The following is a 115,343-nucleotide window of genomic DNA, read 5'->3' on the forward strand; positions in this document are numbered from 1 at the left end:
CAGTTTCGCCTATGCTTGCGCCAACGGCGGGAGGCTATTTAATTGCAGCCTTAGGCTGGAAATATGTTTTTGTGTTTTTAGGCTTAATGGCAATTTTAATCCTTTTGGCTACCATATTTAAATTACCAGAAAGCTACAGGCCAGATCCAAATTATTCTTTAAAACCGAAACCAATAATAAACAGTTTCTTAACCGTTTTAAGAGAGCCACAGTTTACAACCTATGCATTAATCAGCTCAATTACCTTCTCCGGTTTATTTGCTTATGTATCGGCATCGCCAACAGTTTTTATGAAGTTGTATGATGTTAGCAAAACAGGTTACGGATGGATTTTCGCATTATTATCTGTAGCTTTTATTGGCTCAAGCCAGTTAAATAGTTTAATATTAAAATGGTTTAGTAGTAAAAAAATTGTAAGTTATGCATTGCTGGCTCAATGCGCCTTCAGTTTAATTTTTCTTGCCTTTGCATTAAACGATTGGTTAAATCTATACTCAACCATCGGTTTTATTGCGCTATTCCTTTCATGCTTAGGATTTATCAACCCAAATGCAGCAGCGTTATCTTTAGCGCCATTCACAAAGAATGCAGGCAGTGCATCTGCCTTAATGGGGGCTTTGCAAATGGGTTTAGGCGCATTGGCTTCAGTTATGGTTAGTTTATTTAGCGAACATTCTGTTGTACCAATGCCGTTTGTTATGACGGTTGCTGCATTTGTAGCATTATTTTGTCTTTTAATTGGTATAAGATTTATCAAAAACGAAGTTAAAGCATCAGCAGATACAGCCGTTATTGGACATTAATTCGATTTTATGCCAGCTACCTAAGATACAAACATAACTTGATTAAGACTTATTCTTCAACTTCACAATCAATTTTAAATTAAATTGTCTGCCTGTTAAATAATTTGGAATCGCGTATTGAACGTTTTCTACATCCTTGAGCCATAAGTAGGAAACTGTATTATCAATATTGAGCATGTTAAATACCTCAAAAAATAGAATTACAGCATTGAAATTTTTATCTAAAAACTTTGGTTTATGTGAGGCTGCATCATCCAAAAAATCTTTTGAAAAACCGATATCCACACGCTTGTAAGACGAAACATAAAACTTATCTAAATATCTCGGCGTTTGCGACGGTCCAATTGGAAGTCTGGAGCCATAAAGCATATTTAAATGCACTTTATAAGTTGGACTATTTAGTAATTTATCCTGAAAGAAAACCGAAAGATTTAATCTTTGATTGGTTGGCCTTTTTAGATACCCAGGATAAACTGTTGTACCATTTTGCACATAGCTATCACCAATAATATCTTCGTTAGCATGCATAACCGACATACGGAAATAAGAAACCAAATCTTTCACAAATTCACCACCAACGCTAAAATCGGCACCATAGGCGTACCCTCTGGAAACTTCACTGGCTAAGTATTTAATCCTCAAATTATCAATTTTGTAAGGGATTAATCTATCCGAATATTTGAAATAGGCTTCAGAAGTAAATTTTAAGCGAGTTCCAAATGCATCAAAAGCGTAATCATAACCAATAGAAGTGTTGTATGAACTTTGAGCCTTCTGATTAATATTCAACTTTCCAGTAAAATCACGGATGGTTCGGTAAGATGGTGGTTGCTTATAAACTCCAGCGGTAAACCTTAAAATTTTATTATTTGTATTCGGTCTGTAGGCAATTAACATTCTCGGACTAATCAACAGTTGCCTACTTAAAGAACTATAAGTTGCACGAGCGCCTAGCTGAAGTTCCGCATAATTTGAAAGCGAGTAACTATCCTGAATGTAAGCACTGTAATTTTTTATATCGATGTTATTTTCTACGTTAATAACATTTTGCAACACAATGTTTTTCCCATTATTTGGAAGAATAAAACCTGCAGAATCTGTATAATTATATTCATTTAATCGGTCGTTATATTTAGCTTTATCAAATTTTAATCCCCAAGAAAAAACATGGTTGTCAAAATTTTGGTCAACCTTAATTTCTGATGTAAAAATCTGTGTATTCAAACTATTTCTGCCATAGTTGTAATAACTGCCAATACCTTTATTTTTTGTAATAGGACCAAAATTCTGAATTGGAAAACTGGTATCAACTTCATCGAAAACGTAACTTCCATCAATATCAAAACGCTCCCGCTCTATTGTATTAAAATAACTATTGATAAATTTTACTACGAGATTTGGTTTTGGTGAATAAGATGCTGTTACCGCAGTACCCAAAGTTTGATAGTCATCAATCTCTTGACCCATGTAATCAACATTTAACCTTAAGGTTGTATTCAATGTACCAAACTGTGTTTCTCTATTGGTGGGTATTAATTTAAACTGACCCAAATTCAGGTTTCCTAAAAAGCTAACATTAAATTTTGGAGAAAAATCATATTGGTACAAAAGCTGAACATCACCAAAATTGGGACTATAACTCCCCTTTTCATCCTGTTTAATCAAAACATTGGCATTATTTTTATAACGCAAACCTGCAAGTAAAAAACTCCTTCTAAAAATCCGCTTTGCGGAAATTGAAGTATTTAAAAGACTTGTACTTAAAATGGTTTGATTGCTATCTGGTTTATCATATTTAATATCTAAAACAGAAGATAGTTTATCGCCATATTTAGCCTCAAAACCACCAGCTGAGAATTTGGCTTTAGTTACTAAATCAGCATTTATAAAACTTAATCCTTCCTGCTGTCCGTTACGGATTAAAACAGGTCGGTTAATTTCCACATCGTTAATATAAATCAAATTTTCGTCAAAATTACCGCCTCTTACGCTATATTGTGCACTTAATTCATTATTAGTTGATACACCCGGTAGCATTTTAAACATAGTTTCAAAGTTCCCTGAAGCCAAGGGCATTGAAGCTACATCCCCAATATTAATGGTTGTTGTATTACTCAGCTGATTTTGCTTATCTGTAATATTAATTTGTTCCAGCTCGTTAATATTCGGAACTAAATTTACTTGCTGTGTTATCCTTGCACCAGAATGCTCATTAAATTTTAATGTTTGCGGCTGATAACCGAGAAGTGAATATTTAATACTAAAAGTTCGCGATTTTGAATAAATGGTGTAAACGCCAAACTCATCAGTTACGGTACTTTGCGCTTGACCTAAGACGATAACCGTTACCTGAGATAGTGGTAACTTTTCATTATTATAAACAATTCCAGAAATCCTGACCAGAGGTTGAGCAACGGCAAAACTGCCACTCGCCATCAATAGAAAAAGGATTAGCCGAAATTTGAGCATTAGGTTAGTATCAAGATAAAAGTATCAGGTATCAAGAAACCCTCACAATTAAACAATTCTACAATTAAACATTTAAACTATTTATTGTCATGCTTTTCATTTTAGAAATGGTTTCCGTTGGATTTTCTGAAGCAAAAACTGCATTACCTGCTACGAACGATGTTGCACCTGCTGAAACCAATGTACCAATATTTTGCAAGCCTACTCCTCCATCAACCTGGATAATTAAATCTTCATTCACACCTTGAATCAGGCGTTTCAAATCCTGAATTTTTTTATAAGTATTATGGATAAAAGCTTGTCCGCCAAAGCCAGGATTTACCGACATGATTAACACCAAATCTAAATCCGCAATTACATCTTGCAACATAATAACAGGTGTATGCGGATTCAAAGCTACTCCAGCTTTACAATCAGAAGCTTTTATCAATTGAATTGTTCTATGTAAATGAGTACAAGCCTCGTAATGAACGGTTATCCTATCAGCACCGGCTTTGGCAAATTCTTCTATGTATTTATCTGGCTCAACTATCATTAAATGAACATCCAAATCTTTTTTTGCATGTTTCTTAACGGCAGCCATAACAGGGAACCCAAAAGAAATATTGGGCACAAAAACGCCGTCCATTACATCAACATGAAACCAATCGGCCTCACTTTGATTAATCATTTCAATATCACGTTGTAGATTGCCAAAATCGGCAGCAAGTATGGATGGAGCTATTATGTGTTTCATTTTTTTTTGTTAACGTCATTGCGAGGCACGAAGCAATCTTAATGCATTAGTAAACTAGATTGTTTCGTAATTTGCAATAACGACGAGTTTATACAATTTTACGAATACGGCAAGTTACAAAATCATTGTTAAACAAAATAGCCATCAACAAAAAACCCTCTCAGTAAACTGAAAGGGTCAAAATTTTATTTCAATTTAATTTAGAGGGCTTGTCCATCTCTTGTAATCTCTACAAATTTCTCAATTCTGTCGGTGTAGTTATTAGTATAGTTTTGATACTCATAATAATCTGTTCGTCCACCGTAATTATTATAGCCACTACCGCGGTAAACTGGTGTTTTACCAGACTTTGTGTAGCTCGCAATAGATTGAAGAAAATACTTACCAGGCTTCATTTTACTAAATTTAAATCTTCCGTACTCATCAGTTTGAACGGTAATGCGCCAATGAAAAGCTTCTTCAGACATATAAACACTCGTTTTTTTGTTCTCTTCTTTCTTCCTTAATTTATACCATTCTTCAAAATAGCTTGTTACTGGAAACAAAGTTACCTGAACGTTTGCTGCTTTAATTTTAGGTGATAAAGGTGCTCGATAACCAAGAGCTGTTTTTGGTCCTGTAACAGCGACTCCTTCAATACTCGACATCCCCAGAGCCAACATACTCTTAGCTTGTAGCGAGTCAAAAGGAACTTGTGGATAATATACCACCTTTTGTGCATTTGTTCTAAAAACAGTCGATGTGAAAACTAGGGATAGCATAATGATTTGTAGTTTTTTCATAAGTTTACATATAGAATTTGTTTTTTATAAATGTAATTATAATATTACATTCTTAAATTATTTAGGAATAAATCATATCAAGCATGAAAATATATTTAACAATAATTATTTCAATTTGTACTTTCAATCTTGTCTTTGCTCAAAAAGAAAAGCCGTGCGGCATGAAGGATGGGCTGCAAGAGGGAACTTGCAAACAATTTTATGCCAATGGAAAAATCAGCTCAGTCGAAAATTGGAAAAAAGGTAAAAGAGAAGGAATTGCCAATTATTATTACGAAAATGGGCAATTAAAAGTAACAGTCAACTTCACGAAAGATAAACGAAGTGGCGAATGGAAATATTTTTTTGACAATGGAATCTTAGAGGCAGATGAATTTTACGTTTACCGGGATTTTGCAGAATTAAAAGAAGGTATTTTTAAAAAATTTTTCAAGGATGGGAAGCTTAATGAAATCTATGCTTACGTAGATGATAAGCTAGAAGGAAATTACACATTATATTTCAACAACGGCAACATATCACAAAGAGGTACTTATCGAAACGATAAACAAGATGGGAACTGGAAGAGCTTTTTTGAAAGCGGAAAACCAAAGTGCGAATCTACTTATGTAAATGGTAAAAAAGAGGGAACCAGGATTTGTATTGATGAAAAGGGTAAAATTATCAGTGAAGAAATCTACAAAAATGGCATTAAAATAAAATAAAGAATGCAGAAAAAAACCCTTTCAGTAAAAACTGAAAGGGTTTGCAATAATATCTTCTGTCTTCGGAATCCCGACTCCAGACACATACTTACGCTTTTGGCGCAGCTGGTTTTTCTGGTCTTGGCAATAAAACTTTGCGAGAAAGTTTCATTTTACCTTGCTTATCGATGTCTAATAATTTAACCTCGATTTTATCACCTTCTTTCAGTACACCATCCATAGTTTCTAAACGCTCCCATGAAATTTCTGAAATGTGTAATAAACCATCTTTACCTGGCATCACCTCAACAAATGCACCAAATGGCATAATTGATTTTACTTTACCTTGGTAAACTTCACCAATTTCTGGTTTAGCCACGATATTACGGATACGTGTAACCGCTGCATCAATTGCCGCTTTATTATCAGCGAAAATTTCTACAATACCTTTACCATCAACTTCTTCTATAGAGATTGAAGCGCCAGTTTCGCGTTGCATTTCCTGAATAATTTTACCTCCAGGACCGATAATTGCACCGATGAATTCTTTCTCAATAGTGATAGAAACAATACGTGGAGCATGAGGCTTCATGTCTTCATTAGGCTGAGCAATCGTTTTCTTCATCTCGTTCAAGATGTGTAAACGACCATCCTTAGCTTGTAATAAAGCTTTAGTCAAAACTTCATATGATAAACCGTTGATTTTCAAGTCCATTTGGCAAGCAACAATACCATTTTCAGTACCAGTTACTTTAAAATCCATATCTCCTAAGTGATCTTCATCACCCAAAATATCAGATAAGATTGCGTATTTACCAGTTTTCTCATCCGTAATCAAACCCATTGCAATACCAGAAACTGGAGATTTAATTTTAATACCAGCATCCATTAGTGCTAAAGTACCAGCACAAACCGTAGCCATAGATGATGAACCGTTAGATTCCAAAATATCAGAAACCACACGGATTGTATATGGATTAGCTTCACCTTGTGGTAAAACTTTTTTCAACGAACGTTGCGCTAAAGCACCGTGGCCAATTTCGCGGCGACCAGCACCTCTGTTTGGTCTCACTTCACCAGTTGAAAAACCAGGGAAATTATAGTGCAATAAGAATTTTTGGTAACCATTAAAGAAAGCACCATCAATCATTTGCTCATCATCTTTACTACCTAAAGTAACCGATGTTAATGATTGAGTTTCGCCACGTGTAAATACCGCCGAACCGTGTGCTGCTGGCAAATAACCAACTTCACTCCAGATTGGACGAATTTCTGTAGTCTTACGACCATCTAAACGAATACCTTCATCTAATAACAAATTTCTAATTGCATCATACTGCACATCATGGTAATAATGTTTAGCCATTGCTTTAGTTAAATCTGCAGTATCTTCTGGCATTGCCTCGAAAAACTCGTTAATAATAGCTGTAAAACCAACTTTACGCTCATCCTTGTTCGAACCAGATTTCGCAACCGCGTAAACTTTATCGTAAGTATCCGCGTAAACCTTAGCTTTTAAATCCGCATCGTGGTCTTCGTGGCTATATTCGCGTTTTACTGTTTTGCCAGTCGCCTCAGTTAATTCAACCTGTACCGCACATTGAACTTTAATTGCATCGTGTGCAAATTTTAAAGCTTCAACCATTTCATCTTCCTGAATTTCATCGCACTCGCCCTCAACCATACCAATATCATTAGCCGAACCAGCAACCATAAATTCTAAAGTTGCACGCTCTAAATCGCTGGCGTAAGGGTTAATCACCAATTTACCGTCGATTTTTGCAACACGTACTTCAGAAATCGGACCATTGAAAGGAATATCAGAAACTGATAATGCAGCAGATGCTGCTAAACCTGCCAAACAATCTGGCATAATATTTTTATCAGCAGAAATTAATGAAATCATCACTTGAGTATCCGAATGATAATCTGAAGGGAACATCGGGCGTAAAGCTCTGTCAACCAAACGAGAAATTAAAACCTCGTAATCAGATAATCTTGCCTCACGACGTAAAAATCCGCCTGGAATACGGCCAGTAGCCGCATATTTTTCTTGATAATCAACCGATAACGGTAAAAAATCAGTTCCTGGTTTAGCACCTACAGTAGATACAACCGTTGCTAACAACATCGTATCGCCCATTTTCACTACAACCGAACCATCAGCTTGTTTAGCTAATTTACCAGTTTCAATTTCTACAATTCTGCCATCGCCCAAATCGAACGATTTTTTTATTACATTCATTTAAATAGAATTATGGCGTGTTTTCCTCTTTCTACACACCGTTGTTTATATATGTTTTTGTTTTTGCAAACGAAGATAAGATTTAAAATGCCTATCTATAATAAATCCCGTTAAATTATTTAACAGGAAATGTAAAAAGCCATTCTATAAAGAATGGCTTTTGCTGATAAAATTCGCTTATTTTTGTTTAATGATATCACGAAGCGATAAAGCTTTGATGATAGCACGGTAGCGCTCAATATCTTTTTTGTATAAGTAAGCCAAAATACCGCGGCGTTTACCTACCAATTTTTGAAGTGATAACTGTGTAGAGAAATCTTTACGATTTTTCTTTAAGTGTTCTGTTAAGTGCGCAATACGGTATGTAAATAACGCTACCTGACCTTCTGCAGAACCTGTATTGGTTTCTACTTCGCCGTGTTGTTTAAAGATTTCGGCTTTCTTTTCTGGACTTAAATACATTCTTGAATAATATTAAAGTGTAAAAATTAATTAATTCTTCCAAAGGGATTCCTTTGGAATGGCGCAAAGATAAGGCTATTTTTGTTTGCAAACAAGTGTATTTATTTTCTTAATAACATACCGTTAAATTCTTGATTACTAAGAAAGCAAGTTCTATACTTATCGGTCGCAGTAGCCCCGCCCCCGCTGCAATCTTTTAAAAACTTCTGTCATTCCGACTTTGGAGGAATCTGTTTCATAGCTTGCAGATTCCTCGTACCTCGGAATGACAGCATATTCAGGGTTAGTACAATTTAAAAGTATTTTCGCTAAGTCGGGTTTAGAAAACTTAAACTTGTACAAGAAACTCAGATTTTCTTGTTAATACGCTCCAATTCTAGAATATCTAATTGGTCTTTAGGTCGGTTTGTTGCTCTTTTATTTTCAATTAAATGGTTATAATGAAGAAACCTTGCTTTAATTCCGTTAACTAAATCAACCGTAGCCATTTCAAAATACTCATCAAACTTTCTTTTATCAAGTCCAGGAATATCTGTCATTAAATCAGCATACATTCCATCATCCATCATTATTTCACAATAACCTGCTATAATAGGAATTTCCAGAAGCATATCATATTTACCATACCCCATTTTATCCAAAGCATAAATCAGATTCTGCCTGTTGTCTATTGTATCCTTTAAATAAATATCTAAATCTCCAGTAGTACGATTATAACCGTAACGATTAACAGCAAAACCACCTACTATCAGATATTTTAAATCAAATTGTTGAAATGTTTCCAACAACAAAAGCATTTCTGGATTCTCTTTATCGAAAGACATATTGAAAATTATTTGTTCGGCTTACGAATAATAATTCCTTTTCCTTGTGGAAACTTTAATGGATGACCGCCATTCATAGCGACAGAGATGTGATTTAAATTTAAAACACTAAAAAAGCGTTGCTCGGCATTACGACTTAAATATAAATTTTCACGTTCTTCAACAATTGTTTCGCGTGGAATTGAAATATCATGTAGTGTAAGTTTTCCCATCTATAATCAAAAATACAAATTTTGATACATAAAGATGTATTGATGTAAATATATCTTAAGTCAATTCTATACTTTTGCACAAAACCTTTTACCCTTGGAAAAGAATCAATTTAGCATTTTCGAAAGCGAATTACGCGTACGCCCAGATGATATTGACATGTTCAACCATGTACACAACAGCAAATACTTAGATTATGTATTGGCCGCCCGTTACGAGCAAATGGAAAAATTTTATGGAATGCCTTGGGAACATTTTACCAAAATGGGTTTAGGTTGGGTAGTTAGCCGGGTTGATATTAATTTTAAACGTCCGCTTTTGATGAACGATTTGATGTTGATACGAACTGGCATTTTAACCATGCATGATAAAGGTTGCTCGGTTCAGTTCGAAATCATTAATAAAAAAACTGGTAAAGTAGCGTCTGATGGGATTTTTGATTATGTGTTAATTGATTTAAACACCAGCCGTGGCACAAAAGTTACCGAAGAAATGATTAAAGCTTATAGTATTTAGGCGGAAGTTAGAAGTCGGAAGATATAGCGTTTCAAAATATATCCTGCGCCTCGGTTTGTGTCTTCACAAAACGAAATAATATAATCCATAATTGAAAAATTAATTCCGTGCCTTCTGTATTTCCGTGGCAAAAACCTGAAAATCAGTCATCAAAATTTGACAATAGATTTTTTTACTTACCTTTGGCACATCCAAAACAAAAAACCATGATAGTATCTGCAATCCGTTTAAGGTTTTAAGCAACCCAGGATTTTCTTCCCTAAGCAATATCAAATTGAATACTTTTTTAGTGTTCACAAAGGTTTATTCATTACATTTTACAAATATAATATATGTCACAGTCAACAAAGGCGCAGGGCAAACTATCTTCTTTTTTCGAACTATTGATACAATCGATAAAAGGTAACGAAGTTGATTTAACTTCAATCAGCATTAAGAGAGCCATAATTCTTTTAGCCATTCCGATGATGTTGGAAATGGCAATGGAATCTGTTTTTGCATTAGTCGATTTATATTTCGTTGGCCATTTAGAAAACAGTAGTCACGCTATACAAACCGTAGGTTTAACAGAATCAGTTTTAACAATAATTTATTCATTAGCCATAGGTTTAAGTATGGCTGCTACAGCAGTTGTTGCCAGGAGAATTGGCGAGAAAAATCCTGAAGCGGCATCAAAAGCTGGTATGCAAACCATCGTAATTGCAGTTGCGGTTAATATTTTAATTAGTATTGCTGGTTTAATTTATGCAAGAGATATTTTGTTATTAATGGGTGCTTCTATAGAAACGGCAAACCATGGAGTAACTTTTGTCCGCATCATGATGGGCGGTAGCATCGTTATCGTTTTACTTTTCTTAATAAACGGAATTTTTAGGGGTGCAGGAAATGCCGCGATTGCGATGCGAAGTTTATGGATTGCCAATATTGCAAACATCATCCTCTGCCCTATTTTCATCAACGGTTTCGGGCCAATTCCGGCATTTGGTTTAACTGGTGCAGCAATCGCAACAACAATTGGTCGTGGCTTGGGTGTTGCCTATCAAGTTTACAATTTGTTTAATGGAAAAAATGCTTTAAAAATTAGTATCAGCCATTTTATTCCTGATATGGAACAAATTAAAGCAATAGTTAAAATTGCTGCACCCGCTATTTTACAATTCGTAATTGCAAGTTGTAGCTGGGTATTTTTAGCAGAATTAGTTGCAACAACTGGTGGAGATGAAGGTTCAGCAGGTTACCAAACTGCATTAAGGTTGATGATGTTTTTCTTATTACCTGCGTGGGGATTGAGTAATGCAGCTGCAACTTTAGTCGGACAAAATTTAGGCGCTGGCCACATTGACAGAGCAGAACAATCTGTATTTCAAACTTTGAAATATATCATTGTCTTTATGGCCGTGGTGAGTGTGGTGTTTTTAACCTGCGGGCATTTGTTTGCATCTTTCTTTACTTCAGATTTAAAAGTGATAGAGATTGCAAGCAGAGCTTTAAAAATTTTAAGTATCGGTTTTGTTATTTACGGTTCGGCAATGGTTTTTAGCAGCGCTTTCAATGGTGCAGGCGATACCTGGACACCGACTAAAATTAACGTATTTGCCTTTTGGGTATTTCAAATTCCATTGGCTTATTTTTTAGCTAAATATTTAGACATGGGTCCGACAGGAGTTTTTATTGCCATACCAAGCGCAGAAGCAGGCATTGCGATTGCCGCATTTATCTTATTTAAAAAAGGTAAATGGAAGAAAACAATGGTATAATTTTTTCAGTTTGCCACGGAAACACGGATTTACACGGAATTAGGTTTTTTAAAATAACCACAGATAAATAGGATAAACACAGATATTTAGAAATGTAAATGAACTAAACTTTCCGTGATTTCTGTGTTTCCGTGGCAAATAAATTTAACAAAAGAACTAATCTTTTATGTTGAATAAACCTGATTAAAGTGGAAATACTTTTTGTTAATTGATGTAAATAGATTGCCGCGTCGTGCCAACTCGCAACGGCGGAAATTTGAGCTCAACACAAAGACAAAAAGATTGCAACGGAAAGCAGGGCTGCTGCAGCCAAAAAACTACTGCTTTTGCTTTTCAGATATTTGAAAATCCACTCATCTTTTCCACCTTAAGTTTTCCATTAAAAAGCATATCTTTGCGCAAAGATGAAGCATATACGTAATTTTTGCATTATTGCACATATTGACCACGGCAAGAGTACTTTGGCCGATAGGTTATTAGAATATACAGCGACGATTTCGCAGCGTGAAGCGCAGGCGCAATTGCTCGACAACATGGATTTGGAGCGTGAGCGAGGCATTACAATTAAAAGTCATGCCATACAAATGAACTACAAAGTTGGCGATGTAGAGTACAACTTTAACTTAATTGATACACCCGGACATGTAGATTTTTCTTACGAAGTTTCGCGTTCTATCGCTGCTTGCGAGGGCGCTTTATTGATTGTAGATGCATCGCAAGGGATACAAGCACAAACGATTTCAAATTTATATTTAGCTTTAGAGCACGATTTAGAGATTATTCCGATTTTAAATAAAATGGATTTACCTGGTGCAATGCCAGAAGAAGTTAAAGACCAGATTATAGATTTGATTGGCTGTAAACGTGAGGATATTATTCCAGCATCGGGTAAAACGGGAATGGGTATTCCTGATATTATTCAGGCAATTGTAGACCGTGTTCCGGCTCCAGTTGGCGACCCTGAAGCGCCTTTACAAGCCTTAATTTTCGACTCTGTTTTTAACTCATTTAGAGGAATTATTGCTTACTATAAAGTAGTAAACGGTGAAATTAAAAAAGGCGATAAAGTAAAATTCATTAATACTGGTAAAGAATACTTAGCTGATGAAGTAGGTATTTTAAAACTGGATATGGCGCCACGTAGTGTGGTTAAAACCGGTGATGTAGGTTACATTATTTCAGGGATTAAAGAGGCCCGAGAAGTAAAAGTTGGTGATACGATTACAACTACTGCTAGGCCATCTTTAGCCGCGATTCAAGGTTTTGAAGAGGTAAAGCCGATGGTTTTTGCGGGTATTTACCCGGTTGATACTGATGAATTTGAAGAACTCCGCGAAGCGATGCACAAGTTGCAACTGAACGATGCTTCTATCGTTTTTGAACCTGAAAGTTCTGCTGCTTTAGGCTTTGGTTTCCGTTGCGGATTCTTAGGCATGTTGCACATGGAGATTATCCAGGAGCGTTTAGAACGTGAATTCGACATGACGGTAATTACTACAGTTCCCAACGTATCTTACATAGCGCACACTACAAAGGGAGTAGAAATTTTAGTTAATAACCCATCAGATTTACCAGATCCAAGTAAATTGGATTCGGTAGAAGAGCCGTTTATTAAAGCTAACATTATTACTAAAGCCGAGTTTGTTGGTCCGGTAATGTCGCTTTGTATTCAAAAACGAGGCATAATTGTTAACCAATCTTACTTAACCAGTGATAGAGTTGAGTTAGTTTTTGAAATGCCTATGGGCGAAATTGTATTCGATTTCTACGATAAATTAAAAACAATCTCTAAAGGTTACGCCTCTTTTGATTATCATCAGGTTGGTTACCGTAAATCGGACTTGGTTCGTTTGGATATGCTTATTAATGAAGAACCTGTTGATGCACTATCTTCATTAATTCATCGCAGTAATGCTTACGATTTCGGAAAGAAAATCTGTGAAAAACTAAGAGAGTTAATTCCTCGTCAACAGTTTGAAATTAAAATACAGGCTTCTATCGGTGCTAAAGTTATCGCCCGCGAAACTTTAAGTGCTTTACGTAAAGATGTTACCGCTAAATGTTATGGTGGCGATATTTCTCGTAAACGTAAGCTATTGGAGAAACAGAAAAAAGGTAAAAAACGTATGCGTCAGGTTGGAAACGTAGAGATTCCTCAATCGGCGTTTATGGCGGTTTTAAAATTGGATTAAAATTAGAATCAAGATACAAGTATCAGGTATCAAGATTTTGAGCAAATAATATAGTTAAAAGCATAGTGAGCAATTAAGTTAACCATCTTGGTCTTGATACTTGATACTTACTACTCGATACTTTGAAAATGAAATTATTAGACGGTAAATACGTATCAGAAAAAGTTAAAGTTCAAATTGCTGATGAAGCTGCAGAATTTTTAGGTAAAACAGGTAGAAAACCACATTTGGTTGCCATTTTGGTTGGCAATGATGGTGGTAGTGAAACTTACGTTGCGAGCAAGATGAAAAACTGCGAAAAGGTAGGTTTTAAATCTTCGCTTCATAGATATGATAACTCGGTTACTGAAGCAGAATTATTGGCTAAAATCGAAGAAATTAATCAAGATGCTGATGTTGACGGATTAATTGTTCAATTGCCTTTGCCAAAACACATCGACCCAGAAAAGGTTACAGAGAAAATTGATTACCGTAAAGATGTTGATGGTTTCCATCCGGTTAATTTGGGTAGAATGATGCGTAATTTGCCTTGTTTTATTCCTGCTACTCCTTATGGTATTTTATTGATGCTGCAAGAATATAATATTGATACGACAGGAATGCATTGTGTTGTGGTTGGCAGAAGTAATATTGTAGGTAGTCCGATGAGTATTTTAATGGCTCGTAACGCTAATCCCGGCAACTGTACGGTAACACTTACGCATTCACGCACAAAAGATTTAAAAGAACAAGTTTTACAGGCAGATATTGTTATTGCCGCAATTGGTAAGAAAAACTTTGTTACGGCAGATATGGTTAAACCTGGTGCAATAATTATTGATGTTGGTATTAATCGCGAAGAAAGCGACACGACAAAATCTGGTTACAAATTATTCGGTGATGTTGATTTTGAAAGTGTTGCGCCAAAAGCATCATACATTACTCCTGTTCCGGGTGGTGTTGGTTTAATGACAATTGTTGGTTTATTGAAAAACACACTGGCATCGGCTAGAAAAGAAATTTATTCTTAAGCCTAAACGTAAAGGCAGAAAGACTAAAGCGAAAACCTACAGTTTATAAATATCTAAAAGCAATTCATAACCGAATTGCTTTTTTTATACCGTTTTTTTTACGTGTAAATATTTTTAGTTACACGTAAAATTATTATATTTGTTTAAAAACTAGAAGATAATGGATGCAAAACTTACCTTAAGCTTTAATCAGGATGTAGTATCTAAAGCTAAAAAATATGCTGCTGATAATAATATCAGTTTATCTCGTTTGATTGAACATTTACTTACACAAGTTACCGCTACAGACTATAAATCATTAGAAGATTATCCCATCAGCGATTGGGTAAGTATGGTTGCTGAGGGCGAAGTGGAATATAAAAAAAATATTAAAGCTGGCCGTAAAGCATCAAAAGATGAATTCTTTTCATCTAAAAAATAATTCATGTTAAGAATATTTTTAGATGCAAATGTTTTGGTATCGGTTTTAAATAAAGAATACCCACTTTTCACTTATTCCTCACGAATTTTGAGTTTAGCTTCACATCCAAAGTTCGAAGTTTATACATCACCACTATGTTTGGCTATAGCATTTTATTTTGCAGAAAAGAAACACAGTTCGGCAGTAGCTAAGCAAAAAATTGATTTGCTTTGCCAACACGTTAAAATCGCAGAAAATTCATCAAAAGGCGTTGCTGATATATTAACAAATAAGAAAATTCATGATTTTGAAGATGGTTTAGAATACTACGCTGCACAACAAAAGGATTGTAAATGCATCATTACCGAGAATATTGAAGATTTTTATTTTTTGGATATTGAAGTATTAAATTGTCAGGATTTTTTTAAACGATATTTGTTGAATTAGCTTGAAGACTAAAGCTGAAAGACTAAAGCTGAAAAAGTTCATGTACAACGGTTTAATCTTTATTCCTTGTTCCTTTCTCCTTAATCTTTATACCTCAACTCCACAATTTACTCCACCAACTTTCTTCAAATCCAATATACAATCCATCTTCCCTCATTTCTGTAGCATAAATATTAATATAATCGCCTTGCCCTTCTGCTCCGCGTCCTGTTTTTAAATCGTAAGCATAGCGATGAACTGGACAAATTAAATGACCATTTTTACACCAACCGCCGGAAAAATGTCCTCCCGCATGCGGACAAAAAGATTGTGAAGCGATAATTTCATCTTCATTATTGATTACGCACAGTTGCTTCCCATTAATATTAACCTTCTTAATATCTCCATTAACAGGAATTTGATTCCTATTTAGCGCTTTGAACCACTTCATGAAGCTAAAATAACTAATTAAATATCAGGGTTATTTCATCTTTCAATTAATTTTTAAAACAGAAACAGTTACACCATATTTTTTTAGGATATTTGCATCCTCAAAAATGAAACAACACATACCAGAAGACGGCACATTACTTCCTTTAATGGAAGAGTTTTACACCATACAAGGCGAAGGATTTAACACTGGAAAGGCAGCATACTTTATTCGCCTTGGCGGTTGCGATGTGGGCTGCCATTGGTGCGATGTAAAGGAAAGTTGGGACGCGGAGATGCATCCACTAACTCATGCTGATGTTATCGTAGAAAATGCAGATAAATTTCCGGGTAAAGCTGTTGTAATTACGGGAGGAGAGCCATTGATATATAACCTCGATTACTTAACTAACAAAATTAAAGAGCGTGGAATTTTAACATTCATTGAAACTTCTGGTGCTTATCCCTTATCTGGTAATTGGGATTGGATTTGTTTATCACCTAAAAAATTTAAAGCACCACGACCAGATATTACACCATTTGCAAACGAGTTAAAAGTAATTGTTTTTAACAAGAGTGATTTTAAATGGGCTGAAGAATATGCAGCAATGGTATCACCAACTTGTAAATTGTATTTACAGCCAGAATGGTCTAAATCAAAGGAAATTACGCCAATGATTATAGAATATGTGATGGCGAACCCCAAATGGGAAATTTCTTTGCAAACGCACAAATTTTTAAATATTCCTTAAAAACAATACATTAGCTTAATAACCAATGTATTTATGAGGTTTTGTTTATCCCTTTTATTTTTGTTGATGTATTTTGGCGTTTACGCACAAAGTTCGAACAATAAAAAAGCTCAAAATTTCTTCGAAAGAGCAAATCCATTTATTGAAAAGCAGGATTATGCATCGGCAGAGCAGGTTTTAAAAAGTGCTGTAGAGGCCGACCCTTTATTCCAAAATGCTTATATCGTTCTTGCTGGGGTTTATAGTTTGGAAAAAAAGTATAGTGATGCCAAGCTTGCTTATCAAAAAGCGATTCTAATTGATAAAAACGTTGCTCCTACTGTTATTTATGGTTTGGCTGAAACCGAGTTTGCTACACATGAATATGACAAGGCTAAGCAACATTTTCAGGAATTTCTGGTGTTAGATTCATCTTCTGAAAGAGCAAAAAAAGCAAAGAAATATCTCTTAGATTGTGATTTTGCTTCAATTGCAATTAAGAAACCTGTGAAATACAATCCTCAAAATCTTGGTCAGGGCGTAAATACAATAGATTCTGAATATTTTCCAGCGCTTACTGCAGATGGAGAAACACTAATTTTTACCCGGCAAGTTAATGGTAACGAAGATTTTTGGACTTCACAGTTTAAAGATAGTTCCTGGAATTTAGCTACACCGCTCTCAACAAAAATTAATACTACAAAATACAATGAGGGCGCCCAAACCATTTCTCCCGATGGGAAATATTTATTTTTTACGGGATGTAATCGCCCAGATGGCTTAGGCCGATGTGATATTTATGTTTCGCACCGAGAGGGAAAAGATTGGGGCGAACCTTACAATGTGGGCAAACCTGTGAATTCTGAATATTGGGAATCACAACCGGCAATTAGTCCTGATGGTAGAACGTTGTATTTTATCAGCAATCGTCCGGGTGGTTCTGGTGGTTATGATATTTGGAAGAGTACCATAACCGATGATGCAAAATGGGGACCAGCAACAAACCTCGGACCGGATATAAACACACCTTATGATGAAAATACGCCATTTCTTCACGCTGATGGTAAAACTTTATATTTTTCATCTGATGGATGGCCGGGTTTTGGTAACAAGGATATTTACTACAGTAGAATGGATAATGCGGGCAAATTCCAAAAGCCCACTAACCTTGGTTATCCTATCAACTCATTTGAAAATGAAAGTGGTTTAATTGTGAGTGCCGATGGCAATTTCGGAATGTTCTCCTCTAATTTAAGCGGTGGTTTTGGTGGTCAGGATATTTACAGTTTTGGCATTCCTGAAATGGCAAAGCCCTTAAAAGTGAGTTACGTTAAAGGAATTGTAAAAGATAAGGACAGTAAAAAAACCATTGAAAGCAATGTTCAGGTTATTGATTTAAATACAAATAAAACAGTTTTTGATGATTATACTGATGCAGAAACCGGACAATTTTTAGCGGTGATGCCCATCGGCAGTAATTATCTGTTTAATGTAAATGCCGAGGGGTATTTATTTTATTCGGAAAACTTTGAATTGAAGCAAGGCGATATCAATAAGCCATATCAAATTGAAGTTGAAATCGAGAAGATACAACAGGGCGGCAATGTTACGCTGAGAAATATATTTTTCGATACCAATAAATACAATCTACTGCCAAATTCTATAAGGGAATTGAATTTATTAATTGATTTCCTGCAGCAAAATGAAACCGTAAATATCGAAATTCAAGGGCATACGGATAATATTGGCGATGCAAAGCTAAACGAAAAATTATCTTTCAATCGTGCAAATGCCGTTTATGAATATCTAATAAAAAATGGCATCAACGCAAGTCGGCTTACATTCAAAGGATTTGGCTCAAGTAAACCAATTGCTGATAATAAAACTGAAGCAGGAAGAAAGTATAATCGCAGAACGTCTTTCGTGATTACTAAAGTTTAATGTTATTGTAATTTGGGAACAGTATTTCTTTTAAATTTCTGATAAACTAAAAGAAATACTGTTAAAAAATGTTCTAAAGAATGGCCTGCCTAATACGTACCAGCTTAATCAATGTTTCTTCAAGTAAATCTAAGTGCAACATGTTAGCGCCATCAGATTTTGCATTTGCCGGGTCGGGATGTGTTTCTATAAACAAACCATCAGCTCCAACTGCAATTGCAGCTTTTGCAATGGTCGAAATTAATTCTGGTTTGCCTCCTGTTACACCACTGCTTTGATTAGGTTGTTGTAAAGAGTGTGTACAATCCATCACTACTGGTACGCCAAAACTTTGCATTTCTGGTAAACCACGATAATCAACAATTAAATCCTGATAGCCAAAAGTATTTCCCCTGTCGGTTAAAATCACCTTATCGTTTCCTGCTTCTTTGATTTTCTCAACAGCAAATTTCATTGATCCTGCTGATAAAAATTGACCCTTTTTTACATTAACCACTCTGTCAGTTTTCGCAGCGGCAATTAGCAAATCAGTTTGGCGGCACAGAAATGCTGGAATTTGCAAAACATCTACATAAGCGGCAGCCATCGCAGCCTCATCGCTTTCGTGTATATCCGTAACGGTTGGCACACCAAATTCACGACCGATTTTGGCCAGAATTTTCAAAGCCTTTTCATCACCAATCCCGGTAAAAGAGCTTCCTTTGCTCCTATTCGCTTTGCGATAAGAACCTTTAAAGATATATGGAATTTGAAGTTTATCAGTAACCGAAATAATTTTTTCGGCAATCTTCATCGCAATATCTTCACCTTCAATTGCACAAGGGCCAGCCATTAAAAAGAAGTTACCCGATTCTGTATTTTTTATTTTATCTAAATAGTTAAGCATGTAATGTAGATTATGTAAAATGGGTGATGGCAAATGGAAAATTTATGACGAGAAATGCATTATGTGTGATGGAAATTAGCACATCATTCATCTCACATTCAACATCTTACATCAATGCTAGTTTCCTAGTTCTGACATAAATTTGATTCGCATTAATTGAATTTCTTCACGAGTATAATCTGTTTCGCCAAGTTCATTTAACGCTTCATCAATCGAATCGTTTTCTGCGGCACGGAAATAATCGAAAACTTCATCTTGCCTGTCATCATCAATTACCTCATCTATAAAATAATTGAGATTTAGCTTTGTTCCAGAGTTAACAATCGATTCAACCTCTTTCAAAATTTCCTCGTAAGTGATGCCTTTTGAATCAGCAATATCCTCTAAACCAATTTGTCTATCAATATTTTGGATGATAGAAACTTTCATTTGAGATTTATTTGCTTGCGTTTTGATAATTAAATCAATCGGACGTTCGATGTCATTATCCTCTACGTATTTTTTTATCAACTCGATAAAAGGACTTCCGAATTTCATTGCCTTACCCGAACCAACGCCAGAAATTTGTTTTAGTTCTTCTGAAGTAATTGGATAATGCGTACACATTTCCTCTAAAGATGGATCTTGAAAAACTACGAATGGTGGAACACTTTTTTGTTTGGCAATTTTCTTACGTAAATCTTTAAGCAATTGCAATAAATGTGTATCCAATGCGCCAGTACCTTGTTTTACATCATCATCATCGTCATCACCACCAGTTTCTACTATTGGCTCATTTAAAATGAACTTTAAGCTGTAAGGATTTATAATAAAATCCTTACCCTGCTTGGTTAATTTTAATAAACCGTAATTATCTATATCCTTAAAAAGAAAATTATTAAGAACAGCCTGGCGGATTACAGATTTCCAAAGTAATTCTCCAACCAATTTCCCAATGCCAAACTCGGGTAGCTTACTGTGTTCATAAGCAATGGTTTGCGCAGTTTCTAAACCTAAAAATACGTTTAGTAAATGTGCATCGTCAAACTTCTCCCCACTCTTCTCTATAAATTTCAACAAAGTTGATAACTGCTGTTCAGCATCAAATTGCTTTTTAGGTTTTTTGCAATTATCGCACATGCAATTGCAACCTGTTTCATTAAAGTTTTCGCCAAAATAATGTAGAATTTGTTTGCGGCGGCAAACACCAGATTCTGCATAATCAATAACTTCCTTCAATATTTGTGTACCAATTTCTCGTTCAGAAACCGGTTTATCTTTCATAAACTTAGCTAACTTATCTACATCTTTTTGAGCATAGAAAGCAATACAAACCCCTTCCCCACCATCACGACCTGCCCTACCAGTTTCCTGATAATAACCTTCCATACTTTTTGGCACATCGTGGTGAATAACAAAACGAACATCAGGTTTATCGATACCCATACCGAAAGCAATTGTTGCAACAATTACTTCAGCATCTTCCATCAAAAACTTATCTTGGGTTTCTGCTCTAACCTTTGGTTCTAAACCTGCATGGTAAGGTAAAGCACTAATTCCATTAAGATTCAATGCTTCAGCAACTTCCTCCACCTTTTTACGACTTAAACAATAAATTATACCCGATTTACCAGGGTTGGATTTAATGTACTTGATGATTTCCTTTGTGATATCCCTTTTAGGACGGATTTCATAAAATAAATTTGGTCTGTTGAATGATGATTTAAAAAGCGTTGCCTCCGTCATCCCAAGATTTTTCATAATATCTTGCTGAACTTTTGGCGTAGCTGTGGCCGTTAAAGCAATAATTGGGATGTTATTTCCTAAACCGGCAATAACTTGCTTAATCTTTCGATATTCAGGTCTAAAATCATGTCCCCACTCCGAAATACAGTGCGCTTCATCAACAGCTACAAAAGATATTTTTATCAAATTTAAAAATTCGATATTATCTTGTTTAGCTAAAGATTCAGGAGCCACGTAAAGTAATTTGGTGTGGCCTGCAAGTAAATCTGATTTAACTTGGGTAATTTCAGATTTGTTTAGGGATGAATTTAGAAAATGAGCAATACTATCATTTCCACCAAAAGCCCTTAGTTGGTCTACCTGGTTTTTCATTAAAGCAATTAATGGAGAAATCACAATAGCTGTTCCTTCACTCATTAAAGCAGGTAATTGATAGCAAATAGACTTCCCTCCACCCGTTGGCATAATAACAAATGTGTTATTGCCTTCTAATATATTTGTGATGATCGACTCTTGATCACCTTTGAAATTATCAAACCCAAAAAAATTCTGTAGGTTATCAAATAACGACTTTTTCACGTCCATTTTGTGTAATAAAATATGCGATGCTATTTTTCTATCCAAAATAACATAATTTTACAAGAATTTCAATTATTAACAAACAATTTTTTTCTCTTTGAAAAGTAAAAAATCTACTATAGAATCGGCAATAAGCACACTTAAGTTAGAAGCTGAAGCAATTTTAAATGTTGCAAGAAACCTAGACAGCAGTTTTGAAAATGTTGTAACTAATATTTTAAATTGCAAAGGCCGTGTAATTATAACTGGAATAGGCAAAAGTGCAATCATTGCTCAAAAAATTGTTGCAACATTTAATTCTACTGGTACACCTGCAATATTTATGCATGCTGCAGATGCCATCCATGGCGATTTGGGTATGATTCAGGTTGATGATATTATAATTTGTATATCAAAAAGCGGAAACACGCCTGAAATTAAAGTTTTGGCTCCGCTATTAAAAAGTGCCGGAAATATTTTAATTGGAATGGTTGGTGAGCTCAATTCATTTTTAGCCCAACAGGCTGATTTGATTTTAAATACTTCTGTAGAGAAAGAAGCTTGTCCGCATAACTTAGCACCAACAACAAGTACTACAGCACAGCTTGTAATGGGTGATGCTTTGGCAATTTGCTTGTTAGAACATCGGGAGTTTAATGAAAATGATTTTGCAAAGTATCACCCAGGTGGATCCTTAGGTAAAAAACTTTATTTAAAGGCTAGGGATTTAGCGTTAAGTAATGAAAAGCCATCAATAAACCCAGATGCTTCCGTTAAGCAAGTTTTAATAGAAATTAGTAAAAACCGTTTGGGTGCCGTTGCTGTTGTTGATGTAGATAATAATTTATTAGGTGTTATTACCGATGGTGATATCAGGCGTATGCTGGAAAACAATGTAGATATTACAACATTGATTGCAACGGATATTATGGGTAAAAACCCAAAGGTTATTGATGGCGATGCACTTGCTATTGATGCCTTGAACATCATTAAAAAAAATAATATTACGCAGTTAATTGTTTTAGAACAAAATGCCTATTTTGGCATCATTCACTTACACGATTTGATCAACGAAGGAATTGTGTAATTTTAAATCATCAAATGAATAAAAATTATTACGTACTCATAATGGCTGGTGGTGTTGGAAGCCGTTTCTGGCCTGTCAGCAGAACTGAACATCCTAAACAATTTATCGATTTTTTTGGCATTGGGAAAACGCTTATCCAAAGTACTTATGAGCGATTTTTAAAAATATGCCCACCTGAAAATATTTTCATTGTTTCAAACGAGATTTATACTGACTTAATTAAAGAACAGCTGCCAGATTTATCTGAGAACCAAATAATGGCAGAACCTCTATTAAGAAATACTGCTCCTTGTGTGGCTTACGGCTGTTTAAAAATTTCTGAGTTAAATCCTAACGCTACTATTGTTGTAACGCCATCAGACCATACTATAGCAGATTTACCAGCATTTACTGAAACAATACAGCAGTCTTTAAATGCAGCATCAGAAAACGACTGTTTAATAACACTTGGCATAAAACCTAATCGACCAGATACTGGATATGGTTATATCCAACATACAGACCATGTTTTAAATACGGATAAGGATTTGCATAAAGTTAAAACCTTTACTGAAAAACCTAACTTAGAACTTGCTAAATCTTTTATCCAAAGTGGAGATTTTCTATGGAACGCTGGTATATTTATTTGGTCTGCAAAAACCATTTTAAAAGCTTTTAACAAACATTTACCAGATATGTATGAGATATTTAATGCAGGTAAATCTGAATTAAATACATCCAGGGAAAAAGCTTTTATTAATAATGCTTACCTCCAATGCACAAATATTTCTATAGATTTTGGAGTAATGGAAAAAGCGGATAATGTTTATGTTCTACCTGCTGATTTTGGTTGGTCTGATTTGGGCACATGGGCATCAATTTATGAAATGGCCGAAAAGGATTACGTAGGTAATGCGGTTATTCCTTCTGAACAAGTTGTTATGTTCGATTCATCTAATTGTATGGTTAATGTACCAAAGGATAAGCTCGTTATTTTAAACGGTTTACATGATTATATTGTTGTAGAAAGTAACAATACTTTAATGATTTGCCCTAGAGATGAAGAACAGAAAGTAAAAGAATTTGTTGCCGAAGTAAAATCTAGATTCGGAAATAAGTATATTTAATTTTAAAAAGGATAACAAAGAAAGCCACAGATTTACAGATTCTATTTAAGATTATCTGTAAATCTGTGGCTTTAACATTATAAATAATCCTTGTTTAATATAAAGACTATACTCTTTGTCTTACAGCTTCATATAAAATTACTCCGGCGGCGACAGAAACATTCAAAGATTCAATTTTGCCAGCCATCGGAATTTTTGCAAGATGATCAGCTACACGTAAAAGGTCGTTAGAAATACCTTCGTCTTCCGAGCCCATAACAATTGCGGTTGGCATTGTGTAATCGGGATTATAAATCAAATCATTCGTTTTTTCAGTACATGCTACGATTTGTAAGCCACTGTCTTGTAAAAACAAACAAGTTTTATGCAAATTAGCATGGCGGCAAATTGGAATATTAAACAATGCGCCAGCAGATGTTTTAATCGCATCGGCGTTTATTTGTGCCGCATTTTTTAGCGGAACCACAATGGCATGAACACCTACACAAGCAGCTGTACGGGCAATTGCACCCATGTTACGAACATCAGTTACACTATCTAAAATTAAAATTAAAGGAACTTCTCCTTTTTCAAATACAGCCGGAACAATATCTTCTATATTTTGATACGTGATTGGTGAAATTACCGCAATAACGCCCTGGTGATTTTTTTGAGACATTCTGTTCAACTTTTCAACCGGAACAGAATTTAAAGGGATTAACGTTCCAGATAATAATGCTTTTAATTCCAGAAATAAATCGCCACCTAAACCTCTTTGCACATAAATGGTTTCAATATCTCGCCCGGCTTTAATTGCTTCAATTACAGCTCTAATGCCAAATACAAACTCATTATTTTCTTTTACGCGTTGCGGTCTTCTAAAATTATCCATTATTCAAAATTGAGGTACAAAAGTAACCCAAATAATTTTCCTTATCCACATTTTGTTGTTTAAAAAAAAATCATATTGTTAAAATCGCTATAAAAATTAAATTCTTTAAGCTTCAATTTGTTAGCAACTCCTAATAACTTATTAAATCAATCGCTTAAACTTTTAACTACTTTTGTTGTATGAGTATGGATAACGAACAAGGCGGAAAGAATAGTATATCAGCAAGAAAGGCACGTTTAAACACATCAGTGAGCAATGCAGGTAAACTTCCGCCACAGGCATTAGATTTAGAAGAAGCCGTTTTAGGTGCCCTAATGCTTGAAAAAGATGCGTTATCGGCTGTTATTGATATTTTAAAACCAGAGGTTTTTTATCACGACGCACACCAAAAGATTTTTGCGGCAATTCACATGCTTTTCGAGAAATCGAAGCCAGTTGATATCTTGACTGTAACCTCAGAATTACGTCAGATGGGGACTTTGGAAATGGTTGGCGGCGCATATTACATCACTAACTTAACCAACCGTGTAGCCTCTGCTGCCAATATAGAATTCCATGCCAGAATTATTTCACAGAAATACATTCAACGTGAGTTGATTAGAATTTCTACAGATATTATTACAAATGCTTACGAAGATACAACTGATATTTTCGATTTATTAGACCATGCAGAGAAAGGCTTGTTCGATATCGCCCAAAACAATTTACGTAGAGATACGCAGAAAATGGACGATATTATTAAGCAATCTTTGGCTACCCTTGAGGAATTAAGAACCAAAACTGATGGTTTAACTGGTGTTCCAACGGGTTTTACCGGTTTAGATAGAATTACAGGTGGTTGGCAAAAACAAGATTTAGTAATTATTGCGGCTCGTCCGGCGATGGGAAAAACGGCATTCGTATTAACCTGTGCCAGAAACGCAACCGTAGATTTTGCAAAGCCAACTGTGGTTTTCTCCTTAGAGATGTCTTCGGTTCAGTTAGTGAATCGTTTAATTTCTGGAGAGGCCGAAATTGAGCAGGAAAAAATTAGAAAAGGAAATTTACAGGAATGGGAATGGCAACAATTACACAGCAAAATTGGCCGCTTAACAGAAGCTCCACTCCTGATTGATGATACACCTGCGTTAAATATTTTTGAGTTTAGGGCAAAGTGTCGTAGATTAAAATCGCAATACGATATTCAGCTGGTTATCGTCGATTATTTGCAGCTAATGCATGGTAAAGGTGAAGGTGGAAAAGGTGGCGGTAACCGTGAGCAGGAAATTGGCAGTATTTCCAGGGCTTTAAAATCTGTTGCCAAAGAATTAGACGTTCCGGTTTTGGCACTTTCTCAGTTAAGTCGTGCGGTAGAAAGTCGCCCGGGTTTACAAGGTAAAAGACCAATGTTATCCGATTTACGTGAATCTGGTTCAATTGAGCAGGATGCAGATATGGTTTTATTCTTATATCGCCCTGAATATTACGGTATTACTGAAGATGAGCAAGGTCGTTCTCAAGCTGGGATTGGTGAGGTAATTATTGCTAAACACCGTAACGGTGAAACCGGAATTGTGCCACTAAAATTCGTTGGTAAATTTGTTAAGTTTACAGATTTGGAAGAAGATTTTACTGCTCCAAATTCATTCTCAAATGATAGTCCTTCGGCCGGAATGTATCCATCACAAGATTTTGAAAAGCAAAGCAATGTTATCATTCGCCCATCAAAAATGGATGATTATAGTGATGACGACCCTCCGTTTTAATCTAAGTTTCTAATAACCATACCGTCATTGCGAGGCAAGAAGCAATCTCTTTTATCAATTTTAGCTTTTAGTACGATTTTGAGCATTATTAATTATTTGAAAACGAGCGCATAGAAGTTCTTCGCTTAAACCTGCCCTGCTGTACATTTTAGTCCCGATGAAAAATCGGGAGCTGCCATTTCCATCAGGTTTATTAACAATGCTACTGCACCAAAACCGGTCTGAGTTTCCTAAACCTGACAGACGCGGATACCGGCCAAGTGCGTAAAGACTGAAGGCGTATGAGCAAATGGCAGGACGAACATTTAATTGTAACGATGCCACTGCTTTTCAAAAAAATTAAAAAAGATAACCTACTAAAATTCCGGCTAAAACAATTAATGGTGTACTAATTTTAGTGAAATTAAGAACTAAAAATGTGATAATCATTATTGCTATAAAAAGCCAGTTAAAACCCATTGGAACTAATAAAAGAATAAAAGCAGCAAAGATAAAACCAACGCTTACCGCATTAATTCCGGATAAGCTATGCCTAATTCTGGATATTTTTTTTAAATCATCCCAAAATGGAACAATAAATAAAACCAAAATTAAACCTGGTAAATTTATTCCAATTACACCAATTACACCACCCAGGATTTGCCCGCCAATGCCATAACCAAAATTTTTCATACTTAATGAACCCAAATAGCTCGTAAAGGAAAATGTTGGTCCAGGCAGCGCTTGTTGCAGAGCAAAGCCCGATAAAAAGCCAGGAGCTTGTATGTAATGTTTCATTTCAACAAATTCTGTAAACATTAATGGCACTAAAACTTGTCCGCCCCCAAATACTAAAATTCCGTTACGATAAAAGTTTTCTAGCAAACGGATGGGTAAGCTGAATGGCGATGTTCTATTTATAATGGCACCTATTAAAGCAAATAAAAGTAAGGCGCCAAGAAAATAAATTAGCTTGCGTGGGTTAATATTTGAGAATAGTTTAACCCGAAGTTCTGTTTCTTCGTGAGGTGTTTCAATTGCCGAAGAAATAATACCTCCAATTAAAATGGCCAGCGGAAAAACGTATGCATTTTTTAAGACTAAAGTTGCTACAACAGCGGCAAGAGATAAGAAGATAGAAACCTGACTGGTAAGAACTTTTTTACCCAACTTAAATGCTCCGTAAGCAACAATTCCTAACGCGATTGGCTGTATATATTCTAAAACATCAGCAAACTTACGCTGCTGATCCAGCATTGCATAACTTATTGCAGCAAATGTCATTATTGCTGCTGTTGGTAAAATCCAGATTAAGAAAGTAATAATCGCAAGTTTAATTTTTCCAACTTTCCAGGCAATACCAACGAGTGTTTGTGTTGATGCCGGACCAGGTAAAACTTGTGCCAATGCATTTAATTCTAGCAATTCTTCTTCGGTAATGAACTTTGTATTGTGAACAAAATACTTTAAAAGTAAGGCTAAATGAGCCGATGCACCGCCAAAGGAGGTAAATGTAAAAAAGATAACACTGCGTAAAAAAAGCAGTTGTCTCCTTGCCGATATTGGCGTCCTTTCCATTTAAAAATTAAAGTCTTAAATTAATCGTCTTCATAATCTAATCCAACTGCAGAATTATAAGCACCCTGCAATTCGGAAAAAGCATGCATATCTCTTTTACTACGAGCTACAACCATTCCTTTTTGATAAATTTCGATGGCTTTATCTTTTTGATTGTCTTTCTCTAACAACTTGCCTAAATGATAATATGTACCAACATAATCTGGATGTTTTTCGGTTAATTCTTGGTAAAAAGAATAGGCTTTTTCCTTATCATTTTGATTGTTATACTCTGTAGCTAAGGCATATAGAATAAACGGGTCGTTGGGTTCATTTTCTAAAAACTCTAATAACTTTGCTAAACGGCTTGATGACATTTTATTTCCTTGCTTTTTTAATTAAATTTGCAGAAAGACCTAATATATAAATCTAAATAATTATGGGTTTTCAAATGGATAAATGTTTTAATCTACTATGAAAATTACATAATACTTAAACCCAATTTAATACATATGAAAATATTAGTTTGTATCAGTAATGTGCCCGACACAACGACAAAAATAACTTTTACTAATGATAATACCGAATTCAATACGGCGGGTGTACAATATATCGTTAATCCTTATGATGAAATCGCCTTAGCAAGAGCAATTGAGTTAACTGAAGGCGGAAAAGGAACCACTACCGTAATTAATGTTGGTGAAGCTGCTACCGACCCAACCATTAGAAAAGCTTTAGCGATTGGTGCTGATGATGCGGTTCGTGTAAATGCTGCACCTCGTGATGCTTATTTTGTTGCTAAACAAATTGCAGAATACGCAAAAGATAAAGATTTCGATATTATTTTAACCGGACGTGAATCTATCGATTACAATGGTAATCAGGTGGCAGCCATGGTTGGTGAGTTTTTGGATATTCCATCAATCTCTATCATAAAAAAATTAGATGCCGATGGAACGAGTGCAACTATTGAACGTGAGATTGAAGGTGGTAAGGAAGTTTTAACGGTTTCAGGTAAATTTGTTGCAAGTTGTGCCGAAGGTGTTGCAGAACCCAAAATCCCTAATATGCGTGGCATTATGAGCGCAAGAACAAAACCATTAAATGTTGTTGAAGCGGTTTCTATTGAAGAAGTAACGAAAGTTGCTAAGTATGAAACGCCTGCTCCTCGTGGTGCTGTTAAATTAATTCCGGCAGAGCAAACCGCTGAGTTGATTAACTTGTTACATAGCGAAGCGAAAGTAATTTAAGTCGCAAAACCACAATCAAATCAAATAATTAGTTAAACAATCCTATTAAGGATTTCAGAAATAAATATATGTCAGTATTAGTATATGTAGAACAAGCTGAAGGGAAATTTAAAAAATCAGTTTTCGAAGCCGTTTCTTATGCGAAAGCAATTGCCAACCAACAATCAACTAATTTAACAGCAATTTCTATTGGTGATGTTGCAGAAAGTGAATTAAAAGAATTAGGTAAGTACGGTGCAGAAAAGGTTTTAAATGTGAGTGCAGAACAATTAAAAACCTTTGTAAACCAAGCTTATGCAAGCGTGATTGCCAATGCAGCGGAAAAAGAGGGTGCAGATATTGTTGTGCTTTCCAACTCGTTTTCTGGTAAAGGTTTAGCACCTCGTCTTGCCGTAAAACTAAAAGCAGGTTTAGCTGATGGCGCTGTTGAATTGCCAAGTACTGACGGGAAATTTTCAGTTAAAAAAACTGCGTTTTCTGGCAAAGCCTTCGCAATTACCGAGTTAACGTCTGCAAATAAAGTTATTGCTTTAAATCCTAATGCATTTGGTGTTAAAGAAAATGCAACTGATGCTGCTATTGAAAACTTTACTGCTGATGTTAAACAATCAGATTTAGGTACAGTTATAAAAGATATTGTTAGAGCAACAGATAAAGTTTCATTACCTGATGCTGAATTGGTAGTTTCTGCGGGCAGAGGTTTGAAAGGACCCGAAAACTGGGGAATGATTGAAGAGTTAGCCGGATTATTAGGTGCTGCTACCGCTTGTTCTAAGCCAGTTTCTGATGCAGATTGGAGACCACATTCAGAACACGTTGGGCAAACCGGCATTGCAATTAGCCCAAACTTATATATCGCAATTGGCATTTCTGGCGCTATTCAGCACTTGGCTGGAGTAAGTTCATCTAAAGTAATTGTGGTAATTAATAAAGATCCAGAAGCACCTTTCTTTAAAGTTGCTGATTATGGTATTGTTGGCGATGCTTTTGAAGTTGTTCCAAAATTAATTGAAGCTTTAAAAGCGCATAAAGCATAATCTTGTCATCCTGAGCTTGTTGAGAAAAGCGTTAAAATTTTTCGACAAGTTTAACATGGCATCAGCAAATATGAAGAAAGTAAAATTAGATATTGTAGGGTTATCTTACAGCCAGACCCAATCTGGCGCTTACGCTTTAGTTCTTGGCGAAGTAAATGGCAGAAGACGTTTACCAATTATTATTGGCGCTTTTGAAGCACAGGCAATTGCTATCGAAATAGAGAAAATGACACCAAGCAGGCCGTTAACACATGATTTATTTAAATCGATGGCTGAAACGTTTCATATAAATGTTCAGGAAATTATAATTTACAATTTGGTTGATGGTGTTTTCTATGCTAAACTAATTTGCAGCGATGGCAAAAACACACATGAGATTGATGCAAGAACATCTGATGCAATTGCATTAGCTGTACGGTTTAACGCAATGATTTACACCTACGAGTTCATTCTTGCATCTGCAGGTATTGTTATAGAAGGCAATGATTTTCTGTTTTTGGAAAATATGGATAGCATTGCAAAAGAACCTGACGCAGATTCAATCCCAACATCAACTAGCCAGCAAGGTTATGCAGATTTAACTATTGATGAACTGCAACAAAAACTACAAGAAGCAATTGCAGATGAAGCTTATGAAAAAGCAGCTCGTTTACGTGACGAATTAAATAAACGAGGAACTTCTTAAGATTTTTATAAAATAATCATATAAGTAATCGTGAAAATTGAAATGAACCCAAATTGTTTGAAATAATTTGGGTTCATTTTTAAATTATATTTTAAAATAGTTCTATATTCAGCCTTTACTTTCAAAATCAAACTAACTATATGATGAATGTTAAGTTTCGCTTAACTATAATGAGTTTCATGCAATTCTTTGTATGGGCTGCCTGGTTAATTACAATTGCAAATTATTGGTTTGGAACCAAACAATGGGACGGTGCAGATTTTGGAATTATATTCTCCACAATGGGAATCGCTTCTCTATTTATGCCAACCATAACAGGCATACTAGCTGACAAGTGGATTAATGCAGAAAAGCTTTATGCAATTTTACATATTCTATATGCTGCAACAATGTTTTACCTGCCTCAGGTAGAAAATCCGCACAGTTTTTTTTGGGTGATACTAGTAGCAATGTGCTTCTATATGCCAACTATTGCGCTCAGCAATTCCATAAGTTACACAACATTAAAAAACAGCGACTACGACGTTGTGAAAAGCTTCCCTCCAATTCGTGTTTGGGGAACGGTAGGTTTTATTGCAGCCATGTGGATTACAAACTTAACAGGTAATAAAGCAAGTGCAAATCAGTTTTATATTGCAGGCATAAGTGCCTTAGCTTTAGGTATTTATTCTTTTACCTTACCTGCTTGCAAACCATCGAATTTGATTAGTGAAAAAACTTCATTCATACAAAAACTTGGATTAGAATCTTTTAAACTTTTTGCCGACTATAAAATGGCATTGTTTTTTATATTCTCTATGTTTTTGGGTGCAGCACTACAATTAACCAATGCATATGGCGATGTTTTTTTAGATGAATTTAAACTGTTTCCAGTTTTTGCAGATTCATTTGTGATTAAGTATTCAACAATAATTTTATCCATATCGCAGATTTCTGAAACCCTATTTATTTTGGCTATCCCTTTCTTTTTGAAAAAATTTGGAATAAAATGGGTTATTGTAATTGCCATGTTTGCATGGGTATTACGATTTGGATTATTCGCCTATGGTGATCCTTCATCAAATTTATGGATGATAATTGTTTCGTGCATTGTTTATGGAATGGCTTTCGATTTCTTTAATATTTCAGGTTCATTATTTGTAGAAACTTCAACAACGCCTAAAACTCGTTCATCAGCTCAGGGCTTATTTATGATGATGACAAATGGATTCGGAGCTGTATTTGGCAGTTTATTGTCTGGTTTGATGATAAATAAATATTTCACAACCTATTATACAACAATTGATTCTTTATCAAAATATGTTAAAAGCGATGCAGATAATGCACATTTATTAAAATTCCTGCAAGACAAGGGAATTAGTGTATTAGAAAATGGAAATTTAAGCAGAGCTTTAGATGTTAAAGATTGGCATAATATATGGCTTACTTTTACTATCTATGTATTAGTAATAGCAGTAGTTTTTGTTATAATTTTTAAACACAAACACACCAAGGCAGAAGAAAAAGCCATAGAAGCCATCACTCATTAACATCTCACGAAATCCCTTATGTCAGCTGGTAAATACAGAAAAGAGCATAACTGTCTAAATTGCGGTTCGCATGTAGAAACCCATTATTGCAGCAATTGTGGTCAGCCTAATTTAGAATTAAAAGAAAGTTTTTGGGGCTTTATTAGCCATAGTATTGCTCATTATTTCCATTTTGATAATAAGTTTTTTCAAACGCTTGTTCCACTCTTAACTAAACCTGGGCAAGTAACGCTTGATTACCTTGCAGGAAAAAGAGCTAGGTATATCAATCCGGTAAGTATGTATATTTTCGTGTCGATTGTTTACTTTTTGGTGGCTTATTCTCCGGAACATAAGCGTAAAAGTAATGAACATGAAGGTAAAGCACCCTCAAATTTAGAAACCAAAAAAGTAATAGATAGCGCTGATAAAAAATTAACAGAAATTGGTTTAAAAAAAACAAGTCCTGCCCTTTTCAATCATGCTAAAAAACAAATTTTAGAGGATCTTGATAGGGAAGTATTTAAGAAACTAAGTTTAAGAGAACAAAAGGCTGCACTAGCCGAGCTCAGAAAACAAAATAAAGCTAACGAAACAGACTCTTTAAGCGACATTATTAAAGAATATAATGCGATTCACATTAAACGGAACGATAGTACTTATCAAGCCTACCTATCGCGTCAGCAAACTTTGCCAATTACTCAAAGAGATAATTTTTTTGAGCGGATGATGAAAAAGCGTTCGATTACTTTAGGTGAAAAATCTGAATTAATTCAAGAAACTTTAGAACATAACAGACCGAAGCAATATTTTTTATTAATGCCTTTGTTGGCGTTATTTATCATGTGGAATTTTAGAAGAAACCATATTTACTATCTTGACCATTTGATTTTTACAATACATGGAATGACAGCCTATTTTATTGTTTCAATTTTCACAAGGCCTTTCATGAAATATGTTTTTGGTGAGGATTCTATAATTTCGGATATAATTGGACTCGTAATCATCGCTTGGATATGTTGGTATATGTTTAACGCATTGAAAATATTCTATCAGCGTAAAAAAGTTATTTTCAAAATGATGATGATTTTTATCCTCTATGCCATTGCCCTGAAATTAACAGAAATGGTGATGTTGAACTTAATTTACTACGTGGCAACCTAGTAACTGAGAAAGGAATATAAATAAAGAAAGCCCATTGATTGTGAATCAATGGGCTTTCTTATTGAAGAATACATTATTACTATTTTCTATCTTTAATGCTAACAAAAGCTCTATCAGTTTCACCAACGTAAATTTGACGAGGACGGCCAATTGGCTCTTTGTTTTCATGCATTTCTTTCCATTGTGCAATCCATCCTGGTAAGCGACCTAAAGCAAATAGTACAGTAAACATTTCCGAAGGGAAACCTAAAGCACGATAGATAATACCTGAGTAAAAATCTACGTTTGGATATAATTTTCTATCGATGAAGTATTGATCAGTTAAAGCTGCTTCTTCTAATTTTTTAGCAATTTCCAAAATCGGATCATCAATACCCAAGTTTTCTAAAATATCATCACAAGCTTTTTTAATGATTTTTGCACGTGGATCAAAGTTTTTATAAACTCTGTGTCCAAAACCCATCATACGGAAAGGATCGTTTTTGTCTTTAGCTTTAGCAATCCATTTTTCAGTATCACCACCATCAGCTTTAATTAACTCAAGCATATCAATTACCGCTTGATTTGCACCACCATGTAACGGCCCCCATAGTGCGGCAATACCAGCAGCAACAGAAGCGTACAAGTTACAATCAGATGAACCAACAATACGAACTGTAGAAGCTGAACAATTTTGCTCGTGATCTGCATGTAAAATCAAAAGTTTATTCATTGCGCTAACCACAATTGGGTTCACATCGTAATCCTCAGTACGTTGACCAAAAGTCATCCAAAGGAAATTAGTCACATAATCGTATTTATTTTTAGGATAAATAAGTGGATGACCTAACGATTTTTTATAGATAAAAGAAACAATTGTAGGCAATTTAGCCAATAACTTAATAATGGTTAAATCTTGCTCCTCAGCGGTTTGATTTGGCTTTAAACATTCTGGATAAAATGTTGATAATGAAAAAATTAATGAACCTAATTGACCCATTGGATGAGATTTTGAAGGATAACCATCAAAAAACTTCTTCATATCTTCATGAATCAAAGTATGATTGCTAATTTGTGCCTGAAAACCATCAAGTTGCTCTTGATTTGGCAATTCACCATACACAATTAAATAAGAAACCTCTAAGAAACTAGATTTTTCAGCAAGTTCTTCAATTGAGTAACCTCTGTATTTTAAGATACCTTTTTCACCATCTAAAAAAGTTATTTTACTTTTTGTAGAGCCGGTGTTTTTAAAACCAGTATCTAAAGTTACAAAACCAGTTGAATCCCTCAGCTTAGAAATATCAATAGCTTTTTCGTCTTCTGTTCCTGTAATTACCGGTAATTCAATTGTCTTACCATCAACTTTAATCTCTGCAATATCTGACATATTATCGTGTTGTGTTTATAGCTTTCTAAATTATATAAAATTAATATACATGCATAGCAAATCTGTTAAATTAATATGAAATATTAGTCAAGATGACGTAACAATCATGCTTATAAAAACAGTTCTACCGCATTAAATCCCTTTGATTTCCTCTGTTACTCTTCCGCATTCCAGCATTTCATCACCGTAATAAGGATTCTTAATTTCCTTCTCGGTAGATAACCAATCGCCACCATCGCCCTTGTTCGCCATTGGGCAATGCTGAACATATATTTTACCCGATTTAATAGAAGATGATTTTATAAAGGCAATAAGATCCATGCTAAGCGCTGTAAAATCCTTACGCTGAAACTCGATATTATTTGTACCAGCAATTTTTTCAGCAATGCTAGCCGTAGTTTCGCAACCTTCGTAATTGGCCAGGCTTTTTTGTAATTGAGATGCCGAATTTTGTGCTTCAGTAGCATTTGATTTCACCAGCGCATCTTTTAATTGAACGTAATTAGCAAATATTTTCCCTTTTTTAACGTCATCAATAATTACTGCACTATTTTTATTTGATGCAATTGCCGATGAAGAATCCTTTTTGTCATCCGATTTTTTCTCTGCTTGATTGCAGGCCATTATAACTGTTAATATTGCTATTCCGAATATTTTTTTCATTGTATTTGGTTTTCGGCTCAAAATAGCAATTAAAATATTAAAATAATAAAAAAAGCCCCCGAAAATTTCGAAGGCTCTAATTATTATGATGCTCTTATTATAATTTAAAGTTATATCCTATTCTCAAAGCATACTGTCCAGTCTTCATAAAATACAAATCAGAATCACTGTTGTTAACGTATCCTTCATACTTTACACCAACCTCTAAGCCGTTGTTCCATTCGTAACCTAATCCACCAGTATAAATAAAGTTCATATTTGCACCATCTTTTAATGCCAAACCAGTTCCGGCACCACCAGTTAGGAACATTCTATCAACAACAAATGCTTTAACTCCACCCATTAAAGGAATAAATTCAAAGTTTAATGGACTACCTTTCCATTTCAGTTTAGTATAACCTGCTGATGCCGTTACTGCCACATCTTTTGTTAAGTCGTATTGCAATTTTAAATCAGCTCCGTAACCATAATCCATTTCTGATTTATCCGGAAATAAGCCTCCCTGTATTCCTACTCCAACTTTAAATGCCATACCATTATTAGTAGTCATAGTTGTTGTAGATGTTTGGGCCATTAAGCTTCCTGTCGTCATTATTGCTATTGCTGTTGCCGTTGCAAAAATTTTGGTAATTGTTTTCATGCTAAGATTTTTTTAAGTTAATAATTAAGGTTTAGAAATACTTACGTAAACCAACATGAAACAGATTTATATATTATTATTTTTATTGAAATTTCTGAAATAAAAAAAAGCCCCTGAATTTCAGAGGCTCTTAATTTTTTAATTTTTATTATAGAGAAAAACCGTAAGCTAAACGCAAGCCAAAGAAACCAGTACTTGTACTGTTTTGAGCTAAACCTTCATATTTAACACCTAAATCTAAGCCATTACTCCAAGAGTAACCAATAGCTGGAGAGTAAACAAATGACGTACCACTTCCGCTTTTAGTTCCAAAACCAGCACCCAATTCAGCTAAACCATAAACACCAGATCCAGAATCGTTAAAGAAATATTTAGCACCTACTTTAACAGGAATGTAACCATAACTTGGAACATCAAAACCTGTATTACCAATTTCTTTACCTTTAAGATGTGTATAACCTGCAGTAACAGGAATTGATAGTTGTTTATCTACATTAAATTGATAGCGTAAATCTGCACCTAATGCAACACTATACGCATCACTTGTTGGAATACCAGCTGTAATTCCTATACCTAAATTTCTTGGTGCTGTTTGTGCATTAACATTAGTAGAGAATAATAACGCTACAGCAGCTGCTGATGTAGCGAAGATTTTAGTAATTGTTTTCATTTAAGATATTTATTTTTGAGTTAATCAAATTATATATCATCACATTTACAAACCCTGTGCCAAAGCCTCTTTTTTAACCTAAATTGATAGTGAAAAAGGTCATTTTCAGTTCAAAAATGCCTATTTTTTATTAATTGAAACCATTTTTAGAATCTGCTGTTTTAATTTGCTGGTTTCTAATTTTGCATCCAACCAATTGATAGAAATGCCATCCTTTTCCATTTTTCTAAAAAAGGTATTTTGCCGCTTTGCAAATTGGCAAATTGCTACACCAAGTTTTAATTGCAACTCATCAAATGTTAATTCACCCGCCAAATACATTACAATAAACTTATATTCCAAACCGTAAAAAATTAGGGTTTCCATACTTATACCATCTTTAATTAATTGCTCTACTTCCTCAATCATTCCATTCTTTAGGCGATGGTCCAACCGTTTAAGAATATTCGATCGTGTTATATCAACTTCACTCTTAAGACCAAAAACCAATGGATTAAATTTTGGAAAATCCTTTTTTTCGAGTGTATTATGATTTAAATACTCACCAATTTCTATGGCCCTAATCAATCTTTTTTTTGATGATTTATCAACGTGGCTGACATACTCATCATTGCACGTTCCGAGTTTGATTACCAATTCATCTTTTGATAATAAGTCAAGTTCGTCTCTTAAAGTTTGATTAACGGGAACTGCTGTGTAAGGTTGGCTCTGTAAAATTGAATGAATATACATGCCTGTACCGCCACAAAGAATTGGTAACTTTCCTAAGGATGATATTTTTTCGAATGCCTCAAAGAAATCATTCTTAAAAGCATCCACATGGTATCTTTCTCCTGGTTCCAAAATATCTATTAAATGATAAGGAATAACTTTATTGTTAATGGAATATTCAGCTAAATCTTTACCGGTTCCAATATTCATTCTCTTAAATATCTGGCGACTATCGGCACTGATGATTTCTCCACTTAATGCTTCTGCAACCTGAACAGCCAATTTGGTTTTGCCAGAAGCAGTTGCCCCCAAAATAATTAATAGCGGTTTTTCTTCCATGCTAAAACGTCAAAATAAACTTAATGCTTCCGGTATTAAAAACTTTTCTGTTCGAGGTTAAATCTGAAGTTCTGATTAATGAACGGTTAAAGTTTTCATCGATTTCAAAAATTTGCGGTTGAGTTTTAGAAATCTGCTCGAAACCTAATTTAAGATAAGCAGCTCCGGCAGACCAATCTCTATCTGCATAACTCATCACATCATCTGGTTTAATATTTTTTCGGACATAAGCTATTAGCTTCGATAATCCTCCACTAATGGAAAAACCAGCTTTTACAGCGAATCGTATCAACTCAATAGATTTATAATTTTCTGAGTGATTCATTTTTCTTAGTGCTGAAAATGTAGCTACTGCAACCAGTTCATCATTAAAAAAAAGTCCAAACTTATAACGGCTGCTAACAGTGCCTTGAAGGTGATTTGCATTTAGAAATGAATCTGCTTCTGGCTTGGTTATTTTAAAAACCTCAGTTTTTCTGCCATGTACCCTGATATTCTTTCCTGCTAATGATTTTATACGTTCTATAATTTGGTTTGGTTTGCTGCAGAAAACATCTTCCCAAAGATGTATCAAACTTAAATTTTTATTATAGAATTTTTGTTGGAGAATAATAAATTCTTCAGGAGTATAGCTTGTATTGATATTTATGAGATTAAGAACAAGATGGCATTCTTTTATGAAGATTAAATTCAAATCATTTTCACAATCAAAGTCGTAACCAAAACCATTTGAACTCAACCTTTCAATTAAATCTCCTATCCATTCGGGGCTATTTTTTTCAAAAATTTTTGGATGGATATTCAATTAACTGATGTTAAATTTGTTGTCAATGTTTGCTTTTCGGCAACAAATTTAGTTTTTCTATTTATATTGAGCGATTATACCCATCCCTTTTCTTTAAAATGGATATTAATAATTTCAATTAATGTTTCAATTTCTTTAAGCTTTTCGTTATCTAATTTGCTTATTGCCAAACCGTACTTCTCACCATCAAATTGAATTAAATTTTGGTTAGATGGTTCAAATTCCAGAACATTAACCTGTATTTCAACTTCTGTCCCATTAATATAGACTCCAGCGAAAAAACGCTCGGTAATTTTTTCACCATTTACCTCAATATTTTTCTCACTATATAAATCGTAACCTGTTTCAGAGTTTTCGTGAACAGTATATCCTAAGCTGGCATAGGGTTGTAAGCCGGCACGTATGGTTTGAAAAATTTCTACAAGGTCAGTTTTCATAATTCCGTTTTTTTGAATTAAACAATGTGAACCAACTATTGTTTAAATTTTATCTACAACCACCACTTTTCGTTTTCAAAAGTATTTCCTACAACAACCGTCTCACCTAATTTAGGCGCTATAATTGGAAATTGCTTATCGGTAGCAGCTTTTATTACTCTTTGAATTGGCTCATTCCACGGATGCATGGCCAAACTAAATTTACCCCAATGCACTGGCATTAAAACCTTTGCCTTTAAATCTATAGCAGCATCAACAGTTTGTTCTGGAAACATATGAATGTAAGGCCAAAGTTCGTTGTACTGACCGCATTCCAAAAGCGCAACATCAAAAGGACCAAATTCTGCTCCAATAGCTTTAAAATGAGTATCGTAACCTGAATCGCCACCTAAAAAAAGTTTTGAAGAAGTAGATTGAAGCACAAATGCCGACCAAAGTGTTTGGTTACGCTTAAATCTTCTCCCAGTAAAATGTCTTGCAGGCACAGCTGTAAAAGTCAATTTGCCAAATAAACTAATAGATTGATTCCAGCATAATTCACTAATTTTTTCTGTTGAAATGCCCCATCTTTCTAAATGAGCACCAACACCAATCGAAGTAACAATATTTTGTGCGTTTGGCGCAATCTTTAAAATACTCTGATAATCAAGATGATCATAATGGTCGTGTGTTATTAAAAGAACATCAATATTTTTAAAATCCTCTGCCTTAACAAAATCGGTTCCATTAAAAGCTTTGCTTCCAATAAAAGAAAATGGCGATGGAGTTTTACTAAAAATCGGATCTACAAGTATACGTAAGCTTTCTATTTTTATAAGATATGATGAATGTCCGAACCAAATAATTTCTGGAGCTGCACCTCGCTGAATATCATTAAGCGCAGGTTTTAGAAAAGTTAAAGCCTTTGAAGGTATTTTATTCGGCTGTTTTTGAAAAAGAAATTTGCGAAACACCTTAAAGAAACTAACACCTTCAGGCTGCATTAAAGTAACCGACAAATTCTGCAATGCGCCATCTTTATAGTTTGATAAATGATGGATTGTATTAAGCCTATCACCTTTAGGCAAACGACCAAAAACTGGTAAATTGATTATAATACAATAGATTATTATTAGGAATATTAGAATATAAACAGTTATCATAAAAAATAGTAATGCACAAAAGTATATTAATTTAAAATTAAAATAGCAGATAATAAAACCAGTACGTTCGAATAGAACTTATGGTAAATTGATTTACGTGGTGTTGAATAATCGAAAAATAGAATACAAATTAAATAACTGTTATATAAACGTTAAAATAAAATCAAGTTTCTTATTACAATTGCTTTTTAAAACTACAATTTCGACTAATAAATTTTGTAATATTACATCGTAAAGATATTTCATGTAGTTTTCAACCGAAATGCAGTCGAAACCAACAACCATAAAGGAAATTGCCAAAATTTTAAATCTTTCACCGTCAAGTGTATCAAGAGGTTTACATGATCATCCAAGTATTGGTGCAGTTACCCGAGAAAAAATTAAGGAGCTTGCCAAATCTTTAAATTACGAACCCAACAATGCTGCGATTCTGTTTCAAAAAGGTAAAACTTATACAATTGGTGTTATTTTACCAGAACTTGCCGAGCATTTTTTTTCTACCGCCATTTCTGCTATTGAGGATGAAGCATTAAAGAGAAATTATACAGTAATATTTGCACAATCTCATGATGATTTCGATAAAGAAATGAAGCTTGTTGATAAAATGAAAAATCAACGGGTTGATGGTTTGCTAGTTTCAATTACAAAGGACACTTCATCATTTGAACATTTCGAAAAACTTAAAGCATTTAACATTCCGGTTGTATTTTTTGATAGAATTCCGCCAGTTAAAAATGTTCATTATGTTGCTTGTACTTTAGAAAACGCAACTACAAAAGCAGTTAATTATTTATTAAAAAAAGGACACAGAACCATTGGGATGATTAATGGACCATCAACATTATTTGCCAGCGGCGAACGTAAAGATGGTTACATGCAAGCTATTAATTTCAACCGCCTTAAATTTGACCCAACATTAGTTACAAATTGCGATCTGACTGAAGGTGGTACAATAGAAGCCGCAGAACAGCTTATTAATCATAAAAGAAACCCCTCTGCAATTGTAGCCTTCAATGATTACATTGCCTTATTCTTGATTAAATATCTGAAAAAAAAGAACCTGGCTGATAAAATTGATATCGTAAGCTATGCCAATTTACCATTGATGGATTACCTCGATTATTCTCCAATCGCATCTGTTGAACAATATCCATACCTGCAAGGGCAAAAAGCTGCAAATATATTGCTCGATTTAATTAGCAATCCAAACGCCGAAAATCAGGCATTTTACAATACACTTGTAGAATCTGATTTGGTGGTTAATGAAAAATAATTCGTTCAAGCTTTTGTGTTTTTTAATCTATTAAGATTTCCGGGTAAAACATTGTATTTCTTTTTGAAAGCTACTGTAAAGTGTTGTGCATTTTTATAGCCAACTAAAAAAGCAACCTCATTTACACTTTTCTGCTCATTAGATAATAAATAAAACGCATGTTTCATCCGTATATCGTATAAGTAACCAAAAACTGTATTGCCAGTAATTTCTTTAAATCCCTTCTTCAACTTATAATCGTTAATCCCGACTTTTCGAGACAGTTCAATTAATGAATATGGAGTTTGAATATTTGATTCTACATGTTGTCTTGCCATTAAAATTTTATCAATATCATCCTGCTTCATTAAAAATGTTTGCTTCTGCTCTGCTTTAGTGATGAAGAGAATCAGCAAATCGTAAATTTTAGCTTCCAGATATATCTTCTTTATCTTCTGACTGATTTTCTTGTTAAATAAATCGCTCAATATCAAATTTACTTCCGGATATAAATTCAATGAAGAAAAATCGGCTAAACTGTGAGAAGAATCTGTTCCTGTTAATTTATAATAAAGTTCCTTAAAAAACTGTAAACAAATAAATTCCGTAGTTTCATCAAATCTTAATACAAAGTGATTAAAATTACTCTGAACAACAGAATATTTATCTTTGCGCAAGGATGAAAATATATTACTGCCTTGGCTTGAATATTTCAACACTCCCTCCAAACAAAAAATAAAAACAATATTGTCGTTATTAACATCAAAAATAAATTCGCATTTATCGTGTGTATAAACCTTATTGTAAGAGATTTGAATCCCTTCTAAACAAATTTCTTCCCTACCGTAATCGTAACTATCTGAAATGAGATGATGCTCTTCTTCTTTAATATTAGCTTCAACAATTATGTTGACTGAGGCATCGCTCTCGTAAATAACTTTTTTATTATCAATATTTAACAATCTTGAATTCATTCAATTCTACCTAAAACTCTATCTATTAAAATATTATTTAGAATAATTCTTAATAATCCGCTTCGCGTTATAAATTATCCGTATCGCGTTAACTAATTCGGTTGATTAAGCACAAATTTGCATAATTATTTATAATTAGTCTAAATTAATGAAAATATATTTATCAGCCCTTTTAAATGTAATCGCATGTTCTGCTTATGGTCAATCTGTTAAGCAAGACACATCAGCCACAAAAAATCTGAAAGAGGTTGTTATTACAGGACAATATGGACCACAAACACTAAAAAACTCCGTTTACAATGTTAGAACCATTAGTGCTGAAAGAATTAGATTGAGAGCAGCAACGAACATTCAACAAGTTTTAAATACAGAATTAGGTTTTAGATTTACGAATGACTTGACTTTGGGAACTACAGATGTTTCTTTAATGGGCATGACCGGAAGAAATGTTAAAATATTATTGGATGGTATTCCAATGGTAGATAGATCTGATGCCAGAGAAAGCTTAGGCCAAATTGATATTAACACCGTAGAACGAATTGAAATTGTTGAAGGACCAATGTCTGTGATTTATGGCACAGATGCTTTAGCCGGCGTTATAAATATCATTACAAAAAATGCAGGTAAATCGCTATTGAGTATTAATGCTCGCATTCAGGAAGAAACTGCAGGCAAAGAATACGAAGGTTTTAGCGGTAAGGGTTTACACAACCAGAATTTAAGTGTTAGCTGGCAGAAAAAAGGTTGGAGTGCAATAGTTGGTGCTTCTCATAATGATTTCGGTGGATGGAATATGGCACCAAAAACTGCTTTTTTAGAAGAATTTAACGCTCGGAAAAATCAATGGAAACCAAAAGAACAATGGCTTGGTAATACAAAAATCGGTTACCGAAATGAAAATTTTAATATTTGGTATCGCCTGGATGGCTTGAAAGAAGATATTGATGCTCGTTTTGGTATAAATCCGAACACATACATTGGTAAGCTCGCCACATATACTACAAAACGTTATACGCAACAATTACAATCTGAATGGAAAATCAATTCAGATTTTCAAATTACAGCTGTCGCCGGTTATACCGATTTACAGCGTGCTACTCGAACCGTAAATCATAATTTCACCAACAATACTGAAATTTTAACAACAGATGCTGGTGAACAAGATACGGCAAAGTTTAATGCAACAATTTTCAGAGCAACTGCAATTTATAAACTGAACGATAAAATCTCATTCCAACCAGGTTTTGAGTACAATAGAGATGCAGCTTCTGGACAAAGAATTAGTGGCAGTCCGGTAATCAACGATTATGCTTTATTTATGTCTTCTGAAATAAAACCTACCGAAGGAATAGCATTTAGACCAGGTTTAAGATTTATTAAAAACTCTATTTATGATGCGCCACCAGTTATTCCATCTTTAAATACAAAATTCAGTTTAAGTAAAACCTTGGATTTACGTTTAGGCTTTGCCAGAGGTTTCAGGTCGCCAGCGTTGAGGGAATTATATTACGACTTTGTTGATGCAAGTCATAAAATTTACGGCAACCCAAATCTAAAAGCAGAAGAATCAAACAGTTTTAATGGTTCATTAGCTTGGTCGGGTATTATGACAAGTGAAATACAGTTTCGCTCTACCCTAGCCGGATTTTTCAATAAGTTCAAAAATAAAATAGATTTTGGCACAGCTCCAACGGATAATTCAATTACAACTTTATTGAACATCAGTAATTTTAAAACAACTGGGGCAACCTTAGACAATACTTTTATATATAAAGATTTGCAGGCAAACGTTGGCGTATCATACATCGGCTCATTTCATAAGTATTCAGAGTATTCAACATTTACAGATAAGAAAATTGTATGGTCGCCTGAAGTAACCGCTAACATTACTTACACCATCAATAAAATTAACGGAAGCATTAGCTTATTCTATAAATATACTGGTGATAAGTTAGGCTTTCAAACCGACCCAACAAATGTTGCTGCTTATGTACCAACAAAAATTTCAGCTTTCAGCTTTGCTGATTTAATGCTTAGTAAGAATTTTTATAAACGCTTTACATTAAATGCAGGCGTAAAAAATATTTTCAACGTAACCCAATTAAACAATACATCAACGGCTTCTGGCGGTGCACATAGCAGTGGCGGAGAATCCATTCCATTAAGTTATGGCCGCTCTTATGTTTTGGGGTTAACATTTAACTGGAACAAAAACTAATTCAAATAAAAAACGATGAACAAACTTAACTCGATTATTGCGATTGCCCTTTTGGCGGTAACTTTTACAGCTTGTAAAAAGGATGGTGAAGAACCTGTTATTGTTGCACCACCATCAGACGGTAGCACATTAACATTAAATGGTTTAATTTCTACCGAAGCTGGAAGTTCAGCCGGAAACAGCGTATATGTAGATTTCAGTACAGATAAACAAACTTCAGTTGACAGAGATAGCTGGGATTTAGGCTTCTATTCTGGCTCAGATTTCAAAGTTATTTTGAACTCAACAAATGGTGCATCAGCACTTTTAATTAATAAGACAGATTTAAATACAGTTACAGCTACAGATTTTGACCCTAATGCGCTTAAAGTTGGTCAAGGTGGCGGAAACTTTACGATTATTGATGATGGTAGAGAAACAAACATTTTAAATAAAACAGCAATTGCTACTGTTTCAGCAACCGATGCCGATAATAAAGTTTACATCATCAACAGAAAAGGTGGTTCAAATACTGTTTTAGCAAACGATGAATTGTATAAAATCCGCGTTTTAAGAAAAGGAACTGGTTATACTTTACAATATGCTAAATTAACAGCTACAACTTTTACAAGTTTAGATATCGTTAAAAATGCAGAAAGCAATTTTCAATTTACCTCACTAGTTAGAGGCACTACTGCAACAGCTGAGCCAACTAAAGCAACCTGGGATATCGTTTGGGGTTACAGTATGTATTGGACAGCAGCCGGAACAACTCAATTACCTTACGGTTTCTCTGATTTAGTTTTCATTAACAATATTGGTGGCGTTACAGCAGCTCAGGTTTCTACAACAACCAAAACTTATGCGGCATTTGCAGCAGCTGATGTTACAGGCATTACCTTTTCTTCATCAAGAGATATAATTGGTTCTAACTGGAGAAATACAACCGGAGCTGCAATTGGTGTAAGAACTGATGTTTTCTACGTAGTTAAAGATGGTGCAGGGAATGTTTACAAACTAAAATTCAACAGCTTTATTTCAAATGATGGTGGAACACGTGGTAAACCAGTCATCGAATATAAATTAGTTAAAAAAGGCGCATAAACCTTTTATAAAATTATGTTTTGTTAGTTGGATAATTGGCTCGCCGCGATGGTGGGCCTTATCTTTTTAAATTGAATCTAGTAATAAAAGAAAATCCCAAAGTGCAATACTCTAGGACTTTTTTATAAGTGAATAAAAAGGCAATCAATATCAGTTAATGATGCAATTGAATTTATCTTTTAACTTCTTATCGCCTCTACAGGATCTAATCTTGATGCTGAATAAGCTGGCCAAAAACCTGATATTGTTCCTATTATAACCGAAATACCAATACCTAATGTTATATTATTTAACCCCAGAATAATGTGAAAATCTGTTATAGCACCAATGGCAAGAGCCAATAAGTAAACCAATAATAAGCCCAACAATCCACCTAAAATACATAGTAGAATGGCTTCAAAAATAAATTGAAGCAAAATAAAATATCGCTTTGCACCTAAAGATTTTTGTATGCCGATAATATTGGTTCTTTCTTTAACAGATACAAACATGATATTGGCAATACTAAAACCACCAACTAAAATAGAAAAACCACCAATAACCCAGCCAGCCAGTTTTACAACATCGAACATTTTATCCAATTGGTTAGATAAGATAGTAGTTTTGTTCAAAGCGAAATCATCTTCTTGGTTTGGTCTGAGTCTGTGGATAGAACGCATTACACCGCGTAACTCGCTTTCAACTTCTTCTAAAGATACATTTTCCGAGCCTCTAACTGTAATTTGAGGGTTGTATCTTTCATTCTGAACATCAAGAATTCCTTTTGCAAAATTTATCGGGATGTTTACACTCTTATCAAGAGATGTTCCGAGCATGTCTTCTCCCTCTTTAATAAAAACACCAATAACAGTAACTCTTCTTCCTAAAATTTGTACTTGTTTTCCTATCGGATTATCGCTATCAAATAATCCTTCCGCAATTTCAGCACCAATTAAACAAACGGGTGTGCCATTATTATTTTCATTGTCGGTAAAATACCTTCCGGTCTGTAATTCAAAATTCCATGTCTTATTAAAATCTTGAGAAGCAGCAGAAATTGTAATGCCTTCAACAGAGCCACTTCTGTATTTAATTGTTCTGTTTCCTGTAGAAATTTCAAATGTAATGCCATCAGCATTTTCCATTCTTTGTTTTAATGATTGGAAATCTCTAATAGATGGTTCCGGGCGATTTACATATTTCCACCAAGGATAGTTATCGCCAAAACTCCAAGGCCATTTTTGCACATAAATAGTATTTGAACCTAATTTATCTACACTAGCCTGTAATTTCCCTCTAAAAGTATCAACTCCTGAGAAAACAAAAATGATTACAAAAATTCCAATGGTAATCGCAAGCAGCGATAACATTGTACGTAATTTATTTTGTCGCAAAGCATCGAATGCAAAACGAAAACTTTCACCAATTAGCCTGAAGATTATCATAATTAAGGTTTAGACACAAAGATGTATAAAAGGTTACAGCGATTTTAACTTAAATTACTTTATTTAAAATTCAATCAAAAGTGTCGAAAATCATAATCCATAGTAAAAAAATATTAGCTAAAACATAAATAAGTTAATTGCGTTGCTTAAAATACTGAAAAGAAAAATTAAATTCGTATTTTTGCACCTCAAAAAATTCATCAAGAATGAAATTATCACAATTCAAATTTAACTTACCAGAGTCGTTAGTTGCCCACAATCCTTCAGAAGAACGAGATGAAGCTCGTTTGATGGTTTTGCATAAAGACAGTGGTAAAATTGAACATAAAATATTTAAAGACGTTTTAGGTTATTTCGATGACAAGGACGTAATGATTTTAAATAACACTAAAGTATTCCCTGCTCGTTTATACGGTAATAAGGAAAAAACTGGTGCAACTATCGAGGTTTTCTTGCTAAGAGAATTAAATAAGGAATTGCGTTTATGGGATGTTTTAGTAGATCCTGCTCGTAAAATTCGTGTTGGAAATAAATTATATTTTGGTGATAACGATTTGTTAGTTGCTGAAGTAGTCGATAACACAACATCTCGTGGTCGTACTATTCGCTTCTTGTTTGAAGGTACGGATGAAGAGTTTAGAAGAAACGTTGAAATTTTAGGTGAAACACCCCTGCCTAAATATATTAAACGTAAAGCTACTGCTGAAGATAAAGAGCGTTATCAAACCATTTTCGCTAAACACGAAGGTGCAGTAGCGGCTCCTACAGCTGGGTTGCACTTCAGTCGTGAATTAATGAAGCGCCTTGAACTTAAAGGAATCGAATTTGCTGAGGTAACATTACACGTTGGTTTAGGAACTTTTAGAACTGTTGAAGTTGAAGATTTAACCAAGCACAAAATGGATTCTGAGCAATTTATTATTGAGCAGAAAGATGCCAACTTAGTAAATAAAGCACTTGAAGAAAAAAGAAAAATCTGTGCGGTTGGTACAACTTCAATGCGTGCTATCGAATCTGCAGTTTCTGCTAACAGAACTTTAAAAGCTGCAAACGACTGGACAAGTAAGTTCATCTTTCCTCCGTATGATTTCAGTATTGCAAATTCAATGATTACAAACTTCCACACTCCGGAATCAACTTTATTAATGATGATAAGTGCTTTTGGAGGTTACGAAAATGTAATGAATGCTTACGAGGTTGCCGTTAAGGAAAAATACAAATTCTATAGCTATGGTGATGCCATGCTAATTATCTAGAATAGATTCAAGTATTAAGTATCAAGTATCGACATCAAGCTCTTTTACTTGCTACTTGATACTAAATACTTGATACTTTTGAAGATGAAATACTACGCTGTAATTGTAGCAGGTGGCGCCGGAAACCGGATGCAAACCGAAACACCAAAACAATTTTTACTACTGAATAACCTACCGGTTTTAATGCATACCATCAAAGCATTTGCATTAAGCGATTTCCAACCAAAAATACTGGTTGTACTCAATCAACAACAACATTCGTATTGGAATAAACTTTGCCAGGAATTTAATTTTAATATTCCACATGATGTGATTGCTGGCGGTTCTGAAAGATTTCATTCCGTAAAAAATGCGATCGATAAAATTTCAGAAACATCTGTTATTTCTATACACGATGCTGTTCGTCCGATAATTTCTAAACACTTAATTGATAAGGGCTTTAAATATGCACTTGAAAATGGCAGTGCAATAGCGGCTGTTAAGCCTATTGATAGCATTAGAAAGCAAGTTGGAGAAAATACCAAGGCAGAGAATCGCGATGATTATTTCATGGTCCAAACCCCACAGGTTTTCCAATCTGAAACGATAAAGAAGGCTTATAACTTACCTTTCAAAAATCATTTCACTGATGACGCAAGTGTTGTGGAAGAAAGCGGTATTGAGGTAAATTTAATTGAAGGCGAAAGAAACAACATTAAAATAACCTACCCTGCAGATTTAGATATTGCAGAATGGTTCCTAAACAAAAATGCCCTTTAAAAATAAAGGGCATTTTTTGTTTATTTAGGCAGCTCGGCCAATAACCTTTAGTAAAATTGCAATAACAGCAATTACCAATAATACATGGATGATGTTACCAACATCGCCAAAGCCATGAAATAAAAACCCTATAACCCAGAGTATAACTAATACAACTGCGACTAAATACAATAAATTTCCCATCGTGTTAATTTTTTTAGTGTGTAAATGTTGGTATAGTAACAACGATGGATTTACTTTTGTTTAAAAATTGTAATAATTTATTCCAAAATGCTATAAGGCTCTGAATATTAGACAAAAAAAATCCCAACTTGCGGTTGGGATTTTGTTTAATATTCATCTTCATTAAAGAAGAAATCTTCTTTAGTAGGATAATCTGGCCAAATTTCTTCAATAGTTTCATAAGGTTCGCCATCATCCTCTAATGCCTGCAAGTTTTCAATAACCTCAACAGGAGCACCTGAACGAATACCATAATCGATTAATTCATCTTTAGTTGCTGGCCAAGGTGCATCTTCCAAGTGGGAAGCTAATTCTAGTGTCCAATACATATCTTTTTATTCAGTTAATTCTTGTTCTGTAATTATGCGCAAAGTATATTAAAATTTTTGAGCAAAACAAACTTATTTTTCCACTATTAAACACGCGGTATCCAAATGTTTTCTTCTGCCTTGAAATCCATATTCAGTTTTCGTGCCAAAACAAATAAATAATCACTTAAACGATTTAAGTAGATGCTTACCTGCTCATTTACAAAACTATTTTCTGATAATTCAACTGTTAAGCGTTCTGCTCTTCTGCATACGCAACGGGCAATATGGCAGTAAGAGACCATGGTATTGCCACCTGGCAGAACAAAATGTTTTAATGCTGGCAAAACTTCGTTCATAGCATCCATTTCTTTTTCTAACAATTCTATATCACTCGAATGCAAATCCGGAATCTTCATTTTTGATTTTTCAGGATCTGCTGCTAAAGATGCACCAATTGTAAATAACCTGTCTTGAATTTCTTTTAACGATTGCTTATGATGCAAATCGATATCCTGACACATAATTAAACCGATATACGAGTTTAATTCATCAACAGTTCCATAAGTTTCAATACGAAGGTGATATTTAGGTATCCGCGTTCCGCCTATTAGAGAGGTTTGACCTTTATCGCCTGTTTTAGTGTAGATTTTCATTTTAGAAAGTATTAAGTTGTAAGTTATACGTTTTAAGTATAGATAAAACGTATAACTCACAACCTACAACTTAAAACTTCTTTAATTTATCTTCTCCCAATCGCTTCCGCTATCTTTTAAAGCTTGTAAACGTGGAGATACATTTTTTACATCAGTATTAACGTAATCATTTTCTATTAAACCATCTCGCATACGTACAATTCTATGCGCATGTTGGGCAATATCTTCCTCGTGTGTTACCAAAATGATGGTATTACCTTTACTGTGAATTTCTTCGAGCAAACCCATAATTTCAATAGAGGTTTTGGTATCTAAGTTACCAGTCGGCTCATCTGCCAGGATAATTGATGGATCGTTAATTAATGCTCTTGCAACCGCTACACGTTGGCGCTGGCCACCAGAAAGCTCGTTTGGCTTATGATCCATACGATTACCCAGACCTACGTTTTCTAAAGCTTTAGCAGCTCTCGCTTCGCGATCTTTTTTACTACTACCAGCATAAATTAATGGTAAAGCAACATTATCTAATGATGTTGAACGTGGTAAAAGATTAAACGTTTGAAAAACGAAACCAATTTCCTGATTACGAACTTCTGCCAATGCATCGTCCGTCATATGGCTTACATCCGTCCCATTTAAAATATAACTTCCGCTTGATGGCGTATCTAAACAACCTAAAATATTCATCAAAGTAGATTTACCTGAACCAGATGGACCCATCAATGCTACAAATTCGCCTTTGTTTATATCTAAACTAACCGATTTTAATGCATGGATAACCTCTGAACCGATAACGTATTTACGACCAATTTCTTTAATGGTGATGAGTGGTTGCGACATAGTTTTTATTTTTTAGACATGAGTAATGGTTAAGATGTTACAAGTGATTTAAAATTTTCGTGCGCAACAACCCAAAATGATTGAATTTATTTATCAATAATTTTAGGAACCATAAAAAACGACTCATTATGTTTAGCTGCATTTTTTAACCCATCCGCAGTAGCAATTTCTTGCTTAACAACATCTTCCCGCCAAACATTTGTAGCTTCATTCATATAAACCAAAGGTTTTACGTTTGAAGTATCCAGCTCGTTTAATTTTTCCATAAACGATAAAATTTTATTCATTTCCGGTATCAGTGTTTCAACTTCTTTGTCATTTACATGAATCCGGGCGAGGTCGGCAATTTTATGTATAGTTTTTTCGTCTAAATTCATTTTTATACTAATTTACTCTCTATCAATTTAAAAACCCTTTTTTTCAAAACATCACTGTCCAAATCGGTCAGGCTATGCGTTTCTATTGGTTTATGGACGTAAATATCGCAAATTCCGGGCTTACTTCCATATTTAGCACCATCATCCCAATTAATTTTCCAAACATTAGTTATGCTAACTGGAACCAAGGGAATGTTTTTCTCTATGGCTAAACGAAATGGACCGTTTTTAAATTCTCCAAGTTTTGGTGGGTATTCGTCATCTATTTTTCCTTCCGGGAAAATTATTAAACTCATCCCCTTTTCTAAATTTTCGCCAGCTTTTTTAAAAGCTTTAAAGGCCGAAATTTTACTATCCCGATTAACTGAAATATCTATGGTTCTGAAAAATATACCTAAAATAGGATTGTTTAAAAGCTCATCTTTCCCCATAAAATGAAAATTACCATGGCCCATTATGCAAAAAACCATTATATCTAAATTCGATGTATGGTTGGCGCAGTAAATGTAGGTTTGCTTTGAATTAAGCTGTTTCTCGAATGTGTAGCGAAAAATAATTCCAGAAAAAAGACTGCTTAAAAAGCTATTTAACTTTCTGAAAAAATTTAATGTGCTATAGTATTTCGGATGGCTTGCCGTTAAATAATATATAGGATAAAATAAGGCGAAGAAAAAAACAATCCAAAAGAGGTACCAAACCCGATGTATTTGCCTGAAAAATTTTACCATAGATACTCAAAAATATAAATTTATGCCATATATTTTCTTTACTGCAACTTTTTATTTAAGATGATTATTTGGCATTAGCAGGTAATTTATTATGCAAACCAAAGTTTACAAACCCGATATAAGCGAACACGAATCCCGATTTTTATCGGGAGAAGTAAAGCGCTTAGCGGGACTAACGTTAATATTGATACTGCAACTGCTTTTCAAATAAAAAAACTTGTAACATAAATTGAATCGATGCTACATTGATGTTAATTTATTTTTAATTTCGTGCCATTATGAAAGAAACAGTGGTGAGCGGCATTCGCTCTACAGGAAAATTACATCTTGGTAATTATTACGGCGCAGTACAAAACTTTATTAAAATGCAGCACGATTATAACTGCTATTTTTTTATTGCCGACTTACACTCTCTAACTACACATCCTACCCCTGCCGATTTACACGGCAATATTAAACACGTTTTGGTTGAATATTTAGCCAGCGGAATTGACCCTGAAAACAGCACCATTTATATACAAAGCGATGTACCAGAAATTGCTGAGCTTTATCTTTACCTAAACATGAACGCTTACATGGGTGAGCTTGAGCGTAGCACTTCTTTTAAAGACAAAGTACGTGCAAACCCTGATAATGTGAATGCTGGTTTATTAACCTATCCTGTTTTAATGGCCGCTGATATTTTAATTCATAAGGCAACGAAGGTACCAGTTGGGAAAGACCAAGAGCAGCATTTAGAAATGGCTCGTACTTTCGGTAATAGATTCAATAGATTGTATAACACAGAATATTTCCCTGAACCTTATGCTTTTAGTTACTCTGATAATTTGGTAAAAGTACCAGGATTAGATGGTAAAGGAAAAATGGGAAAATCGGAAGGTGAAGCTAATGCAGTTTATTTATCTGATGACCCCGAAACCATACGCAAAAAAGTAATGCGTGCTGTCAGCGATGGTGGTCCAACAGAAGAAAACCAAGAAAAACCAGAACCGATTCAAAATCTTTTTAATTTGATGAAAATTGTTTCCAGCCAGGATACTCATCAACATTTTGATGATTTATATAACAAAATGCAAATTCGTTACGGCGATTTTAAAAAGCAAATCGCAGAAGATATGATAATTGCAACCGCACCAATGCGTGAGCGTATTAAAGATATTCAGCAAGATGATGCTTATTTACGACAAGTTGCTAAACATGGAGCATTGAAGGCGAGAGAAAGTGCTCAAAAAACAATAAGGGAAGTTCGCAGCTTAATCGGGTTTAAAAGTTTTTAATTTAGTAAGCTTAAGGTTTAGATTGAGAAACTAGCCTGAGCCTCAACCTTAATCTAAAAAAGAAAAAGAATGCATATAGCAATTGTAGGAAATATTGGTGCCGGCAAAACAACCTTAACCGGATTATTGGCAAAAAATTATGGCTGGGAAGCACTATACGAAGCTGTAGATAATAATCCCTATTTGGAAGATTTTTATAGCGACATGAAGAGGTGGAGCTTTAATTTGCAGATATATTTCTTAAATAGCCGTTTCCAGCAAATAACTGATATTGAAGTAAATAAGCGCAATGTAATTCAGGATAGAACGATTTATGAGGATGCACATATTTTCGCAGAAAACTTGCACGATATGGCGCTAATGACCACCCGCGACCATGACAATTATAGAGCAATTTTTGATAACATTACTTCGTTTATAAAGCCACCAGATTTATTGGTGTATTTAAGAGCATCTGTTCCGACATTGGTAAATAACATTCAACGCCGCGGACGTGAGTATGAAGCCGGTATTCGTATTGATTACTTATCAAAACTTAATGAAAAGTATGAAGCATGGATTAAAGGTTATAACCTAGGTAAATTATTAATTTTAGATAAAGATAAACTAGATTTTACAAACAATCCTGAAGATTTAGGTCAGGTTATACAATCTATTGAAGCTGAAATTAACGGGTTGTTTTAATTAAACAACTGTTTTTTCTCCGTCATTGCGAGGCACGAAGCAATCTCATCTACATATTTTTTAAAGATTGCTTCGTGCCTCGCAATGACGAGAGCCTTAAAATATTTTTGAAACATCAATCTGTAATTGCGACATGAGCGACAAAAATCCAACGTTTTCATTAAAAGTTATCGGAATTATACCTGCTCGCTTTGCTTCTACCCGTTTTCCTGGTAAACCTTTAGTAGATATTGCCGGTAAATCGATGATACAGCGGGTTTATGAGCAGGCTTCAAAAGCAGAAAGTTTAGCTAAAGTTGTTATTGCAACCGATGATGAGCGTATCGCTGATGAAGTTAAAAGATTTGGTGGAGATTATGTTTTTACATCATCAACTCATCAAAGCGGAACGGATAGATGCGCAGAAGTAATTGAGCAATTGCCTGGCTTCGATATTGTAATAAATATTCAGGGTGATGAACCTTTTATAGAACCTGCACAAATTGATTTATTGGCAAGTTGCTTTACGGAAGAAAAAGTTCAATTGGCAACACTTATAAAATCTATCGAAAGCCAGGAAAGCATTTACAATCCTAATAGTCCGAAAGTTGTTATTGATGTGAATGGCAGGGCAATGTATTTTAGCAGAAGTCCGATTCCATTTATTAGAAATGGCGAACCGGGTGTTTGGGCAGAAAAACATCAGTTTTACAAGCACATAGGCATTTATGGCTATAGAACTGCTTCGCTTAAGGAAATTACAAAACTACCACCGTCATCATTGGAAATTGCTGAAAGTTTAGAACAACTTCGTTGGATAGAAAATGGTTACTACATTCAAACCAAAGTGACTGATTTAGAAACGGTAGCGATTGATACACCTGAAGACCTTAAAAAGTTAAATAAATTGCTAAAGGCTCTAAAATTGGAGTAGTTTTTAACGGAGCCACAGATTTGCAGATTTTTTTATCCGCATAACTGAGGTATAATAATTATTAAACCTTTCAATTGCGAAGCAGTGCCTGTACGTAATTTACAACTGTAAATAAAATTTATTATTTTAAGGGCATTCAATCTCATTTATGAAAAAAACACTTTACTTATTAATTTGCAGCATTGGTTTATTAGTGGCTTGTCAAAACGATAATTCCGATAAATCATCTGCAATAGAATTTAAAAACGTAAATCAGGTTTTCACCAAATCGTTCTCAAATTTAAAAACAGTTGATACTTTTAAAATTGAGCTTAGTGGTAAAAAAGCTGCTGATATCATTTTACATTTCACAATAAAAAATGCAGCCGGACAGGAAATATACAGTGAAGATTTAAAAGGTAAGGATTTGGTTGATAACACCGATCCGAATGTAGATTTATCTAAAGAAAAAGCACAATTAATTTACCTTAAAACTATTGCCAACGATTTTTTTGCAGAAGATAACTTCCTTGAACCTGCGGTAATGCCTGATGATAAAGCCGATAATAATGCTCCGGATAAAGCACTTTACGAAGAGCTAAAAAAATCTGGCTTAAATGGCTTTAAATATCGTTTAGGTAAAGAAAGTAACCTCTACATCGCATGGAGTGAAAAGGAGCAAAAGGTAAAGGTATATTACAAGTGTTGTTAGATACTAAAAGGAAAGCTTAAATAATTTTTTTGATCTAATTGAAATAACCCCAACCAAACCACAACAAAAAATTAACATTGGTGTGTAATCATCTAGCGGACACTTGATCGTATTAGTCCAATAACCGTAATCTCCTAATGTGTGGGTAAAGGTTGAGGTTCCCTTTCTAACATAGCAACCACCTGTTGAAGTTACAACGAAACTAAAACATTGATTTGCTGGTGTAAGTTGGTCTGAATTCCATTCCGAGTAAGGAGCAGATTGAGATTGAAAAGTAGGTTTTCCACCAAAATTTGTACCCGTATTTTGATAATATATACGCTGTGCATTCCCAGTAGGTGCAGCATTGCCATTTCCTCCTCTATTAACATCTCTACAGCCATATTGATTATTAGTAGCTACAAATTGAGAATAGCAGCAAAAGGATAGTAAACAGAACATCCCTACAAAGATGATTTTAATCATAATTTATTTGAATTATGGGATGATTAAAAAAATAGGGAGCGCAAAAATAGTGGTATTTTTATTGCCTCAAAACTTTATCACCACAATATGTTAAGAAATGTCTTGACCAAAGTCAACAAGTTGTAAGTTCGAACACTATGTTTGGTGGTGATGAAAGGATAAATTAGTTTCTAAAAAAGACAATAGTTTGAATTTAATCATTCAGAAAACCATAAATCACTAAATCCCATTACTTTATCATTTTTAAATATTCTTCATTTTTAAGAATTAGAAACAAGTAATTTTCTTACCTTTGTATCCCGTACAAAAAGCAACATTTTTTGCCTTTGTTGCATAAATTCACAATCATGACTAAGTATATTTTTGTTACGGGCGGTGTTACTTCCTCTTTAGGTAAGGGCATCATCTCCGCTTCTTTAGCTAAACTTTTACAAGCACGGGGTTATCGTGTAACCATTCAAAAATTCGATCCGTACATTAATATCGATCCGGGAACTTTAAATCCTTACGAACACGGCGAATGTTTTGTTACTGAAGATGGTGCAGAAACGGATTTAGATCTTGGTCATTACGAACGTTTCTTAAACGTTCCAACATCACAAGCAAACAACATAACAACTGGGCGAATTTACCAAAATGTAATTAGTAAGGAGCGTAAAGGTGAATACTTGGGTAAAACTGTACAGGTAGTACCACATATTACCGACGAGATTAAGCGTAACATGCGGATGTTAGGCGAAAGCGGTGAATACGATATTGTAATTACTGAACTTGGTGGTACGGTGGGCGATATTGAATCTTTACCTTTTATCGAAGCGGTTCGTCAGTTTAAATGGGAAGAAGGCAGTTCAAATGCCATTGTTATTCATTTAACTTTAGTTCCTTATCTGGCTGCAGCTGGCGAGTTAAAAACGAAACCAACACAACATTCGGTTAAAGCATTATTAGAGTACGGCATCCAGCCTGATATTTTGGTTTGCAGAACAGAACATCACTTAGGTGCGGATTTAAGAAAAAAAATTGCGCTATTTTGTAACGTTAACATCAATGCAGTTGTCGAATCGATGGATGCATCTACGATTTATGATGTTCCATTACTAATGTTGAAAGAACAATTAGACAAAACTGTTTTATCAAAACTTAAGCTGCCGACTAAAAACGATCCGGATATGGAAAGCTGGAAAGATTTCCTTGGTCGCTTAAAAAACCCAACTGCCGAAGTTAAAATTGGTTTGGTTGGTAAATATGTTGAATTGCCTGATGCTTACAAATCTATTATTGAATCTTTTATACATGCGGGTTCGAAAAATGAATGTAAGGTTCGTGTAGAGTATATCCATTCTGAAAGTATTTTCCCAGATAATGTAAAAGAAAAACTAGGCCATTTACAAGGTGTTTTAGTTGCGCCAGGTTTCGGAAGCCGTGGTATTGAAGGAAAAATTGACACGATTAAATACGTTCGTGAAAATAACATTCCTTTCTTCGGTATTTGTTTAGGTATGCAATGTGCGGTTATTGAGTACGGACGTAACGTTTTAGGCTTAAAAGGTGCGCATACTACAGAAATTGATGCTGAAGCGGCGAATCCGGTTATCAATATGATGGAAGAGCAGAAAAGCATTGTAAACATGGGTGGTACCATGCGTTTGGGTTCTTATCCTTGCGATATTAAGAAAGGAACTAAAGCTTTCGCAATTTATGGCAAACAACACATTAACGAGCGCCATCGCCACCGTTATGAGTTTAATAACGATTATTTAAAACAATACGAAGAAGCAGGAATGATTGCTTCGGGAATAAATCCTCAAACAAACTTAGTAGAGATTGTTGAGCTTAAAAATCATCCTTTCTTTGTTGGCGGACAATTTCACCCAGAATTAAAATCAACAGTAGCAAATCCTCACCCACTTTTTGTTAAATTTGTGGCCGCTGCAATGGAGTATGCTAAGAAGAAAACAAATTAACAGCAGCATAAATACAAATAATGGATAGAAATACCTTTACAGGATTATTCCTGATTATGATCATTTTGGCAGGATCATTCTACTTCTTTAAACCAAGTGAAGCAGAATTAAAAAAAGCCAAAGAAACAGAACAATTAGATTCTCTAAAAAAAGCCGGTGCAGTAGTAGCGGCAAAAGATACTGTTAAAAATACTGTAACCTCTACCCCTGCGGTTGATTCGTTAGCATTAAAAGGTCCGTTTGGTACTGCGTTAAGTGGTACACAGGCAAACACCGTATTAGATAACGAAAAATTGTTAATAACCTTGAGTAATAAAGGTGGTAAAATTTCTTCGGTAGAAATTAAGGGCCAGAAAACTTATGATGGTAAACCATCAATTTTATTTCAGGGCGATGCCAATAAATTTGGATTAATCCTAAATGCTGCCGGTAAGGTTATTAATACAAATGATTTATATTTTACCCCAGCAAAAGCCGGCAATACCATTACTATGCGTGCTGATTATGGTGCAAATGCATACTTAGAATTTGTTTACAATTTAAAAGCTGGAAGCAACAAGGTTAATTTTAACGTTAATTTGGTTGGTATGCAACAAGTTATTGCAGGTAATACAGTTAATTTAAATTGGGATGCAACATTATTACAGCAAGAAAAATCGCTTGAAAGTGAGCATCGTTATTCTGCACCATATTATAAATATTTAGATGGTGATGTAGACCACTTAAGTGTTTCAAAAGATGAAAAAGAAGAACTTACTAAAGGTAAAATTCAGTGGGTTTCATTTAAGCAGCACTTTTTCTCTGCATCGTTAATTTCTAAACAAGCTTTTGATAAAGGTTCCTTGGAAGTTAAAGTACCTACAACACCGGGCATGGTTAAGAACTACAGTGCAAATATGCAGTTGTCTTATGCACACCAGGCGAATCAGGTTTATGAAATGGAATTCTATTTCGGAACCAATAAATTCTCTGAGCTAAAAGCGCAAGGTTATGATTTGGAGCAACAGGTAGATATGGGTTATTGGCCGTTAAAATACATTAACCGTTTTATCGTATTACCAGTATTTAATTTCCTAAACAGCTTTGGCTGGAACTATGGCTTAATTATCCTTGTATTAACCATCTTATTAAAAGTTGCTTTATCGCCTTTAACTTATAAGTCATACTTATCAATGGCTAAAATGAGGGTTTTAAAACCTGAAATGGATGAAATTAAAGAAAAAGTAGGGGAAGATAACCCAACATTAGTTCAACAGGAATATTTAAAACTGTACAAAAAAGCAGGTGTAAACCCACTTGGCGGATGTTTGCCAATGGTATTACAATTGCCTTTGGTAATGGCTTTTTTCTTCTTCTTCCCTAACCTTTTTGAGTTAAGACAAGAAAGCTTCCTTTGGATGACGGATTTATCAACTTATGATGAATTTATCCGCTTTGGTTTCAAACTGCCATTTATTGGCGACCACTTAAGTTTAATGTGTGTATTGATGACCATCTCTACCTTAATCATGACTTATTTTAACAACCAGGTTTCTGGTGCAACTGGTCAGATGAAGTACATTGGTTACATTATGCCAATCATTTTCTTAGGGGTACTAAACAGCTATCCGGCAGGTTTAAATTACTATTATTTCTTAGCCAACTTAATGACTTTCGGACAGCAGTTCTTAATCCGTAAAATGGTTGATGATGATAAAATCCATGCTTTAATTCAACAAAATAAAGCAAGACCAGCTGATGAGAAAAAGAAAAAATCTAAATTCCAACAGCGTTTAGATGATTATATGCGTCAGCAACAACAAGTTCAGCAAAAAGGAAAAAAATAAGTATTCCTAATATTGATAAAAAACCCGACTGTTTAATTGCAGTCGGGTTTTTTGATATAAATTGATTTGGTTTTTGTAATATTTGGCGTACATCTTTCTTAATAAGCTAAAAATTTGCAATTTTTAGATATTGAAATCTCAACCAACAAATTAATTATTCATAAAATGCAAAAAAAACTAACGATATTTTTACTTTTCGTTGCCGGTTTTACCTACGCTCAAAAAAAACCATTAGACCATAAAGTTTATGATACCTGGGAAGCTGTAGGCACAAAACAATTATCCAACAATGGCCAATTGGCTTTATACAGCGTTTTACAACAAGAAGGTGATGCTACTTTATACATCACAAATTTAAAAAGTAACTCGAAATTGACCATTCCGAGGGCTTCAACAGGCCAATTTAGCAACGATTCTAAATTTGCAGCTTTCTTAATAAAACCCGCCTACAAGGATTTAAGGCAGGCAAAGATTAAGAAAACGAAGCCAGACGCTATGCCAAAAGATACTTTAGGAATTGCGAATTTAACCACGAATGCAATTACTAAGGTTGCAAGAGTAAAAACTTTTAAACTTCCTGAAAATGGCTTTGGCTTTTTAGCTTATCAATTAGATAAACCTGACACCGCAAAAAAAACTACGCCAACAACACCTAAAAAGGATTCAGAATTTGACTTTGCTGATGATGAACCTACAGGTGGACCAAAAAAAGAGGAAGGAACAGATTTAATTGTTAGAAACCTTTTAACAGGAACTGAACAAACTTACAAATTTGTAACAGAATATGCTTTCAGTAAGGATGGCAAGCAATTGGTTTTTGCTTGTAGCGGTTCTAAAAAAGATAAGACAGCGCCACAAGGTGTTTATCTATTAAATACGGAAAAAGGTACTTTGAAAACACTAATCAAAGGAAAAGGAAGCTTTAAAGGCTTTACGTTTGATGAAGATAGTGAGCATTTAGCATTTGTTGGAGAACAAAGCCCAGAAAAACAGGAAATCAAAAATTACAATGTATATTATAATTCTTTATCGTTAGATACCGCACAAACCATTGTAGATTTTGATATGCCTGGCTTACCGGCTAAATGGTCAGTAAATGGCGATGGACGTGTATCTTTTAGTAAAGATGGCAAGAAATTATTCTTCGGAATTGCTCCGATTAAGAAAGCAAAAGATACAACAATTGTAGATTTTGAAGTTGCAAAAGTAGACATTTGGAATTATAAAGATGATTACTTGCAACCGATGCAGTTAAAAAATGCTGACAGAGATAGTAAAAAAAGCTTCCTTTCTGTCATTGATATTTACAGCGGCGACCCAAAAGTTATTCCGTTAACTGATTTAAAATTACCAGATGCTAATTTGGTTAGAGAAGGTGATGCAGATTATGTTTTAGCTTCGACTGATTTTGGAAGAAGAATTGAATCGCAATGGAGTGGCTCTACGACAAAAGATTATTATTTAGTAAACACTAAAACCGGTGAGCGTAAGAAAATAATCGATAAGTTAAATGGAAATGCCATGGCTTCAGCTGGAGGTAATTACGTTATCTATTTTGATGAAAGCACTTCAAACTGGTTTACTTACAATGTTGCTAATGGTAAAGTTTTGCAACTTAATACCGGCCTAACAGTTAAGTTTGCCGATGAGGATAATGATGTACCAGGTAACCCGAGAGCTTATGGAGTTGCAACCTGGACTGAAGATGATAAAGCTGTTTTAATTTATGATAAATACGATATATGGTCGTTTTCTCCAGATGGAAAATCTCAACCAAAAAACATAACAAACAACTTTGGTAGAGATAACAAAATCACGCTTCGTTATCACAAAACACAACAAGATAATCGTTTTGAGCGTGGAGTTGATACAAAATTCATTAAATCAAATGAATTGGTTTGGTTAGATGGTTTTAATAATGCAACTAAAGAAAATGGCTTTTACCGAAAGAATGTTGGTTCGGTTAAAAACCCAGATTTAGTGGTAATGGGCAAAAACAAATATTCAAATCTTTTAAAGGCTAAAGATGCTGATGTTTACATTTTCGATAAAGGAAATTACGTAGAATCGCCAAATGTGTATGTAACAACTGATTTTAAAACAGAAAACAAATTAACCAACACTAATCCTCAACAACAAAATTACAACTGGGGAACGGCAGAATTAGTGAAATGGACTACGCCAAAGGGTTATAAATCAGAAGGTATTTTATACAAACCGGAGAATTTTGATCCAGCTAAAAAATATCCAATGATTGTTTATTTCTACGAGAAATTATCTGATGGTTTATACGGCTATCAGGCACCAGCGCCTACTCCATCACGCTTAAATATTTCATTTTTTGTTAGCAACGGTTACTTGGTTTTTGCTCCAGATATTTCTTATACTAAAGGCTATCCAGGGCAATCTGCAGTAGAGTTTATTAATTCTGGTGTAGAAAGTTTAAAGAAAAATGCTTGGGTTGATGGAACTAAAATCGGGATTCAGGGTCAAAGCTGGGGTGGTTATCAGGTTGCATATTTAATTACGCAAAACGATATGTATGCAGCTGCATGGGCGGGAGCACCAGTTGTTAACATGACATCTGCTTATGGGGGTATTCGTTGGGAAAGCGGTATGAACCGTCAGTTTCAATACGAAAAAACACAAAGCCGTATCGGTGCAACTTTATGGGAGAAGCCAGAGCTTTACACAGAAAATTCACCATTATTTATGTTCCCTAAAGTAAATACGCCTGTTGTTGTTATGGCGAATGATGCCGACGGCGCTGTGCCTTGGTACCAAGGTATTGAAATGTTTACTGGCTTACGCCGTTTGGGCAAACCGGTTTGGATGTTAAATTATAATGGTGAAGCGCACAATTTAGTTCAACGCCAAAACCGTAAGGATATTCAAATTCGCGAGCAGCAGTTTTTTGATTATTACCTAAAAGGCGCAAAGGCTCCAGCTTGGATGACAAGCGGAGTACCAGCAACTGAAAAAGGAAAAACGTGGGGTTTCGAATTAACAGACGATAAACCTTAGTCGAAGTTTAACGTTATAAGTTTAGGGTAATTTAACGAACAACGCTTAACAAAAAATTTAAATTCAACCCATAAAAAAAATCCGTAGTTGGTAGCCTTGCTATCGCTACGGATTTTTATTTTATTCAACCTTACGCATCTTTATGAGAGATTTTTTTCTTGATTATGTTTCTAAACAAAAAAAATCTATTTTACACCTATCAAACTAAAAACTAAACAACGCAAATGGCATTAAGTAGAATTTGGTCGGCATTTATAATTGTTGCAATTGTTGTAGCAGCCGTTAAATGTTTTTTTTTCGGGCAAAGTGAAATTTTCAATTGGATGGTGGTTGGAAAAGCCAGTGATGCTTCAAATCCACTTAAATTAGATGGAATTATTGAAACCTGCTGGGTGTCGGTAGAACTTTGCTTCAAGCTTATCGGAATCTTGGCCTTATTTATGGGCTTTATGAGTATTGCCGAAAGAGCTGGTGGTATTCGTTTACTTTCGAGAATTGTTGGCCCATTCTTCTCCAAATTATTTCCCGAAATTCCCAAAGGGCATCCATCAATGGGGCACATGATAATGAACTTTTCTGCCAACTTATTAGGACTGGATAATGCTGCTACACCATTTGGCTTAAAGGCGATGGAGAGTTTGCAGGAACTAAATCCAAGTAAGGATACGGCATCAAACTCGCAAATTATGTTTTTGTGTTTACATGCTGCAGGTTTGAGTTTAATTCCGGTAAGCGTTATTGCTATTCGTGCTTCTCAAAATGCTTCGAATCCGACAGATATTTTTATCCCTTGCTTAATTGTAACATTTGTTGGTACTATCGCAGCAATGCTAATTGTTTCATTTAAACAAAAAATTAACTTACTGCAACCAGTAGTCATCGCCTGGATTTTGGGCTTATCAACCATAATTGCAGCTTTAGTGGTTTACATCACTTCGTTGGATGCGAACGGTATAAAGTCATTTTCTGGTATATTGAGTAATGGGTTAATTTTGTTAGTTTTTCTATTAATTATTTTAGGCGCCATTTATAAAAAAATTGATGTTTTTGATGCTTTCATAGATGGGGCAAAAAATGGTTTTGAAACGGCTATCAAAATTATTCCATATTTAGTTGGGATGCTGGTTGCGATTAGCATGTTACGTACAAGTGGCACATTTGATGTAGTAATTAGCGGTATAAAAACATTTTTCGCCTTTTTAGGTGCTGACACAAGATTTGTAGAAGGATTGCCAACTGCATTAATCAGACCATTAAGTGGTGGTGCGGCAAGAGGAATGATGGTGAGTACAATGGAAACCTATGGCGCAGATTCTTTTGCAAGCCGCTTATCAGGTATATTTCAAGGCGCATCTGATACAACGTTTTATGTAATCGCGGTCTATTTTGGCTCTATAAGTATTAAAAATACAAGATATGCAATTGGTGCAATGCTGCTGGCCGATTTAGTTGGGGTTTGTACAGCCATTTGTTTAGCTTATTTATTCTTCGGATAGAAAAATATTATTCATTAAAAAAGCTTGAATGATTGTCTCATTCAAGCTTTTTTAATTAGTTGAGTTATTAAGAAACCTGTGGAGGTATAGAAATTCTACTTATAATTTCATCCAGCGCATCTGCTTCGATTACAACATTTTTAGATGCACACCACGTTTCGGTTTTATTATCTAACCAGATACAGAAAGAATGGTAGCCATCTAAAACAACAGCATAAGTTTCATGAAAGTCGTCTTGTATTCGCATGCAAAAACCTTTAAAAATTTTGCCTCGAACAATAAATTGCAGAGTTGAATAATTTTCTAACATGGCTCATTATATTTTAGGTTAAGTTAAAACATCCAGATAATGAGAATGTTTTGTTAATTTAAAGGAATTAACAATTTTTTCTAACCCTATGAAGAATAGCTTAACCTATATTTAACATATTAGAATAGCCTTTAGCTATTAAACGTTTTTTAGATGGTAAAAATATCTCACACTGAAGATTTAAAATTGTTCTTCCCTTTTTTACGATTGATGTTTCTGCTACAATTTCATTTCCCTCGCCTGCAGGTGCAAAATAATCTATATAATTATTTACAGTTGTATATTTTTCGTTTAAACCCATTGTAAACACCGTAGCGCCTATTAAATCATCTATTATACCGGCAGTTACCCCACCATGCAAAATTTGATAAGGGTTCGTCATTTCGTTTCTAATCTTGTACTTACAAACTAAAATTCCATATTCAGCCTTTATTAAAACAGGCGCAAGCCAGTTCATAAAATTTGAGGGCGAGTTTGAAATTACGTGTCCAATCGATTCTCTTAAAAAATTAAGTCTTTGTTCGCTTAATGATGCTTCCATAATTGTAAAGATAATGAAAATGGGTTAGGGAAGATGGATGATGGGAAATGGAAAATTGAAGATGGAGAAATTTTTGTAAGATGTATAATCTGCAGTTTAAACCTCAACACTCACAAATCAAATATCACACATCTGAACTCCACTATCCCTCATCCATTTCACATCTACAACCCTAAATCCATCCCAAATCATCCATCTTAAATCTTAAAAAGGTATTATCGCTTTAAAACTGAAATTTCTACCCATATTATAAATCCCACTCCTCCCGTTGGGAGAATTATTGTAATATTCGAAATATTTTAACCTGTTTAAATGAGATTGATAGGTTACATTAAAAATATTATCACACTGTATAAAGATATCCAAGATGGTTTTATTCGATTTTGATTTTATTCCAGAACCTATTCCAGCATTTATTAAGGTATAACCTCTGGTAAAACTTTCCGTATCATCTAATGCATAAAATTTGTTCTGATCAGCAAAAACCGCTGCATCAGCTTTAAAGTAAGGTTTGTTTAACCAACCTTGTTCGTTGGTTGCCGTTAATTTAATTTCAGATCTTACTTGTAATGGCGGAATAAATGGCAAATACTTAGCCTCATTTCCGTATTTATTTAACAATTCTTTATTTTTATTCAAGCCAATTACATAGGCAAAGCTATTATTAAAACTTAACCATTTTAAGGATGAAGGATGGATATTCACACTAAATTCTGCTCCATAAAGTCTTGCGCTTGATTGCTGATATTGATAGGTTAAATTCCCCGGAACGATTACAACGGGATTTCCATCTTCATCGGTTAATCTCGATTGATAGATATAATTTTGAATATTGTTGTTAAAAACTTCCAAACTCAAATCGAAATCATTCAAGTAAGCGCTAATGCCTAAATCTTGTTGCAGGTTAAATTCCGGCTTAAAATTTCGATTACCTAAATAAACAATATGCGCACCTGGATCTAAACCATTCGAACCAATTTCTGTAATGTTCGGTGCCCGATAACCTCTTGCAATATTCGCTTTAACTAACAGTTTATCAGATAGATTGTAGGTCAAACCTAAACTTCCAGATAAGCCATAATAATTTCTTTTAAAAAATGGAAACTGAAGTTCAGCGCCATTATTATTAGCTTCAACTTTTTCGCCAAAGCCAGTTTGAGCATTTGTACCAACATAAAAATTATCCCAGCTTATGGTTCTTCTGTCTAGTCTTATTCCTCCAGATAAATCAACCTTTCCGAAACTTTTCTTGGCGAAATAAAAAGCACCAATATCAAATAAATCGTAATCTGGTATTGGAAAATCTGTCGCATCCTTACTTCTATTGCCCTGAAGCATTCCGTTAACACCAATTGTACTTTCTATATCTCCAAAGTTTGGCAGATTATATTTCACATCATAATTCAATGTATTTAAAACCACATTTAAACCTGCCTGATGTGGCACTGTTGGATGATTATATTCCCTGCGAACACTTTGCTGTCCGCCGATTAAGAAATTTAAATCGCTGTTTGCAAATTTAATTTGACTTGAATTGTAAAACCTGAAATGCTGAATATGTTGATGCAGGGGATTTATAGTATAACTTTTCAATTGATTGGCAGGAACTATTGGTCGGTTTTTGATATCATCGCCATCATCCAATATTTGTCTGGTAAATTTCCTGGTCAAAGAATCACGACTACCATCAGGAATTTCCATTAAATTATCATAATAAGTAAAAGCGGTTTTTGAATAGCCCCATTTCTTATCAAGCCTTGCAGAAGCTGATAAATTGAATTCGCGAAAGGCGGTACCATAAACATATTTATCAACCTTATTGTAATAATTATGAGCTGCCTTTCCAGTAGCACGAAAATTATATTTCCAATCATTTTTAGCATAATTTAAACCCAAAGATGAGCCAATCATACCATTATTGCTTTGATAATTTGTAGTTAAATCGCCACTTAAAATGTTATCTATCAGGTTGGCATTGGCAGGAATCATATTTATAACACCTGCTAGAGCATCAGAACCATAGGTTAAACTTGCAGGCCCTTTTACAACTTCCGCTCTCGATATTCCATATTCATCGACCTCAATACCATGCTCATCCCCCCATTGTTGCCCTTCTTGCCTTAATCCATCATATAAAGTTAATACTCTGTTGTAGCCCAAACCTCTAATAAATGGTTTTGAAACATTTGGGCCGGTTGTTACAGCCGAAACCCCAGGAATGCCCTTAACAATTGCTTCAATAAGGTTTGTATTAACATTTTGATCCATGTTTCTTTTGGAAAGCACAGCGATAGGCACCGGACTTTTTCTTAATTCAGTTGCTCTGTTTACACCAGTAATTACAACATCATTTAACATCGAAGCACTTTCTGTAAGTTCAATAATTATGCTTGAATCTGATTTCAAATCAATCTTATATCGTGATGGTTTATAACCTACACCAGAGGCTGTAATTTGAAATGAACCTGAATTAATCTCATCAAATTCAAAAATCCCAGCATTATCGGTTTTAGTAATTTTTCCTAAAGGAGAGATTTGCACACTAATATTTCCCACAGGGATATCTTTATTATGTACCGTGCCTTTGAGTTTTACTTTTTGAGCAAAGCTGATGTATGGTATCAAGGAAAATAAAAGAATAATGAAAAGAGATTTTACAGGCATGATAATTTATCTAAATATATTTTTAGACAAATCTAAATTTTATTTTAAATAAATCAAATTATTTATTTTTGTTGATGTAAAAGAATTGCATTTAGTGATTAAATAACATTCATTTCTAATTCTTAATAGTTTATTAATATTTATGTGTTGATTGCAAAAATTAATGCTCTAATTATTAATCAGTTAAATTTAAGTAAAGAAATTATTCAAATTTATTTCTGCTTATTGCCAAGAACTTCTATATTTGCACACGTTAAAAAAAAATGGGCCTCGGTAGCTCAGTTGGATAGAGCAACGGTTTTCTAAACCGTGGGTCAGGGGTTCGAATCCCTTCCGGGGTACAAAAAAACCTCTTCAATTAATTTTGAAGAGGTTTTTTATTATAATGATTTAACTCGATGCAAATTCATTTGGTTAACCAATAAATCAATTTCCACCTAAGCATCTTCACCATTCCAAACATCATCATCGGCATGTTTAATTTCATCGTGACTACTGGTTGAAGAAGGAAGTTCATCATGATGATAATTTCTTTCGGGGTTTTCCGGTAAACTATCATCATTATCTACAGGATGCTTTCTAAGGTGTTCCGGCTTTTTTACCTCTGGTAAATCATCATGAATTACAGATGGTTTTAATATTTTCTTAGTAGGATTGTTATGCTCTTTCATAATTTATTTAAATTAATTGAACAAGCAAAATTTTGTAGGGTTGGAATGCTCTGCTTTATCCTTTTGATTAACAAAGTTAAACCTTTGGTGTTTTATATAAGCTATTAATTACAAAAAAATCCTGTTAATTGCTCAACAGGAATTAAATATCTAATAATTTCCGGTTACACCAACCTCAAGCCCCCGCAACTCTGCAAGACCTCTCAAACGCCCAATAGCAGAATAACCCGGATTGGTTTGTTTTGCTAAATCATCAAGCATTTGATGACCATGATCTGGCCTAAATGGTATGGATTTATCACGAAGCGCATTTTCATCGCTTAAAGCTTTCATAATTTCATACATATTTACATCACCACCTAAATGGTCAGCTTCGTAAAAACTACCGTCCTCGTCTTTTGTTACATTACGTAAATGTGCGAAGTAAACTCTGTTTTTTATAGCATTAAAAATTTCCAATGCATTATTATCTACCCCTGCGCCTAAAGAACCTGTACAAAAACAGACACCGTTAAAGGGTTTATTTACATTTTGAAGGATATAATTAAAATCATCAATGGTACTGGCAATTCTTGGTAAGCCTAAAATCGGATAAGGTGGATCGTCAGGATGTATGGTCATTTTAATACCTTCGCTTTCGCAAACATCAGCTATGGAGGATAGAAAATAAACTAAATTTTCTCTAAGTCCATTGAAACCAATTTTTTCATATTCGCTGATGCTGTTCCTTAAAGTTTCCAGTTCGATTTCTTTCTCGTTCGGGATACCCATTAAAACATTAATTCTCAAATCATCAAGCTCTTGCTGGTCTAAGGATGAAAACTTTGATTCAGCTCGCTCTAAAACAGATTTCGGATAATCAGATTTAGCATTAGGTCTTTTCAATACATATAAATCAAATACCGCTAAATCAATCCAATTAAAATACAAAGCTTTAGAGCCATCTTCCATTTCTAAATCCAATTGGGTGCGAGTCCAATCTAAAACAGGCATAAAATTGTAGCAAACTATTTTTATTCCGCATTGCGATAAATTTTTGAGAGAAGTTTTATAATGCTCGATATATTTATCAGCATCTGCCCTACGGGTTTTTATTGCTTCGTGAACTGGTACACTTTCTACAACCGACCATGTTAGCCCTGAAGCTTCAATTGTTGCCTTGCGTTCTAAAATATCTTCCAATGGCCAAACTTCGCCATGCGGAATATGATGCAATGCGGTAACAATTCCTGTAGCGCCTGCTTGTTTAACATCTTGTAATGAAACTGGGTCATTTGGTCCGTACCAACGCCAGGTTTGTTCTAATTTTTTATATTTTTTTTCCATAAATTATACTCCAGAATATGCACAAAATCCACCATCAACGGTTAAATTTTCTCCGTTAACAAATTTTGACGCATCGCTTAATAAATAAACCAAGGCACCAATTAACTCATCAGGATTACCAAACCTTTTAAAAGGTGTTTTAGTAATAATAGCCTCACCTCTGGCGGTTAAACTGCCATCCTCATTGGTCAGTAATGCACGATTTTGGTTGGTGATGAAAAAGCCGGGAACTATTGCGTTGATGCGCAATTTTTCTCCATAACGGTTGGCCAATTCTACAGCCATCCACTTTGTGTAACTATCTATAGCAGATTTTGCCAAAGAATAACCTAAAACTCTGGTAATTGCCTGTGAAGCCGAAACAGAAGAAATATTAACAATGCTTCCACCCTGTTTTGCAAGTTCTTTACCAAATATTTGAGTCGGCAAAATTGTACCAAATAGATTCAAGTCAAAAGCTTGTTTTAAAGCACTGATATTAATATCAAAAATATCTTTACCCGGCTGAATAACTGCTTCTGCAACGTTACCTCCAGCCGCATTAACAAGGGCATCTATTCTTCCAAATTCTGTAATAACTTTTGATTTTGCATTTAATAAATCTTCTTCATTTAAAACATCAGCGATAATGTAGATGGCTTTTCCACCATTTTTAACAACTTCATTTACTCTTAAACTGGCAACTTCTTCATTCCTTCCAATCACTACGATGGTTGCATCCGCAGCAGCGAGTCCATTTACAAAAGCTTCACCTAAAACGCCTGTGGCTCCGGTTACAACAACAACTTTATCCACAAGGGAAAAAATATTTAATTTTTTGGTCATTATAATTTTTTAATCGATTACTAGTGTTGTGATGGAATGCGGCAAACTGGTTGTAGTTGCAGCTTGGCCTTTAATCCAAAGGCTATATTTTAATTTTTCATCAGATTGATTCATCACGACTACCGCAATTTTACCATCGGTATTTATAAATGCAGTTGTTTGCAATTTATCGCGGCTTGAGGCGGTTCCTATCCGCTTGGCTCCGGGGCGAATAAACTTTGAGAAATGCCCCATATAGTAAAAAGCATTGGTGTAAATAAGTTTATCAGATTTTGTATCAGCATGTACAGGAGCAAAGCAAAAATTTCCAACGTGGTTAGGTCCACCTTTCTCATCCAAAAGTATGTTCCAATCTGTCCATGCAGCTGTTCCGCTATTAAAATCGTTAATCATCGAATAACCATATCGCTCGCCTAAAGTCCAATCGTCTAACTTATTAACGTCATATTTTTCTTTGCAACCTTCTGTAAAAATCAAAGCTTTATCAGGGTAAGCCTCATGCGTTTGCTTTACATTTCCAAACTGCATATCGCTACCTGTCCAGGTTTCGTACCAGTGAAAACCAATACCCCAAACATATTTAGCCGCATCTTTATCATTTAAAATAGTACTTGCCCGTTGAAAAATTTGATCACGGTTATGATCCCAAGCAATTAACTTTTTAGATGCCAAGCCAGACTTTTGGAGTGTTGGACCTAAGAAGTTTTTTATGAAATCTCGTTCTTCTTCGGCGGTGTAAATACATGATTCCCATCTTTGCTTTGCCATTGGCTCATTTTGAACGCTTAAACCCCAAATTGGAATACCAATAGATTCGTAAGTTTTAATAAATTTCACATAGTGATTTGCCCAGCTTTGACGATATGCAGGAAGTAAGTGTCCGCCTTGCAACAAGCTATTATTATCTTTCATAAAAGCCGGAGGCGACCACGGGCTAACGTACAAAGGTAATTTACCACCCGCAGCATTTATTGCTTTTCTAATTAAGGGAATTTTAAATTCCTTATCATGTGCTATGCTGAATGTTTTTAGTTCCTTATCATTATTTTGAACATAAGTATAACTTCCACTAGAGAAATCGCAGCTACCGATATTTGTACGAGCTAATGTATAACCAATACCGCTTGTTGGATTATAGTATTTTTCAAGCAATTCATCTTGATTTTGCTTTGAAAGTTTTGCAAAAGTTTCGGCAGAAGCATCAGTTAATGCACCACCAATACCTACCAGTGTTTGGTATTTAACAGTTGGATCAATAAATATGCAGGGTTCGGTTTCGAAGGGTTGCTTATTTTCGACAAAACTTAAAGTTTCAGTTTTTCTAATTCGGTAATCAGAATTCTGGGCAGTTACATAAACTGAAACTTTGCGGTTTACTAAATTGTAAGTTTGTGGTGATTTAACAACTTGCTTTGTTGTTTTTTTTACCTGAGACGAGGCAGTACACGCTGTTGCCAAAAGTAAAATTAAACTTAAATGATTTTTCATTAATTGCGCTTATTATATTTGGTTGTAAATTAAGTTATTGGTAAATAAATTTTATAAATCACTATAAGACAAAACAATAACCAAATTCAATTTAAGTTTAAATTTAATTAAAAATTAACTATTTATACTTCGCCTGCATTTGATTATAAAAATCTTTCAATACAAAAAATGCTTTTTTGCGTTTGCCCGTTTCACTTATTAATCCCTTTCTGTTCCAAAAATTTTGATAAACAGGGTGCTGTCTTCTTGGCGAACGAAAATCTGTTAAAATCCAGGGTGTCATACCACGCAAGGCCGCAATCTTACTTAACATTGTAATTTGATTTTTATACAGCGCTTCCTGATATTCTTCACTCCATCTAGTATTTTCATCAGCATGAAAACCGGCTAAAGCATCGCCACCAAATTCTGTTACAACAACCGGCTTTTTGTACTTTATATTAAAATCGTACTTTGTGATCTCGCTTGGTGTACCTCCAAAATACCAACCTGCATATTCGTTAAAGCTTACTAAATCAATTTTCTCACCTAAAGGATCATTTAAAATCATCGTATTTCCTTCTCTATGCACTTCTAATGCCGCAGCAATAAGTCTTGTATCATCTAAAGTTCTAGCTGTTTCTGCAAGGTTGCTCATAAAACTTAAACGGGCATCGCTTAGTGGTGTTTCGTTTCCAATCGACCAAACAATAACACTTGCCCTGTTTTTATCTCGTAGAATTAAATCGGTTAATTGCTGCTTGGCATTGGCATAAGTTACCGGATTTTCCCAGCTAATTGTCCAATAAACGGGCACTTCTGCCCAAACTAAAAGTCCCATTTCATCAGCTAAACGAATCATTTCTTCGTTATGAGGATAATGCGCTAAACGAACGTAATTACAATTCATATCTTTTGCCCATTGAAGCATCATTCGCATATCACCTTCACCACGCAAACGCCCGGCAAGAAGCGGATTCTCATCATGAAGGGATATTCCGCGTAGAAAAACAGATTTCCCATTAAGCATAATACTATCCCCTAAAACCTCGATATTTCTAAAACCAATTTTATCTTCTATAGATTCGTTGGCAGACTTGATTTTAACGGTATATAATTTAGGATTTTCTGGCGACCAAAGACTTAAATTATTCCAGATAAATTGTTCGCTAACTTTTCCTTCACTATCGGTTTTGTATTTCCGTTCGAGGTTAAGTTCTGGAATAGATACAGAAATTTCTTGTCCAGAAAATGAATCGGCAAGTTTTAAGCTAATGTTAATAAGGTTTTGGCTTCCTTTTTCGAGCTGAATTTTATAATCGCTTATATAATGTTCAGGTAGTTCGGCTAAATAAACATCGCGTGTTATACCGCCATAGTTCCACCAATCTGTATTTACCGTCGGGATTTCATCCTGCTTACGTGTATTATCAGCCTTAACAACCAAAGAGTTGCTACCAGCTTTTAATTTACCTGTAACATCAAACTGAAAAGGTGTAAAACCTCCTTTGTGTACACCTAATTTTTTACCATTAAGATAAACATGTGCTTCATAGTTAACTGCGGCAAAGTAAATTAAATAACGTTTGCCTTTTTCTGGTTGAGCATTAAACTTTTTACGAAGCCAAACTGTACCTTCATAAAGCTCAAGCTTTTCCGATTGCGAATTCCAATCGCCAGGAACATTCATTTGTGGCGAACCATCGAAATTGTATTCAATAAGTTCTGATTTATCTTTTTGTTCCTTATCATCGAAGAAACCACCAGCACCGGTTTTAGATTGATCAAATGGTTGATGTCTGTAATCGTAAAATCCATTTTCATAAGGATCTATAATATAATTCCACTTACCATTTAAGCTTTGAATTTTACGGGCCTGAATGTTTTGAATAGAGCTTACTTGAGCATGAGCAATGGAATAAAGGAGCGAAAAGCAGATTATAAAAACTCTAACTTTAAAATTTGGCATAATCATTTAATTTTTACGAACCATCATTTCCAAATAATGATAATTCTAGGGATAAAACTATAATTCGATTAATAATCAACTACTTCTTAACATTAACAGAAATAATTATATAACATTATTTCAAATATATCGATTTATTCCTATTGGATAGATTTGTGTAGAGTAAGGAAATTTTTTGCATTAAAAGTTAAAGACTCTGGTTTTGTAACATTCATTAAAACGAATGTAAAAAACCACAAAGTATAAAATCATCATACCCTGCGTAAAATCTTTGATTATTTAGCTTGATAGTGTTTCAAACGTTTGAAATAATTTGCATTTTTTCTTAACTATGCATTGCAGATCCGAGATAAAGATGAATAACACCCCAATTACATTAAAATTTTTAGCCGAAAAGCTTAAAATGTCAGTTTCTACGGTATCCAAGGCATTAAATAATTATCCAACCATAAACGAGTACACAAAAAAGCGTGTGCAGGAAATGGCAAAGGAACTTCATTTTACCCCTAATAAATCTGCAATTAATTTAAAAGAACGTAAATCGAGAATAATTGGAATTATACTACCAAATTTACTCGATCATTTTTTTACCAGAAGCATTTACGGTGTAGAGCAATTTGCTATGGCAAATGGCTATAATGTTATTATCGGTCAATCTCATGATGATTTGCAAAAAGAAATACAACTTGCAAACATGCTTTTAAAAAGCAGAGTTGATGGCTTGATAGTTGCAATTTCAAAAAACACACAAGACTTTTCGCATTTCGATCAATTTGAAGGTATTGGCACTCCTGTTGTTTATTATACTAGAAACCCAAGTTTTAACCTAAATTGCCATAAAGTTTTAGGCGATACTTTCCAAGGTTGCTATCAGGCCACAAAATATCTAATAGAAAGGGGGCACAAAAAAATTGCTTACCTCGGCGGACCTAAGATGAATAACTTTACACACGATCGTTTTAACGGGTATATAAATGCCTTGAAAGATAACAATGTGGCTTTCAATGCAGATTTAGTAGCTTATACTGATTTTGATAAGGAAAATACCATTTCCGCAATTCAGAAACTCTTTGGAAATTTTGACAGCACACCAACCGCATTGGTAGCTTTTAAAGAACAAATACTTTTTGATGCAATAAAATACTTGAGAAGCATTAACCATCCAAAAGTAACTGATATTGAATGTATAGGATTTGGAAATAGTTCTTTCATTAATTATCTAGATTTACCACCTATTGCATCTGTAGAGGAAAATCCTGAATCAGTTGGAGAAAATGCTATCAATTTGCTATTAAAACTGATTAACAACGAAATTGAGATAGAAAATTATCAAAAGGTAATGGTATCATGTAAGTTGGTTATTCACTAATATTTCAAACTTTTAGCGTTGATAAAAATCTTTGTCTGGAGTTTTAAATAGCCGTATATTGCAAAAATAATGGCATTATACTTTTCTTCACTAAATTCTGGCAGCAATGGCAATTGCTATTACATCGGCAACGAAAATGAGGCTGTTTTAATAGATGTTGGCATCTCTTGTAAAGAACTGGAGAAAAGAATGTATCGCTGTGGATTAGACATCCAAAAAGTAAAAGCAATTTTTATCTCACACGAGCATAGCGACCATATAAAAGGGTTATTAGTATTTTCTAAAAAGTATAATTTACCTGTTTACATCACGAGAAATACTTTAATTAACAGTAGGCTTGCCTTAGATTCAAATAACGTTATTTCTTTCAGCCATTTGGAAACTATTAAAATCGGTGGTTTGAAGATTTTAGGTTTTTCAAAGCATCATGATGCTGCAGATCCATTTAGCTTTACCATTGAATATAATAATACCAAAGTTGGCGTATTTACTGATATTGGTACAGTGTGTGATAGATTAATTACACAATTTAGAAACTGTAACGCTGCATTTTTAGAAGCTAACTACGATATCGAAATGCTAGAAAATGGCAGCTATCCATATTACCTCAAGAAAAGAATTCGAGGTGGTAAAGGTCACCTTTCAAATACCGAGGCCCTGGATTTATTTGTAAAGCATAAACCTGATTACATGAGCCACCTTTTGCTCAGCCATTTATCAAAAGATAATAACTGCCCTGATCTAGTAGAAAAACTTTTTAAAGCAGTAGCTGATAAAACTTTTATAGCTGTTGCTTCCCGTTATCAGGAAAGTGAAATATACTTCACAGCAAATCCAATTAATTTAGAAACTGAATATAGTTTCAATCCTCTCCTTCATCAACCAGCACAACTCAATTTATTTTAAAAATACTTGCTTTTAGGTATTGTTTAATCGTGTGTATTTTATGAGGTTTGTGCTGTTAGATAAATCAACGGGACGATTTAAATTAACGCTAGAAGAGATTAATTAATTTTAATCTCTTTTTTTAAAACAAATTATTTTGTTGTTGGTTATATATAAACTTCATAAATAGTTTGTTTGGTTTATTGGGGCTTATGGATTTAAGCCCCTTTCTCTTGTCCAACAACATTCAGTGATAAATTTTATATAGTTTTATATCAATTTGCTATATTTGACATATATTATTTATTAGAAAATCAATTAAATAATATTGGTTATCTTATGATTATAATCATTAAGACAACCACAACCCTTTACATTACTGCTAATCTATATTATAATTTTGTATATTATCAGAGTAAATTTAAGTCAACAACTCTCAAACCATGACTGCAAACTCCAAAAAAGGAAATCGAAAGCCTGTTTTTTTTCGCTTTCCAGATCCATAACACGTATTACTTAGTTATACTGACGATGTGACTTTTAGTCGTGCAACTAATTACAAACAGAAGTTTCACCCAGACTATAATTATATTTAAGGTTTTCCTTATATATTTATCTAACAATCATATTTTATCACTCTGCCATGAGTAGTAACAACACTATAATAAATCTATTTTCTGAACAGGCTAAAAAATATCCTGATAGAATAGCTTTGACTTTTGGTGACAATACTATCACATACAAACAACTCAATTTAAAATCAGATCAATTTGCAGAATATCTTTTGGCAAATGGTGCCAGCTATGGAAACATAATTCCTATTTGCATTAACAGATCGCTGGAAATGGTGATTAGTATAATTGCAATTATGAAGTGTGGTTGTGCCTACGCCCCTATCGATCCAAATTATCCTGTTGATAGGATAAACTATATAATTGAGGATTGCGGAAGTGATTTTGTTGTGAGCAATAACGATAGTAGTAAAAAATTTAAAACTAAAGCAGTATTAGTTGATGATTTTTTTACAATAAATAATCGATCCTCAGGCAGTTTTAGTAGAGAAAGCGTAATTGATACTACTCTTGCCTATGTAATTTACACTTCTGGCACTACAGGTAGGCCAAAAGGTGTAATGGTAGAGCATCGCTCGATATATAGTTACATCACTAATCAATCGGCATATTTTGGAATAAAGGCTGAAGAAAGAATAGTTCAATTTTCTAACTATTGTTTTGACGCCTCTATCGAACAAATTTTCCTTGCCTTAACAAATGGGGCAAATTTGTTTATAATAACGGAGGAATTGTTAGCTAACATTGAATCTTTCACGAGCTTTTTAGAAACAAATAAAATTACGCATTTACATGCTACTCCAGGCTTTATAGAAAATATTGAGCCAAAAGCAGTTACAGGTCTTAAAAGAATAGTGTCAGCCGGAGATATCTGCAAAAAAGAGCTTTACAGAAAGTGGCGCAATAAGGTAAATTTTTATAATAAATACGGCCCTACAGAAACTACCATATCTGTTTTGGAATGTTTATGTTCAGATGATATACTAACAGGTAGTAATTCATTACCTATTGGTAAGCCAATATCTGGTGTAACAATTTATCTGCTTGATGAAAACTTAAATCAGGTAGACAATACTCAAGTAGGTGAAATTTATGTCGGTGGTATTCAAGTTACCCGTGGTTACCTAAATAAAGCAGACTTAACTTCTAAAAACTTTATTGCAAGTCCTTTTGACAACAATGAGCGACTATATAAAACTGGCGATTTAGCAAGACAGCTTGAAGATGGGAACATTGAATTTAATGGAAGAATTGATGATCAGGTAAAAATTCGTGGCTACAGGATTGAACTTTCAGAAATTGAGAATACACTCCGTGAAGCACCGAATGTTAAACAATCAGTTGTTGTTGTTCAGCACGATGAAGTTGCAGGGAAGCGTCTGGTGGCTTATATCGTACCAGAAGAGCAATACGATAAAAATGATGTTTTGTTCCATTTAAGAGGTAAACTTCCAGAATACATGATACCTCAATTTTTCATCACATTGAATAGCATACCATTAACGTCTAATGGTAAAATTGATAAGGGCGTATTACCAATACCAGATGTAACTTCACTTTTAGCAAATGTGTTTGTAGCAGCAGAAAGTGAAACAGAAAAGACTATTTCAACAATTTGGAAAAGCTTACTAAATGTTTCGAGTGTTGGAAAAACAGATAATTTTTTTGAGTTAGGTGGAAATTCCTTACTAGCACAAAAGTTTATTATTAATTTAGGTGAGTTAGGAAAAAAATTACCAGTTGTAAAATTATACCAACACCCTACTATTGAACATATTGCTGCGTTCTTGGATGGCTCTATTGTTAAACCAAATCTCATCAGAAGGAAAAAATTAAGCAATACCAATGATAATGAAATCGCTATTATTGGTATGGCTACTCGTGTTCCAGGTGCAGATAATGTTCAGGAATTTTGGAATAATCTTATAAATGCAAAGGAGACCGTTCATTATTTTTCAGAGAATGAATTAGACATTAGTATATCTGCTGAATTAAAAAATGACAGCAGGTATGTTAAAGCAAGAGGTATTATAAATGAGCCAAAAAGTTTTGACCCTGATTTTTTTGGAATCAACCCGAAACTTGCGGCACTTATGGATCCACAACAAAGAATATTTTTGGAGGTTGCATGGGAAGCACTCGAACAGTGCAATCATGTACCTGCAAAATATGAAGGTTCTATTGGGGTATATGCCGGCTGCAGATTCAATACTTACTATACACATAATGTATTATCCAATAAAGAACTTATCGAAAATATTGGCGCTTTTCAAGTTGGAACGGTTAGCGATAAAGACTATTTAGCAACGCGAACTGCCTACGCTTTAAATCTAAATGGTCCGGCAGTAAATATTCAATCTGCATGTTCAACATCCTTACTAGCTGTTGCACAAGCCGTACAAAGCATTCGAGCCGGGCAATGTGATGTTGCAATAGCTGGAGGTTCAGCAATGCTAGTTCCGATAAATAGTGGTCATATTTATCAGGATGGTGCAATGTTAAGTGAAGATGGGCACAGTAGGGTTTTCGATGAAAGTGCTGCAGGCACCGTTTTTAGTGATGGTGCGGGTGTTGTTATTCTTAAAAGCAAATCGCAGGCGATATTAGATGGGGATTTGATTTATGCGGTTGTTAAGGGTGTTGGACTTAGCAACGATGGTAGCAGAAAGGGCAGTTTTACAGCACCAAGTTCAGAAGGACAAGCGAATGCAATTCTAATGGCAATTAATGATGGCGCTATTGCCCCTTCAGAAATTACTTATATCGAAGCTCATGGAACGGCTACTCCTCTTGGCGATCCGATTGAAATCGAGGGTCTGAATCTTGCATTTGGGCAACAACTGAAAAAACAATATTGTGCTATCGGATCTGTTAAAAGTAACCTGGGTCATCTTACGGCAGCTTCTGGCGTAATCGGTTTAATAAAAACGGCATTGTCAATCCATCATAAACAAATCCCACCATCGATAAATTATCAAAAACCTAACCCAAACATTGATTTTGAAAACAGCCCATTTTACGTTAACTCAACATTAAAAAACTGGGAAACTCAGAAGAAAATTGCCGGTGTTAGTTCATTTGGTGTAGGTGGTACAAACGTACATGTTATATTAGAAGGATTTGAAACTAAACAAAGCTTAAGTTCTGTATCGAGGCCTGTGCAATTATTGGCAATTTCTGCAAAAAATGAAACCAGCCTAAATAATTATGGTATAAGTCTTGCTAAATATTTAACGCAAGGAAATCGAGCACTGTTACCAGATATTGCTTACACTTTAAATGTATTCAGGCATCATTTTAATTACCGAAAATTTGTAGTAGCGGATAAAGACGATGGTATTGTTGAGCAATTAAGTAATCTTTCGGTTTTAAGCGGACTTGGAAAAAAAATTACAAAAAGCATAAAAGAAGTAGTTTTTATGTTTCCAGGGCAAGGCTCGCAGTTCCTAAATATGGGAAAGGCTTTATATGAGCATGAATCTGTTTTCAAAAATGCCATGGATGAATGTAACGCTATATTAAAACTTCATATTAACGAAGATTTATTATCCATCATTTATCCCGAGGAGATTACTGACGCAGCAGAAAACAAACTTAAGAATACTCGATACAGCCAGCCTGCTTTATTTATGTTAGGTTATTCATTGGCAAAATTATGGATGAGCTGGGGCGTTTATCCTTCCGCATTTATCGGCCATAGTATCGGGGAATTTGTTGCTGCATACTTTTCAGGAATACTAAATCTTCAAGATGCCTTAAAGATTATTTCAAAAAGGGGTTTTTTAATGAGTGAATTACCCGAAGGTAGTATGCTATCTGTTAGAGCAAAATTAGAGGATATTAATGACATACTACCTGAAAAAGTCTCAATTGCAGCTATAAATTCTGCTGACTTACTAGTTTTAGCGGGAGAAAGTTCAAGCATATCTTATTTTTCGAAGAAGTTAGATGGATTAAATGTTGCCAATAAGTTGCTGCAAACCAGCCATGCTTTCCATTCGTACATGATGGATGATGTAGTTGAGCCATTTAAGGCATCTTTTACAGAACTTAAATTAAATAATCCCCTTATTCCAATATATTCAACAGTTACAGGTCATATTCTTTCTGATGATGAAGCTACAGATGCATCTTATTGGGCAAATCATCTGCGTGCTACAGTTAACTTCGAGAAAGCTGCAGGTCGGCTTATTGATGACAATTCCGATAAGGCGTTTATTGAAATGGGGCCAGGAAATGCAACAAGTACATTTATCCGTCAACATAGATTAGGAAAGAACTGTACAATTATATCATCCTTAGATTTTCCAAAAAAAGAACAAACGGCCCATCATTCGATTTTAAGTGCTGTTGGAAATTTATGGATAAATGGTTTTGATTTTAACTGGAAACTTTTTTATCAAACCGAGAGCAGAGCTAAAGTATATGATTTACCTACATATGCTTTCAACAAATCAGAATATTGGGTAGAACCAGTGCATTTTGCGAATCTTAATACATCGATTCCTAATTTCCAAAACATTAAAACCGAACAGAATAAACCTTTACCAATAATGAGAAAGCAAGCATTAATAAAGCAAGTAAAAGATATCCTAGAGAATGCTTCGGGCTTTGAAATGGATAATGTTACACCGGATATGACCTTTATAGAAATTGGATTAGATTCGTTACTACTTACCCAAGTTGCACTTATTTTAAAAAAACAGTTCTCTTTGCCTATAACTTTCAGACAGTTGAATGAAGAGTTTGGAACATTAGATTTATTAACAAACTATCTCGATGCAAATTTACCAGTTGATGCGGTATCTGTTTTAGGGACACCTCAACAGCAAAATTATAGTGTTCAAAATAACAATCAAATCGCATTTAATCAAACCGTATCGAATAATTCCGTTGTTAATGGTTCAGCGTTGGATTTGATTGGGCAACAATTGCAGTTATTGGGCATGCAGATTTCCCTACTGCAGAACAACAATCAAAATCAGGTTGTTCAAAATAATGCTCAAGTATCTGCAACTCAACCAACCAAAGCAATTCCCACGCCTAGTCTTAAACCAACTTCTGATTTAACTCCTGAAGAAGAAATTGAAATAAAAAAACCTTTCGGTGCAGCTGCCAGAATTGAAAAGCAATCGGCTGCTCTAAATGATAGGCAAACAAAATATCTTGCTGATTTAACTACAAGATATACTGAAAAAACTAAAGCCAGTAAGAACTACACTCAAGAACATCGTCCACATATGGCAGATCCTAGAGTTGTTTCTGGATTTAAACCTGCCACCAAGGAACTCGTTTATTCAATTGTAATTAACAAATCCAAGGGAAGCCGTATTTGGGACATCGATGGTAATGAATATATCGATGCATTAAACGGGTTTGGCTCGAATATGTTAGGTTATCAACCGGATTTTATCAAAAATGCGCTTATAGATCAAATTGAAAAAGGTTATGAAATAGGTCCGCAGCATGAACTGGCAGGAGAAGTTTCGAAACTCATCTGTGAATTCACAAATTTTGACAGGGCTGGATTATGTAATACAGGCTCTGAAGCTGTTTTAGGTGCAATGCGTATCGCAAGAACGGTAACTGGCCGGTCTACTATTGTAGCTTTTACAGGTTCATATCATGGTATTGCAGATGAGGTAATAGTTCGAGGAAGCAAGAAACTTAAAACTTTCCCTGCTGCTCCTGGAATTTTGCCATCGGCCGTTCAAAATATGTTGATTTTGGATTATGGAACTGAAGAATCTTTAAAAATTATTGAAGAACGTGCCAATGATATTGCTGCAGTTTTGGTAGAACCAATACAAAGTCGCAGAGCGGATTTTCAACCTATCGATTTCTTAAAAAAACTTAGGAAAATTACAGAAGATTCCGAAACCGTATTAATTTTTGATGAAGTAATTTCCGGATTTAGGTTTCATCCAGCTGGTGTACAAGGTTTATTTGGGATACAAGCAGATTTAGGAACTTATGGAAAAGTTGCCGGTGGCGGTATATCAATCGGAATTATTGCCGGTAAAAAGAAATATATGGATGCGCTTGATGGTGGTTTCTGGCAGTTCGGAGATGATTCAATTCCAGAAATTGGCGTAACTTATTTTGCTGGTACTTTTGTCAGACATCCATTAGCCCTGGCAACCGCTAAGGCATCTTTAAATTATTTAAAGAAAATGGGTCCGCAATTACAGGAAAACCTAAATGCTAATGGAACATATGTTGCTAATACAATTAATGCACTTTGCCGTAAATTAAATGTCCCAATGTTTGTAGCACAATTTGGTTCATTGTGGAGAATTAAATTTATTGAGGAATATCCTTACACTGAATTATTTTTTACGCTAATGCGTTTGAAGGGTATCCATATTTTAGAAGGTTTTGCGTGTTTTTTAACAACCGCTCATTCCAACAGTGATATTCAGCTAATCATTAAATGTTTTGAAGAAAGTTTGATTGAGTTAAAAGAAGTAGGATTTATACCTGAATATAAACACCCAGATGTAGAAAATGCTGTGGTTGATTTAAATCATCCACCGGCTCCAAACGCAAGGTTAGGTAAAGACAAAGATGGTAATCCCGCTTGGTTTGTAAAAGATGAAACAAATCCAAGTAAATACCTTCAAGTAAATTAAATATATAAATATAAATTACAATCATGCCCAACTTTACTCCAGTTGATTTTGACCCATTTGGGGAGGTAAAGATAATTGAGAAAATTACCGTTACTAGCGAGCCACAGCGGGAAATATGGCTATCGTGCATTATTGGTGGCGAAGATGCTAATTTATCTTATAATGAGTCTGTTTCTTTAGAAATTACAGGCGAGTTAGACTTTAATGCCCTTAGTAAAGCAGTAAATGACTTGGTTTTGCGCCATGAAGCTTTACGTTCAACAATCAGCCCTAACGGAGAATCATTAATTATATATAAAGACTTTCCTGTCGATTTCAGTCTTGTTGACATAAGTCATTTAGACGACCTCACTCAGAAGAAATTTTTAAAATCTTTTGTAAGACAAGCAATGGATAGCTCAATGGATTTGTATGAGGGGCCACTATTTAAAGTTTTTTTACACAGATTAAAAACTAAAGAACATTTTTTAACAATAGTAAAACACCATGCAATTGGTGATGGCTGGTCTACAGGTATTATACTTGAAGATTTGAGCAAAATGTATAATGCTTACAGTAAAGGTGAAACCTTATTTTTAAATCGCCCTGCGCAAATAAGTGATTATGCTTTGGCTCAAGCAAAATTCAGAAAATCAACAGATTTCATTAAAACTGAAAACTTCTGGTTAGATATTTTCAAAGATAATGTACCGATTGTTAATTTAGAAACAGACTTTCCGCGGCAATCACCAAGAACATATAAAGGTAACCGTATTGATTTTCCATTATCTAAAGATTTTGTTAATAAAATTAAAGCTGTTGGCGCTAAAGCCGGATGTAGTTTGGTGACAACATTGCTTGCTGCATTTGAAGTATTCCTTTATCAAAAAACAAATCAAAAAGATATTGTTGTGGGCTTACCATCATCGGGTCAATCGGCAACAGAATTGTATGATGTAGTTGGTCATTGCGTTAATTTACTTCCCTTAAAAACAAAAATTAACACAGAAAGTTCTTTTATTGATTACTTAAGGAAACGAAAAAGTGAAGTTTTAGACGCTTATGATCATCAAAGACTTACTTTTGGAGAAATTATTAAAAAGCTTTACATCCCAAGAGATCCATCGAGAATTACGTTAGTACCTATTGTATTTAACATAGACATGGGCATGGATAATGCCGTAAAGTTTGATGGATTGGAATATAAATTAATTAGCAACCCAAGAGCGTATGAAAATTTCGAAATTTTCTTAAATGCAACAGGTTCAAAGGATGGGTTGATTTTGGAATGGTCTTACAATATTGGTTTATTCAAAGAAAGTACGATAAATCAATTTAATGAGGAGTATTGCAAGCTTCTTGAGAAGATTATTTTAAATCCAACGAATAAAATAAGTGAAATTACTTGTACATCTGACGAAGTTAGATCAATTAATGGTAACGAAATGCATATTGTGCCTGGGCAATATTTCGACTTTTTATTTTCAAAAGCGGTAGAAAATTTCCCAACTAAAACTGCAGTCGAATTTAATAATAGAAAACTTACCTACCGGGATTTAGACACTAAAGTTGACCAGCTTAGTGCGTTTTTAAAAAACAAGGGAATAAAAAAGGGCGATATTGTTGCTATATCAGTTGAGCGATCAATAGAAATGCTGGTTTCTTTATTAGCAATTTTAAGAATCGGGGCGGTTTACCTGCCTCTTGATCCGGAGTATCCGCAAGACAGAATTGAATTCATGCTCGAAGACTCAGCAGCTAAACTTTTATTAAACTCAATTCAAAATAAATCGAAATATAAAACAACTGCGGAAGAACTTATTATTGAAGAATTTTGGCTTCATTTAAATAAATTTGAGCCGAAGCATTTTAGTGATAGAATTGAGCATGATGATTTAGCATACATTCTTTATACTTCGGGTTCGACAGGAATGCCAAAAGGAGTTCAAATTACGCATCAAAATCTGGCGAATTTTTTACTCAGCATGCAAAAAATGCCTGGACTAATTGAAAGTGATAAGCTTCTGGCGATAACAACTATCTCTTTCGATATTGCGGGCTTAGAACTTTATCTGCCATTGATAACAGGGGCAACACTTGTTCTTGCTGATACAGATTCAACCCGAGACGGGCGATTATTGCTAGGTATTTTGGAAGAAAAAGAAATTTCGATTATGCAAGCCACGCCATCAACCTGGCAAATGATGATCGATTCTGGTTGGGAAAAACAACATCCTATTAAAATACTATCTGGAGGAGAAGCTTTACCCAAAGATTTAGCTGATAAGCTGGAGGATTTATCCAGTGAACTTTGGAATATGTATGGCCCAACAGAAACTACAATCTGGTCTACCATAAAAAGAATCAAGAAAAGTGATAAACATTTAACAATCGGTTTACCAATCCATAATACACAGATTTATATTGTAGATGAAAATGGAAATCAGCTTGCCCGTAATCAGGTTGGGGAAATTTTGATAGGTGGTGATGGCGTAGCATCGGGATATCTTAACAGACCTGAATTAACCTCAGAAAAATTTATCAATGACGAATTTGGCCCACATAAATTTGCAAAATTATACAAGACAGGTGATTTAGGTAAGATAATTGATAATGGTGAAATTCAATGTCTTGGGCGAAGCGATAATCAAGTAAAAATAAGAGGTCATAGAATAGAATTAGGTGAAATTGAGTCGATACTTTCTGAGCAGGATGGTGTTAAGCAGGCTGTTGTATTAGCAAGAGAAGACAACTCAGGTGATAAACGTTTGGTTGCTTATATAACCAGGCAGGATGAGGAAGATATTATTAACAAACAATCAGCATGGAAAGACCATTGGGATACGCTATATGAAATTGGTGCAGAAAACAAACAAACTCTTGATGTTTCCGAGCAGAATATAGATGGTGTTTTGTTAGAACATCTTGAAAACAGTGATGATTTGAAAAGACAAGCTTTTGAATGGATAGAAACTTCTGTAACAAGAATAAAAGAACAAAAATCAAAGAGAATCTACGAAATTGGTAGTGGTGCGGGTCAAATTTTATATGAACTTGCGCCTGAAACAGAATATTATATTGCAACTGACTATGCCGAGGCCGCAATTAATAATATTAATTTGCAATTAAAGGCTGAACCTGAAAAATGGAAGAATGTAAAAGCATTTACTGCTCCTGCTGATGATTTTTCTGCTATTGGAGATACTCCAGTTGATATGGTATTAATTCACAGTGTAGCTCAATATTTTGCAGATGCTGATTATCTGCTAGGCGTAATAAGGCAGTCTATTAAATCGATAACTAACGGAGGATGTATTTTTATTGGTGATATGCAAGGAAAAAATTCTCTGCAGATGTGCCATGCGATGGATCATTTGCCACGCGATTCAGACTCAAATACGATAGAAATTTTTAAAAAAATTGTAAATAACCGTGTAAGAATTGAGGAAGAATTTGTTGCGGACCCTGCATTTTTTTATGCTCTACCAAAACTTTTTCCAGAAATTAATGGTGTTGACATTCAGCTAAGAAAGGGTTCATCTTTAAATGAAACCACAAAATATCATTTCGATATTTGGCTTTACATTAATAAAAAAGTAAAAACCGTTAAGCCGCAACTATCTAAAACCTGGAATGAACTTAATGAAATTGTAAAACTTGAACAGATACTAAATCATAATCCTGGTATCGCTATTGAAGTGAAAAATATCCCAAATTCCAGAACTTCCAAGGATTATGCTCTTTTAAAAATTTTAGATTCAGGAAACCCTGAAATGCTTATTCGTGATGTGAAATCAGAGATTAGCTCTGTACATGGTGGGCAAGATCCTGATTTTTTCTGGGATTTGGGAGATAAATTAAATTACAATACGCACGTTAGATGGACGACTGATGGAACAGATGGTTTATTTGACGTTATTTTTATTCCAAAATCTAATGAACTAACACTACCTGAATTTGCCTCACCAGAAGAACTCAAGAAAAATATTTATGAATTTGCAAGAACACCAATTTCTAATAATGAAATTAATTTGCCAAAGGAAATAATCGAAGACTGGAAGCGTAATCTGAATGCAGTTTTACCAGCCTATATGGTTCCAGAAGAATTTATAGGCTTAAAAAAGTTCCCATTAACTCCAAATTTAAAAATTGATAGAAAAGCATTACCAAAACCAGCGATAAAAAAATGCTCAATCGGTTCTGATACCCAAGCCAGACAATATCTTTCTAAAAATGAAGAATTAGTATCCGATATTTGGAAGGAAATTTTAGGAATAGAAAACCTGAAAGCTGACGACGATTTCTTTGAACTAGGCGGTCACTCATTATTAGCGGTAAAAGTTATGGTGGCCATCGAAAAATCAACAGGAAAAAGGCTTCCAATTGCAACACTTTTCAATAATTCTACAATAGAGAAATTAGCAAGGCAAATTTCAGACGAAAAACCTGAATATAATTGGGATGCATTGGTTCCGATTAAAACTAAAGGTTCTAAAACGCCCTTATTTTTGATTCATGGTGGCGGTTTAAACATATTATTATTTAAATCAATTAGTAACTATTTTGATGATGACCAACCTGTTTACGGTTTGCAGGCATTAGGTTTAAACCATGAGACTAATGTGCCAAGTACCATGAATGAGATTGCGAAACGCTACATCAAGGAGATATTAGAAGTAAATCCAAATGGTCCGTATGCAATTGCAGGTTATTCTTTAGGCGGATTTATAGCATTTGAAATTGCAAAAGAATTGAAAATGATGGGCAAAGAAATTAAGCTCCTGGGCGTTATGGATACCTACGCTGGTAATAATGAGATAATAGATAGTAAAGCAAATCATATACTTAAGAAAGTTAAACGTCAATTTAACAAGGTTCCTTTCTTCACAAAATCGTTCATAAATAGTCCAAAAGAAGCGATAGAATATCAGCTGACGGTAACTAAAAATAAAATTGAAAAAATTAGAAGCAATAGTGCTGTTACAAAAGATGTGTTAACAGCATACGAAACTGAAATTTACAAAAACTACAATATTGCTCATAATAATTACTTTTTGGAACCAGCAGATTTAAAAGTTACGTTATTTAGGGTTGCCAAAAGACTATACTATCTAGACGATCTTGTTCATTTAGGTTGGGGGAAATTTGCGAAAAAAGGTGTTGAGGTACACGAAATACCTGGCGACCATAAAACGTTTCTATTCCCCCCAAATGATAAGATGTTTGCAGAAATACTTCAGAAAAAGCTTGATTCAATTTAAAATATGATTAAATGAAAAGTCTATTAACTCCGGATATTAATTGGCAAACAGTAGAATGGAATTTAGATTTAACCCAAATACATATTTTCAAAATTAATGTTCCTGAAAAATTTAGAGATATATCGGCCAGTTACAAAAGTGTTTTGTCTGATCTAGAAATTTCAAAGGCCGAGAAATATGTTCAATTAAATGATAAAGAGCGATTTATTACAAGTAAGTATTTTTTGAGGTTAATACTTTCAAAATTTATAAACATCATGCCCGTCGACGTGAAGTTTGATTTTCAGAACAACAAGAAACCGCAATTAAATGGAATAGAATTTAATGTTTCGCACAGTGGATCGATAATATTAATTGCGGTTAGCAATAAAGCGATAGGAATTGATGTTGAATTTACAGATAAATTTTTCAATTTTGAATCAATCTTAGAAGTTTGTTTTCATGCAGATGAAAAAGAAAATTTAGTCAGAACCCATAAGAACACTTTCTACACAATCTGGACAAGAAAGGAAGCGCTATTAAAAGCTACAGGAGAAGGTTTGGTTGACAATCTGGAAACAATAAATACTCTCACCAATTCCATTAAACGAAGCGACAAATTTTATGAATTAAAAAGTTTCTTTGTTCAAAGAGATTATATTGCAAGTATTGCTTATCAATCAACTGAAGAAAATCATTTCAAATTTTGGCAATTCTAAGCTATTTTCTCTTAGATTTTTCCCATGCTGCGCTTTGATTTTTTCTAATATACCGGAAAATACCAGCAATAACAGCATAGTTCATCACACAGAAATAATATGGTATAAAAAATATTTTAATTTTGATGTTCCTACTTTCAAAAAACCAACCGGCTAAGCTAAGTATATAAAAAACCACTTGAGCGATTAATATTGTCTTGTAAAGTATTAAATCTGTTTCGGCAACAATAAGAATGTTTAATAATAATATGGCAATTAATAAAAATGGCGTAATTGTCCAACGTAGCACACGATGAGAAATGTACTGAAATGTTAATAAAGGATAGTAAAAAGGATTTGCTGCTTTTTTTAACCTTAAAGTAGATTGTAGTCCGCCTGCTGCAATTCTAATTTTTCGTTTTAATTCCTCTTTTGTATTGGCAGATGCAGTTTCCATTGCGTAGGCATTAGCTTCATAAGCAATTATGTATCCTTTTTCAGCGATTCTCATCGCAATCATATGATCATCAATAATAGAATCAGCCTCTACAGGTTGGTACAAATTTGTCCGGATACTGAACAATTCTCCTGCCGCACCAACGTTCGAATACAATTCGTAATCCCATTTCTTTAGATAAGATTCATATTTCCAGTAAAAGCCCTCTCCTGCAGAACTTGCATCGGCAAATTCATCAACCATAATTCGCTTTTCACCCGCAACAGCTCCTACCCTTTTATTTTGATAATGCTTAATCAATTCTTTTATGGCTTGTTTATTTAGAAACGTATTCGCATCTGTAAAAACAATAATTTCGTTTTCAACCTTCGGAATTGCCCTTTTAATCGCCGCCATTTTTCCGGTTCTGATATCTTCATGCATTAAAAATATTTCGGAAAAATGCTTTATCCTTTCTGGTGTAGAATCTGAAGAACCATCGGTAATGAATATAATTTGTAGCTTCTCCTTTGGATAATCTAATTCGAGCGTGTTTTTTATTTTATCCTCAATTATATCCTCTTCATTATAGGCTGCAACCAATATGGTAACAGTAGGAAGTTCAATTTGGTCGGTAAATAATTTTTCTTTAACGAAAATCCTTTTTATTTTAACTAAAAAGAAAAGAAGGAAACCATAACCAACAAAAGTATAAAATACAATAAAAAGAGAAATCCAGAAAGCTAATATCATAGGGAAAATTATATTTTAATACCTAAAGTTTTGCTATTTATTTTATTAGTAAAATTCCAGGTCAAGCCTTTTATAAGCCATTTAATAAGGTCTTTTCTGCCTTTTAAAAGATAGGCTATTACTTGCTTGGTACAAGCTATAAAAATATAATAAAAGCTAAACAAAACAGTATTTAATAAATTGGTATTTCTTCTGATGAAAAGCATTCTATTGCGGGTCATGAAATAAGTTTTTACAGCGCTTTCTTTACCAACACTCATCGATTCTTTATGGTAAATTTTTGCCTTTCCGGTAAACCAGATTTTCTTTCCAGACTTTTTAAATTTTTCACACCAATCTAATTCTTCATAGTAGAGAAAAAACTCTTCGGCCATTAACCCTGCAGTTGCTAAATCTATTTTACGACAAAGCATAGCAGCGCCATGGCAAAATCCGGTTTCTCGACTATCACCATCATACTGTCCTGTATTAATTTCCATGCTGCCAATTCCTTTATTCCTGCAAGTCAGGTAATTCATATCTGTAAAACCGGCATATTGAATAGTATTTGTCGCATCATGATATAAAATTAATGGAGATAACAATCCAATTTCAGGATTTTGTTCCAGCTCTTTTACCATTGTATCTATAAAACCAGAAGTTATCTCTGTATCGTTATTTAAAAGCAAAAGATAATCGCCAGAAGCTACATTTATACCCAAATTGTTACCGCCTGCGAAACCAAGATTTTTATCAGAGCGTATGTATAATAATTCAGGAAAAATGGCTCTATATTCATCCTCAAACTGTTCATTACTACCATTATCTACTAAAATTATTTCGATTTTATAATTTTCAGATGGGTGTTCTTTAATAGATTTTAAAAAATCTATATTAACCTGACGCTGATTAAAATTTACTGTTACAATAGAGACCGATTTCATGAATTGTAAAAATATAGATTAGATAATTGATATCATAAATTAATAACCTAAAGTTTTCTAATTTAATTTTAATCACAAAAACCTTAAAGCATTAAAGTATCCGAAATTATACATAGACACTTCATTTTTGAACAATTTTTTAAAGCTTATTACATAATATATTTATACATTTGGTATGTAAATCTTCTCATGAAAATTTTACAATACAAGTTGGATTTAAGTATTTGAATTCAACTGTATATCATACCTAAAAACACATTATGCGCATAGCTCATCTAATATTAACGTATACAGATCCGAAGCAAACCGAAAGAATGATTAAGAGCATGGAGCATAAAGATTTTGATTTTTATATTCATGTTGATAAAAAATTTGACATAAATCCTCATTTGTTTTTAAAAAGTATATCCAATGTTTATTTTATCAATAATAGAGTAGATGTAAAATGGGCTGGATACAATACTGTTAAAGCCACATTTGAGTGTATAAAAGAAATCGTAAATACTGGAATCAAGTATGATTATATTAACTTTTTAAGCGGACAAGATTATCCTTTAAAATCGGCCGATGAGATAATGTTATTTTTTTCTAAAAATATTGGCAAAGAGTTTTTAAGCTATAGAGACATTAAAAACGATTGGAAAGAAGGGTTAATAAGAATGGAAAAATACTTTCTTTCTAATTACTCATTTAAAGGAAAAAATACGATTGAAAATATTCTAAACTATATAATGCCTAAGAGAAAAATGCCCTATAATCTGCATCCTTATGGCAAATCTATGTTTTGGATGTTAAGCCCCGAGACAGCTATGTACGTAGTTAACAAAGTAGAACAAGATAAAAAATTAATAAACTTTTTTTCGCTATGCTGGGCTAGCGACGAATTTGTTTTCCAAACGATATTACTTAATTCAAACCTTAAGCACAAAGTTGTAAATAATAATTACAGGTACATAGATTGGTCTTTAGGTGGCGCAAATCCTAAAGTTTTAGACGAAACTGATTTTGAAAAAATAAAAGAAGCAGATATGCTTTTTACCCGAAAGGTAAATAAAGATATAAGTGGCAAATTATTAGATTTAATTGATGCCAAACTATTAACACTTCTCACACTTTTTACATGGGTCACATAATTAACCTCACAACATTTAAAGACAGCCGCGGGATTTTAACTGTTCTTGATAAAGTAGTCGATTTTGAAATTAAGAGATTATTCTATATCTACGCAGTAGATGATTCAGACCGTGGTGGACACAGACATCACAATACTTACCAAGCTGCTATTTGCATACAAGGTTCTTGCAAAATTTCCAATAACGATGGAGAGAAACAAGAGATTTTCGATTTAGATTCTCCGGAAAAATGTTTGATTTTAGAACCTAAAGACTGGCATGTAATGCACGATTTTTCTACTGATGCTATTCTTTTGGTTTTAGCTTCTACAGCATTCGATCCTAAAGATTATATTTATGAGCCATACTAGAATACCATATGAGAACTTAAACCTTCTTAATAAGTCATTCGAAAAAGATTTCAAAAATAAATTTGATAAATTTTTAGATAGCGGCTGGTATATATTAGGAAATGAAGTTGCAGAATTTGAGCGAGAATTTGCCGAATATCATAACGAAAAATTTGTAGTTGGTGTTGCCAATGGCCTCGATGCACTAATCCTATCTTTAAATTGCAGTAATTTTAAAAAAGGCGATGAAGTAATAGTACCTTCAAATACATATATAGCCAGCATTTTATCCATCTTACAATGCGATTTGGTTCCGGTTTTTGTAGAGCCAAAAATCGATACTTATAATATTGATCCAGAAAAAATAAATGAAGCTATAACGAGCAAAACGGTTGCTATTATGGTTGTTCATTTGTACGGTCAATGTTGCGAAATGTCGCCAATAATGGCATTAGCAAATAAACATAATCTAAAAATTATTGAGGATTGTGCTCAAGCTCATGGCGCAAAATATAAAAATCAATTAGCTGGTACATTTGGAGATTTTGGCTGCTTTAGCTTTTATCCAACCAAAAATTTAGGGGCTTTAGGAGATGCCGGTGCGATAATTTGTAAATCGGAAGAAGATTATACTAAACTCAAACAACTGAGAAATTACGGCTCTGAAAAAAAATACCATAACGGAATAATTGGTTATAACTCTAGATTAGATGAACTTCAGGCATCCTTTTTAAGAGTTAAACTCCCGAAATTAAACGTTATTAATAACCATAAAAGAAAGTTTGCAGAATTATATCAAAACAATTTATCAGATAATTTCGTTAAACCTTTGATAAATAATGATTTTTACAACGTATATCACATTTATAATATAAGGCATAAAGAGCGTGACCGATTAAAAAAATATCTTTTGGATAATGATATTGATACTGAAATTCATTACCCGGTTGCCCCACATAAACAAAGGGCACTATCAAGCCTTAATCATTTATATTATCCAATATCCGAAGAAATACATGCAACAACATTAAGCTTGCCATGTTCATTTGCTCATACTGAGAATGATATTATGAAAGTTATTGAAGTTCTAAACAAATTTAATTAATCCCCTATATGCATTATCTTCTTAAAGAACTGGCCCCACCTATAGTTAATACTTTACGTTGGTACAGCTTTAAATATGGCTGGAAAGGAAACTTTAAAACATTTGAAGATGCTCAGAAAGAATGCAAAGGATATGATGAAAATCACATTTTAAAAAGGATTATAGAAACTACCGGAAAGGTTAGAGATAAAAAAGCTGTTTACGAAAGGGACGGTTTAATTTATGATGAAATTTTTATTAATCATCATTTGCTAAGTACCTTATTATTAATAGCTTCTAAAAACAATAATAAAATAACGATTATTGATTTTGGAGGTTCGCTTGGAACATCTTATTACCAAAACATCAAATATCTCAACCATTTAACTGAGCTAAAGTGGTGCATAATAGAACAGGATAACTATGTGAAGGTTGGTAAGGATGCTTTCGAAAACGAGCATGTAAAATTTTATTACAATATCGAAGAATGCCTGGCAGAAAATCAAAATCCAGATTTACTTTTACTTTCAAGTTCACTACAATATATTAAAAATCCATACAATCTTCTTGAGCATATTCAATCTTTTAATATCCCTTACTTAATGTTTGATTTAGTTGGATATAATGATGAGAAAGACGAAGATAGAATTACAATTCAAAACGTACCACCGGTTTTTTATGGAATTGAAGCCTCTTATCCATGTACATTTTTCAGTAAAAGGAAATTAGAAAATCAATTGGCAATAAATTACGAAAAGGAATTTGAATTTGTTTCTGAACCACAAAAATACTATGTAAACTTTAAACCATTTAGATACGAAGGCTCTTTATGGAAATTAAAATAACAAGATACTTTATTTATAAATGATTAATTCTTTTACTCAAAAGGTTAAAAAACTAAAAACAAACCTTAACATTAAGCGCACGTTAGGTTTGGTCTGGTCTGTTGCACCAAAATCTACAATTATTTCAGTAACCATGGTAATTGTAGAAAGTGCTTTGTTTTTCTGTTCTTTATATTTTTTAAAAGTTCTAATTGATAAGCTGGCTAAAGTAAATTTGCATGACAGCCAAAGTATCCTAATGTATGTTTTGCTAGCTGCTATTTCTGCTGTATTATATGCCATATCAAAATCAGTGTCTGCTTACACTACAGAAGTTCAGGCGGCACGCGTTTCAGAATATATTGACGATAAAATTCATGCTAGTGCGATTAAATTGGATCTTTCGTTTTACGAAAGCCCTGCATATTTTGACATTTTAAAAAGAGCTAAAGAAGCGGGACCTGAGCGACCAAACGCAGTTGTAACAAACCTAATTGAAACCTTAAAAAACCTAATGATGTTATTAGCATTGGGTTCGGTAATCTTATCGATAGACTGGTTTTTATTTCCCCTGCTTATTTTATTTGTATTACCAACAATGTTTGTTAGAATTAAATTTGCTGAAAGGTTACATAGTTGGAGGATGCAGCAAACTTCTATGGAAAGAAAATCTGTTTATCTAAGTAGTTTGATAACCTCAGATACTTCGGCAAAAGATATTAGAAGCTTAAGAATTGGTGATTATCTACGAAATTTATATTTAAACATCCGACTAAATCTGTTATCAGAAAAGCTGAAAATAAGTAAAATAAGTACGCTGAATGAGATTATTACTACAATTTTAGCCACTGTTGGTTTTTTTGCTTGTGTGGGTTTTATTGCTAATGGTGTAATAACCGGCAAAACCAGTGTAGGCGATATTACACTATTCCTAGTGGTTTTCCCTCAATCGTTTAATCATATGCAGGCTTTAGCAGCCTGTATATCCAAATTATATCAAAACAACATCTTTGTAACAAGTATTTTCGAGTTGTTTGATTTGAAACCAGTAATTGCCGACCAGGAAAACACTGTAGAAATTCCCAAAGAAGCATCAAATATTTTGGTTAACAACGTTTCATTCAAATACCCTCATGGTAAAAAACCAGTGTTAAATAATATTAATATAAACATTCCTTCAGGCCAAATCATTGCGATAGTTGGTTTAAATGGAGCAGGTAAAACAACTTTAATAAAACTATTATCAAGACTTTACGATCCTACGCAAGGTTCAATTAATATTAATGATATAAACATTAAAAACTTCAGCTTAAACGATTACCATAAGGAAGTAAGTGTGGTTTACCAGGATTTTGGCCGTTACAATTTTTCTGCAGAGGATAATATAAAGTTTGGCAACATTGATGCTAAACATGATAATGCCAAGATTGTAGAAGCCGCCCGAAATTCTGGTGCTGATGCGTACATTGATAATTTTCCCGATGGCTACAAAACAATGATGGGAAGATTATTTGATGATGGACATGAAGTGAGCATTGGTCAGTGGCAAAAATTAGCAATTGCAAGGGCACTATATAGTCCTGCACGGCTTTTGATATTAGATGAAGCAACAAGTGCTTTAGATGCATTTTCTGAACGAGAATTTTTTCAGTCATTTCGTAAACGAATCGGAACAAGAGCTGCATTAGTTATTAGCCACAGAGTTTCGGCAGTAGAACATGCAGATTACATTTATGTAATTTCTAACGGAGAAATAAAACAGGAAGGTTCTCATCAAAAACTAATAAAAGAAGATGGAGATTATGCGCTCTTATTTAAGAAAGATATAGATTCAGAAACGCAAACAAAAAATTAGCTTAATGTACAATGAAAAAAGAAGACCTTTGGCAGATATATAATAACAAATATGCAAATGATTACAATGAGCGATATTTATTAAATCCTTTTTCTAAAGTTAGTTCAGATGTTGAAATTAATGTTTTTAAAACACTAATTAATGAACAAACCGAATGGTTGGATTTGGGTTGTGGAACCGGATACTTTTTGAGTCTTTTCCCTAATACGAAGCGAGCTGGGTTGGATATTTCTCCAAAAATGCTTCAGCTTGCTGAAAAAGATAATCCTACAGCGGAGTTTTTTAAAAATGGCGACTTTAGAGATGATGTACCTGAGTGGCACAACAGGTGGTCGTTAATAAGTTGCATGTGGGGCGCTTATTGTTACGTAAATTCAGTAAAAGAAGTAGAAACTGTTGTAAATAATATCATGTCTTGGAATAGTGTTGGAGGTGATGTTTTTTTACCTATAGTAGATTTGGAAGATGTTAGACCAAATGTTACAATTCCTTACGAAATGCAAATTGACGTATTTGGTGGGAAGCTAGACTTAACTAGTGTTACCTGGTCATGGTTGGAAGCTGAAACAAATATCTTTCATGAACATTTGGTATCACCACATATAGGACATTTCATTAAACTATTTCAACCATATTATGATGAAATAGAAATTGTTAGATACCCGCCATACATGCAAGGTTGGGTATCAAGAAAAGCTGTATTGGCAAAGTCGAAAAGAAAAGTTCCAAATTTTAATAATCTCGGAAATGTTTTATGGCAAGAAATTCCAAATCCTGCCGTTGTAGACCCTAACATGCCATTTGTGAGTCCATTGGCAGGTATAACAAACAAAAATTTAGTTAAAGAATTTTTATATAGGTTAAAATCAGGAATTTTTTGGCGAGGCATTAAGAATAGGGTTAAATACAAATATTAAAATCCGCATCAATGGGTGACAGCAGTAATAATTTAAAAAAGCTTGTAATAATTACAGCCTGCCTAGATGATTGGGGAGGAAGTGAAGAATTATGGGCAAAGAGTATTCCACATTTCAGAACTTTAGGTGTTCAAGAAATAATTCTTTATAAAAACCGAGTAAACAGACAACATCAACAATTTAAAAAACTGATAAACAATGGCTTATTTATTAAAGAGTTTGATGGAAAATTAAATAAATTAAAATTAGTTATCTCAAAAGTAAAGCATGTTTTTGGAAGAGTTGCTGAAAAAATTGGCTTGGCTGAATTTAAATGGAATAAATCAGCAAAAAATGTTGGCATTTTTCTCAAAACTGACGAGCCGGATTTTGCGATTATCTCTCAAGGTATAAATTTTGATGGTTTGAGTTTTGCTTACGAATGCTTAAAGCTCAATATCCCTTATATCGTTGTCGCCCACAAAGCTGTAAACTTTTATTGGCCTAGTCAAGGTGATAGAAATTACATGAAACAAACACTTTTAAATGCAAAGAAATGTTTGTTTGTTTCCAAACACAATTTAAAAATTACTGAAGAACAATTTGGCGTTAGGTTACCGAATAGTGAAGTGATATTAAATCCTGTAAAAACAGAAGTTAATCCACTGCCTTACCCGGCAAGTAAAATCGATATCAAATTAGCCTGTGTAGGAAGGCTTTTTGTGATTGATAAAGGTCAGGACATTTTGCTTAGAATTTTGAATTTACCAAAATGGAGAGAAAGGAAATTATCAGTCACTTTTTTGGGTAAAGGACCTGATGAACAAGCCCTGAAAGATATGGCTGAATTATTAAACATAACAAATGTTTTTTTTGATGGCTTTACCGATAATATTAAAGAAATCTGGAAAGAACATCATGCATTAATTCTTCCATCGAGAAGTGAAGGACTTCCGTTAACAATTATTGAGGCAATGTCTTTTGGCAGACCTGTAATTGCAACAAATGCTGGTGGGAATGCTGAAATTGTACAAAATGGGGTAACTGGCTTTATTGGTGAAGCTGATGAACATTCTTTTGACCTGGCTATGGAAGAGGCGTGGAAGAATTTGAATGATTGGGAAGAAATAGGCAAGAAATCTGCAAAATATATCAAGGAAATTTTACCTCCTGAACCTGAAAAAATTTTTGTAAAACTAGTTCTTGACAGCTTGAAATCGGATTGATGAAATTTTTAAAATTCACTAGATATCATGAATGGTGGGAGTATAAATTAATTCCCCTTTTAACTGTTGGCTATGCAACTGTTTTATTTTATAATCAAAATATTGAAAAGGCTGGTATACATATTCTAAAAGTACTTCTTGCAGTAGTATTTGGTGCAGTTTATGTAAGCATAGTCAATGATTTAACTGATATTAAAGAGGATAAATTAGCAGGCAAAAAAAATAGAATGGCTAACCGTTCAAACGCTAGCAGATTAGCCCTTATTACATTAAGTTTAGCTTTTGGCTTATTTTTTGGTTATATTATATATCCCGATACTGTTTCACTCACTTTTTTCATACTATCTTACGTAGTTTTCACTGTCTATTCTACTCCTCCATTTAGATTTAAAAAGCTTGGTTTTTTAGGTGTTTTGTGCGATGCAAGTGGCGCACATTTATTTCCGGCATTGCTTATGGCTGCTCAACTTCCCTTTGCAGATGGGATAAAACGTAATATTTTCTGGATGATATCCATTTCTTGTTGGGCATTATTTTATGGAATAAGAGGCATATTAGTGCATCAGTTTCACGATAGAGAAAATGATTTGAAAAGTAAAACAACTACTTATGCTACATCTATCGAACCTTCAAAATTCAAAAATATCGAATACCTAATTTTAGGGTTTGAAGTTCTAGGAGCTGCCTTTATAATGTATAATATTTTTAGCCTTTGGGTAACTCTATCTGCCCTTATTTACTTAATTTTAGCGCTTGGCAGGCATTTCATTTTAAAATATCAAACCGGATTGATTATTATTCCAACAGATAAACCATCACAATTATTGCTTAACGATTTATATCTGGTTTTTATGCCTTTAGCTGTACTTTTGAGTATAGCTTTGAATAATTCATATGGTTGGATCTTTCTCATCATTCATATTATTGTGTTTCCGCAAAACATATGGATTGTTATTAAAGATTTTGTACTGATACTAAAACAAATTAATTACAATAGACATAAAATTTGAAACTCATTTACTTAGAGTTTAACTTTGATACATCCGATAAAGCGTTCCCTAATGAATCCAAAACCACTTGTTACTGTAATTATCCCAACCTACAATAGAGAAACGAAAGTTTTCGAAGCTATTGAGAGCGCAATAAAACAAACTTACACAGAAGTTCAAATTGTGGTTATAGACGATGGTTCTAATGATAATACAGCAAAAATATTAAAAGAAAAGTATCCTAACATAGAATATTTCTACAAAACAAATGGCGGTCAGGCATCAGCAAGAAACCTTGGTTTATCAAAAGCAAGAGGAGAAATTGTTGCATCATTGGATTCTGATGACATCTGGTATCCTAACTTTTTGGAAGTGTGTGTACAGAAACTTCAGCAAGATGATTTAGATTTTGTATTTGCAAATTGGGACCAGGATAGAAAAGTGGGTGATAGTTGGGATTTTCTAATCAACGACCCGTATTTAAAACCTTATCAAAATCTTTTGAAAAATGATTGGATAGATTTAAAGCATGAAAATTTACGTGCCTTATATATTAGAGCTTGCCCGTCCCCATCATCGTCTGTAGTTTTGCGAAAATCATCCATCGTATCTGGCTGGGATGAAAACATAAACATTGGAGATGATTGGTGTTTATATCTCGAAATGATTCTTAATAGAAAAGCCAAAGCCGCTTATACACTTCAGAGATTATGGAGAAAAAGAATCGACGAAATTAATATCTATGATGGAAGAAAATGGCATGAAATTTTAGAATATTTATATATCGCTGATCTTAACTTGAAGATTAAACGTTTTGGTGCACTATTAACTAAAGATGAATTGTTAATTATGCAAAGACGTTATATGCATAGCTTAGTAGAACTTTCCAAGCATTATCTTTTTAGAGAGCGTAGTTTTAATAATTCAATGAAACTATTATCAAGGTCATTTTCAGTTAACTTTCCATTTACATTAAAAACCATTCCGGTGGTTTATTTCCAGGCCTTTGAAAGAGAGTTTAAAAGGAAGTTTGGAAAAGAAAATAAATAACCGGCTTTATATGCTTTTTACCTGGTCGGGAGGATAAAGAGTATACGCAAATGGATTGGGAACAGGACTTTTATATGGGCTATATAACCCTAAATATCTAACAACTTTACTTTCATCCATTTTGTTAATGAAGAAATCGGAAGACAGCAGGTAAGTTTTAATCAGCTCTTTTATAAGGTTTGAGTTTTTCCAGGTAATGTTTAAATAATACATGCTTTTCAGTTTCATTCTAAAAAAAATATCGTTAGAATAACCAAAGTAATCGTTAACATATTTCTCCACACTACCTTCTTCCAACTTCAAATAGCTTAGCTCATCTTTAATTAAAAGTGCCGCATACTTTTGTATTGTTCCATTAACAAGAAAATAAGAAGTCGGAATTACTACGCTTCCAGTAGTTACGCCCGTGATAATGATAAATTTTCTCCGATTCATATTAGAAAATTTTATCTGCAGAAAATAATGACATAGCAGAAAGCGTAAGTGTTGGATTTGAAGCACTGTAAGTTGTAAAAGCTCCCGCACCAAGTACCAGCAAATTTCTGTATTTATGATGAACCATATGTTTATCAACCACTCCTAATGAAGGATCAGTACTCATTCTTGTTCCTCCTATGATATGGCCTTCATTAGGGAAAGGCGGCAGGTACTCAAGTTTTTCTACAGGCAAGCACGACAATATTTTTGGCAACTTTTGTTTCATGTTTTCTATTCCTTTCAATGTATAGGAAGACCGCTCAACATGGTGTACATCAGGCACAAATTTATTAGCAGTTGTGTTAACATAATTCTTGTCTAAAGGGATATCTTCAAATAACATTCTTATACTCGCAATATTAAGATACTTTCCACGCTCTAACCTTATGTAATATGGTGCATTACTAACTTCCATCAAGCAGGCAGCATAATCTTTTCTATGCGCACCATCGTAAAGCATATATCCGTTTGCGTTAACCCAGGTACTACCTCCTACATTGCTCATTCCATCTAAATAGATAAGCACTTGCATACCCAACTGCTCTCCTACCCCTTTACCTAAAAGCTTTGATTTATCTCCTGCATTTAGAAGAATATTAGAATTAAAAAAAGGATTTGCCCCTAACACAACTACTTCACCAGAAACAGACAGTTCTTTACCATCTTTTAAAAAAAACACCTTCTTTACAATATCGTTTTCTAATTGCAAATTGTAAACCTGTGCACCGTATACAAGCTCAACTCTTTCATCATTATAAACACCAATATTTGAGTTTTCAATAGTAAATTTAGCATTAACAGGGCAAGTATCGCAGGTACTTGAGGTCATGCACCTGTTCCTTCCGCTTGTGGCTCTACTTGCCCTTGCTGTAGGCTGGCTAATGTAATCGGTACCATAAGTTTTATGAAGTATTTTATCAACCAAACTAAACTCATGGGGTGGTAAAGGATAATTACCTTTTCGAGGGAATGGTGTACCTACTGGCCCGGATACATGCATTAATTCTTCAGCTTCATAATAATATCGATCCAAATCATCATAATCAACTGGCCAGTCTTGCTCAATACCATATAATGTTTTCATTTTGAAATCTGATGGCATAAACCTGGGTGTACAGCCCCACCAACAATTAGAACAACCACCCAGGCCAGTAGTAAAAGGCCATTTCTTGTACGGGCTAATGTTATTTATCGCTTTTTCCCAGGGCTCTTCAAATTTTTGAAATTCGCTTTTTTCGCCTCTCTTTACTTTTAACCTTTCATCATGCGGATAAAAATGTCCTCTCTCGAGCACAAGAATTTTTTTATCCTTCGACGATTTTGAAAGGTATTTTTTAAGAAAAAAACTAGATGCAAAACCAGTACCAACTACAACCAAATCATAAAAATCTTTCTTCATCAATTGTGCTATCGTTAATAATTGTTTGCATTTTTAAGAAACCAATGTAGCCAAGGTATATCTAAGAACATTAACACACAAAGTAGAATGGTAAAAAGCACTAAATATGTCATAAACCACTTTCTGGTATATAACTTTTCAGAACCCTGTACAGGCGAATCATTTAACAACCCAATTTTAAGATACCATGAAAATAATAGCGCAAAAAATGGAAAGCTCACCAACAATTCAATTCTATCTTTAACAAGAAAAATCCCCATAAAAAATGCACAGGTGATAGCATAAAAAAACATCGATACTAAAAGACTATTTTCAGTATAATGTTTAAATGACTTACGGTATAAACCGGCCACATGTGGATTATCAATTAATCGATATTCAGCGAAACGCTTTGTAGCCATTAAAAAAGCGCCTCCCATCCAGTATGCAATAATTATGCTTACCGGAGGAAAAGTATTTATCCAGTTCAAGTCCCATTTACTATCAGGAACGCCAAGTGCGGGGCTAAATATAAACCATCCTGCCGCAAACCTTATCGGATTATTTATCGATTCACTTAACACATCTAGAAAAACACGGTCTTTACTTCTAATAGGCTTTACATTATAAATTACGCCCATTACCAATAGAAATACTGCAACTGATAAAAATTTTAGTGACACAAGGTACGCCAGGGTCATACCAACAATTGCTAAAATACTATACTCAGTATAAACAATTTTAGGGTTAATTATAGATACAACCGATGATCTTTTATTTTTTAACGGATGGTATTTATCAAACCCAGCATCAAGATATTCGTTAATAACGTAATTTGCAGAAGCAACCAAACATATACTTGCTAAACCCAGCAGTATTTTTATAACCAAACCGCTATTAAATGGTGTATGAAAAATCGATAGGGCAAACAGCATTCCTGGAAACATAAAAAGGTTTTTAACCCAATTATCCGGCCTGGCTATCGCAATATATTCTTTTATTGATGCTTGTTTAAGTTCTTTTGGGGATGAATTATCTGATGATAGGGAATCATCAGGTAATATTATTCTATCTATCATAATTTTAGCACTTAATCTTCATTAAGTATTTGTTTGGAGAGTGTTATGTAAAAATTGTTATATGCTTCGCTCTTGTTAATTATAATGTACGGTATTCCTATTCGTCGTGCACATTCACCATCCAACTCATCTCTATCACCAATGTACAAACATTCAGATTTATCTATTATTTTAAATTTCTCTATAATGGAATTTAAACCCTTGGGTTGGGGTTTCATGGAATTTATGGCATGATCTGTTGAACTTACGATAAGGTCTGGATTTAAATCCATACTTCTCATTTTTAATTCAGAATCATAATCAGAATAGATTGCTATGGCTATTTTTTTTTTCTTCAAGCCTGTAAATAAATTTTCTACTCCTGGATAAATGCAGCGATTCAAATGCCTGTTTGGAAAATCAAATATCCATTTGTCTACTACAGATTTTATTTTCTCGAAAGATAAATCAACCTTTTCGCCACACCAATAATACTGTTCATTTTGCAAATCACTTCCCTGATAATCTGCTTTCTTTTCCCGTTCTTTTCTAAAGTGATAGATTATTAAAAGTTCTTTTAACTTCCATGGCCTGAATAAATAATAAGCCAATAAAGAAAACATCATTTTCCTACGCAACTTTATTTGATCGTATAATGTTCCATCTACGTCAAAAATAACAAGCTTAAGTTTGTTTAAATTACTGGCAATCACAGGGAATAATTTTATCTGTAAAATTATTAAAAAATCCGATATTGCATATAATTAATCCCTAATAATGTACACTTCGCATCTCAAAAAAGATCCCGATAAAAATAATTACAATAGTATTTTAATCTATATTTTTTTAACTCTAGGCTGTTCAGTTCGTCTCTTTCATTTCTTCTATAATAGATCTTTGTGGATGGATGAAATCTATTTATCATCTGGATTGGTAAAGATGAATTTTGGGGAATTATTAACAGAGCCATTATTTTACCAACAAAAAGCACCACTTGGCTTTATTCTTTTGGTAAAAGCAAGTTTAAATATTTTTGGTAATAACGAATATTCTTTAAGACTTATTCCTCTAATTTTTGGCTGCCTTTCTATCTTCTTATTTGTTCCGGTAGCTAAATATTTTTTAAATGGGTTATTATCAGTAATGGCTATTGGAATATTATGTTTCGCTCCTGCACTCATATACCACAGTGTAGAAATAAAACAGTATTCTACAGAGATGTTTAGCACCATATTATGTTTGTACCTCTATATAAAATATGAACATAATAAAACTGCATGGCATTTATTTTTGTGGGGACTATCAGGCACAATAATTTTGTGGTTTTCTTATTCCTCTATTTTTGTTTTGGGAGGATTAGGCTTAGGATTAACAGTTAATTATCTGCTTAAAATGAAATGGAAGATTGCCCTCATCAGATTAATTCCATTTTCGATGTGGTTTCTCAGTTTTTCAATAAACTACATCTTATTTACCCATAAACATGCTGAATCTGAATGGATAGCTTACTGGTTTCGGTCCTATCAAAACTTCATGCCGATGCCACCTAAATCTATTGCCGACTTTAAGTGGTTTGTAATAAACCTGTATCGCATGCTGGATTATCCTTTAGGCCTACTTTGGAATTTCTTCCCAAACAATAAAAATCAAATACTTAACATCTTATTTAAGATGCCATTTTTACCAGTTTTGGCTTTTTTATTAGGAATTTATTCTGTTTTAAAAGAGAAAATTAATATCCCTGTACTGATAGTCCCTGTTGTTTTAATGTTTATTGCTTCAGGGTTAGAGCTTTACCCGCTTACGGAGAGATTCTGGGTCTTCATTTCTCCGATATTTATAATTTTTATTGCAAAAGGCCTAAATTTTTCAGTTATAAAATCAAAAACAGGAATGTTGATATTGTTTGGACTTTTGATAATTGGTCCAATAATGCAAACATTATTAACTATTATTCAACCTGAAAAATTTTATTTGCACAAAAAATCATTTCAAAGAGAAGTTTTATTGCATGTTAATAAAGATTTTAAAAAAGGTGATGCTGTATATGTGTATTGGAATAATTTACCTGGTTATAAATTATATAAAGATATGTATCAATTGAAATACGAGGCAGTTGAAGGGCAAGACTTCAGGAATGAATCTAAGAACTTTACAGATTATTATAAAAACCTGCAAAGGGACTTTAAAAAATTCTCGAACAATAAGCGTGTTTGGTTAATATTTAATAAGCAATTTGTAACAGATATTGGTGATAAAATAGATGAACCTTTCTGGTACTACGAAAAACAGAACCCAACTATAAATTTAATTCATGAATTGAGCAAAAAATATCGAATTATCGACAAATATGAAACACAAGATATCGATGCATACCTTTTATTTGATAAATAAATCAAAAATTAAATATTTTATAATATTTTTATAAAAATTAGTGTCCCGTTAATTTAAATCATCCCAATTTTATGCGCATAGCCCATATTATTATGGCTCATAAAAATCCTAAGCAGTTGCTCAGGTTAATAAAAAGTCTTGAACACCCTAATGCAGATTTTTTTATCCATATCGACAAAAAGGTACTTAAAGAGGAATTTAAAATAATTGAAAATTTAAGCCAAGTAAAATTTATAAAAAATAGGATTAATTGTAATTGGGGTGGAAATAGTCTTTTTTTGGGAATACTAAGTTCACTGAATGAGGTTGTTTCTGATAATATCGAATATGATTTCATTAACCTTTTAAGCGCACAGGACTATCCTTTAACATCAGCAGAAAATATTTTCAATTTTCTGCAATCCAGGCCACAATCTAATTTCATATCATACGATGAGTCGAGAGAAACAGAATGGTGGAAAAAGGCGGTGTCAAGGTATGAAAAACACCACTTTACAGATCTAAGTTTCAGAGGTAAATATCTACTTCAGAAAATTGTAAATAAAATTTTTCCTGTTAGAAAGTTTCCAATGGAAATGGAATTATACGGAAGCTGCAAATCTACCTGGTGGACTATCAGCGGAACCTGCGCTAAATATGTTGATGAAATATTTACAAACAACAAACAATTAAGAAACTTTCTCAAATATTCTTGGGGTACTGATGAATTTGCTTTTGCATCTATCGTTATGAATTCATCATTTAAAGATAGTGTTATAAATAATAATTTGAGGTATATCGATTTTTCTCAAGGCCATGCACACCCTAAAACATTATTAATTGAAGACTATGATAAAATAGCTTCTTCTAAAATGCTTTTTGCAAGAAAATTTGATGACCAGGTTGATGAATATATTTTGGACAGGATTGATGCAGAATGCTTAAATTAATTATATTAGTAATAAAATGCGCAAACAATTAAAACGAATTACAGTTTTGTAAAAAATTAATAATTAATCAGACAAACGGCGTAAAAGACAAGCCACAAACAAGCTAAACAATAGACTAGCAGGTATTTACGATAGATAAATTTACATTAACCAAATTGTCACCAAATTGTAATATATGCATTTTCTCTAATTCCTACACAATTCCAAGAATAGTGCTATTAGAGATATAAGAAGTAAGATTTTAGTGCAAAAAAAAATTAACGTCTTAGCGTTCATTAATAACAATTTAATTTATGTGTATAATATTTATTACAATTGTCGTTTTAGAAGCAACAAACAATTAATCACTTATATTTAAAGACATTTAATGAGAAAAAATTCAAAGATGCATTTCATCCTTTGCCTGCTATTATTATCGTTTGCGGCTTGTAAAAAAAATAATCCAATTCAAGAAAATCTTAACGTAACACCAGAAGCACCAGCAGTTGTTGCTCCTGACCCTATTCAAACCGGACCTAGTTACTCCAAAATATATGAAGTTGGTTCTGGTTCGGGAGATTTAGTAATTAATGGAACTAGCTATACATTAGGAGGAACCGTTTTATTTAAAGTTAAAGGTGGTACATACCGAAGTATAAAAATTGCAAACGTAGATGGTGGAACAGGCTTAGTTACGATTCAAAATAATGGATTGGTTGAATCTACCGGAGAAATGAGATTAGAAAACCTAAACAACGTTGTTTTAACCGGTAATGGAACTTCTGGCATAAATAAAGGCTTTTCATTTCAAAACATTGGCTATAGAGCAATACAAGTTGATGGAAAGATTAATAATTTTACGCTTCAGTATTTCAATTTCAAAAATATTGGAGATAATGTGATAACTTACAAATACGAAGCTGCTTACACAGGAGCAGAAAGTTCAATATCTCAAAACCTTAAATTTTCAAATATTGATTGTGATAACACGGGTCAATTTATTTCTGGTTCAGGAACAAGTGATAATGGAACGATTAAGGGATTTATTAAGAATCTTGAAATTTCATATGTAAACTTCCAAAATTCATCAGGTGTTGGCTCTATTGTTTGGTTTGGTAACGTTGAAAATTACGATATCCATCACAACGTTGTTAATAATATCAATACCGCTAATGATAACCATAATGGAATCTTTTTAATGAATGGAAATGGAAAATTCCATCATAACAAGATAACTAATCATCAGGGAAATGCTATTAGAGCATTCAGTTTCTCCGTTGGTTCTACTCCAAAAGAGGTTCTGATATACAATAATATAGTTGTCAACTCCAGGAAATATTCTGCTTTTGAAATTCAAATTTTTGATACGGCCATTAGCGCAGGAAAAACTACTTATGTTAATGCAAAAGTTTTCAACAATACATGTGGCAATTTAAACCTTAGTAAAGATTGGCAAGGAAACGTTGTTGATATCTATACGCTTAGGGGAGGAACTTGTGAAGTATATAATAACTTAGCATTCAACCTATTTACAAATGGTGCTAACAAAGCGTCATTTGGTGGTCAGGAATCTGATACCAAATCTTTAGAATCTAACAATATGTATTATTCTAGTTCAAAAGAAGCTGGAATTGTTGATGAAACTTCATTTAAATTGAATTCGAGTGCCCCAGTTAAAGGTAAGGGTAAACATGAAAATATTTTAACAGATGATTATTTTGGGTCAGCTAGAGCACAATTACCATCGGTAGGTGCAGTAGAATAAATTAAAAAGGCGATGCATTTTGAAGTGCACCCGAAAAGTTAGACAAATTTAATTTACTTAATAATATGATGAGCTCGGTATTTAACCGGGCTCATTCCTTTTAGATTAAGTTTGATTCTGTCATTGTTATAATACCTGATATACTCTTTGATGTCTTTTCTAAGTTCTTCGATATCGTCATATTTATTCAGGTAGAATAAATATGACTTTTTATACTGAAGAAGTTTTCAATAACGGCATTGTCCAGACAGTTGCCTTTCCTCGAGATGCTTTGTGTTATTCCTTTTTCCTTCAACAGACGTTGTATTTTTTCATCTGAATTGCCATACCTGATCTGAATGCAGTATCAGTTTTGTGTTTCTTGTAGTCTTTTTAAAGGTACAGTTTACATATCAGACCTGTTTGAAGTTAGGCGACTCTTGAGATACCGTAACAAATGATTTCGCCATTAAAAAGCTCAATAATAGGCAACAAGTAAAGATTTTTATCTTTAACTTTAAATTCGGTAATGTCAGTATCCCACTTCAGTTCAGGTTGGTTTGATTTGAAGTCTCATTGGAGCAGGTTAGGTGCAATAGCGCCTATTTCCCTCTGTAAGAACGATATTTTTTTCTGCGAATCAACGAACGCATCCCAAGTGAGCCCATTAGTTTAAAAACCGTTTTATGATTGATAATCATTCCCTCGTTATTCATCTGCAAGGTTATTCTACGGTAACCATACTTTCCTTTATGCTGTTGATAAATATTCTTGATTTGTGCTTTAGCAACCTCATGCTTATTTAATACCGATTTAGTCTTAAGATGATAATAGTAACTGCTTCTGACCATCTTTAAAATACCCAACATTATGTCTAATGGATATTTATGCCTTAACCCTTCAATGGCTAACGCTTTTTCTTTAGCATTTCTTTTGCTTGAGTTAAGGCTTTGAGCTTTTTTAGCAACTCGTTTTCGGCCTTTAGATACAGGTTTTCTTTCTCCATTCTTCAAGCCTGGTAAGTGGTTGTGTTTTCTTATGAGGTTTATCCTTTTTCATGAGCTTGGGTCGTCCTCGTTGTTCTCGCAGGCCATCCAATCCTGATAACTCATAGCGTCTCACCCAGGATAGCACAATGCTAATTGGCTATCCCATAATGCGAACAGCAATTTCTCAAAGATAGCCCTTCAGCATTATAATGCTCAACTACTTTTAACTTGAACTCTCTGGAATGATAAACCTTGGCTTTAGGTAGAAGCCCGACACTGCCAGAGATATTGTATTGATCTACCCATCTTGTTAATTAAGACCGCGATAAACCCTACTTGAATGCTACTGCTGTTAGAGATTCGCCCTCTAAATGTTCTTAACAACTTCGACTTTAAAAGCCGCATTATACTTCTTGTTCATAAAAATGCCCCCAATAAGTGTCTAACTTTTTGGGGGCAGTGTAAAATCGAAGGCTTTTTACTTTAACATAACATGAAGCGGCACATAAACCTAAAAATTATTTGGGTATAATTATTTCAATCTTAATAGATATTATTAAGATTTTTTTTTTGATATTTGGAATCTATATAACTAAATAAAAAGTTAAACATTGAACGCAATCATCACTTAAGTTATATACCATCATCCTCATGCCCGAAAGTATTTATAACTTTGATAAAGTAAGTTTACTTATTACTCACTATAATAGAAGCGAATCTCTTGAGAGACTTTTAAAAAATTTTAAATCTTTAAAATGCTTTTTCGCCGATATTATTGTTTCTGATGATGGAAGTAATAAAGAAAATATTGAAAATTTATACAGGTTGAAAGACCTCTATCAATTCAACTTAATAGAAACTCCAATCAATAGGGGCCTTGGAAATAACATTAATAAGGGCCAAGACGCTGTTAAAACACCTTACACACTTTACATACAAGAAGATTTTGTTCCTAAGCCTGCTTTTCCAGAGCATTTTGCTGATGCCCTAAATATTATGATAGAGGATAAACATTGGGATATGGTAACATTCTATTCATATTCTCCTTATCCATATTTAAAAGAATATAAAAAGGGTTTTTCTGAAAAAATCTTCAAATCTAGCTGGTGGTATACAAATAACTTAAAATTTTATTTATACGGAGATCACCCTCATTTAAGAATTAGCAATTTTTTTGAAAAATTTGGCAGATACAAAGAGGGTTTAAATGGTGATGAGACAGAACTTGAAATGAGCTTATCATTTATTAAAAATAATGGTAGATCATTATTTTATGACGATTTATACGGTTTATTAGATCAAGTTAATTCAGATATAGAGCCAAGTACCGCAACGTTTAGGCGTTCGTGGACACAAAGCAAAAATCCATTTATTTCAGCCTTGAGATGGTCCTATCTAAAATATAAGTTTGCCAAATTAAATTTTAAACTACTCAAAAAATAGTGACCCTATATCAATACAATTAGCCAACCACACTGATAAATGAAAAATACTCAAAGTACAGATATATTGGACGTTACTCTACTTATTACACATTTTAATAGAAGCGAATCATTAGCAAGATTATTAAAGGTAATTAAGGAGCTAAATATTAATTTCTACGAAGTTATTGTTTGTGATGGTTACAGTAAAAAAGAACATATTGAGCATATATTAAGATTACAAGAGGAATTTAAATTCACACTTAAAACCTCAACTAGTAACAAAGGCTTAGGAAATACTATTAATATGGGTCAGGATGCTGTCAAATCGCCATACTTACTATACGTTCAAGAAGATTTTTATCCAAAACCGAAATTTAAACAAGCCTTAATTGATGGTCTGGAAATCTTTAAAAATGAGCCAAAGTGGGATATTATTAGATTTTATTCATTTCCATGGTCTCCTTTTCCTTATTTAAAGAATTATAAAAAGGGATTTTCTGAAATGAAGTTTAGCCTCTCACCTTTTTACATCAGTCATATAAAATTTTATGTTTACAGTGATCATCCTCATTTAAAACGTAAGTCATTTCCTCAAAAATTTGGAAGATATATTGAGTCTCCCAAAGGAGATGTAACTGAAATGGGAATGTGCAGGTCTTTCTTGAAAAATAACGGCAAGGGTTTGTTTTACACTGAACATAAGGAGCTTTTTGAGCATGATAATAGTGACCATGAACCAGGGCTCTTTCGTCCTGATAAAATTAGGACTAAGAAATACTCTGACATAGCACCTTTATATTGGGCATATTTAAAATACAAAACTTTAAGAGAAACAGTTTTATACATTTTAAATAAATAAGTCACCATCTGCCTAAACAAAAACCTTTGATGCAAAAAATAAATGAGTAATCAGAAAAAAGCGATAAGTGGTGCGAAGTGGACGACCATTTCCACTGTTGTAAATACTGTACTTCAATTTACACAAGTGGCTATACTTGCCCGTTTATTAGAACCTACTTCTTTTGGTCTTGTAAGTATTAGCACATTAGTTATAAATTTTCTAAGCATCTTTGCCCACTTCGGATTTTCAAACTCGATTATTTATAAACAGGAAACTGATAAAGGGGTTTTATCAACAATATATTACATGAATATATTGATTGGTCTATTAATGTTCGTTGTAATTTATGCAACTACCCCACTCTTAGTAATGTATTATAAGGAGCCTAAACTTGCTGAAATTCTTAGGATTTCGGCCTTTTATTTTCCCATCGTTTTCTTGGGCCAGATATATAACATATTATTAGAAAAAGAACTTAAGTTCAAATCTTTAGCACTAACAGAAATCGTTTGTTCAATTTTAGGAACGTCTGTTACAATATTTTTTGCATATCAAGGCTATCAGGCAAAAGCATTGATTTTTGGTCTTCTGACGGCACAATTGACAAAAATGATTGTACAAAATATTATTGCCAGAGAGTATTTTTCTCCTATACGATATTTTAATTTAAGCAAGATTAAAGAACATTTACGATTTGGGATTTTCAATATCGGCGACAGTTTATTAGGTTTTGCAAATAGTAATTTGGATACAATTTTAATAGGTGGGATTTTGGATGTTAAACAACTGGGATATTATACCATAGCATCACAAATTGCAGTTTATCCGGTAGCTAGACTCTCACCTATAATTATTCAAATTTCATATCCAATTATGGCAAAGCTAAATGGAGAACTGGCTAAAATTAAAAGTGCTTATTTAAAAATTATTGACTTTCTTGCCTATTGCAATGTACCGCTACTGGCAGGGCTATTTTTAATGGCTTATAATGTAATTCCAATTATTTACGGACCAGGATGGGATGAAACGATACCTTTAATAAAAATCTTCGTGTTTATGGGTATTACTTCTTGTTTAATGTTTCCACTATCCACTGTAGCCTACTCTACAGGAAAGCCGAATCTATTATTTTATCTAAATTTAGTAACACTAATTATAAAGTTTCCAATTATATATATTGTAGCAACTCATTTCGGAATAATAGGTATCGCAGTTGGCTATCTTCTATCAACGGTCATTACACTTATTTTAAATTTCTTATTGATACAATATATGATTGGTGATTTCTTTAAGCAATTTTTGGTGAATTTTGCTAAACCTGTAATTTTCAGTTTAATAATGGCAGCAGTAATTTTAACCTACAAATATTTTATTGGGAACGAAGGAATTCTAAATACAATTATACAAATAGCATTGGGTGGAATTGTTTACGCTGCTTTAACTTTGAAATACAAACTTTCGTGGAGTGAGATAATGAATCTGAGACAATCTTTATAATTTATTTGCTAATTAGCTATTTACTTAAGTAAAATGAAACATCAAGATACCATTTCTATAATTTGCATTTGTGATAACCATTATGCAATATTACTTGCTGCGCTAATCAAATCAGTAGAAATAAACCATCTAACGGATGAAAAATTGGAATTTTATATTGTTGAAGACAATATTTCATCAAAAAATAAAGCTAGAATAAATACTGCTAAAAAGAACGATACTATAATACACTGGTTAGAAATGAAGCAATGCATCCCAACAGGCTTCAAACTTCCAATAGATAAAAGTAGTTTGCCTTTAAATATATACGTTAGACTTTTTATCCCTAGTTTTATTAATGAAGAAAGAATAAAGAACATATTATTCTTAGATGTTGATATGATTATGCTTGAAGATGTTAGCAAGTTATGGAACACAGATATAGGTACTAATATTGTTGCAGCAGTACAAGATCAGTTTATACAAGTTGTAGATAAGTGGGGTGGAATTACAAATTATGAGGCACTTGGTATTGAAAAAGAAAGTAAATATTTTAATGCTGGGTTAATGCTTATAGATTTAAAACGATGGAGAGCGGAAGATCTTACTAATAAAGTGATTGATGCAATAACTAAATACAAGGAATTTGCACTATTTCAAGATCAATATGGTTTAAATGTAGCATTAGCTAACAAATGGTTTGAATTAGATCCGCTCTGGAACAGATTTGCTTATTCTGAAGAGGAGAAACCTTACCTAATTCATTTTACAGGAAGAAAGCCGATTTATAAAAGTTATGAATTTAGTGAACATTACAAAAGCTTATTTTTTAAATATCTAGCGCAAACCGGTTGGAAAAACTTTAAGCAGATTAGCGAAACAACAAGGTATGTAAAGAAAATCAGTAATATTTTCGAAAAGTTTAAGAATCTAATTGGTATTTAATTACAAGATATTGTTCTTTAAAGCTGAAACTGCATAATCACAAGCTCTAGCTGTTAATGCCATATATGTTAGAGAT

General features: G+C 33.9%; 99 protein-coding genes, 1 tRNA gene and 1 pseudogene (2 of these 101 cut by a window edge). 53 read left to right on the forward strand and 48 right to left on the reverse strand.

The window, feature by feature from the left end:
• Window positions 1–803 carry the 3' portion of a multidrug effflux MFS transporter gene (locus tag QWY86_RS01370; RefSeq protein WP_290237869.1) on the forward strand. The gene continues 424 nt to the left of window position 1, outside the view, so the window shows 803 of its 1,227 coding nt (coding positions 425–1,227); its start codon lies beyond the left edge, outside the window; it ends in the stop codon at window positions 801–803.
• A gap of 42 nt (window positions 804–845) precedes the next feature.
• On the opposite strand, the gene QWY86_RS01375 is transcribed toward QWY86_RS01370, so the two are convergent.
• The 3 genes from QWY86_RS01375 to QWY86_RS01385 form a co-directional block, all read right to left on the reverse strand.
• Window positions 846–3,239, reverse strand: coding sequence for a TonB-dependent receptor (locus QWY86_RS01375; RefSeq protein WP_290237871.1), 2,394 nt, complete (start codon window positions 3,237–3,239; stop codon window positions 846–848).
• Window positions 3,240–3,336: 97 nt separating this feature from the next.
• Window positions 3,337–4,008, reverse strand: coding sequence for a ribulose-phosphate 3-epimerase (gene rpe, locus QWY86_RS01380; RefSeq protein WP_290237873.1), 672 nt, complete (start codon window positions 4,006–4,008; stop codon window positions 3,337–3,339).
• A 200-nt stretch (window positions 4,009–4,208) separates the two neighbouring features.
• A complete protein-coding gene (locus tag QWY86_RS01385) occupies window positions 4,209–4,790 on the reverse strand; it encodes a hypothetical protein (protein ID WP_290237875.1) in 582 nt (193 codons plus the stop codon).
• Between the two features lie 83 nt (window positions 4,791–4,873).
• Here QWY86_RS01385 and QWY86_RS01390 point away from each other — a divergent pair, with 83 nt between their 5' ends.
• A complete protein-coding gene (locus tag QWY86_RS01390; protein ID WP_290237877.1) occupies window positions 4,874–5,494 on the forward strand; it encodes a toxin-antitoxin system YwqK family antitoxin in 621 nt (206 codons plus the stop codon).
• Between the two features lie 88 nt (window positions 5,495–5,582).
• Here the strand turns inward: QWY86_RS01390 and pnp are convergent, their stop codons facing one another.
• The 4 genes from pnp to QWY86_RS01410 form a co-directional block, all read right to left on the reverse strand.
• Window positions 5,583–7,718 carry a polyribonucleotide nucleotidyltransferase gene (pnp, locus tag QWY86_RS01395; RefSeq protein ID WP_290237879.1) on the reverse strand — a complete coding sequence of 712 codons (2,136 nt, stop codon included), beginning with the start codon at window positions 7,716–7,718 and terminating at the stop codon, window positions 5,583–5,585.
• Window positions 7,719–7,895: 177 nt separating this feature from the next.
• Window positions 7,896–8,180, reverse strand: a complete 285-nt coding sequence (gene rpsO / locus QWY86_RS01400) for a 30S ribosomal protein S15 (protein WP_025146265.1) — start codon at window positions 8,178–8,180, stop codon at window positions 7,896–7,898.
• 347 nt (window positions 8,181–8,527) lie between these two features.
• Complete coding sequence (locus QWY86_RS01405; protein WP_290237892.1) at window positions 8,528–9,004, reverse strand: hypothetical protein; 477 nt, start codon at window positions 9,002–9,004, stop codon at window positions 8,528–8,530.
• Between the two features lie 8 nt (window positions 9,005–9,012).
• A complete protein-coding gene (locus QWY86_RS01410; protein WP_290237894.1) occupies window positions 9,013–9,216 on the reverse strand; it encodes a hypothetical protein in 204 nt (67 codons plus the stop codon).
• Between the two features lie 94 nt (window positions 9,217–9,310).
• On the opposite strand from QWY86_RS01410, the gene QWY86_RS01415 reads away from it, so the two are divergent.
• From QWY86_RS01415 to QWY86_RS01440, 6 genes are all read left to right on the forward strand, one after another.
• Window positions 9,311–9,730, forward strand: a complete 420-nt coding sequence (locus QWY86_RS01415; RefSeq protein ID WP_290237896.1) for an acyl-CoA thioesterase — start codon at window positions 9,311–9,313, stop codon at window positions 9,728–9,730.
• Window positions 9,731–10,062: 332 nt separating this feature from the next.
• On the forward strand, window positions 10,063–11,487 hold the full coding sequence (locus QWY86_RS01420) for an MATE family efflux transporter (RefSeq protein ID WP_290237898.1): 1,425 nt from the start codon (window positions 10,063–10,065) through the stop codon (window positions 11,485–11,487).
• A 404-nt stretch (window positions 11,488–11,891) separates the two neighbouring features.
• Window positions 11,892–13,679, forward strand: a complete 1,788-nt coding sequence (gene lepA, locus QWY86_RS01425) for a translation elongation factor 4 (protein ID WP_290237900.1) — start codon at window positions 11,892–11,894, stop codon at window positions 13,677–13,679.
• Window positions 13,680–13,807: 128 nt separating this feature from the next.
• On the forward strand, window positions 13,808–14,689 hold the full coding sequence (locus tag QWY86_RS01430; protein ID WP_290237902.1) for a bifunctional 5,10-methylenetetrahydrofolate dehydrogenase/5,10-methenyltetrahydrofolate cyclohydrolase: 882 nt from the start codon (window positions 13,808–13,810) through the stop codon (window positions 14,687–14,689).
• A 160-nt stretch (window positions 14,690–14,849) separates the two neighbouring features.
• A complete protein-coding gene (locus QWY86_RS01435; protein WP_290237904.1) occupies window positions 14,850–15,110 on the forward strand; it encodes a DUF6364 family protein in 261 nt (86 codons plus the stop codon).
• Between the two features lie 3 nt (window positions 15,111–15,113).
• Entirely contained in the window at window positions 15,114–15,536 is a 423-nt protein-coding gene (locus QWY86_RS01440; protein ID WP_290237906.1) for a type II toxin-antitoxin system VapC family toxin, read from the forward strand.
• Window positions 15,537–15,630: 94 nt separating this feature from the next.
• Here QWY86_RS01440 and QWY86_RS01445 read toward each other — a convergent pair whose 3' ends face one another.
• Window positions 15,631–15,966, reverse strand: a complete 336-nt coding sequence (locus QWY86_RS01445; RefSeq protein ID WP_290237908.1) for a Rieske (2Fe-2S) protein — start codon at window positions 15,964–15,966, stop codon at window positions 15,631–15,633.
• Between the two features lie 106 nt (window positions 15,967–16,072).
• On the opposite strand from QWY86_RS01445, the gene QWY86_RS01450 reads away from it, so the two are divergent.
• Together QWY86_RS01450 and QWY86_RS01455 are read left to right on the forward strand one after the other, a co-directional pair.
• Window positions 16,073–16,696 carry a 7-carboxy-7-deazaguanine synthase QueE gene (locus QWY86_RS01450; protein ID WP_290237910.1) on the forward strand — a complete coding sequence of 208 codons (624 nt, stop codon included), beginning with the start codon at window positions 16,073–16,075 and terminating at the stop codon, window positions 16,694–16,696.
• Window positions 16,697–16,762: 66 nt separating this feature from the next.
• The gene (locus QWY86_RS01455) at window positions 16,763–18,616 is read left to right on the forward strand and encodes an OmpA family protein (RefSeq protein ID WP_290237912.1); all 1,854 of its coding nucleotides are present in this window, start codon (window positions 16,763–16,765) and stop codon (window positions 18,614–18,616) included.
• Between the two features lie 73 nt (window positions 18,617–18,689).
• Here the strand turns inward: QWY86_RS01455 and kdsA are convergent, their stop codons facing one another.
• Together kdsA and recQ are read right to left on the reverse strand one after the other, a co-directional pair.
• The gene (gene kdsA, locus QWY86_RS01460) at window positions 18,690–19,502 is read right to left on the reverse strand and encodes a 3-deoxy-8-phosphooctulonate synthase (protein WP_290237914.1); all 813 of its coding nucleotides are present in this window, start codon (window positions 19,500–19,502) and stop codon (window positions 18,690–18,692) included.
• 117 nt (window positions 19,503–19,619) lie between these two features.
• A complete protein-coding gene (gene recQ / locus QWY86_RS01465) occupies window positions 19,620–21,812 on the reverse strand; it encodes a DNA helicase RecQ (RefSeq protein WP_290238190.1) in 2,193 nt (730 codons plus the stop codon).
• A 91-nt stretch (window positions 21,813–21,903) separates the two neighbouring features.
• On the opposite strand from recQ, the gene QWY86_RS01470 reads away from it, so the two are divergent.
• Window positions 21,904–22,872 carry a KpsF/GutQ family sugar-phosphate isomerase gene (locus tag QWY86_RS01470; protein WP_290237915.1) on the forward strand — a complete coding sequence of 323 codons (969 nt, stop codon included), beginning with the start codon at window positions 21,904–21,906 and terminating at the stop codon, window positions 22,870–22,872.
• 14 nt (window positions 22,873–22,886) lie between these two features.
• Window positions 22,887–23,978, forward strand: a complete 1,092-nt coding sequence (locus QWY86_RS01475; protein WP_290237917.1) for a mannose-1-phosphate guanylyltransferase — start codon at window positions 22,887–22,889, stop codon at window positions 23,976–23,978.
• 106 nt (window positions 23,979–24,084) lie between these two features.
• Here QWY86_RS01475 and rlmB read toward each other — a convergent pair whose 3' ends face one another.
• Entirely contained in the window at window positions 24,085–24,849 is a 765-nt protein-coding gene (gene rlmB / locus QWY86_RS01480; RefSeq protein WP_290237919.1) for a 23S rRNA (guanosine(2251)-2'-O)-methyltransferase RlmB, read from the reverse strand.
• Window positions 24,850–25,028: 179 nt separating this feature from the next.
• On the opposite strand from rlmB, the gene dnaB reads away from it, so the two are divergent.
• Window positions 25,029–26,594, forward strand: coding sequence for a replicative DNA helicase (dnaB, locus tag QWY86_RS01485; RefSeq protein WP_290237921.1), 1,566 nt, complete (start codon window positions 25,029–25,031; stop codon window positions 26,592–26,594).
• Window positions 26,595–26,654: 60 nt separating this feature from the next.
• Here dnaB and QWY86_RS01490 read toward each other — a convergent pair whose 3' ends face one another.
• The 3 genes from QWY86_RS01490 to QWY86_RS01500 are packed head-to-tail and all read right to left on the reverse strand — an operon-like array spanning window position 26,655 to window position 28,507.
• Window positions 26,655–26,918, reverse strand: a complete 264-nt coding sequence (locus tag QWY86_RS01490) for a hypothetical protein (protein WP_290237923.1) — start codon at window positions 26,916–26,918, stop codon at window positions 26,655–26,657.
• Between the two features lie 15 nt (window positions 26,919–26,933).
• Complete coding sequence (gene chrA / locus QWY86_RS01495; protein ID WP_290237925.1) at window positions 26,934–28,151, reverse strand: chromate efflux transporter; 1,218 nt, start codon at window positions 28,149–28,151, stop codon at window positions 26,934–26,936.
• A gap of 20 nt (window positions 28,152–28,171) precedes the next feature.
• Complete coding sequence (locus QWY86_RS01500; protein ID WP_290237927.1) at window positions 28,172–28,507, reverse strand: tetratricopeptide repeat protein; 336 nt, start codon at window positions 28,505–28,507, stop codon at window positions 28,172–28,174.
• A gap of 135 nt (window positions 28,508–28,642) precedes the next feature.
• On the opposite strand from QWY86_RS01500, the gene QWY86_RS01505 reads away from it, so the two are divergent.
• The 5 genes from QWY86_RS01505 to QWY86_RS01525 all read left to right on the forward strand — a co-directional run bounded on the left by QWY86_RS01505 (window position 28,643) and on the right by QWY86_RS01525 (window position 33,774).
• Complete coding sequence (locus QWY86_RS01505; RefSeq protein WP_290237929.1) at window positions 28,643–29,380, forward strand: electron transfer flavoprotein subunit beta/FixA family protein; 738 nt, start codon at window positions 28,643–28,645, stop codon at window positions 29,378–29,380.
• A gap of 68 nt (window positions 29,381–29,448) precedes the next feature.
• Window positions 29,449–30,417: an electron transfer flavoprotein subunit alpha/FixB family protein gene (locus QWY86_RS01510; protein ID WP_290237931.1), complete on the forward strand. Its 969-nt coding sequence runs from the start codon at window positions 29,449–29,451 to the stop codon at window positions 30,415–30,417.
• A gap of 70 nt (window positions 30,418–30,487) precedes the next feature.
• Entirely contained in the window at window positions 30,488–31,102 is a 615-nt protein-coding gene (locus QWY86_RS01515) for a bifunctional nuclease family protein (protein ID WP_290237933.1), read from the forward strand.
• A gap of 143 nt (window positions 31,103–31,245) precedes the next feature.
• Window positions 31,246–32,631, forward strand: a complete 1,386-nt coding sequence (locus tag QWY86_RS01520) for a nucleoside permease (RefSeq protein ID WP_290238191.1) — start codon at window positions 31,246–31,248, stop codon at window positions 32,629–32,631.
• A gap of 18 nt (window positions 32,632–32,649) precedes the next feature.
• Window positions 32,650–33,774: a DUF3667 domain-containing protein gene (locus QWY86_RS01525; RefSeq protein ID WP_290237934.1), complete on the forward strand. Its 1,125-nt coding sequence runs from the start codon at window positions 32,650–32,652 to the stop codon at window positions 33,772–33,774.
• A gap of 79 nt (window positions 33,775–33,853) precedes the next feature.
• On the opposite strand, the gene QWY86_RS01530 is transcribed toward QWY86_RS01525, so the two are convergent.
• From QWY86_RS01530 to QWY86_RS01565, 8 genes are all read right to left on the reverse strand, one after another.
• Window positions 33,854–35,143 (reverse strand): citrate synthase, encoded by a 1,290-nt coding sequence (locus tag QWY86_RS01530; RefSeq protein WP_290237936.1) that lies wholly within the window; start codon window positions 35,141–35,143, stop codon window positions 33,854–33,856.
• A 132-nt stretch (window positions 35,144–35,275) separates the two neighbouring features.
• Window positions 35,276–35,806: a DUF3347 domain-containing protein gene (locus QWY86_RS01535; RefSeq protein WP_290237938.1), complete on the reverse strand. Its 531-nt coding sequence runs from the start codon at window positions 35,804–35,806 to the stop codon at window positions 35,276–35,278.
• Between the two features lie 97 nt (window positions 35,807–35,903).
• Window positions 35,904–36,446, reverse strand: coding sequence for a hypothetical protein (locus QWY86_RS01540; protein WP_290237940.1), 543 nt, complete (start codon window positions 36,444–36,446; stop codon window positions 35,904–35,906).
• A gap of 148 nt (window positions 36,447–36,594) precedes the next feature.
• A complete protein-coding gene (locus QWY86_RS01545; protein ID WP_290237942.1) occupies window positions 36,595–37,116 on the reverse strand; it encodes an outer membrane beta-barrel protein in 522 nt (173 codons plus the stop codon).
• A 120-nt stretch (window positions 37,117–37,236) separates the two neighbouring features.
• Window positions 37,237–38,166 (reverse strand): tRNA (adenosine(37)-N6)-dimethylallyltransferase MiaA, encoded by a 930-nt coding sequence (miaA, locus tag QWY86_RS01550; protein WP_290237944.1) that lies wholly within the window; start codon window positions 38,164–38,166, stop codon window positions 37,237–37,239.
• A gap of 1 nt (window position 38,167) precedes the next feature.
• Complete coding sequence (locus QWY86_RS01555) at window positions 38,168–38,971, reverse strand: hypothetical protein (RefSeq protein WP_290237946.1); 804 nt, start codon at window positions 38,969–38,971, stop codon at window positions 38,168–38,170.
• A gap of 74 nt (window positions 38,972–39,045) precedes the next feature.
• Entirely contained in the window at window positions 39,046–39,408 is a 363-nt protein-coding gene (locus QWY86_RS01560) for a hypothetical protein (RefSeq protein ID WP_290237948.1), read from the reverse strand.
• Window positions 39,409–39,461: 53 nt separating this feature from the next.
• Window positions 39,462–40,550 carry an MBL fold metallo-hydrolase gene (locus QWY86_RS01565; RefSeq protein WP_290237950.1) on the reverse strand — a complete coding sequence of 363 codons (1,089 nt, stop codon included), beginning with the start codon at window positions 40,548–40,550 and terminating at the stop codon, window positions 39,462–39,464.
• Window positions 40,551–40,812: 262 nt separating this feature from the next.
• On the opposite strand from QWY86_RS01565, the gene QWY86_RS01570 reads away from it, so the two are divergent.
• Complete coding sequence (locus QWY86_RS01570; protein WP_290237952.1) at window positions 40,813–41,823, forward strand: LacI family DNA-binding transcriptional regulator; 1,011 nt, start codon at window positions 40,813–40,815, stop codon at window positions 41,821–41,823.
• A gap of 5 nt (window positions 41,824–41,828) precedes the next feature.
• Here QWY86_RS01570 and QWY86_RS01575 read toward each other — a convergent pair whose 3' ends face one another.
• Window positions 41,829–42,776: a helix-turn-helix transcriptional regulator gene (locus tag QWY86_RS01575; protein ID WP_290237953.1), complete on the reverse strand. Its 948-nt coding sequence runs from the start codon at window positions 42,774–42,776 to the stop codon at window positions 41,829–41,831.
• A 148-nt stretch (window positions 42,777–42,924) separates the two neighbouring features.
• Between QWY86_RS01575 and QWY86_RS01580 the strand changes: the two genes are divergently transcribed.
• On the forward strand, window positions 42,925–44,994 hold the full coding sequence (locus QWY86_RS01580) for a TonB-dependent receptor plug domain-containing protein (protein ID WP_290237956.1): 2,070 nt from the start codon (window positions 42,925–42,927) through the stop codon (window positions 44,992–44,994).
• Window positions 44,995–45,009: 15 nt separating this feature from the next.
• A complete protein-coding gene (locus QWY86_RS01585) occupies window positions 45,010–46,077 on the forward strand; it encodes an HmuY family protein (RefSeq protein ID WP_290237958.1) in 1,068 nt (355 codons plus the stop codon).
• Window positions 46,078–46,256: 179 nt separating this feature from the next.
• Here the strand turns inward: QWY86_RS01585 and QWY86_RS01590 are convergent, their stop codons facing one another.
• Window positions 46,257–47,501 carry an ABC transporter permease gene (locus QWY86_RS01590; RefSeq protein ID WP_290237960.1) on the reverse strand — a complete coding sequence of 415 codons (1,245 nt, stop codon included), beginning with the start codon at window positions 47,499–47,501 and terminating at the stop codon, window positions 46,257–46,259.
• A 206-nt stretch (window positions 47,502–47,707) separates the two neighbouring features.
• Here QWY86_RS01590 and queA point away from each other — a divergent pair, with 206 nt between their 5' ends.
• Entirely contained in the window at window positions 47,708–48,757 is a 1,050-nt protein-coding gene (queA, locus tag QWY86_RS01595) for a tRNA preQ1(34) S-adenosylmethionine ribosyltransferase-isomerase QueA (protein ID WP_290237961.1), read from the forward strand.
• 84 nt (window positions 48,758–48,841) lie between these two features.
• Window positions 48,842–49,516 (forward strand): 2-C-methyl-D-erythritol 4-phosphate cytidylyltransferase, encoded by a 675-nt coding sequence (locus tag QWY86_RS01600; protein WP_290237962.1) that lies wholly within the window; start codon window positions 48,842–48,844, stop codon window positions 49,514–49,516.
• Window positions 49,517–49,540: 24 nt separating this feature from the next.
• On the opposite strand, the gene QWY86_RS01605 is transcribed toward QWY86_RS01600, so the two are convergent.
• From QWY86_RS01605 to QWY86_RS01630, 6 genes are all read right to left on the reverse strand, one after another.
• The gene (locus QWY86_RS01605; protein ID WP_156166633.1) at window positions 49,541–49,699 is read right to left on the reverse strand and encodes a lmo0937 family membrane protein; all 159 of its coding nucleotides are present in this window, start codon (window positions 49,697–49,699) and stop codon (window positions 49,541–49,543) included.
• 146 nt (window positions 49,700–49,845) lie between these two features.
• On the reverse strand, window positions 49,846–50,067 hold the full coding sequence (locus QWY86_RS01610; protein WP_010603503.1) for a DUF2795 domain-containing protein: 222 nt from the start codon (window positions 50,065–50,067) through the stop codon (window positions 49,846–49,848).
• Window positions 50,068–50,153: 86 nt separating this feature from the next.
• Entirely contained in the window at window positions 50,154–50,702 is a 549-nt protein-coding gene (locus tag QWY86_RS01615) for a cob(I)yrinic acid a,c-diamide adenosyltransferase (RefSeq protein ID WP_290238004.1), read from the reverse strand.
• Window positions 50,703–50,783: 81 nt separating this feature from the next.
• Window positions 50,784–51,542 carry an ABC transporter ATP-binding protein gene (locus QWY86_RS01620; RefSeq protein ID WP_290238006.1) on the reverse strand — a complete coding sequence of 253 codons (759 nt, stop codon included), beginning with the start codon at window positions 51,540–51,542 and terminating at the stop codon, window positions 50,784–50,786.
• Window positions 51,543–51,628: 86 nt separating this feature from the next.
• A complete protein-coding gene (gatC, locus tag QWY86_RS01625) occupies window positions 51,629–51,919 on the reverse strand; it encodes an Asp-tRNA(Asn)/Glu-tRNA(Gln) amidotransferase subunit GatC (RefSeq protein ID WP_290238008.1) in 291 nt (96 codons plus the stop codon).
• A 2-nt stretch (window positions 51,920–51,921) separates the two neighbouring features.
• The gene (locus QWY86_RS01630; protein ID WP_290238010.1) at window positions 51,922–52,647 is read right to left on the reverse strand and encodes a lysophospholipid acyltransferase family protein; all 726 of its coding nucleotides are present in this window, start codon (window positions 52,645–52,647) and stop codon (window positions 51,922–51,924) included.
• Window positions 52,648–52,925: 278 nt separating this feature from the next.
• Between QWY86_RS01630 and trpS the strand changes: the two genes are divergently transcribed.
• From trpS to QWY86_RS01650, 4 genes are all read left to right on the forward strand, one after another.
• Window positions 52,926–53,924, forward strand: coding sequence for a tryptophan--tRNA ligase (trpS, locus tag QWY86_RS01635; protein ID WP_290238012.1), 999 nt, complete (start codon window positions 52,926–52,928; stop codon window positions 53,922–53,924).
• A gap of 69 nt (window positions 53,925–53,993) precedes the next feature.
• Complete coding sequence (locus QWY86_RS01640; RefSeq protein ID WP_056872440.1) at window positions 53,994–54,608, forward strand: deoxynucleoside kinase; 615 nt, start codon at window positions 53,994–53,996, stop codon at window positions 54,606–54,608.
• A gap of 133 nt (window positions 54,609–54,741) precedes the next feature.
• Window positions 54,742–55,521: a 3-deoxy-manno-octulosonate cytidylyltransferase gene (gene kdsB / locus QWY86_RS01645; protein WP_290238017.1), complete on the forward strand. Its 780-nt coding sequence runs from the start codon at window positions 54,742–54,744 to the stop codon at window positions 55,519–55,521.
• A gap of 148 nt (window positions 55,522–55,669) precedes the next feature.
• Complete coding sequence (locus tag QWY86_RS01650) at window positions 55,670–56,212, forward strand: hypothetical protein (RefSeq protein ID WP_290238019.1); 543 nt, start codon at window positions 55,670–55,672, stop codon at window positions 56,210–56,212.
• A 3-nt stretch (window positions 56,213–56,215) separates the two neighbouring features.
• Here the strand turns inward: QWY86_RS01650 and QWY86_RS01655 are convergent, their stop codons facing one another.
• Window positions 56,216–56,677 (reverse strand): hypothetical protein, encoded by a 462-nt coding sequence (locus QWY86_RS01655; protein ID WP_290238021.1) that lies wholly within the window; start codon window positions 56,675–56,677, stop codon window positions 56,216–56,218.
• 347 nt (window positions 56,678–57,024) lie between these two features.
• Here QWY86_RS01655 and pyrG point away from each other — a divergent pair, with 347 nt between their 5' ends.
• The 4 genes from pyrG (at window position 57,025) to QWY86_RS01675 (ending at window position 64,987) form a co-directional block, all read left to right on the forward strand.
• Window positions 57,025–58,641 carry a CTP synthase gene (gene pyrG / locus QWY86_RS01660; protein WP_290238023.1) on the forward strand — a complete coding sequence of 539 codons (1,617 nt, stop codon included), beginning with the start codon at window positions 57,025–57,027 and terminating at the stop codon, window positions 58,639–58,641.
• A 20-nt stretch (window positions 58,642–58,661) separates the two neighbouring features.
• Window positions 58,662–60,467 carry a membrane protein insertase YidC gene (gene yidC / locus QWY86_RS01665; protein WP_290238025.1) on the forward strand — a complete coding sequence of 602 codons (1,806 nt, stop codon included), beginning with the start codon at window positions 58,662–58,664 and terminating at the stop codon, window positions 60,465–60,467.
• A 165-nt stretch (window positions 60,468–60,632) separates the two neighbouring features.
• On the forward strand, window positions 60,633–63,491 hold the full coding sequence (locus tag QWY86_RS01670) for a S9 family peptidase (protein WP_290238027.1): 2,859 nt from the start codon (window positions 60,633–60,635) through the stop codon (window positions 63,489–63,491).
• Window positions 63,492–63,715: 224 nt separating this feature from the next.
• Window positions 63,716–64,987, forward strand: a complete 1,272-nt coding sequence (locus tag QWY86_RS01675) for a nucleoside recognition domain-containing protein (protein WP_290238028.1) — start codon at window positions 63,716–63,718, stop codon at window positions 64,985–64,987.
• 67 nt (window positions 64,988–65,054) lie between these two features.
• Here QWY86_RS01675 and QWY86_RS01680 read toward each other — a convergent pair whose 3' ends face one another.
• The 3 genes from QWY86_RS01680 to QWY86_RS01690 all read right to left on the reverse strand — a co-directional run bounded on the left by QWY86_RS01680 (window position 65,055) and on the right by QWY86_RS01690 (window position 68,502).
• On the reverse strand, window positions 65,055–65,234 hold the full coding sequence (locus QWY86_RS01680; RefSeq protein ID WP_290238030.1) for a hypothetical protein: 180 nt from the start codon (window positions 65,232–65,234) through the stop codon (window positions 65,055–65,057).
• Window positions 65,235–65,397: 163 nt separating this feature from the next.
• Window positions 65,398–65,838: a PaaI family thioesterase gene (locus QWY86_RS01685; protein WP_290238032.1), complete on the reverse strand. Its 441-nt coding sequence runs from the start codon at window positions 65,836–65,838 to the stop codon at window positions 65,398–65,400.
• A 204-nt stretch (window positions 65,839–66,042) separates the two neighbouring features.
• Window positions 66,043–68,502, reverse strand: a complete 2,460-nt coding sequence (locus QWY86_RS01690; RefSeq protein ID WP_290238034.1) for a TonB-dependent receptor — start codon at window positions 68,500–68,502, stop codon at window positions 66,043–66,045.
• Between the two features lie 267 nt (window positions 68,503–68,769).
• On the opposite strand from QWY86_RS01690, the gene QWY86_RS01695 reads away from it, so the two are divergent.
• Window positions 68,770–68,843: transfer RNA gene (locus tag QWY86_RS01695), tRNA-Arg, on the forward strand.
• A gap of 96 nt (window positions 68,844–68,939) precedes the next feature.
• Here the strand turns inward: QWY86_RS01695 and QWY86_RS01700 are convergent.
• From QWY86_RS01700 to QWY86_RS01720, 5 genes are all read right to left on the reverse strand, one after another.
• Window positions 68,940–69,173: a hypothetical protein gene (locus QWY86_RS01700; protein ID WP_290238036.1), complete on the reverse strand. Its 234-nt coding sequence runs from the start codon at window positions 69,171–69,173 to the stop codon at window positions 68,940–68,942.
• Between the two features lie 150 nt (window positions 69,174–69,323).
• Window positions 69,324–70,499 (reverse strand): mannonate dehydratase, encoded by a 1,176-nt coding sequence (gene uxuA / locus QWY86_RS01705; protein WP_290238038.1) that lies wholly within the window; start codon window positions 70,497–70,499, stop codon window positions 69,324–69,326.
• Window positions 70,500–70,502: 3 nt separating this feature from the next.
• Window positions 70,503–71,324, reverse strand: coding sequence for an SDR family oxidoreductase (locus tag QWY86_RS01710; RefSeq protein WP_290238040.1), 822 nt, complete (start codon window positions 71,322–71,324; stop codon window positions 70,503–70,505).
• Between the two features lie 9 nt (window positions 71,325–71,333).
• Window positions 71,334–72,812 carry a glycoside hydrolase family 30 protein gene (locus QWY86_RS01715; protein ID WP_290238042.1) on the reverse strand — a complete coding sequence of 493 codons (1,479 nt, stop codon included), beginning with the start codon at window positions 72,810–72,812 and terminating at the stop codon, window positions 71,334–71,336.
• Window positions 72,813–72,930: 118 nt separating this feature from the next.
• Complete coding sequence (locus tag QWY86_RS01720) at window positions 72,931–74,760, reverse strand: glycoside hydrolase family 2 TIM barrel-domain containing protein (protein ID WP_290238044.1); 1,830 nt, start codon at window positions 74,758–74,760, stop codon at window positions 72,931–72,933.
• A gap of 355 nt (window positions 74,761–75,115) precedes the next feature.
• On the opposite strand from QWY86_RS01720, the gene QWY86_RS01725 reads away from it, so the two are divergent.
• The 5 genes from QWY86_RS01725 to QWY86_RS01745 all read left to right on the forward strand — a co-directional run bounded on the left by QWY86_RS01725 (window position 75,116) and on the right by QWY86_RS01745 (window position 90,156).
• Window positions 75,116–76,129 carry a LacI family DNA-binding transcriptional regulator gene (locus tag QWY86_RS01725; RefSeq protein ID WP_290238046.1) on the forward strand — a complete coding sequence of 338 codons (1,014 nt, stop codon included), beginning with the start codon at window positions 75,116–75,118 and terminating at the stop codon, window positions 76,127–76,129.
• A 69-nt stretch (window positions 76,130–76,198) separates the two neighbouring features.
• On the forward strand, window positions 76,199–77,035 hold the full coding sequence (locus QWY86_RS01730) for an MBL fold metallo-hydrolase (protein ID WP_290238048.1): 837 nt from the start codon (window positions 76,199–76,201) through the stop codon (window positions 77,033–77,035).
• Window positions 77,036–77,657: 622 nt separating this feature from the next.
• Window positions 77,658–84,218 carry a polyketide synthase gene (locus QWY86_RS01735; RefSeq protein ID WP_290238050.1) on the forward strand — a complete coding sequence of 2,187 codons (6,561 nt, stop codon included), beginning with the start codon at window positions 77,658–77,660 and terminating at the stop codon, window positions 84,216–84,218.
• A 23-nt stretch (window positions 84,219–84,241) separates the two neighbouring features.
• A complete protein-coding gene (locus QWY86_RS01740) occupies window positions 84,242–89,458 on the forward strand; it encodes a non-ribosomal peptide synthetase (protein ID WP_290238052.1) in 5,217 nt (1,738 codons plus the stop codon).
• An 11-nt stretch (window positions 89,459–89,469) separates the two neighbouring features.
• Entirely contained in the window at window positions 89,470–90,156 is a 687-nt protein-coding gene (locus QWY86_RS01745; protein ID WP_290238054.1) for a 4'-phosphopantetheinyl transferase family protein, read from the forward strand.
• Between the two features lies 1 nt (window position 90,157).
• On the opposite strand, the gene QWY86_RS01750 is transcribed toward QWY86_RS01745, so the two are convergent.
• Window positions 90,158–91,324, reverse strand: a complete 1,167-nt coding sequence (locus tag QWY86_RS01750) for a glycosyltransferase family 2 protein (RefSeq protein ID WP_290238056.1) — start codon at window positions 91,322–91,324, stop codon at window positions 90,158–90,160.
• An 8-nt stretch (window positions 91,325–91,332) separates the two neighbouring features.
• Window positions 91,333–92,247 carry a glycosyltransferase family 2 protein gene (locus QWY86_RS01755; RefSeq protein WP_290238058.1) on the reverse strand — a complete coding sequence of 305 codons (915 nt, stop codon included), beginning with the start codon at window positions 92,245–92,247 and terminating at the stop codon, window positions 91,333–91,335.
• A 260-nt stretch (window positions 92,248–92,507) separates the two neighbouring features.
• On the opposite strand from QWY86_RS01755, the gene QWY86_RS01760 reads away from it, so the two are divergent.
• From QWY86_RS01760 to QWY86_RS01800, 9 genes are read left to right on the forward strand one after another with little or no spacing between them, the layout of a single operon-like run.
• Complete coding sequence (locus tag QWY86_RS01760; protein WP_290238060.1) at window positions 92,508–93,380, forward strand: beta-1,6-N-acetylglucosaminyltransferase; 873 nt, start codon at window positions 92,508–92,510, stop codon at window positions 93,378–93,380.
• Window positions 93,368–93,730: a sugar 3,4-ketoisomerase gene (locus QWY86_RS01765; RefSeq protein WP_290238061.1), complete on the forward strand. Its 363-nt coding sequence runs from the start codon at window positions 93,368–93,370 to the stop codon at window positions 93,728–93,730. Before QWY86_RS01760 ends, QWY86_RS01765 begins: the two co-directional genes overlap by 13 nt.
• The gene (locus QWY86_RS01770) at window positions 93,717–94,814 is read left to right on the forward strand and encodes a DegT/DnrJ/EryC1/StrS family aminotransferase (RefSeq protein ID WP_290238063.1); all 1,098 of its coding nucleotides are present in this window, start codon (window positions 93,717–93,719) and stop codon (window positions 94,812–94,814) included. The genes QWY86_RS01765 and QWY86_RS01770 overlap by 14 nt, the downstream gene beginning before the upstream one ends.
• 8 nt (window positions 94,815–94,822) lie before the next feature.
• Window positions 94,823–95,638: a methyltransferase, TIGR04325 family gene (locus QWY86_RS01775; RefSeq protein ID WP_290238065.1), complete on the forward strand. Its 816-nt coding sequence runs from the start codon at window positions 94,823–94,825 to the stop codon at window positions 95,636–95,638.
• Window positions 95,639–95,657: 19 nt separating this feature from the next.
• Entirely contained in the window at window positions 95,658–97,472 is a 1,815-nt protein-coding gene (locus QWY86_RS01780; RefSeq protein WP_290238067.1) for an ABC transporter ATP-binding protein, read from the forward strand.
• 11 nt (window positions 97,473–97,483) lie between these two features.
• Window positions 97,484–98,389 (forward strand): methyltransferase domain-containing protein, encoded by a 906-nt coding sequence (locus tag QWY86_RS01785; protein ID WP_290238069.1) that lies wholly within the window; start codon window positions 97,484–97,486, stop codon window positions 98,387–98,389.
• A gap of 11 nt (window positions 98,390–98,400) precedes the next feature.
• Entirely contained in the window at window positions 98,401–99,594 is a 1,194-nt protein-coding gene (locus tag QWY86_RS01790) for a glycosyltransferase family 4 protein (protein ID WP_290238071.1), read from the forward strand.
• Window positions 99,594–100,604: a UbiA family prenyltransferase gene (locus QWY86_RS01795; RefSeq protein WP_290238073.1), complete on the forward strand. Its 1,011-nt coding sequence runs from the start codon at window positions 99,594–99,596 to the stop codon at window positions 100,602–100,604. Before QWY86_RS01790 ends, QWY86_RS01795 begins: the two co-directional genes overlap by 1 nt.
• Before the next feature lie 51 nt (window positions 100,605–100,655).
• A complete protein-coding gene (locus QWY86_RS01800) occupies window positions 100,656–101,633 on the forward strand; it encodes a glycosyltransferase family 2 protein (protein WP_290238075.1) in 978 nt (325 codons plus the stop codon).
• 6 nt (window positions 101,634–101,639) lie between these two features.
• On the opposite strand, the gene QWY86_RS01805 is transcribed toward QWY86_RS01800, so the two are convergent.
• The 4 genes from QWY86_RS01805 to QWY86_RS01820 are packed head-to-tail and all read right to left on the reverse strand — an operon-like array spanning window position 101,640 to window position 105,259.
• Window positions 101,640–102,068 (reverse strand): hypothetical protein, encoded by a 429-nt coding sequence (locus tag QWY86_RS01805; protein ID WP_290238077.1) that lies wholly within the window; start codon window positions 102,066–102,068, stop codon window positions 101,640–101,642.
• Window position 102,069: 1 nt separating this feature from the next.
• A complete protein-coding gene (locus QWY86_RS01810) occupies window positions 102,070–103,509 on the reverse strand; it encodes a GMC oxidoreductase (RefSeq protein WP_290238079.1) in 1,440 nt (479 codons plus the stop codon).
• A 14-nt stretch (window positions 103,510–103,523) separates the two neighbouring features.
• Entirely contained in the window at window positions 103,524–104,567 is a 1,044-nt protein-coding gene (locus QWY86_RS01815) for a UbiA prenyltransferase family protein (protein ID WP_290238080.1), read from the reverse strand.
• Window positions 104,568–104,578: 11 nt separating this feature from the next.
• Window positions 104,579–105,259 carry an HAD family hydrolase gene (locus tag QWY86_RS01820; protein ID WP_290238082.1) on the reverse strand — a complete coding sequence of 227 codons (681 nt, stop codon included), beginning with the start codon at window positions 105,257–105,259 and terminating at the stop codon, window positions 104,579–104,581.
• Window positions 105,260–105,449: 190 nt separating this feature from the next.
• Between QWY86_RS01820 and QWY86_RS01825 the strand changes: the two genes are divergently transcribed.
• The 3 genes from QWY86_RS01825 (at window position 105,450) to QWY86_RS01835 (ending at window position 109,613) form a co-directional block, all read left to right on the forward strand.
• Window positions 105,450–106,940, forward strand: a complete 1,491-nt coding sequence (locus QWY86_RS01825) for a hypothetical protein (RefSeq protein ID WP_290238084.1) — start codon at window positions 105,450–105,452, stop codon at window positions 106,938–106,940.
• Window positions 106,941–107,011: 71 nt separating this feature from the next.
• Window positions 107,012–107,869 (forward strand): beta-1,6-N-acetylglucosaminyltransferase, encoded by an 858-nt coding sequence (locus tag QWY86_RS01830; RefSeq protein WP_290238086.1) that lies wholly within the window; start codon window positions 107,012–107,014, stop codon window positions 107,867–107,869.
• Window positions 107,870–108,236: 367 nt separating this feature from the next.
• Entirely contained in the window at window positions 108,237–109,613 is a 1,377-nt protein-coding gene (locus tag QWY86_RS01835; RefSeq protein WP_290238089.1) for a hypothetical protein, read from the forward strand.
• Between the two features lie 53 nt (window positions 109,614–109,666).
• Here QWY86_RS01835 and QWY86_RS20045 read toward each other — a convergent pair.
• Window positions 109,667–109,810, reverse strand: a pseudogene (locus tag QWY86_RS20045) (IS3 family transposase); the annotation flags it as partial.
• 384 nt (window positions 109,811–110,194) lie between these two features.
• Window positions 110,195–110,605, reverse strand: coding sequence for an IS3 family transposase (locus tag QWY86_RS01840; protein ID WP_290238091.1), 411 nt, complete (start codon window positions 110,603–110,605; stop codon window positions 110,195–110,197).
• Between the two features lie 627 nt (window positions 110,606–111,232).
• Between QWY86_RS01840 and QWY86_RS01845 the strand changes: the two genes are divergently transcribed.
• From QWY86_RS01845 to QWY86_RS01860, 4 genes are read left to right on the forward strand one after another with little or no spacing between them, the layout of a single operon-like run.
• On the forward strand, window positions 111,233–112,024 hold the full coding sequence (locus QWY86_RS01845) for a glycosyltransferase family 2 protein (RefSeq protein ID WP_290238092.1): 792 nt from the start codon (window positions 111,233–111,235) through the stop codon (window positions 112,022–112,024).
• A 39-nt stretch (window positions 112,025–112,063) separates the two neighbouring features.
• A complete protein-coding gene (locus QWY86_RS01850) occupies window positions 112,064–112,864 on the forward strand; it encodes a glycosyltransferase (protein ID WP_290238094.1) in 801 nt (266 codons plus the stop codon).
• A gap of 42 nt (window positions 112,865–112,906) precedes the next feature.
• The gene (locus QWY86_RS01855; RefSeq protein ID WP_290238096.1) at window positions 112,907–114,343 is read left to right on the forward strand and encodes an MOP flippase family protein; all 1,437 of its coding nucleotides are present in this window, start codon (window positions 112,907–112,909) and stop codon (window positions 114,341–114,343) included.
• Between the two features lie 33 nt (window positions 114,344–114,376).
• Window positions 114,377–115,267, forward strand: a complete 891-nt coding sequence (locus tag QWY86_RS01860) for a glycosyltransferase family 8 protein (RefSeq protein ID WP_290238098.1) — start codon at window positions 114,377–114,379, stop codon at window positions 115,265–115,267.
• Here QWY86_RS01860 and QWY86_RS01865 read toward each other — a convergent pair whose 3' ends face one another.
• On the reverse strand, window positions 115,268–115,343 hold the end of the coding sequence (locus tag QWY86_RS01865; RefSeq protein ID WP_290238100.1) for a GMC oxidoreductase. 1,592 nt of this gene lie beyond the right edge of the window; 76 of the gene's 1,668 nt are visible here — the last part of the coding sequence; its start codon lies off the right edge, out of view — the gene reads right to left on this strand; it ends in the stop codon at window positions 115,268–115,270.

It is taken from the genome of Pedobacter aquatilis, from assembly GCF_030409415.1.
GTDB classification, from domain to species: Bacteria; Bacteroidota; Bacteroidia; order Sphingobacteriales; family Sphingobacteriaceae; genus Pedobacter; species Pedobacter aquatilis.

Excerpts from the sequence above, each read along its gene's own strand:
- QWY86_RS01375 (WP_290237871.1), bottom strand. The coding sequence starts at position 3,239 with ATGGCGAGTGGCAGTTTTGCCGTTGCTCAACCTCTGGTCAGGATTTCT.
- rpe (WP_290237873.1), bottom strand. The coding sequence starts at position 4,008 with ATGAAACACATAATAGCTCCATCCATACTTGCTGCCGATTTTGGCAAT.
- QWY86_RS01385 (WP_290237875.1), bottom strand. The coding sequence starts at position 4,790 with ATGAAAAAACTACAAATCATTATGCTATCCCTAGTTTTCACATCGACT.
- QWY86_RS01390 (WP_290237877.1), top strand. The coding sequence starts at position 4,874 with ATGAAAATATATTTAACAATAATTATTTCAATTTGTACTTTCAATCTT.
- pnp (WP_290237879.1), bottom strand. The coding sequence starts at position 7,718 with ATGAATGTAATAAAAAAATCGTTCGATTTGGGCGATGGCAGAATTGTA.
- rpsO (WP_025146265.1), bottom strand. The coding sequence starts at position 8,180 with ATGTATTTAAGTCCAGAAAAGAAAGCCGAAATCTTTAAACAACACGGC.
- QWY86_RS01405 (WP_290237892.1), bottom strand. The coding sequence starts at position 9,004 with ATGTCTTTCGATAAAGAGAATCCAGAAATGCTTTTGTTGTTGGAAACA.
- QWY86_RS01410 (WP_290237894.1), bottom strand. The coding sequence starts at position 9,216 with ATGGGAAAACTTACACTACATGATATTTCAATTCCACGCGAAACAATT.
- QWY86_RS01420 (WP_290237898.1), top strand. The coding sequence starts at position 10,063 with ATGTCACAGTCAACAAAGGCGCAGGGCAAACTATCTTCTTTTTTCGAA.
- lepA (WP_290237900.1), top strand. The coding sequence starts at position 11,892 with ATGAAGCATATACGTAATTTTTGCATTATTGCACATATTGACCACGGC.
- QWY86_RS01430 (WP_290237902.1), top strand. The coding sequence starts at position 13,808 with ATGAAATTATTAGACGGTAAATACGTATCAGAAAAAGTTAAAGTTCAA.
- QWY86_RS01435 (WP_290237904.1), top strand. The coding sequence starts at position 14,850 with ATGGATGCAAAACTTACCTTAAGCTTTAATCAGGATGTAGTATCTAAA.
- QWY86_RS01440 (WP_290237906.1), top strand. The coding sequence starts at position 15,114 with ATGTTAAGAATATTTTTAGATGCAAATGTTTTGGTATCGGTTTTAAAT.
- QWY86_RS01445 (WP_290237908.1), bottom strand. The coding sequence starts at position 15,966 with ATGAAGTGGTTCAAAGCGCTAAATAGGAATCAAATTCCTGTTAATGGA.
- QWY86_RS01450 (WP_290237910.1), top strand. The coding sequence starts at position 16,073 with ATGAAACAACACATACCAGAAGACGGCACATTACTTCCTTTAATGGAA.
- QWY86_RS01455 (WP_290237912.1), top strand. The coding sequence starts at position 16,763 with ATGTATTTTGGCGTTTACGCACAAAGTTCGAACAATAAAAAAGCTCAA.
- kdsA (WP_290237914.1), bottom strand. The coding sequence starts at position 19,502 with ATGCTTAACTATTTAGATAAAATAAAAAATACAGAATCGGGTAACTTC.
- recQ (WP_290238190.1), bottom strand. The coding sequence starts at position 21,812 with ATGGACGTGAAAAAGTCGTTATTTGATAACCTACAGAATTTTTTTGGG.
- QWY86_RS01475 (WP_290237917.1), top strand. The coding sequence starts at position 22,887 with ATGAATAAAAATTATTACGTACTCATAATGGCTGGTGGTGTTGGAAGC.
- rlmB (WP_290237919.1), bottom strand. The coding sequence starts at position 24,849 with ATGGATAATTTTAGAAGACCGCAACGCGTAAAAGAAAATAATGAGTTT.
- dnaB (WP_290237921.1), top strand. The coding sequence starts at position 25,029 with ATGAGTATGGATAACGAACAAGGCGGAAAGAATAGTATATCAGCAAGA.
- chrA (WP_290237925.1), bottom strand. The coding sequence starts at position 28,151 with ATGGAAAGGACGCCAATATCGGCAAGGAGACAACTGCTTTTTTTACGC.
- QWY86_RS01500 (WP_290237927.1), bottom strand. The coding sequence starts at position 28,507 with ATGTCATCAAGCCGTTTAGCAAAGTTATTAGAGTTTTTAGAAAATGAA.
- QWY86_RS01505 (WP_290237929.1), top strand. The coding sequence starts at position 28,643 with ATGAAAATATTAGTTTGTATCAGTAATGTGCCCGACACAACGACAAAA.
- QWY86_RS01510 (WP_290237931.1), top strand. The coding sequence starts at position 29,449 with ATGTCAGTATTAGTATATGTAGAACAAGCTGAAGGGAAATTTAAAAAA.
- QWY86_RS01515 (WP_290237933.1), top strand. The coding sequence starts at position 30,488 with ATGAAGAAAGTAAAATTAGATATTGTAGGGTTATCTTACAGCCAGACC.
- QWY86_RS01520 (WP_290238191.1), top strand. The coding sequence starts at position 31,246 with ATGAATGTTAAGTTTCGCTTAACTATAATGAGTTTCATGCAATTCTTT.
- QWY86_RS01525 (WP_290237934.1), top strand. The coding sequence starts at position 32,650 with ATGTCAGCTGGTAAATACAGAAAAGAGCATAACTGTCTAAATTGCGGT.
- QWY86_RS01530 (WP_290237936.1), bottom strand. The coding sequence starts at position 35,143 with ATGTCAGATATTGCAGAGATTAAAGTTGATGGTAAGACAATTGAATTA.
- QWY86_RS01535 (WP_290237938.1), bottom strand. The coding sequence starts at position 35,806 with ATGAAAAAAATATTCGGAATAGCAATATTAACAGTTATAATGGCCTGC.
- QWY86_RS01540 (WP_290237940.1), bottom strand. The coding sequence starts at position 36,446 with ATGAAAACAATTACCAAAATTTTTGCAACGGCAACAGCAATAGCAATA.
- QWY86_RS01545 (WP_290237942.1), bottom strand. The coding sequence starts at position 37,116 with ATGAAAACAATTACTAAAATCTTCGCTACATCAGCAGCTGCTGTAGCG.
- miaA (WP_290237944.1), bottom strand. The coding sequence starts at position 38,166 with ATGGAAGAAAAACCGCTATTAATTATTTTGGGGGCAACTGCTTCTGGC.
- QWY86_RS01560 (WP_290237948.1), bottom strand. The coding sequence starts at position 39,408 with ATGAAAACTGACCTTGTAGAAATTTTTCAAACCATACGTGCCGGCTTA.
- QWY86_RS01565 (WP_290237950.1), bottom strand. The coding sequence starts at position 40,550 with ATGATAACTGTTTATATTCTAATATTCCTAATAATAATCTATTGTATT.
- QWY86_RS01570 (WP_290237952.1), top strand. The coding sequence starts at position 40,813 with ATGCAGTCGAAACCAACAACCATAAAGGAAATTGCCAAAATTTTAAAT.
- QWY86_RS01575 (WP_290237953.1), bottom strand. The coding sequence starts at position 42,776 with ATGAATTCAAGATTGTTAAATATTGATAATAAAAAAGTTATTTACGAG.
- QWY86_RS01580 (WP_290237956.1), top strand. The coding sequence starts at position 42,925 with ATGAAAATATATTTATCAGCCCTTTTAAATGTAATCGCATGTTCTGCT.
- QWY86_RS01585 (WP_290237958.1), top strand. The coding sequence starts at position 45,010 with ATGAACAAACTTAACTCGATTATTGCGATTGCCCTTTTGGCGGTAACT.
- QWY86_RS01590 (WP_290237960.1), bottom strand. The coding sequence starts at position 47,501 with ATGATAATCTTCAGGCTAATTGGTGAAAGTTTTCGTTTTGCATTCGAT.
- queA (WP_290237961.1), top strand. The coding sequence starts at position 47,708 with ATGAAATTATCACAATTCAAATTTAACTTACCAGAGTCGTTAGTTGCC.
- QWY86_RS01600 (WP_290237962.1), top strand. The coding sequence starts at position 48,842 with ATGAAATACTACGCTGTAATTGTAGCAGGTGGCGCCGGAAACCGGATG.
- QWY86_RS01605 (WP_156166633.1), bottom strand. The coding sequence starts at position 49,699 with ATGGGAAATTTATTGTATTTAGTCGCAGTTGTATTAGTTATACTCTGG.
- QWY86_RS01610 (WP_010603503.1), bottom strand. The coding sequence starts at position 50,067 with ATGTATTGGACACTAGAATTAGCTTCCCACTTGGAAGATGCACCTTGG.
- QWY86_RS01615 (WP_290238004.1), bottom strand. The coding sequence starts at position 50,702 with ATGAAAATCTACACTAAAACAGGCGATAAAGGTCAAACCTCTCTAATA.
- QWY86_RS01620 (WP_290238006.1), bottom strand. The coding sequence starts at position 51,542 with ATGTCGCAACCACTCATCACCATTAAAGAAATTGGTCGTAAATACGTT.
- gatC (WP_290238008.1), bottom strand. The coding sequence starts at position 51,919 with ATGAATTTAGACGAAAAAACTATACATAAAATTGCCGACCTCGCCCGG.
- QWY86_RS01630 (WP_290238010.1), bottom strand. The coding sequence starts at position 52,647 with ATGGTAAAATTTTTCAGGCAAATACATCGGGTTTGGTACCTCTTTTGG.
- trpS (WP_290238012.1), top strand. The coding sequence starts at position 52,926 with ATGAAAGAAACAGTGGTGAGCGGCATTCGCTCTACAGGAAAATTACAT.
- QWY86_RS01640 (WP_056872440.1), top strand. The coding sequence starts at position 53,994 with ATGCATATAGCAATTGTAGGAAATATTGGTGCCGGCAAAACAACCTTA.
- kdsB (WP_290238017.1), top strand. The coding sequence starts at position 54,742 with ATGAGCGACAAAAATCCAACGTTTTCATTAAAAGTTATCGGAATTATA.
- QWY86_RS01650 (WP_290238019.1), top strand. The coding sequence starts at position 55,670 with ATGAAAAAAACACTTTACTTATTAATTTGCAGCATTGGTTTATTAGTG.
- QWY86_RS01655 (WP_290238021.1), bottom strand. The coding sequence starts at position 56,677 with ATGATTAAAATCATCTTTGTAGGGATGTTCTGTTTACTATCCTTTTGC.
- pyrG (WP_290238023.1), top strand. The coding sequence starts at position 57,025 with ATGACTAAGTATATTTTTGTTACGGGCGGTGTTACTTCCTCTTTAGGT.
- yidC (WP_290238025.1), top strand. The coding sequence starts at position 58,662 with ATGGATAGAAATACCTTTACAGGATTATTCCTGATTATGATCATTTTG.
- QWY86_RS01670 (WP_290238027.1), top strand. The coding sequence starts at position 60,633 with ATGCAAAAAAAACTAACGATATTTTTACTTTTCGTTGCCGGTTTTACC.
- QWY86_RS01675 (WP_290238028.1), top strand. The coding sequence starts at position 63,716 with ATGGCATTAAGTAGAATTTGGTCGGCATTTATAATTGTTGCAATTGTT.
- QWY86_RS01680 (WP_290238030.1), bottom strand. The coding sequence starts at position 65,234 with ATGCGAATACAAGACGACTTTCATGAAACTTATGCTGTTGTTTTAGAT.
- QWY86_RS01685 (WP_290238032.1), bottom strand. The coding sequence starts at position 65,838 with ATGGAAGCATCATTAAGCGAACAAAGACTTAATTTTTTAAGAGAATCG.
- QWY86_RS01690 (WP_290238034.1), bottom strand. The coding sequence starts at position 68,502 with ATGCCTGTAAAATCTCTTTTCATTATTCTTTTATTTTCCTTGATACCA.
- QWY86_RS01700 (WP_290238036.1), bottom strand. The coding sequence starts at position 69,173 with ATGAAAGAGCATAACAATCCTACTAAGAAAATATTAAAACCATCTGTA.
- uxuA (WP_290238038.1), bottom strand. The coding sequence starts at position 70,499 with ATGGAAAAAAAATATAAAAAATTAGAACAAACCTGGCGTTGGTACGGA.
- QWY86_RS01710 (WP_290238040.1), bottom strand. The coding sequence starts at position 71,324 with ATGACCAAAAAATTAAATATTTTTTCCCTTGTGGATAAAGTTGTTGTT.
- QWY86_RS01715 (WP_290238042.1), bottom strand. The coding sequence starts at position 72,812 with ATGAAAAATCATTTAAGTTTAATTTTACTTTTGGCAACAGCGTGTACT.
- QWY86_RS01720 (WP_290238044.1), bottom strand. The coding sequence starts at position 74,760 with ATGCCAAATTTTAAAGTTAGAGTTTTTATAATCTGCTTTTCGCTCCTT.
- QWY86_RS01725 (WP_290238046.1), top strand. The coding sequence starts at position 75,116 with ATGAATAACACCCCAATTACATTAAAATTTTTAGCCGAAAAGCTTAAA.
- QWY86_RS01730 (WP_290238048.1), top strand. The coding sequence starts at position 76,199 with ATGGCATTATACTTTTCTTCACTAAATTCTGGCAGCAATGGCAATTGC.
- QWY86_RS01735 (WP_290238050.1), top strand. The coding sequence starts at position 77,658 with ATGAGTAGTAACAACACTATAATAAATCTATTTTCTGAACAGGCTAAA.
- QWY86_RS01740 (WP_290238052.1), top strand. The coding sequence starts at position 84,242 with ATGCCCAACTTTACTCCAGTTGATTTTGACCCATTTGGGGAGGTAAAG.
- QWY86_RS01745 (WP_290238054.1), top strand. The coding sequence starts at position 89,470 with ATGAAAAGTCTATTAACTCCGGATATTAATTGGCAAACAGTAGAATGG.
- QWY86_RS01750 (WP_290238056.1), bottom strand. The coding sequence starts at position 91,324 with ATGATATTAGCTTTCTGGATTTCTCTTTTTATTGTATTTTATACTTTT.
- QWY86_RS01755 (WP_290238058.1), bottom strand. The coding sequence starts at position 92,247 with ATGAAATCGGTCTCTATTGTAACAGTAAATTTTAATCAGCGTCAGGTT.
- QWY86_RS01760 (WP_290238060.1), top strand. The coding sequence starts at position 92,508 with ATGCGCATAGCTCATCTAATATTAACGTATACAGATCCGAAGCAAACC.
- QWY86_RS01765 (WP_290238061.1), top strand. The coding sequence starts at position 93,368 with ATGGGTCACATAATTAACCTCACAACATTTAAAGACAGCCGCGGGATT.
- QWY86_RS01770 (WP_290238063.1), top strand. The coding sequence starts at position 93,717 with ATGAGCCATACTAGAATACCATATGAGAACTTAAACCTTCTTAATAAG.
- QWY86_RS01775 (WP_290238065.1), top strand. The coding sequence starts at position 94,823 with ATGCATTATCTTCTTAAAGAACTGGCCCCACCTATAGTTAATACTTTA.
- QWY86_RS01780 (WP_290238067.1), top strand. The coding sequence starts at position 95,658 with ATGATTAATTCTTTTACTCAAAAGGTTAAAAAACTAAAAACAAACCTT.
- QWY86_RS01785 (WP_290238069.1), top strand. The coding sequence starts at position 97,484 with ATGAAAAAAGAAGACCTTTGGCAGATATATAATAACAAATATGCAAAT.
- QWY86_RS01790 (WP_290238071.1), top strand. The coding sequence starts at position 98,401 with ATGGGTGACAGCAGTAATAATTTAAAAAAGCTTGTAATAATTACAGCC.
- QWY86_RS01795 (WP_290238073.1), top strand. The coding sequence starts at position 99,594 with ATGAAATTTTTAAAATTCACTAGATATCATGAATGGTGGGAGTATAAA.
- QWY86_RS01800 (WP_290238075.1), top strand. The coding sequence starts at position 100,656 with ATGAATCCAAAACCACTTGTTACTGTAATTATCCCAACCTACAATAGA.
- QWY86_RS01805 (WP_290238077.1), bottom strand. The coding sequence starts at position 102,068 with ATGAATCGGAGAAAATTTATCATTATCACGGGCGTAACTACTGGAAGC.
- QWY86_RS01810 (WP_290238079.1), bottom strand. The coding sequence starts at position 103,509 with ATGAAGAAAGATTTTTATGATTTGGTTGTAGTTGGTACTGGTTTTGCA.
- QWY86_RS01815 (WP_290238080.1), bottom strand. The coding sequence starts at position 104,567 with ATGATAGATAGAATAATATTACCTGATGATTCCCTATCATCAGATAAT.
- QWY86_RS01825 (WP_290238084.1), top strand. The coding sequence starts at position 105,450 with ATGGATGAAATCTATTTATCATCTGGATTGGTAAAGATGAATTTTGGG.
- QWY86_RS01830 (WP_290238086.1), top strand. The coding sequence starts at position 107,012 with ATGCGCATAGCCCATATTATTATGGCTCATAAAAATCCTAAGCAGTTG.
- QWY86_RS01835 (WP_290238089.1), top strand. The coding sequence starts at position 108,237 with ATGAGAAAAAATTCAAAGATGCATTTCATCCTTTGCCTGCTATTATTA.
- QWY86_RS01845 (WP_290238092.1), top strand. The coding sequence starts at position 111,233 with ATGCCCGAAAGTATTTATAACTTTGATAAAGTAAGTTTACTTATTACT.
- QWY86_RS01850 (WP_290238094.1), top strand. The coding sequence starts at position 112,064 with ATGAAAAATACTCAAAGTACAGATATATTGGACGTTACTCTACTTATT.
- QWY86_RS01855 (WP_290238096.1), top strand. The coding sequence starts at position 112,907 with ATGAGTAATCAGAAAAAAGCGATAAGTGGTGCGAAGTGGACGACCATT.
- QWY86_RS01860 (WP_290238098.1), top strand. The coding sequence starts at position 114,377 with ATGAAACATCAAGATACCATTTCTATAATTTGCATTTGTGATAACCAT.